Below are 111,558 nucleotides of genomic sequence, written 5' to 3' on the forward strand. Positions count from 1 at the left end.
ACCCCGCCACCAGAAATCGGAGAACACATCACATGACAACGACGTCACCGACGCAGACGCGCGGGGGAGCGCGCGTCCGCGTCCAGCGGTTCGGCACCTTCCTCTCGGGGATGGTCATGCCCAACATCGCGGCCTTCATCGCGTGGGGCTTCATCACCGCCCTCTTCATCCCGACCGGCTGGCTTCCGCTTCTCGGCGTCAAGGACCTCTGGGTCCAGCAGCTCGGCGGGTGGAGCACCGACTCCGCGGTGACGAACACCGGCCTCGTCGCACCGATGATCACCTATCTGCTCCCGCTGCTCATCGCGAACACCGGTGGCCGGATGGTCTATGGCGCCCGCGGTGGTGTGGTCGGCACGATCGCCACGATGGGCGTCATCGTCGGCGCAGGCATCCCGATGTTCATCGGCGCGATGATCATGGGCCCGCTCTCGGCCTGGCTCATGAAGAAGGTCGATTCGATCTGGGACAGCAAGATCAAGCCGGGCTTCGAGATGCTCGTCAACAACTTCTCGGCGGGCATCCTCGGCCTGATCCTCGCTGTGCTGGCGTTTTTCGGAGTGGCCCCGGTCATCACAGGGTTCACCGCTGTGCTGGAAGCGGGCGTGAACTGGCTCGTCCAGGCAGGACTCCTCCCGCTGACGAGCATCTTCATCGAGCCCGCGAAGATCCTGTTCCTCAATAACGCCGTCAACCACGGCATCCTGACGCCGCTCGGGCTGCAGCAGGCCGGTGCCACCGGCAAGTCGTTCCTGTTCCTCCTCGAGGCCAACCCCGGGCCGGGACTGGGCGTCCTCCTCGCCTTCTCGATCTTTGGAGTCGGCGCGGCCCGCGCGTCCGCCCCCAGCGCGGCGATCATCCACTTCATCGGCGGGATCCACGAGATCTACTTCCCCTACGTGCTGATGAAGCCGGCTCTGCTTGCGGCCGTCATCCTCGGAGGCGCCACCGGCATCGCCACGAACGTCGCGTTCAACTCCGGCCTTCGCGGGCCCGCCTCGCCCGGCTCGATCATCTCGATCATCCTGCAGACCGCCAGCGACAGCTATGTCGGAGTCATCCTCTCCGTCGTCCTCGCGACGGCGGTGTCGTTCCTGGTCGCATCGGTCATCATCCGAGGCAGCCGCAAGCGCGACCTCGCGGCTGCGCAGGAGGGCGACGACAGGCTCGCCGCCGCCGTCGCCGCCAACGAGGCGAACAAGGGCAAGGAGAGCGCCGTCGGCTCGCTCATCAACGCGAGCGGCGCCAACGCCCCGCAGTCCTCGGCCGGCGCGTCGACCGCGGGCGCGACGGCCACCGCGACCCAGGTCCGCACGATCGTGTTCGCCTGTGACGCCGGGATGGGGTCGTCCGCGATGGGCGCCTCCGTGCTTCGCAACAAGATGAAGAAGGCGGGCTTCGACGACGTCACGGTGACGAACAAGGCGATCGCGGCCCTCGACGACGACGTCGACCTGGTCATCACTCAGGCGGAGCTGACCGAGCGCGCCCGTCAGCGCACGCCCGGCGCGATCCACGTCTCCGTCGACAACTTCATGAACAGCCCCAAGTACGACGAGGTCGTCTCGCTCGTCGCGGAGCAGCACGGCAAGTAGTCGGCACCCCCACCGAGGGAGCCCGTAGGGTGCGACGGGGCGGATCGCTCCGCACCGGCCCCGCGGGTTCCCTCGCTTCGACCACCTCGGAAGGACTGCAGCCATGAGCGATGTGCTCACCATCGGACAGATCAACGCCTCCGGCACCGCCACGATCAAGGAGGCGGCCATCAAGGAGGCCGCCGACATGCTGGTCGGAGTCGGTGCGGTGACTCCCGCCTACTACCCGGCCATGCTCGCCCGTGAGGCGACCGTCTCGACCTACATGGGCAACCTGCTCGCCATCCCGCACGGCACCAATGAGGCGCGGGACGAGATCCGCTCCTCCGCGCTCTCGTTCGTCCGCTATGCGCAGCCGATCGACTGGGACGGCAACGAGGTCCGCTTCGTCGTCGGCATCGCGGGCGTCGACAACGAGCACCTCGAGATCCTGTCGAAGATCGCGATCCTGTTCTCGGAGGAGGACGAGGTGCAGAAGCTCCTCGAGGCGCCGGACGCGCAGGCGCTCTATGCGCTGCTCGGCGAGGTCAACTCCTGATGCCCACCGCCGTCCACTTCGGCGCTGGCAACATCGGGCGCGGATTCGTCGGCCTGATTCTGCACGGGGCCGGCTACGAGCTGGTCTTCGCGGACGTCAACGCCGCGCTGATCGATCAGCTGGCTGCCGCCGACAGCTACGAGGTGCACGCCGTGGGGGAGGAGCCGGCGACGCACGTCGTCGACCGCTTCCGTGCGGTGAACTCGGCGAGCGACGAGGAGGCGCTCGTCGCCGAGATCGCGGCCGCCGACCTCGTGACGACGGCGGTCGGGCCGAACGTGCTGCGCTTCGTGGCGCCGGCCATCGCCAGGGGTCTCGCGGCGCGAGCGGAGTCGGCTCCCCGCCTCGCCGTGATGGCGTGCGAGAACGCGATCGGCGCGACCCGCTTGCTGCAGACCGAGGTGGCCGCCAACCTCGGCCCCGACGAGTGGGAGCGGTTGCGGGCACGGGCAGTATTCGCCGACACGGCAGTCGATCGCATCGTGCCGAACCAGGAGGCGAGCCAGGGCCTCGACGTCACGGTCGAGACCTTCTTCGAGTGGGTCATCGATCGCACGCCTTTCGGGGGCGACGAGCCTGCGCTCCCGGGAGCGAGTTACGTCGATGATCTCGAGCCCTTCATCGAGCGGAAGCTCTTCACGGTCAACACCGGTCACGCGACGGCCGCCTACCTCGGCTTCGCGGCGGGCGCTCACAGGCTCTCCGACGCCTTGGCCGTCCCGGCCGTGCGCGACGCCGTGAGGGCGGCGCTCGAGGACACAAAGGCGCTCCTCGTCGCCAAGCACGGCTTCAGCGAGGCCGAGCAGGAGGCGTACCTCCAGAAGACGCTCACGCGCTTCGCCAACCCGTACCTCACCGACACGGTCGATCGGGTCGGTCGGCAGCCCCTGCGCAAGCTCTCGCGGCACGAGCGTTTCATCGGGCCGGCCGCCGAGCTCGCCGAGCGCGGCCACGATCCGAGCGGGCTGCTCGCGGCCATCGGTGCGGCGCTGCGCTTCGACGTGCCGGAGGACCCTCAGAGCGTGCAGCTGCAGGAGAAGCTCTCCTCGCTTCCGCCGGAGCAGTTCGTGTCCGAGGTCATGGGCCTCGGCACGGAGCATCCGTTGTTCCCGCAGCTCGTCGCGGTCGTCCGCGGTTCACGTCAGTCCGCCTCTCGTGACAGCTCGCGAGAGGCGGACGTCAGAAGAGGTGCCAGCGGGTGAGGGGCCACGCGACGGCGAAGACGCGGCCGGTCACGCGATCGAGGGGGACCGTCTTGACGCACGCATCGACGGGGCCGGGAGTGCCGCGGCAGGCGCCGAGGGAGTCGTTGGAGTTGGAGCGGTGGTCGCCGAGGACGAAGAGCGCGTCCTCGGGCACCGTGTACTCCTGGAAGCAGCGCATCGAGGCGGGGCTGGTCGAGCAGTCGAGCGAGCCGGGGGTGAAGGGAAAGTCCTCGAAGACGTACGACTCGTCGAGCGGTTCGCCGTCGACCAGCACATGACCCTCGGCGTCGCAGCACGAGACGGTATGGCCGCCCGTGGCGATGACGCGCTTGACGAGGAACTCCTCATGCGAGGGTCCGATGCTCGTGAGGTCGCCGAACGTCTTGACCACTTCCGAGAGCGGGCTGCCGACCGCGGCGCTCGCCCCCCACTGGGCGTCGCGCGAGAAGACGACGATCTGCCCCGACTCGGGCTCGCCGTGGAGCGCTTGAGTGCGATCGACCAGGATGCGGTCGCCGAAGAAGCCGCCTCCCTGGAGGGTGTTCTCCATCGATCCCGTCGGCACCGTGTACACCTTCACGAAGAAGGTCTGCACGAGGGCGATGACGACGATCGCGACGACGACGGTGACGAGCGGATGCGAGTACCAGCGTCTCCGGCTCGGCTCAGACCTCTGCGTGCGCGCCATCCGCACTCCCTCCGCTCGACGAGGGCAAGCCTAGAGGTCGCGGGGCCTTCCTCCGCTCGCGGGCGCCTGCATCGCGACACGCCCGAGGTGGCGGAGGAGGTTCGATTCGCGTAGTATCGACCCTTGGTGTTTTGCGCGTGCTCCGGCACGCCCGCACACCGCGATCCGGGCTCTCGCCCGGAGGTGGATCGTCGCGGAAACATTCGCACGACCAGTACACACACTACTTCCGAACGACAGTGAGGCTATGGCCAAAAAAGACGGTGTCATCGAAATCGAAGGTGCGGTTGTCGAGGCGCTCCCCAACGCGATGTTCCGCGTGGAGCTGACCAACGGACACAAAGTTCTCGCCCACATCTCGGGCAAGATGCGTCAGCACTACATCCGGATCCTCCCCGAGGACCGCGTGATCGTCGAGCTGAGCCCCTACGACCTGACCCGCGGCCGGATCGTCTACCGCTACAAGTAGGCGTTCGCTCGCTCCGTTCGCGACGTGTGTGTCCTGTAAGGAACGGCCTCGGCATCCGCCGGGAGCACGACGCCAGCGATATCAAGGAAAAGAACCATGAAGGTCAACCCCAGCGTCAAGCGCATCTGCGACCACTGCAAGATCATCCGCCGCCACGGCAACGTGATGGTCATCTGCAGCAGCAACCCCCGCCACAAGCAGCGCCAGGGCTAGTCCCGCCGCTCCGGCGGACGAGCGCAGGGACGGCTCGCCGTCCCGACGAACACAACTGAACACATCGCAGCATCAGAAATCGCGCAGCGTCCCGGCCCGCCGGGGCGGATCGCGAGGACACCTTCGGTGGAGGCCGAGGCACCGGTGCTGCATCACACCTCCACTCACTCACAGGAGAAGCCACCATGGCACGTCTGGCAGGAGTAGACATCCCGCGCGAGAAGCGCGTGGAGGTCGCACTGACCTACATCTACGGAGTCGGCCGCACCCGCGCGCTCAAGACCCTGAGCGACACCGGGATCAGCGGTGACATCCGCGTCAAGGACCTCAGCGACGAGCAGCTCGTCGCCCTCCGCGACTACATCGAGGGCAACTACAAGGTGGAGGGTGACCTCCGTCGCGAGGTCGCCGCCGACATCCGCCGCAAGGTCGAGATCGGCTCGTACGAGGGCCTCCGCCACCGTCGCGGCCTCCCGGTCCGTGGACAGCGCACCAAGACGAACGCTCGCACCCGCAAGGGCCCGAAGCGCACCGTCGCCGGCAAGAAGAAGGCCGGCCGCAAGTAACGCGGGCGACACGGACCAAGAGGAGAAACAGAATTGGCTACCCCCAAGTCGGCCGCTCGTAAGCCGCGCCGCAAGGAGAAGAAGAACATCGCTGTGGGCCAGGCCCACATCAAGTCGACGTTCAACAACACGATCGTCTCGATCACCGACCCCTCCGGGGCCGTCATCAGCTGGGCATCGTCCGGTGGAGTCGGCTTCAAGGGCTCGCGCAAGTCGACGCCGTTCGCCGCCCAGCTCGCCGCCGAGTCGGCTGCGCGCCAGGCCCAGGAGCACGGCATGAAGAAGGTGGACGTCTTCGTGAAGGGCCCGGGCTCGGGTCGCGAGACCGCGATCCGCTCGCTCCAGGCCGCAGGCCTCGAGGTCGGATCGATCAACGACGTCACCCCCCAGGCGCACAACGGCTGCCGCCCTCCGAAGCGTCGTCGCGTCTAGTTCCAGCACTCGCAGCCGTCGGTCGGCCGCACGAACCGCCTCCGGGCGAGGCGTGGGGCCGACCGGCGGATCGCGCATTTCTTTCACAACTCCACACCTCGCAAACGCACGTGTCATATAGCGGACACGTGATCGAAAGGAATCATCAGTGCTTATCGCACAGCGCCCGACGCTCACCGAGGAGAACATCTCGGAGTTCCGTTCCCGCTTCGTCATCGAGCCCCTCGAGCCCGGCTTCGGCTACACGCTCGGCAACTCGCTGCGTCGCACCCTGCTGTCCTCCATCCCCGGCGCGGCTGTCACCAGCATCCGCATCGACGGAGTCCTGCATGAGTTCACGACGGTCCCCGGCGTCCGCGAGGACGTCACCGAGATCATCCTGAACATCAAGGGTCTCGTCGTCTCCTCCGAGCACGACGAGCCGATCACCGCCTACCTGCGCAAGCAGGGTGCCGGACAGGTCACCGCTGCCGACATCTCGGCTCCGGCCGGTGTCGAGATCCACAACCCGGAGCTCGTCATCGCCACCCTGAACGACAAGGCGAAGTTCGAGCTCGAGCTCACGATCGAGCGTGGCCGCGGCTACGTCTCGGCGACGCAGAACCGCAGCGAGTTCTCCGAGGCGGGCCAGATCCCGGTCGACTCGATCTACTCGCCCGTGCTGAAGGTCACCTACCGCGTCGAGGCCACCCGTGCCGGCGAGCGCACCGACTTCGACCGTCTGGTCGTCGACGTGGAGACCAAGGCGGCGATCTCGCCTCGCGATGCCATCGCCTCCGCCGGTCGCACCCTGACCGAGCTCTTCGGCCTCGCCCGCGAGCTCAACAACGCGGCCGAGGGCATCGAGATCGGCCCCGCGCCGGTCGACGCCGTGCTCTCGACCGAGCTGTCGATGCCCATCGAGGACCTCGACCTCTCGGTGCGCAGCTACAACTGCCTCAAGCGCGAGGGCATCAACAATGTCAACGAGCTCGTCGCCCTCTCGGAGACGCAGCTCATGAACATCCGCAACTTCGGTCAGAAGTCGGTGGATGAGGTCAAGGAGAAGCTGACGGAGCTGGGCCTGTCGCTCAAGGACTCGGTTCCCGGGTTCGACGGCGCCCACTTCTACAGCTACGACGACGAGAGCATCTAGGTCTCCGCTCCGGAGCCCCGGCTCTTCGCGTCCGACCTGCTGACACCCCTTTAGTACTGGAGTAAACCCATGCCCAAGCCCACCAAGGGCCCCCGCCTCGGAGGCGGTCCCGCACACGAGCGTCTGCTGCTCGCGAACCTGGCCGCGGCCCTGTTCACGCACAAGAGCATCAAGACCACCGAGACCAAGGCCAAGCGCCTTCGTCCGCTCGCCGAGCGTCTGGTGACGTTCGCCAAGCGCGGCGACCTGCACGCGCGCCGCCGCGTGCTGGCAACCATCGGCGACAAGTCGGTCGTGCACGAGCTCTTCACCGAGATCGCGCCGCTGGTCGCCGAGCGTGAGGGCGGCTACACCCGCATCACCAAGATTGGTCCCCGTAAGGGAGACAACGCGCCGATGGCGGTCATCGAGCTCGTCCTCGAGCCCGTGACCCCGAAGGTGAAGAAGTCGCGTACCGCGGCGGCTCCGGTCGCCGAGACCGCTGCTGTCGAGGAGTCTGCCGTCGAGGACGCGCCCGTGGAGGACGCACCCGTCGAGGACGCCGCCGCGCAGGGTGTCCCGGTCGAGGAGGCCGGCGAGACCAAGTAGTCCCGCCGCATCCTCGAGAACCCTCCGTCCCCTAGGGACGGGGGGTTCTCTGCGTCCCTCGCGAAGCACGATCCCCTCGCGCGTGGCGCAAATCGTCGAATAACATGGCGTGAAAGCTCTCGCGGAGGGCTCGCGTCACGGCCGGCGCTCTCGGGGCGCACCCCGACGAACCTCGGAGGGGGACAGTGAGACCACGATCAGCCTCCGTCGCCGTCGCCGCGGTCGCCCTGTCCACCCTTCTGGCAGGTTGCTCGGGCGGTGCCCTGATCGAGGTGCCGGAGTCGGCATCGCCGACGATCGCCTCCGCCGCACGCAGCGCGGGCGAGGGCACAGCGCGCTCGGCGACCGACACGCTCGACTGTGCCGCGGCCCTCCCCGCCTCCCGGATCGAGAAAGACCTGGCACTCCCCGAGGGCGCCGTCGGCCAACCGGAGCCGTCGACCGACGGGTGTGCGTATGCGATCGCCGGCAACCCCTCGGCGATCGTTCTGACGATGGAGCCGGGCCGGCTCGCCGACACCTTCAAGCGCGCGGGACGCGCCCAAGGTGCGACTCCGGCGCCCTTGGGAACCGCGGCCTACTGGCGGCGGGGCGACGCCAGGGAGCCGTCGGAGCTCGCAGTGCTCGCGGGCGGTATCGAGGTGCACCTCGTCTCTTCGGTGGGGGAGCAGACCACGCTGGTCTCGTGGGCCGTGGCGATGCTCGCCTCCCAGGGCGTCACCCTCGTCGTCGCCTGATCCGGGCGAGCGCGCTCGGGGCGACGTCGACCTACAATCGTCGGGTGCTCCACCGCGTCCGCCTCGACCTGGCCTACGACGGCTCCGACTTCTCCGGCTGGGCGAAGCAGCCGGGCCTGCGCACCGTCCAGGGGGTGCTCGAGGAGTCGCTCGCCCTCGTGCTGGGCGCCGAGCAGACCCCCGTGCTCACTGTCGCCGGTCGAACCGACGTCGGCGTCCACGCGAGCGCCCAGGTCGCGCATGTCGACCTCACTCCCGAGCAGTGGGCGCGCCTGCGCGGCGGTCGACGGCGCGCGGGAGAGGAGCCCCTGCCTCCGGAGCAGATCCTGCAACGGAGACTGCGCGGCATCCTCGGGCAGTACTCCGATCTCTCGGTGCATCGCGTCTCGCAGGCGCCCGAGGGTTTCGACGCGCGCTTCTCGGCGCGTTGGCGGCGATACGAGTACCGACTGGCCGACGCCTCCTCGACGCGTCACCCGCTCGAGCGGGGTCACACGACATGGATCAACGAGTCCCTCGACGAGGAGTCGATGCACCGGGCGGCGCAGGCTCTGCTCGGCCTGCACGACTTCGCCTCGTTCTGTCGAGCGCGCGACGGCGCGACGACGATCCGGAGCCTCCTCGACTTCGGGTGGGAGCGCGACGCCGACGGCGTGCTGCACGCCCACGTCAAGGCAGACGCCTTCTGCCACAGCATGGTGCGCGCGCTGGTCGGCGCCTGTGTCGCGGTCGGCGCGGGCAAACTCGGTGCCGACGATGTGGCCCTGCTGCGCGACGCCGCCCGCCGCTCCAACGCCTTCGCGGTGATGCCCGCACGCGGGCTGATCCTCCGCGAAGTGGACTACCCTGCGGATGCCTCGCTTGCCCCGCGCGCGGTGCTCACCCGAGCCAGGCGGACCGCGCCCGAGGGGGCGCCAGGCGGGAAGGACGACGCATGATTCGGACACGAGCAGGGGGCACGCTCGCGATCCTCACGATCGCCCTCGCTCTGGCGGGATGCTCCTCCTCGACGATCGACATCCCGGCGGGTGCCGAGCCGACGATGCCGGCCTTCGACACTCCGACGGGGAGTGCCTCGCCGTCGCCGACCGCCGCCCCCGGCACGACCGCGACCGTCGCTCCCGGAGCGGAGGCGACCGCGGGCGCTCCGGCCAAGGAGCAGCTGGACTGCGCGACGCTTCTGTCCCTCCCGACCCTCTCGAGCGCTCTGGACGTGCCGGGCGACTTCATCTCCGCCTCCGAGCCGGGAGACGGCTGCGCGTGGTCGATGGCGGGAAATCCCGCGGCCGTGACCGTGCAGTCGACCACGGGCGCGAGCGCTCAGAGCCTGGACGCTCTGAAGGCCTCGGGCAGCGTGACCGTGACGGGTCTGGGCGAGCAGGCGTTCTACACGGCGCCCGACCCCACGATCGATCCGGCGGCCACTCTCGCGATCCTCGACGGCGATCGCCTGGTGGTGCTGCGCTCGTTCGTCGGCGGACAGGCGGCCCTCGAGACCCTCGCGACCGACGTGCTCCGGGGACTCGGCTGAACGCTCGCGCTTCCGCTGTCGTGCTCTGTGCTGTAATGTCGACCCTTGGTGTTTTCGGCCGTGAGCCGAGCGCCCGAAGTTGAGCCCTCCACCGGATCGGTTCGACCCGTCGAGGGTCGAACGGCCACGGAGCGGGATTCACGAACACCTCACTCCGATCAGAAAGCAGCACTCACGTGACTCGCACTTTTTCTCCGAAGCCGGCTGACGTCCAGCACGACTGGATCGTCATCGACGCATCCGACGTCGTGCTCGGACGCCTCGCCACGCACGCCGCAGCGCTCCTGCGCGGCAAGCACAAGGCCACCTTCGCTCCGCACATGGACATGGGCGACTTCGTCATCATCGTCAACGCCGAGAAGGTCGCCCTCACCGGCCAGAAGCTCCTCCAGAAGAAGGCCTACCGTCACTCGGGCTACCCGGGCGGCCTCTCGGCCACCACCTATGCCGAGCTCCTCGAGAAGAACCCGGTTCGCGCCGTCGAGAAGGCCATCCGCGGCATGCTCCCCAAGAACTCCCTCGGTCGTGCGCAGCTGCGCAAGCTCAAGGTGTACACGGGCTCCGAGCACCCCCACGCGGCGCAGCAGCCCCAGGCGTACGCCTTCAACCAGGTCGCCCAGTAGGCTCCGGCCCTCCCCGACACCTCAGACTTCGAAGACAAAGGATCACCTACACCGTGGCGAAGATCGCAGACCAGATCGACGTGGCTCCCGAGAGCTACTCCACCGAAAGCCCGGCCACCGAGGCGTCCTCGACGCCCCGCGCCGTCCTCAACGTCTCCGGCGCAGCCGTGGGCCGTCGCAAGCAGGCCATCGCCCGCGTGCGCCTGGTCCCGGGCTCCGGCAGCCTGACCGTGAACGCTCGCGAGTTCGCGGAGTACTTCCCCAACAAGCTGCACCAGCAGCTCATCACCGACCCGTTCAAGGTGCTCGACCTCGTCGGCTCCTACGACGTGGTCGCGAAGATCACCGGCGGTGGCCCCTCGGGTCAGGCCGGCGCGCTCCGCCTCGCCATCGCCCGCGCGCTCAACGAGATCGATCGCGAGAACAACCGCGCGATCCTGAAGAAGGCGGGCTTCCTCACCCGCGACGCCCGCGTCATCGAGCGCAAGAAGGCCGGTCTCAAGAAGGCCCGCAAGGCGTCCCAGTTCTCGAAGCGCTAGTCGCCGCGGCCCGAGTGGCCGCCGACCAGCAGCTCGAGAAGGGACTACGCACCATGCCGCGCCTGTTCGGAACAGACGGCGTCCGTGGCCTCGCGAATCGCGAGGTCACGGCCGACCTGGCTCTCGGCCTCGCCCAGGCGGCCGCCCGTGTACTCGGAGCGGCCGCCCGGGCCGAGGGCCGTCGGCCTGTCGCTGTGCTCGCCCGCGACCCCCGTATCTCCGGTCAGTTCATCGGAGCGGCCGTCGCGGCAGGACTCGCGAGCGCGGGCGTGGACGTGCTCGACGCGGGCGTCATCCCGACGCCCGCTGCCGCCTACCTCATCGCCGACGAGGACGCCGACTTCGGCGTGATGATCTCGGCCTCGCACAACCCCGCCGCCGACAACGGCATCAAGTTCTTCGCGGCGGGTGGACGCAAGCTCCCCGATGAGCTCGAGAACCGCATCGAGGCGGCTCTCGGCGTCCCCGCGCTCACGCCGACGGGTGCCGACGTCGGGCGTATCCGCCGCTTCTCCGATGCCGAGGACCGCTACGTCCTCCACCTCCTCGGCTCGCTCGAAGGCGCCCGCCTCGACGGCCTGCACGTTGTCATCGACTGTGCGCACGGAGCCGCGGCGGGCATCTCTCCCGAGGTCTTCACCGACGCCGGGGCCACGGTCACGGTGATCGGCAACGATCCCGACGGCGTCAACATCAACGACGGTGTGGGATCGACCCATCTCGCGACCGTCGCCGCCGCGGTGGTCGCGGCCGGCGCGGACCTCGGCATCGCCCACGACGGAGACGCGGACCGCTGCCTCGCGGTCGACGCGGCGGGGCGCACCATCGACGGCGACCAGATCATGGCGATCCTCGCGACCTCCATGGCACGACGCGGAGTGCTCCGCCAGGACGTGCTCGTCGCCACGGTGATGAGCAACCTGGGCCTCAAGCTGGCGATGGCCGAGGCGGGCATCCGCGTCATCCAGACCGCGGTCGGCGACCGCTACGTGCTCGAGGCGATGAACGAGGGCGAGTACTCCCTCGGCGGCGAGCAGTCAGGCCACGTCATCATGAGCCGCTACGCCACGACCGGCGACGGCGTCCTCACGGGCCTGCAGCTCGCCGCCGAGATGGCGCGTACCGGACGCACCGCCGCCGAGCTCGCGGCCGTCATGGACGTCTTCCCGCAGACCCTCGTGAACGTGCGGGGAGTGAACCGTGAGGGCGTCCACGCCGACGAGGTGATCTCTGCGGCCATCGCTGACGCCGAGGCCGAACTCGGGAGCGACGGTCGCGTGCTGCTGCGCCCCTCCGGCACGGAGCCGATGGTGCGGGTGATGGTCGAGGCGAAGACCCAGGAGACGGCCGACCGCCTGGCCGAGTCGCTCGCCGCGGTCGTGCTGGAACGCCTCCGCACCTGACTCCCGGGTGGAGCCGCGGGGTCAGATCTTGCGGAGGAGGACCGAGGAGACCGTGTGGTCGGCCTGCTTGCGCAGGACAAGGCTCGCGCGGGAGCGTGTGGGGCGTACGTTCTGCACGAGATTCGGCTCGTTGATCGCGCTCCAGATGCTGCGGGCCTGCTCGCGCGCCTCCTCCGGCGTGAGCGTCGCGTAGCGGTGGAAATAGGAGTTCGGGTTCGCGAAGGCGCCCTGCTGGAGGGTGAGGAAGCGCTCCTCGTACCAGCGGGCGATGTCGCTCGTGCGGGCGTCGACGTAGACGGTGAAGTCGAACAGGTCGCTCACCGCGAGGCCGTGACTTGCGATGGGAGGCTGGAGCACGTTGAGCCCCTCGACGATCAGCACATCGGGTCGACGCACGACGATCTCGGCGTCGGGGACGATGTCGTAGGAGAGGTGCGAGTAGAACGGAGCCCGGACCTCGGCGGCGCCGCCCTTCACCTCCGAGACGAAGCGCAGCAGCGCGCGCCGGTCGTACGACTCCGGGAAGCCCTTGCGGCTCATCAGCCCGCGTCGCTCGAGCTCCCGGTTGGGGAGGAGGAAACCGTCGGTGGTCACGAGCTCGACGCGGGGGGTGTCCTCCCAGCGCGCGAGCAGCTCGCGCAGGAGACGCGCGATGGTCGACTTGCCGACGGCGACCGAGCCCGCGACTCCGATCACGAACGGAGTCGCCTGCGCCCGCTCGCCGAGGAAGGTGCTCGTCGCCCGGTGCAGCTGGCGCGCCCCTCCCGCGTACAGGCTGAGCAGGCGCGAGAGGGGGAGGTACACTTCGGCGACCTCGGTGAGGCTCAGCCGGTCGCCGAGGCCGCGCAACTGCACGACCTCGGTCTCGGTGAGCGGCAGCTCGGTGCTGCGGGCGAGCTCCGCCCAGTCGGAGCGGACGATCTCGACGAAGGGGGAGGGGTGCGCGTCGCGCGCGGGATCGCGGGGGGACGACGGCATAGGGACCGATCCTACCGGCCGTCGCGGGCCCTCCGGCTCGGCGGGAGGCGCACGGCGGCGCGAGCGCGGCCGTCGAGGGAGCGCCGCTTAGAATCGAGCGCATGTGTGGAATCGTGGGATACGTCGGTGAGCGCGACAGCTTGGCCGTGCTGCTCGGAGGCCTGAAGCGTCTGGAGTACCGCGGCTACGACTCCGCGGGCGTCGCCGTGATCGACGCCGACGGGCAGCTCGACAGCCGCAAGCGCTCGGGCAAGCTCAGCGTCCTCGTCGAGGATCTGGAGGCGCGGCCGCTCGCCGAAGGCACGACCGGCATCGGGCACACCCGCTGGGCGACTCACGGTGGACCCACCGACCGCAACGCCCACCCGCACCTCGCCGACGAGGGCCGTCTCGCGGTCATCCACAACGGCATCATCGAGAACTTCCAGCCCCTCAAGGAGGAGCTGCTCGCCGAGGGCGCCGTCTTCGAGAGCGAGACCGACACCGAGGTCGCCGCCCACCTCATCGCCCGGGAGTACCGTCGCACCGGCGACCTCGTGCTCGCCTTCCAGGCCGTCGTCGCGCACCTCGAGGGCGCGTTCACCCTCCTCGCGCTGCACCAGGACCAGCCGGGCGTCGTCGTCGGTGCTCGCCGCAACTCGCCGCTCGTCATCGGGCTGGGCGACGGAGAGAACTTCCTCGGCTCCGACGTCGCCGCCTTCGTCGAGTTCACCCGCCGCGCAGTCGCGATCGGGCAGGACCAGATCGTCACCATTACCCCCGAGCTCGTCACCGTGACCGACTTCTTCGGCAACGAGGTCGAGACCGAGCCGTTCGAGATCGCGTGGGACGCCTCCGCCTCAGAGAAGGGCGGCTGGTCGAGCTTCATGGCGAAGGAGATCACCGAGGGCCCCGAGGCTGTCGCCAACACCCTCCGCGGCCGCATCCACGAGGGTGTCGTCACGCTTCCCGAGCTCGAGGCGCTCGACCCCGTCCTCGCCGACCTCGACCGCATCATCGTCATCGCGTGCGGCACCGCCGCCTACTCGGGCATGGTCGCCAAGTACGCGATCGAGCAGTGGGCGCGTGTGCCCGTCGAGGTCGAGCTCAGCCACGAGTTCCGCTATCGCGACCCCGTGCTGACTCCGCGCACGCTCGTGATCTCGATCAGCCAATCGGGCGAGACGATGGACACGCTCATGGCCGTCAAGTACGCGCGCGAGAACGGAGCGCCGACGCTCTCCGTCTGCAACACGCAGGGAGCGACCATCCCGCGGGAGTCGGACGCCGTGCTCTATACGCATGCAGGCCCCGAGGTGGCGGTCGCCTCCACCAAGGCCTTCGTCGCCCAGATCGCGGCGCTCTACCTCTTCGGGCTGCGCCTGGCGACGGTGCGGGGCGCCGCCTCCGCCGAGCTGGTCGCGTCGCAGACGGAGCAGCTGGCCGCGATCCCCGAGAAGCTTTCGCGCGTGCTCGACGCCTCCGACGCCATCGCCCAGCTCGCGGGCTGGATGGCCGACACGCGCGCGGTCCTGTTCCTCGGCCGCCACGTCGGCTTCCCGGTGGCGCTCGAGGGGGCGTTGAAGCTCAAGGAGCTCGCCTACATCCACGCCGAGGGGTTCGCGGCGGGCGAGCTCAAGCACGGTCCGATCGCGCTGATCGAGCCGGGGCAGGTGGTGTTCGTGATCGTGCCGAGCCCGAGCGAGTCGTACGAGCTGCAGCGCAAGGTGATCTCGAACATCCAGGAGATCAAGGCCCGCGGCGCGCGCGTCATCGCGATCGCGGAGCAGGGCGACGCCGCGGCGATCCAGATCGCCGACGAGGTCGTGCCGATCCCGCTCGCCGACCCGCTCTTCGAGCCGCTGCTCGCCGTGGCCCCGCTGCAGATGTTCGCCATGGAACTCGCGAGCGCCAAGGGCCTCGACGTCGACCAGCCGCGCAACCTCGCCAAGTCCGTCACCGTCGAGTGACCTCGCCGTGATCGTGGGGATCGGGGTGGACGTCGTCGACCTCGCGCGCTTCGAGCGGGCGATAGAGCGCACGCCCCGGCTCCGCGAGCGGCTCTTCGCCGAGAGCGAGCGCGGCCTGGCCGTGGCCTCCCTCGCGGGGCGCTTCGCGGCGAAGGAGGCGCTCATCAAGGCACTCGGCGACTCCGCGGGCGCGCGCTGGCACGACATGGTCGTCGAGCGCGACGAGCACGGGAACCCGTCGTTCGTGCTGCACGGCGCGGCGAGGGACGCCGCTGCCGCCCGAGGCGTCGTGCGGCTGCACCTCTCGATGACGCACGACGCCGGTGTGGCGTGCGCGTTCGTGGTGGCGGAGTCGTGACGCCTCCCGTGAGCTACCGCGAGGCCGTGATCGACGCCTCCGCCCTTGCCGCGAACGTCGCGACGCTCCGCGCCTCAACCGGTGCCCGGCGCCTCCTGGCCGTGGTGAAGGCCGACGGCTACGGCCACGGTGCCGTCACCGCCGCGCGGGCGGCGGTCGCGGGAGGCGCCGACGGCCTCGGAACGGCGGAGCTGCGCGAAGCGGTCGCGTTGCGCGAGGCGGGTGTCTCGGCGCCGCTCCTGAGCTGGCTGCACGATCCTGGCGAGGACTTCGCCTCGGCCATCGAGCACGACATCGAGGTGGGCGTCTCCTCCGTCGCCCAACTCGAGGCGCTCGCGCACGCGGCCGGGCCTCGCGGCGTGCGAGCCCCGGTGCAGGTGAAGCTCGACACGGGTCTCAGCCGCAACGGGGTCCCCGAGGAGGAGTGGGGCGCCCTCGCGGTCGCGCTCGCCGCCCACGTCGCTCGCGGCTCCCTCCGCTTCACGGGGCTCTTCTCGCATCTCTCGAACACCTCGCGCGAGGACGACCTGGCCCAGCTGGCGCTCCTGCGCCGCGGTGAGGCCGTCTTCCGGGGGCACGGCCTCACCGCTCCCGTGCTGCACCTGGCGGCGACCGCCGGGGCGCTACGGCTGCCGGAGGCGCGGCTCGACCAGGTGCGCACGGGAATCGGCCTCTACGGTCTGTCGCCCTTCGACGACTCGAGTTCGAGCGATCTCGGCCTCGTGCCGGCCATGACGCTGCAGGGCCGCGTCGCTGCGGTGCGTAGGGTGAGCGCGGGCACCGGCGTCAGCTACGACTACAGCTACCGCGCCGGCGGCGATACGACGCTCGCGCTGATCCCGTTCGGCTACGCCGACGGGATTCCGCGCAGCGCCTCCGGGATCGCCGACGTGCAGATCAACGGCCGTCGGCATCGCATCGCGGGGCGTGTGGCGATGGATCAGTTCGTGGTCGACGTCGGCGACGCCTCCGTCGCGACCGGCGACCCCGTGATCCTCTGGGGCGACCCGGCGGCGGGCGCGCCCTCGGTCGACGAGTGGGCGCGCTGGTGCGGGACGATCAACTACGAGCTCGTGACGCGCATCGGTCCGCGCGTGCGGAGGCGGACGATCGGCGGGGACGCGATCGATGCCTGAGCGCTCGTGGTTCGCCGACCGCCGCGTCGAGGTGCCCGATCCGGAGTCGATGGAGGAGCTCGGACGCTCGCTCGGCCGAGTGCTTCGCGCGGGTGATCTCCTCGTGCTCACCGGTCCGCTCGGCGCGGGCAAGACGACGTTCACGCGGGGGCTCGGCGAGGGCCTCGATGTCCGCGGTCCCGTGACGAGCCCGACCTTCGTGATCGCGCGCACCCATCCTCCGCTGCACGAGGGGCCGCCGCTCGTGCACGTCGACGCCTACCGCGTCGGCTCGCCGATGGAGCTCGACGATCTCGATCTCGATCTCGACCGTTCCGTCGTCGTCGTGGAGTGGGGGGCGGGGCTCCTCGACGGGGTGAGTGATGCCTGGCTCGACATCGCCATCGAGCGTCCCACGGCCGGATCCGGAGTGGAGGAGGGCGAGGAGCCCATCGAGCCGCGCGCCGTGCGCTTCCGCGGGACGAACTGGCGCTGAGGCTCCGCCGGTAGCCTGTCAGGGTGCTGCTCGCGATCGACACCTCCTCCGGTACCTCCGTCGCCGTCGTCGACGCGGCCGGCACGGTTCTCGCCGAGCACACCGAGACCGACACCATGCGGCACGCCGAGGTGGTGGGGAGGCTCCTCGTCGACGCTCTCGCCTCTGCGGGACTCCGCCCCGCGGGGATCGACGCGGTCGCCGTCGGCATGGGTCCCGGACCGTTCACGGGCCTGCGCGTCGGCATCGCGGCGGCGCGCGCCTTCGCCTTCGGCCGGGGAATTCCGACGGTGCCGGTCGTCTCGCACGACGCGATCGCGCTCTCGGCTCTGCGGCACGGCCGTGCCCCCGGCTTCCTCGTCGTCACCGATGCCCGCCGTCGTGAGCTCTACTGGAGCGCCTACGACGGCCTCGACGAGGGGGGACTGCCCGTGCGCGTCGCCGGGCCAGGCCTCGACAAGCCCTCCTCGCTGCCGTTCCCTGAGCTGCCTCGACTCGAGGCCGAGATGGTGTCGGCGGGCGCGCTCGGCGCGGTCGCCGCGCTCAGCCGCGCCGCCGGGCGCCCCGCGGCCGTCGATGAGCCGCTGTACCTCCGCTCGCCCGACGTCACGCTCTCGGCGGGCCCGAAGCGAGTGAGCGCGTGACCGCGACGCTCCGGGACGCGGTCGACGCCGATCTCGAGGCGATCATGGCGATCGAGGAGGCGGAGTTCTCCAGCGATGCGTGGTCGCGCGGCATGATGCGCGAGGAGATCCGCAGTCGGCACACGCGTTACCTGGTCGCCGAGCAGGAGGGTGCGCTGGTCGGCTATGCGGGCGTGCTCTGTCCGGTGGGCGCTTACGAGGGCGACGTGCAGACGATCGCCGTGGCCGCCTCCGCGCGCCGCACCGGTCTGGGCCGACGTCTGCTGCGGGCGCTGCTCGGCGCCGCCCGCGAACGCGGTGCCGGCGAGGTGTTCCTCGAGGTGCGCGCCGACAACCCCGTCGCGCAGACCCTGTACCGCTCAGAGGGCTTCGCCGAGATCGGGGTGCGCCCCGCCTACTACCAGCCCGACGGCGTCGACGCGCTCATCATGCGCCTCGCGTTGCGCGCCGACCCCGCGGAGGAGACCTCATGACCGCCGGCCCGCTCGTCCTGGGCATCGAGACGAGCTGCGACGAGACCGGCATCGGCATCGTCCGCGGCACGACCCTCCTCGCCAACACCATCGCCTCCTCGATGGACGAGCATGCGCGCTATGGCGGCGTCGTGCCCGAGGTCGCGGCCCGCGCCCACCTCGAGGCGCTCGAGCCGACGCTGCGCACGGCGCTCGCCGAGGCGGGAGTCGCTCTCGCGGATCTCGATGCGATCGCGGTCACGAGCGGGCCGGGCCTGTCGGGCGCGCTCATGGTCGGCGTCGGCGCGGCGAAGGCACTCGCGGTCTCGCTCCAGAAGCCGCTCTACGCGGTCAACCACCTCGTCGGTCACGTCGGTGCCGACGTTCTCCGGGTGGACGGCGGCGAGGGTGGCCCGGTCGAGGTGCCGACCATCGCCTTGCTGGTCTCGGGCGGCCACACCTCGCTCCTGCACGTGCGCGATCTGGTGTCGGACGTCGAGCTGCTCGGCGAGACGATCGACGACGCCGCGGGGGAGGCGTTCGACAAGGTGGCGCGCGTGCTCGGCCTGCCTTACCCGGGCGGTCCGCAGATCGATCGCGTGGCGGCGGGAGGAGATCCGCGCGCCATCCGCTTCCCGCGCGGGCTGAGCCTCCCCAAGGACATGGCGAAGCATCGCTACGACTTCTCGTTCTCGGGGCTCAAGACCGCCGTCGCGCGCTGGGTGGAGCAGCGGCAGGACGCGGGCGAGGAGGTGCCCGTCGCCGATGTCGCCGCGAGCTTCCGCGAAGCGGTCGCCGACATCCTCCTGACCAAGGCGGTCGCTGCGTGCCGTGACCGTGAGGTGCCGCGTCTCCTCCTCGGGGGCGGAGTGGTGGCGAACGCGCGGGTGCGAGCGCTCGCCGAAGAGCGTTGCGCCGCCGCCGGAATCGCCCTGCGGATTCCCGCGCTCTCGCTGTGCACCGACAACGGCGCGATGATCGCGGCCCTCGCGGCGCAGCTCATCGAGGCCGGGCATGCGCCTTCGACGCTCTCGTTCGGCGCCGACTCGACCCTGCCGGTCACGGAGATCCAGGTGCGATGACGTCGTCGCCGGTCGGCGAACCGACGCGCGTGCTGTGTCCAGCGTTTTGACAGGTGGTATGCGCTACTGCCACTCTGGGCTCCTCCGCTTGTTCCTGACCCTGGGGGATCCCATGACCACTCCGTACACGCCCGCTACCGAGCGCTACAACATCCTCGCGATCATCGGCTTCATCGCCTCGTTCTTCGTATCGATCGTCGGCATCGTCCTGGGCTTCATCGCGCTCTCGCAGATCAAGCGCACCGGTGAGAAGGGGCGTGGCCTCGCCCTCGCGGCCGTCATCATCGGCTTCGCGGCGATCGTCGTCTACATCCTCGTCGCCGTCTCGTTCCTGTCGATCGCCGCGTCGATGCCCTCCACGAGCTACTGACCCCGGCGTTCTCCGCATCGGAGACGCCTCTCGCGATCGAGGAGGAGCCCGCATGACCGACGATGCTGGCGCTCCGCAGTCTCCTCCCGCCTTCGCGGCACCGCTCGGCGAGCCGTCGGCGGAGCCTCCCCCGCTCGCACCGGTCCGGCCGCCGCTCAACCCGCTCGCCGTGGCCGCGCTGGTCTGCGGCATCCTCGGGCTCGCGCCGGCTGCGATCGTGCTCGGCCATGTGTCCTTCGCTCAGGCCGGTCGTCGGGCGCAGCGGGGGAGGGGCCTCGCCGCCGCGGGGTTCCTTCTCGGCTACCTGGTGCTCGTGCTGGCCGTCCTCGGGTGGTTCGGCTACGCGGCTTTCGTGTCGGGGCTCCGCGACGACGGATACCTGCCCGCGTGAGCGAGCCCGGTCTCTGGCCCCTCGGCCACCCGCTCGATAGCTAGGATCGGGGCCATGAGCGACAGCACACAGCCCGGCTCCGACGCCTCCCGCGACTCCACTCCCACCCCGCCGACGCCCCCGGCTCCTCCCGTTCCGCCGGCTCCGCCCGTGCCTCCCGTCCCGCCTGCGCAGAGCGGCGAGACCCTCGGGGGAGCCCCCGGTGGGCAGGAGGACCGCGACGGCACCCCGCCCGCCTACGGAAACCCCGTTCCGCCCGCCCCGCCGCAGTACGCCTCCGCCCCGCCCCAGTACCCGAGCGCACCACCGCAGTACCCCGGCGCCGCGCCTCAGTACGGCTCAGCGCCGCCGCAGTACGCCCCGCAGGGGCCCGTGGTGCCGAAGACGCTGAGTGTCGTGGGCATGGTCCTCGGGATCGTCGGCGTGCTCATCTCGATCTTCGGCTGGGGCTTCGGTTTCATCCTCTCGGCGCCCGCCGTCGTGTTGGGCTTCCTCGGACGCCGCCGGGAGCCGGGAGCACGCGGCTTCGCGCTCGCGGCGATCATCACCGGCTTCGTCGGCATCCTCATCTCGCTGATCTACCTGGCCGTCACGATCGTGATCTTCGTGGTCGCGTTCGGGTCAGGGGTGTCCTCGAGCCGTTACTGACCGCGGTCTCGCCGGGCGTCAGTCGTGACGCTCGGCGAGCAGAGCCCGGTGGCGTCCCCGAATCCGCGTGAGGATGAGGACGGCGCTGCCGCGGCCGGAGAGCCCGAGCTTGCGGCGGAAGCGCGCGGGGTCGACGTCGACTCCGCGTTTCTTGATCTCGAGCACGCCGATACCGCGAGCGCGTAGCTCCTTCGCAAGGGTGCGCTCGTCGAGGGGCAGCTCGGCCAGCACGCGGAAGCTCCGCAGGAACGGCGAGGAGGCCGGCTCGTCTCCCGTGAGGTAGGCGATACCGCTCGAGAGCATCCGCGAGCCGCTCGTTCGGGCGAGCTCGCCGAGCAGGCGCGCGCGGATCGCCGAGCCGTCCGGTTCGTGGACGAACGCGCCGAGTTCGCCGACTTCTTCGTCGTCGCTGTCGGCCGCGGCGGTCAGCTCCACCGTCCGGCCCGCCCCCAGGAGGAGCGCGGAGCGGCGCACTCCCTCGCGCGCGAGCGCACCGAACCACAGCCCCGTCTCGACCAGCTCGCCGTCCACCGACACCCACTGAGCCTCGGCATCCGGCGGAAGGCGGTCCCGGTCGAAGCCGGGGCCCAGCTTCACACCCACCGGCCGATCGCGCGCGAGTCCGAAGGCGAAGTCGAGTGAGGGGGAGTAGTCGTCCGGATCGTCGAGGCGACGCGTCTCGCGGTGCCCGCTCGTCCGGCGGGCCGGGTCGAGGTAGACGGCGTCGTATCCGTCGAGGTCGAACGACGTCGCATCGCCGTGCACCGCCTGCGCGGAGGGGAAGGGAGCGAGGTTGAAGCTCGCCAGCGTCGCGGTGACTTCGTCGGAGTCAACCGCCGTCACCGCGAGATCGATCGCGGCCATCGCGAGCGCGTCTCCTCCGATGCCGCTTCCGAGATCGGCCACCCGGCTCGCGCCTGCCGCGGCGAAGCGCCCGGCGTGCAGGGCGGCGACTCGGAGGCGCGTCGCCTGCTCGAGGCCCGCGTCGGTGAAGAGCATCGACCGGGCGAACTCGCCGAACTTCGTCTCCGCCTTGGTGCGCAGACGCGCCTGGGTGAGCACTGCGGCGACCAGGGTGGGGGAGTGGCCCGCCGATCGCAGTCGCGCCACGGCTCGGACGAGATCGTCGGAGCGGTAGCCGTCGAGGGAGTCGAGGAGCCGGAGGCCCTCGGGGGAGAGGAGCTCGACCAGCTCGTCGCGGTGCATCCGGCCATGGTAGGCCACCCGCGCGATCCGCCCGCTTCGCGGCGCTGCCCTCCGCCTCCGCTTGGCACTCTGATTGCACGAGTGCCAGCCGAGCCTCTACAGTGGATCTAGCACTCTCGGAGCGTGTGTGCCAGAACCGCGCTCCGCCACATCGTCGTCAAGAAAGAGGTCAACCGTGTCGGTGTCCATCAAGCCGCTCGAAGATCGCATCGTCATCAAGCAGGTCGAGGCGGAGCAGGTGACCGCTTCCGGTCTCGTCATCCCCGACACCGCCAAGGAGAAGCCGCAGGAGGGTGAAGTCGTCGCCGTCGGCCCCGGCCGCATCGACGACAACGGCAACCGCGTCCCCCTCGACGTGGCGGTCGGTGACAAGGTCATCTACTCCAAGTACGGCGGAACCGAGGTCAAGTTCTCGGGCGAGGACTACCTGGTCCTCTCGGCGCGCGACGTCCTGGCGGTCGTCGTCCGCTAGTCCGGACTCCTCGGCGGGCCCGGCGACCTTCTCGGTCGCCGGGCCCGCCGTCGTTCTCCGGTCCTCCTGCCGATGGGTGGCCTGATCGCGCGCCGGGAGCGCTTCGTCACCCCTCGCGAGCGCCGGCGCGTGCGTAGCATCGGAGCGTGACCGCCTCCCGCCCGCCCGCCGAGCCCCTCGAGCCGAGCACCGCAGACATTCCGCTCGGCGAGGGCATCGAGGCGCTGCCGGCCAGGGGCGCGAGCGGTGGGCTCTCGTCGACCGGCCTCGTCTTCGCCTTCTCGGCCTATCTGCTGTGGGGCGCGATGCCGCTCTACTTCATCGCGATGGCGCCCGCCTCCCCGTTCGAGATCGTCGCGTTCCGCGTACTGTTCTCGCTCGTCTTCTGCGCGATCCTGCTCACGGCGACGCGGGCCTGGCGCGGCTTCGCCTCGCTCCTTCGCGAACCACGGCTGCTCGGAGTCATGGCGATCGCCGGCGTCCTGATCTACGTCAACTGGCAGGTCTACGTCATCGCGACGACGACGGGTCACGTGATCGAGGCGGCGCTGGGCTACTTCATGAACCCGCTCGTGACGGTGCTCCTGGGAGTGATCGTCTTACGTGAGCGCCTCCGTCCCGCGCAGTGGGTCGCGATGGGGATCAGCGCGATCGCCGTCCTCGTCATCGCTGTGGGCTACGGATCGTTCCCGTGGGTCTCGCTGGCGCTCGCGTTCTCGTTCGGCCTCTACGGACTGGTGAAGAGCCGCGTCGGCGGACGCGTCGACGCGGTCGGCGGACTCACCCTCGAGACGCTCTGGCTGACCCCACTCGCGATCGTGCAGCTCGTCGTAGTGGGCTCCACGGTCGGGCTGACCTTCGCGACCGAAGGGGCGGGCCACGCGCTGATCCTCGCCTCCGCCGGGATCGTGACCGCTGTGCCGCTGCTGCTGTTCGCAGGAGCCGCGCGCCGCCTCCCCCTCTCGATCGTGGGGTTCGTGCAATACCTGACCCCGTTCCTGCAGTTCCTCGTCGGAGCGTTCGTGCTCGGTGAGGCGATGCCGCTGGAGCGCTGGGTCGGCTTCGCGCTCGTCTGGGTCGCTCTGGCGATCTTCTCCGTCGATCTCGTCACAGCCGAGCGGCGGAGGCGTAGATCGGCTGTCTGAGCTACGGATCGCGTCGCGAACCGGGTCGCGTGCGACGCAACGGTAACGATCCGGTCGCGAAATGTACTGGTAACACCCTCGTATTGTTCACGGTCTCTCCGAAGGTTAGGTTGGCCGAGCGGTTGCCACCGGCGCCGCTCCCATTGACCCACACCTCTCAAGGAGCAACATGGGCGTTTACGCGAAGGCCGGCTCGGCCCGCGCTCGGTCCCTCCGGGCAACCCTCGGCGGCGTCGCCATCCTGGGCGCCAGCGCTCTCGTCCTCGCCGGCTGTGCCGGTGGCGGCGGCGGCGACACCACGAGCTCGGGCAGCCTTGCCCTGAAGATCGGCACGATCCTCCCGCAGACCGGCACCCTCGCCGTTCTCGGCCCGCCCGAGATCGCGGGCGTCGACCAGGCCAAGGAGGACATCAACGCGGCGAACGCGGGCATCACGCTCGACGTCGAGCAGAAGGACTCCGGCGACACGACGACCGACATCGCGACGCAGTCCGCGACATCGCTGATCGCCGACGGCGTCTCAGCGATTGTCGGTGCCGCGTCCTCCGGCGTCTCGAAGACGTTCATCGACCAGGTGACCCAGGCCGGCGTTGTGCAGATCTCGCCGGCGAACACCTCGCCGGACTTCACGAACTACGACGACGACGGCTACTACTGGCGCACCGCTCCCTCGGACGTCCTGCAGGGTCGCATCCTCGGCAACAAGATCCTGGGCGACGGCAAGACGAACGTCTCGATCCTGTACATGAACGACGCGTACGGCACGGGCCTCGAGAAGAACATCAAGGAGACCCTCGTGGCAGGAGGCGCCTCCGTCGTCGCCGAGGAGATCTTCGAGCCGGCATCCACCGACTTCAACTCGGCGCTGACCTCGGTCCTCGCCCCGAACCCCGACGCGCTGGTCGTCATCTCGTTCGACGAGATCAAGACCATCGCCGAGCAGCTCGCAGCCAAGGGCTTCGACTTCTCGAAGCTCTACGGCACCGACGGCAACTACGGCGTCATCAGTGAGTCCGACACCAACGTCGACATCGCGGGCGCACAGTTCACCAACCCCGGCGTCCAGGCGTCGACCGACTTCCAGTCGAAGCTGCAGGCGCTCGTGAAGTCGCAGGGCAACCCGCCGCTCACGGTGTTCAGCTACGCGCCGGAGTCGTATGACGCCACGGTCTTGGTCGCCCTCGCGGCGCTCCAGGGCAAGGGCACGGAGGGTTCCGTGATCCGCGACAACCTGATGTCGGTGTCGGAGGGCGGCACGAAGTGCACGACCTTCGCCGACTGCGCATCGAAGATCAAGAACGGTGAGGACATCGACTACGACGGCCTCTCGGGTCCGATCTCGTTCGACAAGAACGGCGACCCGAGCGAAGCCTCCGTCTCGATCTATAAGTACTCGGCTGGCAACGTCACCTCGTTCGAGGAGACGGTCGACGGCTCGCTGAACTGACGATCCGACGCGGCTCCGGCCGCGGAGGGGCTCGGTCCTCGGACCGGGCCCCTTCGTCGTTCCTGCGGGTGGGGCGTCGGGCCCTGTGCGACAGGCTGGGCATGACTCTCGTCGCGACATCGTCGAGCACAGAGGGTCCTGGGGCCGAAGAATCGACCTTTCTCGTGTCGGCGTCACCGCGCTGACGTATGCCCCAGCACGCGTCTTCGAGGATTCGGCGACACGCCCTAGGAGGCGCGCAGCAGCGCCTCCTCCTGAGCGAGCCGGTAGGCGACGAAGGAACGGCTGAAATTGCGCCGCTTGCCTCCCGTGGTCTCGGCGATGACGACCTGGGCGTAAACGCCCACCACGGACCAGCGGTCGTAGTCGCCGATGGCGCCAGTGCCGAAGGTCACTCCGAGGGGGATGGGTGCGGGGGTGTAGCTCTTCATGCTGCGCTCCTTCGATCACGGACGCTGCGGCGCTCGTGTCGCCGCGACGGGGGAGGAGACGCGCGACGACGGCCTGACGCGCCTCCGTTCGAGGGGGGAGAAGAGGCGGGAAGCGTCTCGTCGCGCGACGTTCCGTCTTCTTCACGGTACGGCACCCCAGGGGGGTCCTCGTCACCCGCAGGGGGGACGTGGTCGCGGAGAATCCCTCGCCCCAGCCCAAGGCAGAAGGGCCATAGAGGCACCCACGACAAGGGCCCGACGTCCGAAGACGTCGGGCCCGGAGACGCAGGGGACGAGCGGCTCAGCCGCCGACGGTCGGAGTACTGGTGGTCACCTCGTTGGTCGTCGCGAGGGTACCGAGGTAGAGCTCGATCACCTTGGGATCATTCATCAGCTCGCGTCCTGCGCCCTCGTAGGCGTCGCGCCCTTGGTCGAGTACGTAGCCGCGATCGCAGATCTGCAGAGCGCGTCGTGCGTTCTGTTCGACGATCATGATTGAGACACCCGCGCGGTTGATCCGCTGCACGTTGACGAACGTCTCGTCCTGACGCATCGGTGACAGGCCGGCGCTGGGCTCGTCGAGAAGGAGCATCGACGGATCCATCATCAGGGCGCGCGACATGGCCACCATCTGGCGCTCACCGCCCGAGAGCGAGCCCGAGCGCTGCTTGAGGCGCTTGGTCAGCTCGGGAAAGAGCTCGGTCACGAACTCGAGCCGCTGCCGGTACATCTTCGGCTTCTGGTACATGCCCATCTCGAGGTTCTCCTCGATGGTCAGCGAGGGGAACACGTTGTTGTTCTGCGGCACGAAGCCGACGCCCTTCGAGACGAGCTTGTCGGCCTTCAGGCCCGTGATGTCCTCGCCGTTGAGCAGAACCGTGCCCTGCCGGATGTTCACGAGGCCGAACATCGCCTTCAGCAGGGTCGACTTGCCGGCTCCGTTGGGCCCGATGATGCCGACCAGCTCGCCCTTCTTCACGTAGACGTTCGAGCCGTTGAGGATGTTCACCCCCGGCACGTATCCGGCGTGGAGATCGTGCGTCTCGAGCGTGTTCTGCGACGGCGTCGTCTGCTCCATACTCACTTCTCGTCCTTCCCGACGTCGACGGCCGGAGCGGCTGTCGCATCGTGCTCGTGTGCGGGCACCGCGACTCCCGCCTCCTCGGCCTGCTTCTCGATGTCCTCGCGGACGAGGTCCGACTCCATCGCCTCCGCGACCTCCAGCTGACCTTCGATGGTGCCGAGGTCGGTGTCGTGGTGCGCTCCGAGGTAGGCGTCGATCACGGCCTGATCGTTCATCACCGTCGAGGGGGGGCCCTCGGCCACGACCTTGCCCTCGGCCATCACGATCACCCAGTCGGCGATGGTGTTGACCATGTGCATGTCGTGCTCGACGAAGAGCACGGTCATGCCCTCGTCTTTGAGATTCACGATGTGGCCCAGGAGGGACTGCGTGAGCGCGGGGTTCACGCCCGCCATCGGCTCGTCGAGCATCACGAGCTCAGGCTCCGACATCAGCGCGCGCGCCATCTCGAGAAGCTTCTTCTGCCCCCCCGAGAGGCTGGACGCGTAGTCGTCCTTCTTGGTGTCGAGCTTGAACTTCTCGAGAAGGCGCATCGCGCGCTCCTCGATCGACTCCTCCTCCTTCGCCCACAGCGGGCGGATGAGCGAGGTGAAGATGTTCTCGCCCTTCTGGCCCTTGGCGCCGAGGAGCATGTTCTCGAGGACCGTCATCCCGCCGAGCGCCTTGGTGAGCTGAAAGGTGCGCACCATGCCCATCCGCGAGACCCGGTAGGCGGGGACGTTGGCGAGGTTGCGGCCCTTGAAAGTCCAGGTGCCCGTGTTGGGCTTGTCGAAGCCCGTCAGAAGGTTGAAGAAGGTGGTCTTCCCGGCTCCGTTCGGGCCGATCAGGGCGGTGATGGATCCGCGCGGGATCTCGACGTGCGCGACGTCGACCGCGGTCAGGCCGCCGAAGCGTCGGCTGACGCTGTCGGCGACGACGATGGGATCCTTCTTCGCGACCCCGGGGACGATGTTCTCCTCGGTGATGTCCGAGACCGGTGTTCTAGGCAAAATGCAGATCCTTCTTCTTGCCGAAGATGCCCTGGGGTCTGAAGATCACCAGGAGCATGAGGGCGACCCCCACCACGATGAACCGGATCGGACCGGTCTGCACCGTCGTGAGGCGGATGAGGTCGTTGTTGAGGACCCCGGTGTCGATCCCGAGGGTGAGCAGTCCGTCGGTCAGGCCGAGAACCACCCAGAAGATCATCGAGCCGACAACCGGGCCGAAGACGGTCGCGGCGCCTCCCAGCAGCATGATCGTGTAGAGGAAGAACGTGAGCTGAGTGCCGTAGTTGTCGGGCTGGAGGGAGCGGGGCAGGATGAACAGCGCTCCCGCGAGGCCTCCCAACACGCCTCCGAGGATGAGCGCCTGGATCTTGTAGGAGAAGACGTTCTTGCCGAGCGAGCGCACCGCGTCCTCGTCCTCCCGGATCCCCTTGATGACTCGGCCCCACGGGCTGCGCATCAGGAGGAACACGAGGAGGCAGGCCAGCAGCACCAAGCCCCAGCCGACGATGCGCACCCACCACTGGTCCTGGGTGTAGGTCAGGACGCCGATGCCCCAGCGTCCCTGCGGCAACGGGTTGAGCTCGTTGAAGGTCTTGGCGGCGCCGTTGATGCCCTCCGAGCCACCGGTGACCGCCGAGAACTCCGGGGTCTTCACCGAGAGCCGGATGATCTCGGCCGCAGCGATCGTGACGATCGAGAGGTAGTCGGCGCGCAGTCGCAGTGTCGGGATGCCGAGGATGAGCGCGAAGACCGTCGCGGCGACGATCGTCGCGAGCAGCGAGCCCCAGACCGGCCACTCGAACTTGACGGCGGTGATGGCGAAGGCATACCCGCCGACGGCCATGAAGCCGGCCTGACCGAAGTTGAGCAGCCCCGTGAATCCGAAGTGGATGACGAGACCGATGGTCGCGAGCGCATACGCGGCGACAGTGGGATCGACGATCTGCCCGATCGCCAGCCAGATGAAGTTGAGGTTCATGGTGTCCTAGCCGATCCGTTCCTTGCGACCGAGGATTCCCTGCGGTCTGACCAGGAGAATGATGATCATGAGGATGAGCGGAGCCACGTACTTGAGGTTCTCCGGGATCCAGATGGTCGAGATGTTCATCATCAGTCCGATGATGAGCGAGCCGACCAGCGCGCCGTAGGCCGAGCCCAGACCGCCGAGGGTGATCGCGGCGAAGATCAGCAACAGGATCGACGCGCCGGTGTCCCAGCGCAGCGACTGGTAGAAGCCGATGTACACGCCGGCGAGGGCGGCCAGCGCCCCCGACATCACCCAGACCACGCGGATCACACGCTCCACGTTGATGCCCGAGGCGGAGGCGAGTGCCCGGTTGTCCGACACGGCGCGCATCGCCTTGCCGATCTTCGTCTTCGTGAGCACGAACGCGACTCCGACGATGCAGACGATGCCGATGACAGCCCCGACGATGTCGGTGAACTTCAGGCTGATGCCGAGCGCGGGAATCGTCAGGAACGGTGCGGTGCTGTTCGGGAGCGAGAGGCGGTCGGCTCCGAAGAAGAAGACGAACACGTAGCGCAGCGCGAGCGAGAGGCCGATCGTCACGATCATCAGCGGGATGAGCTGGATGCCCTTCTTGCGCAACGGCTTCCAGAGCAGGCCGTCCTGCACGTAGCCGAAGGCTCCTCCCAGCACGACAGCGATCGGGATCGCGACCAGCGCAGGCAGCCCCAACACTCCCGAGAACAGGTAGGCCATCAGGGCGCCGAAGGTGACGAGCTCGCCGTGGGCGAAGTTGTTCAGACCGGTCACGCCATAGATGAGGGAGGCGCCGATCGCCGCGAGGGCGATGAGCAGGCCGAAGATCAGGCCGGTGACGACCTTGGGCCAGAAGATGATCCAGAACGTGTCGGCCGAGACCGGCTGGCTGACCTGGTTGGAGGTGCCGTCGGGGTTGGTCGCATCGTTGCCCGTCGTGCCCTGGGTGGCGGGGCTTGACGGCGACGCGGAGCCGCTCGGGACGGGAGCGACCGCTCCGGCGCCCCGCGGGTTGGCGGTCGAGACGATGAAGTTCACGATCTGCTTCTGCGAGGCGACGATCTTCACCTGCTTCGGGTTCTGGCCGGCGGCCGGGTAGCCCTTGTCCGCGGGGAGCGAGTCCTCGTCGACCGTGACCGTGTAGGTGCCCGCGGCGTCGAGGGGGAACGTCGCGCGACCGTCCTCGCCGGTCGTCATCGTGCCGGAGGCATCCCCGGCGATCTCGACGGTCACCCCCGCCAGGTTTTCGTTCGTGCCCTGCACCCGCACCCAGGCGATGATCGACTGGTCGGTGGTGGCGGCCGAGGCCGCGGGTGCCGCTGCGGCGACTCCGGTGAGGGCGGCGGCGAGAAGCCCCAGCGCGATAAGCCGGTTGCGGAGGCGCGGTCGTCTCCTATCCACGGAGGCCCTCCAGATCCATCGGGTGCAGGGTCGTCGAGCGCTGGCGGCGCATCGAACGGCTGGCTGTGAGCAAGACGTCTACCTCTCGTCAGGGTGCACAGACGGATGGGGTCTTCGGGCAGCCCCGAATCGCCGTCGTCAAACAACGTTGGTTGACCATACGTTCCGCATGTGTCCGCGGTGTTTCCCCGCCGGCACGTGCGCGTGACGACATTATGCGGGGCGGAGAGCGCTCCCGCGCGCATCCCGCGTCCCCCGGGTGAGGGAGGAGGCGGCGCGCGGCCAGCGACGGCGTGTCTCGGCGGCCCTCGCAGAGGAATAGAAGGAGCTCCCCGGCGCTTAAGATCGAACAACCGGAGCGCCCAGGAGCGGACGCCTCCCTCCCCCTCCGGGCTCCCGCTCTCGACCGCCAAAGGGGCATTGATGGACCAGCCTGATCCGTTCGGATTCCTCGGACTCACCTACGACGACGTCATGCTCCTCCCCGGGCACACCGACGTCATCCCGAGCGAGGCCGACACGACCTCCCGGCTCACCAAGCGCATCACCGTCGCCACCCCGCTACTGTCGGCCGCCATGGACACGGTGACGGAGGCGCGTATGGCCATCGCGATGGCGCGCCAGGGCGGCCTGGGGATCCTGCACCGCAACCTGTCGATCGCCGACCAGGCCGACCAGGTCGACCGCGTGAAGCGCAGCGAATCGGGCATGGTGTCGAACCCGGTCACCACCTCGCCCGACGCGACCGTCGCCCAGGTCGACGAGCTCTGCGGCCAGTACCGCATCAGCGGACTCCCGGTCATCGACTCGACCGGCGTCCTCGTCGGCATCGTCACCAACCGCGACATGCGCTTCGTCTCGCCGTTCGAGAAGGCATCGACGCTGGTCCGGGACGTCATGACGAGCTCGGGCCTCGTCACGGGTCACGTCGGGATCGCCGACAGCGAGGTCATCGCCCTCTTCGCCCAGCACAAGATCGAGAAGCTCCCCCTGGTCGACGACCAGGGCAAGCTCGCGGGCCTCATCACCGTCAAGGACTTCGACAAGTCCGAGCAGTACCCGAACGCCACCAAGGACGGGGCGGGACGCCTCCGGGTGGGTGCGGCCATCGGCTTCTTCGGCGACGCCTGGCAGCGTGCCACAGCCCTGCTCGAGGCCGGAGTCGATGTGATCGTCGTCGACACCGCCAACGGCGACTCGGCAGGCGTCCTCGACATCATCCGCCGTCTCAAGGCCGACACGGCCTTCGCCGGAGTCGACGTCATCGGCGGCAACGTCGCCACGCGCTCCGGCGCGCAGGCGCTCGTCGACGCGGGCGCCGACGCCATCAAGGTCGGAGTCGGCCCCGGCTCCATCTGCACGACCCGCGTCGTGGCCGGCGTCGGCGTGCCCCAGGTCACTGCCGTCTACGAGGCGTCACTCGCCGCCCGCGAATCCGGCGTGCCGGTCATCGCGGACGGTGGCCTGCAGTACTCGGGAGACATCGCCAAGGCGCTCGTCGCCGGTGCCGACACGGTGATGCTCGGCTCCCTCCTCGCGGGCTGCGAAGAGAGCCCCGGCGATCTCGTGTTCCAGAACGGCAAGCAGTTCAAGACCTACCGCGGCATGGGCTCGCTCGGCGCCCTGCAGACGCGCGGAGAGCGCACCTCCTACTCGAAGGACCGCTACTTCCAGTCGGACGTCCCCAGCGACGACAAGCTCATCGCCGAGGGCATCGAGGGTCAGGTGCCCTACCGCGGACCGCTCGCCAACGTCGCCTACCAGCTCGCCGGTGGACTGCGGCAGTCGATGTTCTACGTGGGGGCGCGGACCATCGCCGAGCTCAAGGAGCGTGGCAAGTTCGTGCGCATCACAGCGGCAGGGCTGAAGGAATCGCATCCGCATGACGTGCAGATGGTGGTGGAGGCGCCGAACTACCGGCGCTGAGGCTCGGGTCGGGGCGCGCTGCGGGCGGGCCGGGGCGTGGGCGCAGCGAGGAGCGAAGCTAAAGTGGCACAGTGACTGAGATCGAGATCGGCCGTGCCAAGCGTGCCCGCCGCGCCTACGCCTTCGACGACATCGCGGTCGTCCCGAGCCGCCGGACCCGCGACCCCGAGGTCGTGTCGGTGAAGTGGTCGATCGACGCGTACCAGTTCGAGACGCCGATCCTCGCGGCGCCGATGGACTCGGTCGTCTCGCCATCGACGGCGATCACTCTGGGGCGACTGGGCGCGCTGGGGGTACTCGACCTCGAGGGGCTGTGGACGAGATACGACGACCCTGAGCCCCTGCTCGCCGAGATCCGCGAGCTGCCCGCCGAGCGCGCGACGCAGCGGATGCAGCAGATCTACTCCGAGCCCATCAAGCCCGAGCTGGTCACGGCACGCCTCGCCGAGATCCGCGCCGCGGGCGTCACCGTCGCCGGAGCGCTCTCTCCGCAGCGCACCGCCGAGCTGTACCGCACGGTCGTCGACGCGGGAGTCGACGTGTTCGTCATTCGCGGGACGACCGTCTCGGCCGAACACGTCTCACGCGACACCCAGCCGCTCAACCTCAAAGAGTTCATCTACGAACTCGACGTGCCCGTGATCGTCGGCGGCGCCTCCACCTACACGGCCGCCCTGCACCTCATGCGCACAGGCGCCGCGGGTGTCCTCGTCGGCTTTGGAGGCGGCGCCGCCTCCACGACCCGGGCCACCCTGGGCATCCAGGCGCCGATGGCGACCGCCGTCGCCGATGTGGCCGGCGCTCGCCGCGACTACCTCGACGAGTCGGGAGGACGCTACGTCCACGTCATCGCCGATGGCGGCCTCGGCACCTCCGGTGACATCGTGAAAGCCGTGGCGGTGGGCGCCGACGCCGTCATGCTCGGCTCCGCCCTCGCCCGCGCGACCGACGCGCCCGGTGGTGGCTGGCACTGGGGCGCGGAGGCGCACCACCCGCAGCTGCCCCGCGGTCGTCGCGTCCAGGTCGGCGCGGTCGGCACGCTCGAGCAGGTCCTCTACGGCCCCGCGACCGGCGCCGACGGCACGGCGAACCTCATCGGGGCCTTGCGGCGCTCGATGGCGACCACCGGCTACTCCGACCTCAAGGAGTTCCAGCGCGTCGAGGTCGTCGTCGCGCCGTACCAGCCGAGCTGACGTCTCCGCCGGCGCGACGGCCGGGGCGCCCCGGGCAGCTGCCCACGGCAGGCCGGTTTCCCCTCGGGCGAACGGACCCCGGCGCGTGTAAGCGCGCACGTACACTGAGGACGTCCCGCAGGCGGGAGCGCCGTAGGGCGAGGAGGGAGCACGCATGGTCGAGGTCCGCAGGGTGAAGCTGCCCGGTGTCGGCGTGCTGCACACCTTCCTCACCGCCGACGGAGGCAAGGTCGGCGTGATCGCGCACCGATCGGGGCACAGCGATCTGATCACCTTCGCTGAGGGCGACCACGACGGCGCGAAGGTCTCGCTCCGCCTCGACGACGACGAGGCGCACACTCTCGCCGAGCTCCTCGGCGGCACCCAGATCACGGAGTCGCTCACCGCGCTCGACCAGATCCCCGGCCTCTCGATCGACTGGTTCACCGTCGACTACGAGGACCACATCGCTGGCCAGCAGTTGGGCAAGCCCGCCGATCGCGGCATCGTCGGGCTGACGGTCGTCGCCGTGGTCCGCGGCGACGCGGCGAACCCGGCTCCGGCGCCCGACTTCCGCGTGTTCCCCGGCGACACGCTGGTGGTGGCCGGCAGCCCCGAGAAGGTGGCGAAGGCCTTCACCTTCTTCCGCACCGGGAGTTTCGCCAAGACGGTCGACGCGCCTCCCGGAGCCTGAGGATGCACCACGGCGAAGACCTCATCGTCCTCGGCCTCCTGTTCGTCGTCGCCTACGTCCTCGGTCGGCTCGGGCGCACCATCGGGCTTCCGGCCATCCCGATCTACATGGTGGTCGGGTTGCTCGCGAGCCCAAACTTCCACCTCTTCCCGCTCGACTTCGAGCCGTCCTCGATCGAGCTGACGGCCGTCTTCGGCCTGATCCTGCTGCTGTTCGCCCTCGGTCTCGAGTTCGATCAGGAGGAGTTCTTCGGCAACGCGGGACGGCTGATCCTGTCGGGCGGCTCGTACATCGCCGTCAACATGGCCGCGGGCCTGGGCTTCGGCTTCCTCCTGGGCTGGGGGAGTCGCGAGGCGCTCGTCATCGCTGGGATCACGGCGACCAGCTCCAGCGCCATCGTCACCAAGCTGCTGATCGAGCTCAAGCGGCTGGCGAATCCCGAGACCCCGATGATCCTCGGCGTCACCGTGGTCGAGGACATCTTCATCGCCGTATATCTGGCCATCGTGTCGGTCGTGCTCTCGGGCGAGACGGAGCCGTGGCCGGTCGTGCTCAAGCTGTTCGTCGCGTTCGCGTTCCTCGTCGCGATGTTCTCGCTCGCGCGCTGGGGCGGCCGGGTGGTGTCGCGGTTGTTCCGCACGCGGGACGACGAACTGTTCACGATCCTCTTCTTCGGGCTCGCGATCCTGTTCGGAGGCGTCGGTGAGATCCTCGGCGTCACCGACGCGATCGGCGCCTTCCTGATCGGCCTCGTGATCGGCGCCACCCGTTTCCGAGCCCGCGTGGAGCACATCGCGATCCCGCTACGTGACGTGTTCGGCGCCTTCTTCTTCGTGAACTTCGGGCTCGGGCTCGACCCGGGGGCGTTCCCGAGCGTCGTGGTGCCCGTGGTGATCGCGGCGGCGATGACGATCCTCCTCAACCTCGCCGCCGGACAGTTCGTCGCCTGGCTCAACAAGCTCGGGCCGCGAGCCGGTCTGAACGCGGCGTTCATCCTGCACAACCGCGGCGAGTTCGCGCTCATCCTCGCGACGCTCTCCCTCTCGGCCGGCCTCGACGAGAGGATCCAGCCGTTCGCCGGCCTCTACGTGCTCGTCATGGCCATCGTCGGTCCGATCCTCGCGTCCCGCTCGGAGAGCATCGGCGCGTTCCTCTCCCGGCGACGGACCCCAGCCCCGACCACTCGCAGCGCTATGGCCGAGGAGGAGTTCGCGCTCGTCGAAGCAGCCATGGGCGACGAGTCAGCCGCGCGTCCCGTGACTCAGGAGGTGCCGGTCGTGACGGCATCGCGGCAGGCGGAGCCCGACGAACTCGACGACGAGCTCCTCGACCCGATGCGGCAGACGCTCATCGATCAGGCCATGCAGCAGTCCGACGGCACCGAGAGGCCCCGCCGTCCGCGCGAGCCGGACTACTGATCTCCGGGAGCTCCCACTCGCGTTGGCTAGGCTCGTCCCGGTCCGCGGGATGGTGCGCGGAGCCATCGCGAACGAGGGACGAATGACGCAGAGCACGGTCTGGCAGGTCGCCCGCCGCCCCCGTTGGATCGCCGCCCTCCTCCTGGCACTGACCGTCGCCGGGCTCTTCGCCGCGCTCGGCCAATGGCAGATCGGACGCGCCGTCGATGCGGCAGCACCCGACTCCGGTCTCTCAGAGACGGTCCTCCCGCTCGAGCAGGTGGCTGCCCCCTCCGCGCCGATCCGTGCGACGGCCGATGGGCAGCGCGTCGAGGGGGACTCGACGCTGGTGCGCGGCGGCGCCGAGATCCTCGGCGGTCGCCTGAACGGCGAACAGCCGGGCTGGTGGGTCATCGCACGAACCCGGGCCGCCGATGCCGATCTCGTCCTCGCCTACGGCTGGAGCGCCGACCGACGGCAGGCGCAGGGCGTCGCCGACCGCCTCAACAGCGGCGAGGAGACGCCTCCCGTCACGTTCACGGGCCGTCTCGTCGCGAACGAGGCGGCGGAGGTGCCCGCTGCGGGCACCGACCCGACGACCCTCACCGCGCTGTCGATCCCGGCGCTCGTCAACCGCTGGCCCGATCCACCCCAGGACGTCTACGAGGGCTATGTCGTGGTCGACCGGCCACTCGCGGGACTCGACGCGATCGACTCCCCGGCGCGGGTGAGCGACGTCTCGCTCAACTGGCTCAACGTGTTCTATGCGATCGAGTGGGTCGTCTTCGCCGGGTTCGCCCTCTACCTCTGGTACCGGCTCGTGCGCGACGCGTGGGAGCGCGAGGCCGAGGAGGCGGCGGAGCTGGCCGCTTCCCGCGCGCCGTAAACTGGTCGTCATGCCCCTCGAGCCCAAGCCTGCGCAGTTTCCTGCGATCCGGAGCGCGCTGCGCTTCTACCGGGTGACCTCGATCATCACCGGCGTGATGCTCCTCCTGCTGTGCGTCGAGATGCTGCTGAAGTACGTGTTCCACCTCGAGCTGTTCGCCTTCGGGCAGCAGGGCGTGCTGCACTTCGCGCCGATGTACGAGGTGCCGGGAGGCGAGTACAAGTCGAGCGGCACCGGGGTGAACGTGTCCACGGGCATCCTCATCGCGCACGGCTGGTTCTATGTCGTCTACCTCTTCTCGGACTTCCGTCTGTGGAGCCTGATGCGCTGGCCGTTCGCGCGTTTCGTGCTCATCGCTCTGGGCGGCGTCGTGCCGACCCTCTCCTTCTTCGTCGAGACCCGCATCGCCCGCGAGGTCGAGCACTACCTCGAGCGGCGCATCGCCGAACCGAAGACCCCGTCCGACTCCGTGGAGGCCCCCCATTAGCGAGCAGCCCACCGCTCCCCAGCCGCACCTGGCCGCGCAGCCGGTCCTCATCGTCGACTTCGGCGCGCAGTACGCCCAGCTGATCGCGCGCCGCGTCCGCGAGGCGAACGTCTACTCCGAGATCGTGCCCTCGAGCGCGACGGCGGCCGAGATCGCGGCCAGGGCGCCCGTGGGCATCATCCTCTCGGGAGGCCCGTCCAGCGTGTACGAGGTGGGTGCTCCCCAGCTCGATCCCGCGATCTTCGACCTCGGAGTGCCCGTCCTGGGCATCTGCTACGGCTTCCAGGTGATGGCCAAGGCGCTGGGCGGCGAGGTCGCCAACACCGGCCTGCGCGAATACGGAGCCACCGACGCGGCGGTCTCGAGCGACGGAGGCGTCCTGCTGGGCGACCAGCCGGCCGACCAGACCGTGTGGATGAGTCACGGCGACTCGGTCTCGAAGGCGCCAGAGGGCTTCGACGTCCTCGCCTCCACCTCCTCGACCCCGGTCGCGGCGTTCGGAAGCGACGAGCGGCGCCTCTACGGCGTGCAGTGGCACCCCGAGGTCAAGCACTCGGCGCACGGCCAGGCCGTCATCGAGAACTTCCTGCATCGTGCGGCCGGCATCCCGGCCGACTGGAACTCGTCGAACGTCATCGACGACCAGGTCGCGGTGATCCGCGAGCAGGTCGGCGGCGGCCGAGTCATCTGCGGTCTCTCGGGAGGCGTGGACTCCGCGGTCGCCGCCGCGATCGTGCATCGCGCCGTGGGCGACCAGCTCACCTGCGTCTTCGTCGACCACGGGCTGCTCCGCAAAGACGAGCGCCGCCAGGTCGAGGAGGACTATGTCGCCGCGACCGGCATCCGCCTCGTCACCGTCGATGCGCGCGAGCAGTTCCTCGACGCGCTCGCGGGCGTCAGCGATCCGGAACAGAAGCGCAAGATCATCGGCCGCGAGTTCATCCGCACCTTCGAGGCGGCGGCCGAGGCTCTGGTCCTCGAGGCCAAGGGCGAGGGCGAGTCGATCGACTTCCTCGTCCAGGGCACGCTCTACCCCGACGTCGTCGAATCCGGAGGCGGCACGGGCACGGCGAACATCAAGTCGCACCACAACGTGGGCGGGCTGCCCGAGGATCTACAGTTCGCGCTCGTCGAGCCGCTGCGCACCCTGTTCAAGGACGAGGTGCGCGCGATCGGCCGCGAGCTCGGCCTCCCCGAGGCCATCGTCGCGCGCCAGCCTTTCCCCGGGCCCGGTCTCGGGATTCGCATCGTCGGAGAGGTCACCCAGGAACGGCTCGACCTGCTCCAGGAGGCGGACGCGATCGTTCGCGCCGAGCTCACCGCCGCGGGTCTCGACTCCGAGATCTGGCAGTGCCCGGTCGTGCTGCTCGCCGATGTCCGGTCTGTGGGTGTGCAGGGCGACGGCCGCACGTACGGGCACCCGATCGTGTTGCGCCCCGTCTCCTCCGAGGACGCGATGACGGCCGACTGGACGCGCCTCCCCTACGATCTGCTCGCCCGCATCTCGAACCGCATCACCAACGAGGTGAGCGGAGTCAACCGTGTCGTGCTCGACGTGACGTCGAAGCCGCCGGGCACCATCGAGTGGGAGTGACGCCGCGGGTGGACGCGGTGATGACGGAACGGGGCCTTCCGGGCGCTCGTTCCGTCAGGGGGATGGGGTGCTCGCGCGTCGACGCGGCGCTCAGGCAGGCGTGTCGACGACACCGATGAATCGGGTGCCGATGCCGTCGTACTCGTCGCGGCGGTGCGCCTCCGGGTGGGCAGGCCAACTGGCGGGGGCGTGGTCCTCGCAGACCAGGAAGCTGAAGTCGGGCCACCACTTCTTCGGGCGCGCCGACTCGGACCGCCCGCAGACCACGCAGTCCAGAGTGACCCAGACCGGTCGCCGACCCGTGCGGTTCTCGCGCGACTGCACGAGCCACGGCGGCGGATCCTGCTCGAGAGCGACGAGATCCTCCTCCGTGAGCCGCGCGGGGAGACCGTGCCGGCTCGCCATCTCGACGGGGATGTCGAGGCGCTGAGCCGCCTCGCGTCGCGTGATCATCGGGCCACCCTAGCCGAGGGCCGCTGTGCGGGGGAGGCGTGCCCGCGGTCGGAGTGAGGCCCGCGCGAGCAGCCACTCCAGCGGCCCCTGCCCGGCGATGCGGTTCCAGGCCAGAGCGAAGGCGACGGAGCCGAGCACGAAAACCGCCACGACCGTCCAGCTGCGCCAGGCGTCGACATCGAACGGCTCGAACGGGAGGAGGTACACCGCGAGGGCCAGGAGCTGCAGCGTGTAGACGGTGAGCGGCATCGCCCCGACGACCGCGATCGGCGTCGCCGTCGCTGCGATGACGCGTGCGAAGAGCGCCTGAACCCCCACGGCCCGAGAGCGGGCTGCGCTCACCCACCGCCCCAGGGCGGTGAGCGTCCCGATGGCGACGCAGGCGACGCCTCCCGCCCCGAGGAGCTCAGCGGTCGTGCTCGCATGCGCCTCGACGACGTCGGGGCCGCCGATCAGACGCCCGAGACCGTAGCCGAGAACGGCGGCGGTCGCCCCGCCGATCACCAGCCAGCGCTGAGTCGTGGGCGAGCGCACGCCGCAGCGCGCGAGGAGGAGTCCCAGCAGCACGTACGCGAGCCACGACGGCACCGGGTAGTACTGCGTGAGCCAGGTCAGCGGTGGGCCGGCGAGCTGCGCCTCGTCGGGAGGCAGCCGCGCCAGCCAGGCGGTGCCCGACACGACGAGCGCGTCGACGACGAGCGGCCCCGCGATGGCGAAGAGCGCGACGGCGACCGCCAGCAGTGCACGCGGCAGGAACAGCAGGGCTGCGGCCACGACGAACATCACTCCGTAGTGGGGGAGGATCACGGCGATCGGGGTGCCGAGCTCCGTGAGTGCCAGCCCGAGGGCGAGGAGGCAGATCCCCCGTACGAGGATCGACGCGGTATCACGCAAGGGACGCGCGGAGCGGTCGGCGCCGCCGCTCATCAGGCCGATCGAGACACCGGCGAGCACGGCGAAGAGCACGGAGCTGCGGCCGTCCCAGGTCATCTCCCGCCCGACCGGGGCGAGGTGGGCGGCGAGCATCCCGACGATGGCGAGGCCCCGCGCGACGTCGAGGCCGACGATGCGGGGGGAGGCATGCGTCGCACCTTCCGTGGCCACCTGGCTCCCAGCCATCAGCGGAGGCCGCCACGACGACGGGCGCCCGACCCGAAGGTCGAGCGCCCGTCGCGCGAGGAAGCCGGGATCACTGTGCCCGCGGTCGTCGTCGTTTGTGCCGTGCCTACTGGCGGAAGATCGCGATGAGGCGCAAGAGCTCGAGGTACATCCAGACGACGGTGACCAGGATGCCGTAGGCACCTGTCCAGCCGAAGATGCGCGGAGCACGGTTGCGCACGCCCTGCTGGATGAGCTCGAAGTCCATCACGAGCGAGTAGGTGGCGAGGGCCACGGCGATGAGGCCGATCACGATGCCGATGAAGCCGGTGCGCAGACCGAAGCCACCGCCGACTCCGAAGAGGCCCAGCCCGAGGTTCACCAGCGAGAAGACCGCGTAGCTGATCATCCCGATGAAGAAGATCTTGTTGAGCTTGGGAGAGGTGCGGATCTTGCCGTTCATGAACAGCGCCAGGGTGACGCCGATCACGATGACCGTCGCAAGGAGGGCCTGGACGACCGCTCCCTCGTACGCGCTCTCGAAGATCCCCGAGATGGCGCCGACCGCGATGCCCTGGGTCGCCGCATAGCTGAGGATCAGCGCCGGAGACGGGACCCGCTTGAACGCGTTGACGAAACCGAGCACGAGCGCCACGACCAGCGCAGGGAGCAGGAGTCCGGCCACGAACCAGCCGACGGCGGCACCCGCGAGGAGCACGACGAAGGCGAGGGCCGTCTTCGCGAGGGTGTCCTCGACGGTCATCCGGTCGGTCTCGACCGAGCTGGCGGCCGGACGGTTGTACATCTGGTCGAGCGTGTCGGGGGAGACGTCCGGCAGGTCCTGCACGCGGCCGGCATAGCCGCGATTGCTGAACTCCGGGCGTCCGAACGCCGGATTGGTGCTAGCCATGGTTCCTCTTCTCTCAGGTGCGCTGGTCTCCGGGGAAACGCGGATCTGAGTCGCTGTGGGTGCGGGGGAGCCGCTCGGCCCGAGGGCTGGGCGACGGTGGACTCCACAGTATCTGAGAAGAGCTCTCAGAGTCTGGCTGTTCCCTACGAGCGGACCTCGATGACGCCCTGAAAACAGGCCCGTGGCGCCGTCGATCGGCGCCGTAGGATCGGCCGCGTGCCGCTTTCCGCCCCCCTCGTCATCGGCCACCGGGGAGCGAGCGGTCACCGGCCCGAGCACACCGCCTCCTCCTTCGCGCTCGCCCTGGCGCTCGGAGCCGACGCCGTCGAGCCCGACCTCGTCCCCACCCGGGACGGCGTTCTCGTCGTGCGCCACGAGAACGAGATCTCGGAGACGACCGACATCGCGCGTCACCCCGAGTTCGCCGGGCGCCGGGCGAGCAAGCGCGTCGACGGGCGGGAGATCACGGGCTGGTTCACCGAGGACTTCACCTGGGTCGAGCTCGCCGGGCTCCGCGCCCGCGAGAGGGTGCCGGCACCCCGGCCGGCGAGCGCGTCCTATCGACGGGCGGTTCCCCCTCCTGCGTCTCCGCGATCTGCTCGCCCTGCTCGACGGAGCGGCGGAGGTCGCGTCGCACGCGCCTCCCGCGCTCGTCGCCGAGCTCAAGCACGCCGCGTACTTCGAGAGGCTCGGCCTGCCGCTGGAGACACTCCTCGAGGACGAGCTCGCCGCAGCGGGCTGGACCACGAGTGATCCGCGTCTGACGCTCGAGAGCTTCGAGCCGACCGTGCTCGGGCGCCTCGCCGAGCGTGGAGCGCAGGCGATGAGGGTCCTCCTCGTGGAGGCGAGCGGCGCGCCGGCCGATCTGGTCGCCGCCCACGGCTCCCGGGCGACCCCCTACTCGGCCTTCCTCTCGCCCGAGGGGATGCGCGCCGTGACCGGCACGGTCGGGGGGATCAGCGTCGACAAGAGCCTGCTCTTCACGCGCGACGAGACCGGGCGTGCGACCGGGACGAACACGCTCGTCGCCGAGGCGCACGCGGCCGGGCTCGAGGTGTACTGCTGGACCCTGCGGCCCGAGAACCGCTACCTGGAGTCCGTGTTCCGCCGCGGGGAGGATCCCGCCGCGCACGGCGCCTGGCGGGAGGAGTTCCTCGCGATCCTCGCCACGGGCGTGGACGGCGTGTTCGCCGACCAGCCCGAGCTCGCGATCGAGGCCCGGGCCGCGCTGCTCGGCGACCCTCGACCCTGACTGTCGCCTCCGAGAAGGCGCGGCGCCGATCGGGCCGCGACCGGCGCGTGCGGAGCGAACCGTGAGGCTTCGCTGGCATCATCGCGGGGCGGCCAGCGCGCCGCTCCCACCGATCCCTCGACGAGACCGACCCCTGTGAGAGGAGGCCCATCGTGACCACCCGTGCCCGCATCACCCGCCGCTGGATCACGTGCGCCGTCCTCGCGGCCCTGGGCATCGCCGCCGTGTACGGGATCGCCGTCCTCACCCCGCAGGGCCAGGGCGTCGAGAACTCCGGCCTCCGCGGCGCCGATCTCGTCTTCGGGCGCGCCACCGGCACGGCCGCCGGTACGCTCGCCGACGTCACGCCGCTCTCGATGGTGGTCGGCTCGATCGTCGTCGCCGCGATCGCCCTGCTGCGCAAGCGTCCGGCTCTCGCCCTCGCCTCCGTCGGCTCGATCGTCGCCACAGCCGCCGTCACCCAGCTCCTCAAGAACGTCGTCCTCGATCGCCCCGAACTCGTCGACACCGACTCCTGGTACACGGAAGGCAGCTTTCCCAGCGGCCACACCGCGGCGGCGATCTCCGTCGTGTTCGCGCTCGCGATGGTGGTTCCTGGCCGCGCCCGCACCGTCGTGCTGGTGATCGGCGGTGCGGTGGTCGTCCTGGTCGGCAACCTGACGATGGCCGCCTCCTGGCATCGCGCGAGCGACGTGCTCGGCGCCGACCTGGTTGCGCTCAGCTGCGCGTCTCTCGCCTGCGCCTGGCTGAGCACGCGCGCCCAGGTGGGGCGCGCCCCGCGTCGCACGGCGAGGACGGGCGTGAACCGCCTCCTCGTCGCCTGCTCGGCGTTCGTCGTGCTGCTGCTCGCCGCGCTCGCGGTGGAGGGAATCCAGTACTACCCGGACGACACGAAGGACATCACGGCGTTCGTCCTGCTCCAGTTGCTCGCCGTCTCCACCTCGACCCTCGCGGTCGTCGGCTTCTCGCTCGCGTGGCGCGGACTCGACGTGGGAGGGGCGCTCCCCGCCTCCGCCGCCACGAGGACCCGGGCCGCGTAGGACCGACGCGTTCGCCCGCCGCGGCCCGGCACTCGCTGTCGGAGGTGCGATCTACACTCTCAAGGGTCATGAGCTTCCTCTTCGATCCGAGCGACTCCCGCGCCACCCCGGTCATCCTCGGCGCCCCCGGCAGCGACTCCCCGCGCAGTGACCCGGCGCACGAGCAGCTGGTCGCAGGGCTCAACCCGCAGCAGCGCGAGGCGGTCGAGTACCGCGGCGACGCCCTCCTCATCGTCGCGGGCGCGGGCTCGGGCAAGACGAGCGTGCTCACCCGGCGCATTGCGAGCCTCCTCGGCAACGGGGAGGCCTGGCCGAGCCAGATCCTCGCCATCACCTTCACCAACAAGGCGGCGGCCGAGATGCGCGAGCGCGTCGAGAAGCTCGTCGGGCAGAGCGCAGAAGGAATGTGGATCTCGACCTTCCACTCGGCGTGCGTGCGGATCCTGCGCCGCGAGGCCGAGAACTTCGGCATGACCTCCTCCTTCACGATCTACGACTCCGGCGATCAGCGTGCGCTGCTCAAACGGATCGTCAAGGACCTCGAGGCGGACTCGCTCGGCATCACGGTCTCGAGCGCCTCGGCGAAGATCTCGAAGCTCAAGAACGAGCTGGCCGACGCCGACTCCTATGCCCGCACCGCGAACCTCGACGACCCGCACGAGGAGATGTTCCTCCAGGTCTTCCGCGCCTACTCGCGCGCGCTCGAAGGCGCGAACGCCTTCGACTTCGACGATCTCATCGCACAGACCGTCTACCTCTTCCGGGCGTTCCCGCATGTCGCGGCGAAGTACCAGCGGAGGTTTCGTCATGTGCTCGTCGACGAGTACCAGGACACGAACCACGCCCAGTACTCGCTCATCCACGAGCTCACCCGGCCCGCGCCGCCGGCCGCGATCGCGGCGGCGCACTTCGACCGTCCCTACCGCGGGCCCGTCACGGCCGACGGGTCGATCCCGGGAGCCTCGCTGACCGTCGTCGGCGACTCCGACCAGTCGATCTACGCGTTCCGCGGCGCCGACATCCGCAACATCGTCGAATTCGAGCGTGACTTCCCGAGGTGCCGCGTGATCCTGCTCGAGCAGAACTATCGCTCGACGCAGAACATCCTCTCGGCGGCCAACGCCGTCATTTCGAACAACTTCGACCGCCGGGCCAAGAACCTGTGGTCCTCGAGCGGCGACGGCGAGAAGATCGTCGGCTATACGGGCTATTCAGGGCACGACGAGGCGCAGTTCGTGGTCGACGAGATCGCGCGATTGCGCGCGGCGGGCACCGGCTACGACCAGATCGCGGTGTTCTACCGCACCAACGCCCAAACGCGTGCTCTCGAGGAGATCTTCATCCGCTCGGCGCTGCCCTACCGCATCCTCGGCGGCACCAAGTTCTACGAGCGCGCCGAGATCAAGGATGCGCTGGCGTACCTCATCACGGTCGCCAACCCCTCCGACGTGCTCGCGCTGCGCCGCATCATGAACACCCCCAAGCGCGGCATCGGCCCCGCGACGGAGGCGCAGCTGCAGTCGTTCGCCGACACCAACGCGGTCACCCTCCGCGAGGCGATGCGCAACGCCGGCTCGCTCGGCATGGGACCGAAGGTGACGAAGGCCATCGTCGACCTGGCGACGCTGCTCGACGAGTGCGCTCTGATGCTCGATCCCGCGCGCGAGGGAGGCGAGGCCAAGGTCCACGAGGTGCTCACCGCGTTGCTCACCCGCAGCGGCTACCTCGACATGCTGCGCTCGAGCCGCGACCCGCAAGACGAGGCCCGTGCCGAGAACGTCGACGAGCTCATCGCCGTCACGAAGGAGTTCGCGCGCAACAACCCCGATGGCGGCCTCGTCGACTTCCTCACCGAGGTCTCGCTCGTCGCGGCCGCCGACGATCTCGACGACGCCTCCGGCACCGTCTCGCTCATGACCCTGCACACCGCCAAGGGCCTCGAGTACGACGCGGTGTTCCTCACCGGGATCGAGGAGGACCTCCTCCCGCACCGCATCTCGGCCAACGAGCCCGGCGGCCCCGCCGAGGAGAGGCGCCTGTTCTACGTGGGCATCACCCGCGCCCGCAAGCGCCTCTACCTCTCGCTCGCGATGACCCGCGCGCAGTACGGCGAGACCTCGGTCGCGATGCCGAGCCGATTCCTCCAGGAGATCCCGGCCGAGCTCATCCAGTGGCGGCAGTCGCCGGGAGCCGCGACCTCGCGGGGCGGCACGCAGCCGCGGGCGCTCAACGCCCAGCGCCCCGGCTTCGGCCGCTCGCGCTCGAACAACGAGTTCCGGGAGGCGCTCGCCGCGGCTCCCCGGGCTAAGGGGGAGTTCCCCAATCGCATCTCCGGGATGGTCCGCGACAACGGCGACCTCGAGTTGATCGCGGGCGACCGCATCCGACACAGCGACTTCGGCGAGGGCCGGGTCAACGCCGTGACGGGCGAGGGCAGCAAGCGGGTCGCGCACGTGCTCTTCGATCAGGTCGGCGCCAAGAAGCTGTTGATCAAGGTCGCCCCGATCGAGAAGCTCTAGGCGGGAGCGTCGACCGCGGACACCGTGAGCTGCGCCGCGGTCGTCGCCTCCGCCGTGTGGTCACTGCCCGGCCGGCGACCGCATCACTCGCAGCCGACTCCGTTGTTGTTGTTGTCGAGGTCGTAAATGTCGGAGCCGATGACCGTCACCGGTCCGCGGACGTAGGCCGGGCCGTTGCCCTTGCCGCCGGCGCAGTCGACGTCGGAGGCGATGGGCACGCAGGCGCCGGAGTAGTTCGGGTCGCAGCCGGACGCCGCGTCGGCGGTCTCCGGCTCCGGAGCGGGTGGGACGCGGACTCCGACGCGGGTGATCTCGTCGACCGGTGCGGTCGTGACACTCTCAGAGACCTGAGTGCGCGAAACCTCGACTCCGTCATTTTTCACGAGCTCGAAGGTGCGGGTCAAAACGCCATCGGCTCCGGGGACGACGGAACTCGTTCCCTGATCCGCCGACGCGTCGTCCTCGGAGTGGCTGCCGTGCGGCACGGGGACCGTCTCGGTGACGACCTCGGTCGTGACGACGACACGTGGAGTAGGCGTCGACGTCGGGTTGGGGGTGCGGCTGGGCGCAGGCGTGGCCGAGCGGCTCGGCTTCGTCGCTGCGGGGGTCTCGACCACCGCCTCCGCTGTTGTGGTGCCGGCCGCGACCTCCGCGTGCGCGGGGACCTTCGGGGTTGTGGCGCCGTAGGCGCTCGCTGAGATCAGCAGGGTGACGAGTGCTGCGGAGGCGACGATCGCCGAGGTGCGCCGCCTGCGTCGGAGTCCCAGCCAGGTTGGTCGGCGGAACGCGGTTCCGTAGACCGCGGTGACGAGCACGATGAGGGCGATCATCATCAGAGCCGACCACACGCCGCCCGAGAGCAGGGCGATGAGCGCGAAGAGGGCGGTCGCGCCTCCCCCGACCCAGTGGAGTGGTGTCAGGCGTACCCGCCTCATGCCGCGGGAGCCGAGACGGAGAGGGGGTCGACGGCGGTCAAATGACGGAGGCACAGGCGGGTTCTTTCTCACAGGCGGCGGAGAGGGCTCTCAGGATCTCCCATCGCCCGGCCTGCTCGCGCCCCCCATTCGGGCCCCCGCCCCTCCTCGCGAGATGCCACTTATGCGCGCGACACGCCGGGCGAAGTGCGCATAAGTGGCATCTCGCGAGGAGGAGTCAGGAGTAGCGGGCGACCAGCTCGCGCTTCAGGACCTTGCCGCTGGGCCCGAGGGGAAGCGCCTCCACGAACTCGACCCGACGCGGGAACTTGAACGCCGCCAGGTGCTCGGTGGCATACGCGATCAGCTCCTCGGCGCTCGCCGACCCGGCCAGGACGACGGCGGCCATGATCTCCTGGCCGTGCCGATCATCCGGGATGCCGAACACCGCGGCGTTCTGCACCGCCGGATGCCCGATCAGCACCTCCTCGACCTCCCGCGGGTACACGTTGTAGCCGTTGCGGATGATCATGTCCTTCGTGCGGTCGAGGATGCGCACGTAGTCCTCCTCGTCCTTCGTGCCGAGGTCGCCAGTGCGGAACCAGCCGTCGACCACGGCCTCGGCGGTGGCCGTCGGATTGCCGAGGTAGCCCTTCATGAGATTGTGGCCGCGCACGACGATCTCGCCGAGCTCTCCGCGGGGGAGGAGCTCGATGCGCTCCGTCAGCTCGGGGCGAGCGACCTCGACGTCGACGCCCCAGATGGGCGTGCCGACCGTGCCGGCGCGGGGCGCGACTCCGACGTGGTTGAAGGTCGCGACCGGCGAGGTCTCGGTCAGGCCGTAGCCCTCGTAGATCTCGACGCCGAAGACCTCGCGGAACCGTTCGATCACGGCAACGGGCAGCGCAGCGCCTCCCGAGACCGCGTAGCGCAGCGGAGGCCGATCCTCGCGCCGGGTCGCGGCGTCGAGGAGCGCCACGTACATGGTCGGCACGCCCTCGAAGACCGTGCACCCGTGCGCGATCATGGCCTCGAGCGCGGCATCGCCGTCGAACTTGGGGACGAGCACGACCGTGGCCGCGGTGCGGAACGCGGTGTTCATCGCACAGACCTGACCGAAGGTGTGGAAGAGCGGGAGCGCGCCGAGCACGACGTCGCCCTGGTGCAGGTCGAAGGTGTTCATCAGCAGCACGTCGGACTGCGAGACGATCGCGAAGTGGGTGCCCTCAGCACCCTTGGGCCGGCCCGTGGTGCCGCTCGTATAGAGGATGGTGGCCGTGTCGAAGGGCGAGCGCGGCACGTAGCCGTCGATCGGGGTCGCCTGCGCAGCGAGGTCCTCGAGCCGAGGGATCGACGTCTCGCTCCCCTCCGGCACCAGGACGCTCAGCACGGGCACGCCGGCGAGCGCGGCTCCGGCCGCACCCTCGGCCAGCAACGGCGCGGCGCACACCAGGGCGGCGGCACCGGAGTCGCGGAGGACATACGCGATCTCGTCGTGCTTGAGGAGCGCATGGACGGGGACGACCACAGCGCCCAGCGCCAGAATCGCGAAGTAGCCGCGCGGGAAGTCCGGGACGTTCGGGACCAGGAGGGCGACGCGGTCGCCGGGACCGATGCCGTGCGCGCGGAGGGCGCCCGCGTAGGCGCGCGACTGGTTCCACAGCGTGGAGTAGTCGAGGGCCTCGGAGCCGACGCGGATCGCGATCGTCGTCGGTGTGCGGCGTGCGGCCTCCGAGAGGATCGCCGCCACGGAGACGCTGCCGAAACCGGCGGCGGTCGGAGCGTCGGCGGGTCGGGTGTCGGTTCTGCTCATCGGAGCTCCAGTCGTCGTTGACCGCCACGGCGGATGCCGGGTGCTTCACGGTAGATCCGCGAGGGGTGTCGGTGGAGCGATCCGCATCGGATGCTCAGCGCACCTGATGACGGAGCGGCGGAAGGGGGTGCGCTGCCGCCGCTCGCTGCCTACCCTCGGAGAGGACGACCGGAGGAGTGCGATGCGAGGCGAGGCGACGCTCTACACGGACGCGGTGGTGACGGCTCCGTTCGCCCTCGCGGTCATCGCGGAGGCGACGAGCTCTCGCGTCGTCGGCGCTCGGTCGAGCGATGCGCACGTGCCGCTCTACAGCGGGCCGACGGGCGCCCGTGTGGCGATCGCGGGCTTCGGAGACAGCGTGCCGGTCTCGATCGACGTGCGGGACGAGCGCGGGGTCGACGAGGCACGCGCCGCGGCGCAGGCCTTGGGGCTCGAGCTCGCCGTCTACGCGGGCTGGAGCGTCACGGCCGGGTTCTGACGGGCTCACGAGGCGTCGCCGTGCGCCCGCGCCACGTAGTAGCGACTCGGGTAGGTGCGCAGCACGATCGGGAGGCGGCGATAGACCGCGACAGTGCGCTGCAGCGCATGCTCGAACCTCGCCTCCTGACGCTCGTTCCAGTGGAAGCCGAAGGGCTCGCGGAGCTGCGCGGGCAGAAGGCCCGCGGTCATCAGGCGGAGGTACGGGCCGAACGGCCGGAGGTACCAGGCCGCGATGCCGTCGCGGAGGAGGTCGCGGGCGACCCGGCGGGCCGCGGGAGTGATCTCGAGCTGGCCGAGCTGCTCCTCCCAGTACCGCTCGAACGCGGCCCTCGAGGCCGGCCAGGAGCCTGCCGGCAGCTGGAGGGCCGTGCCGACGACCGCGCCGCGCGCGACCAGCTCATCGCCTGTCCGCTCGTCGAGCGGACCGAAGGCCTCGTCGGCGAGCTGGAGCATCGACTGCGTGAGCGTCGCCGAGACCCAGAGCTGCAGCTCCGGATCGAACGCCGAGTAGCCCGGGCCGCGCACGACGGCGTGCGCCCGATTGACGTGGCGGCGCACCGCGCGGACCTGCTCGGGGGAGCCGTAGTTCAGCACATAAAGGAAGGAGAGCGTGCCGTGCAGACGTCCGAGCGCCCGGTGGACGAAGTCGGAGTGCTCGGCGACGCCCTGTCCGACCGCCGGATGGGCGATCTGCAGGAGAATGGCGCGCGCTCCCGCCACGAGGAAGAGGCCCTCGCGGAAGAGGTCGGGCCTGACCGTCGTGCGCGTGCGGCAGAGCAGGAACATGCCCGCCACGCTACGGCGCACGCCTGCGCGCGGGCCTCGGCGGTGCACGGGAGGCGTCCACGCGCGCGGAGTAGACTCGGCGCGGCTCAGGGACAGTGCCGCGACTCCGGCGCCGACCGGGCCACCTCGAACTCGAAACGCAAGCGCGCTCGGCGCGGAATGGGAATGCAGCGTGGATCTCTTCGAATACCAGGCCCGTGATCTGTTCGAGAAGTACGGCGTCCCCGTGCTCCCGGGCATCGTCGCCGATACGCCCGAGGAGGTGCGCGCCGCTGCCGAGAAGCTGGGCGGCGTCACCGTGGTCAAGGCGCAGGTCAAGATCGGCGGCCGTGGCAAGGCGGGCGGCGTCAAGGTCGCGAAGACCGCAGACGATGCCTTCGAGGCGGCGAAGGCGATTCTGGGCCTCGACATCAAGGGCCACGTCGTCAAGCGCGTGATGGTCGCCGGCGGCGCCCGCATCGACCGCGAGTTCTACTTCTCGGTGCTCCTCGACCGGGCCAACCGCTCCTACCTGTCGCTCACCTCCTACGAGGGGGGTATGGAGATCGAGCAGCTCGCCGTCGAGCGACCCGAGGCCCTCGCTCGCGTCGAGGTCGTCCCCGGTCAGGGCATCGACCTCGCGAAGGCGGAGGAGATCGCCCGCGCAGCGAAGTTCCCCGAGGAGCTCATCGCCAAGGTCGCGCCCGTGCTCGTGACGCTCTACGACGTGTACACCGGCGAGGATGCCACGCTCGTCGAGGTGAACCCGCTCGTGCTCACCGAGGAGGGCGACATCGTCGCGCTCGACGGCAAGGTCTCGCTCGACGAGAACGCCGGCTTCCGTCACTCCGAGCACGCGGCGCTCGAGGACACGTCCGCCGCCGATCCGCTGGAGGCGAAGGCGAAGGAGAACGACCTCAACTACGTGAAGCTCGACGGCGAGGTCGGCATCATCGGCAACGGCGCGGGTCTCGTGATGTCCACTCTCGACGTCGTCGCCTACGCGGGAGAGAAGCACAACGGCGTGAAGCCGGCCAACTTCCTCGACATCGGCGGCGGAGCCTCCGCTCAGGTCATGGCGAACGGACTCGACGTGATTCTCGGCGACGAGCAGGTCAAGAGCGTCTTCGTGAACGTCTTCGGAGGCATCACCGCGTGCGACGCCGTCGCCCACGGCATCCTGCAGGCGCTCGAGATCCTCGGCGACTCGGCGACCAAGCCGCTCGTCGTGCGTCTCGACGGCAACAAGGTCGACGAGGGCCGCGCGATCCTCGAGGCCGCCGCCAACCCGCTCATCACGCTCGCGGCGACGATGGACGAGGGCGCCGACAAGGCCGCCGCCCTCGCCGCCGCATAACGGACCCGACGACTCAAGGAATCAGAGAACAAGCATGTCGATCTTCCTCACCAAGGACTCCAAGGTCATCGTCCAGGGCATCACCGGCGGCGAAGGCACCAAGCACACCGCGCTGATGCTCAAGGCCGGCACGAACGTCGTCGGAGGCGTCAACGCCCGTAAGGCCGGCACGACCGTCACGCACGGCGATGTCGAGTTGCCCGTCTTCGGCACCGTCAAGGAGGCGATGGAGGCGACCGGCGCCGACGTCTCCATCGCGTTCGTCCCGCCCGCCTTCTCGAAGGACGCCGTCATCGAGGCGATCGACGCCGAGATCGGCCTCCTCGTCGTCATCACCGAGGGCATCCCGGTGCAGGACTCGGCCGAGTTCTGGGCGTATGCGCAGGCGAAGGGCAACAAGACCCGCATCATCGGCCCGAACTGCCCCGGCATCATCACCCCCGGCGAGTCGCTCGTGGGAATTACCCCGGCGACCATCACCGGCAAGGGCCCGATCGGTCTCGTCTCGAAGTCGGGCACGCTGACCTACCAGATGATGTACGAGCTGCGCGACCTGGGCTTCTCGACCGCCATCGGCATCGGTGGAGACCCCATCATCGGCACCACCCACATCGACGCGCTCGCCGCCTTCGAGGCCGACCCCGAGACCAAGGCGATCGTCATGATCGGCGAGATCGGCGGTGACGCTGAAGAGCGCGCGGCCGATTTCATCAAGGCGAACGTCACGAAGCCGGTCGTCGGCTACGTCGCGGGCTTCACCGCTCCCGAGGGCAAGACGATGGGCCACGCCGGCGCGATCGTCTCTGGCTCGGCGGGCACGGCGCAGGCCAAGAAGGAGGCCCTCGAGGCCGCGGGCGTGAAGGTCGGCAAGACGCCGTCCGAGACCGCCGCCCTTTTGCGCGAGGTCTACGCGGCGCTGTAGCCTCCCCTCCCTCGCGCCCTGGCGCGAGATGCACTGACATGGACGAGACCGCACGGCCCTGCCTGCGGTCTCGTCTGTGTCTCGCGACCTGTCGCGAGACGTCAGGAGGGGGACGAGCGCGTCGACAGAGCCGAGATCGGGCGTTGCAGCGTGAGGACGAGGAGCCACCAGAGGCCTACCGACGGCACCAGCAGCGCGAGGGCGAGTGCGAGCAGCAGGAGCCCGAACGGCACCAGGGCGGGCCGCAGCGACGGCACACGGGCGCCCTCGCGGAGGAGCGAGGGATGCCGCAGGAGCCGTGCCTCGATCAGCACGAGGGCACCGCTCATCACGACCATCGTGCCGATGTAGACGCCGACGGTGGCGCGGGAGTCGGGGAGGAGCGCGATCACGCGCGTCGAGAAGGGGAAGAACGCGAGCGCCGCGAGCCAGAGCAGGTTGAGCCAGATCAGCCCGGTGTCGTATCCACCGGCCAGCTCGAAAATGCGGTGATGCGGCATCCAGAAGATCGCGATCAGCGTGAAGGAGAGCGCGAAGGCCAGCACCGAGCCGAGGTGGTCCTCGAGGAGCGCTGCGACGCCTCCGCCCTCGTGACCGATCTCGGGCGCCAGCTCGACCAGCGGCAGGACAAGCACCGTGATGGCGATCGCGGCAGTCGCATCCGAGAAGTTGACCAGACGGTCCAGCCCCCGCTCCGTGCGCCTCTGCACCGTCGGCCGCCGCCCCCGCAGGAGCCGCTCGATCGGCCCGGCGAGGACGAGGAGGAGGAGCCAGAACATGTTCACGGCGGGCACGGCCAGAGCCAACACGAGCGCGACGATCAGGATGCCGACCACGATCAGCGAGCGGGACGTCGAGCGCAGCGCCTCCGCCCCCGGAGCGAGCAGCTCGGGATCGCGGTGCAGGATCACCTGCATCACCAGGGTCGCGGCGCTCGCGAGCACCATCGTGCCGATGTAGAGCGTGATCACCGTCGGATCGGTGTCGAGCACGTTCGAGATCAGGTTTGCGGCGAACGGGAGCAGGACGATCGCCAGGAGCCAGACGAAGTTCGCGACGACGAGGGCCGGCGACGAGCGCGCGACGCCCTCGAAGACCGTGTGGTGCACGAGCCAGAGCCGGCCGATGACCGCGAAGGTGATGAAGAACGCGGAGAGTGTGCCGTAATGCCCGGCGAGGATCGCGCCGAGGCCGCCGACTCCGCTCTCGCCGACGACGTCGACCAGGGGGAGCACGAGGAAGGTGATGGCGATCGAGACCGTGGCGTCGGTGAAGTTGACCAGACGGTCCAGTCCCCGGGTGCTGCGCGGTGCTTCGGGAGTCGTCACGGGTCGACCCTAGGGGAGGGTGGCGGCGAGCGGCCAGGTGCGGACGGCGCGCCCCTCCGGCTCGCGCGAGCGCCTCGCGGTTAGGCTCGTCAGGCTCATGAACCGGATCACCGTCGCCCTCCTCGCCGCCTCCGATGCTGCGCTCTCGGCGCTGATCGGCATCGCGATCCCTCTCGTCCCGCTGACGGTGCTCTGGGCGCTCCAGTACGACACGACACTCGACTGGGCCGTGTTCTGGCGCGTCGCGGCCGACGCCTGGCTGCTGGGGCACGGAGCAGAGGTGCGCGCCGTCCTCGACGCGGCCTCCCCGCTCGCGCAGGGCCTCCCCGGAGGAACGGAGCCGTTCACCGTGACCCTCGCGCCGCTCGCCTTCGCGCTCCTCACGATCCTCCTCGGGGCGCGCACCGGTCGCCGGGCCCAGGAGTCGCCGCACCGGGCGGTCGGGCTCGCGACCGCGATCGCGACCTTCGCGGTGCTCGCTCTGCTCGTGTCCCTCGGCGCGCGCACCGACGCTGCCTCCGTCGATCCCGTGCAGGGAACGCTCCTGCCGGCCCTCGTCTTCGCGCTCGGCGTGGCGGCGGGCGCGCTTCTGCATTCCTTCCGTAGCGCAGAGCCGGATCGTCTTCGCGAGTTCGTGCGCGACGGGTTCGACCGGCTGCCCCCGCCGACCCCTGCGTTGATCGTGACGGCGCTGCGCGGAGGCGCGCTCGCCGCCGCGGGAGTGATCGGCACGGCGGCGGTGCTCGTCGCCGTGCTGCTCGTGGTCGACTACGCGGCGGTCGTCGCTCTCTACGAGAGCCTGCGGGCGCAGGCGCTGGGCGGCCTGGCTCTGACCCTCGGACAGCTCGCGTTCCTCCCCAACGTCGTGATCTGGGCCGCGAGCTGGCTGGTGGGACCGGGCTTCGCCGTCGGCGCCGGCTCCTCGGTGAGCCCGGCCGGAACTCTGCTCGGCCCCGTCCCCTCCATCCCCTTCTTCGCCGCGCTGCCCGAGGGCGGATCGGCGTTCGGGTTCCTCGGCCTCCTGGTGCCGCTGCTCGCCGGCTTCCTTGCCGGAGCGCGGCTGCGCGGCACGCTGATCGAGGAGCTCGACGGTCGCTCCCTGCTGCGGTGGGGTGCGGCGGCCGCCGGGGGCATCGGAGTCGTGGGCGGAATCCTCCTCGGACTGCTCGCCTGGTTCTCCTCGGGGGCCGCAGGCCCCGGGCGTCTCGTGCAGGTCGGACCGGAGCCGCTACTCGTGGGCGCGATCGCGGCCCTCGAGATCGCGGTCGCGGCGGGTCTCGGGCTGGCCGCGGCGCGCGCGGCCCCCGAGTGAAACCGGTCGTCGGCGGTGCCCGGCGGGGAAGACGGCCCCCTAGACTTGCGCAGTGCTGAAGTTGGTCGTGCTCCTCTCCGGCGGCGGGTCGAACCTGCACGCGCTGCTCGAGGCGAGCGCCAGCGGCGCCTTCCCGGCCCGCATCGTCGCCGTCGGCAGCGACACCGACGCCGACGGCTTCCGTCATGCGGAGGCGCGCGGGGTCCCGTCGTTCACCGTCGCGCCGAGCGCCTTCGACTCCCGCGACGCCTGGGGGGAGGAGTTGCTCGCCCGCATCCGCGATTGGCAGCCCGACCTCGTGGTGTGCGCCGGATTCATGCGGATCCTGCCGCCCGTCGTCGTCGACGCGCTCAGCCCTCGCCTGATCAACACCCACCCCGCCTTGCTTCCGCTCTTTCCCGGTGCGCACGCCGTCCGCGACGCGCTCGCCGCAGGCGCCGTCGAGACCGGCGTGACCGTGCACCTCATCGACACGGGAGTCGACACCGGCCCGGTCATCGCCCAGGAGAGCCTCGCCGTGCTCCCCGGGGAGAGCGAGGCCGCGCTGCACGAGCGCATCAAGACCATCGAGCGTCGCCTGCTGGTGCAGACGGTGCTCGACATCGCCCACGGAACAGTCGACCTCGAGGAGCTCGCCCGCGCATGAGCATCACCGCCCACGACCCCAGCAGCTACGACGCCCGCGACGTCGTACCCGTCCGACGCGCGCTGATCTCGGTCAGCGACAAGACCGGGCTGCTCGAGCTCGGAGCGGCGCTTGCCGCATCCGGCGTCGAGCTCGTGTCGACCGGCTCGACGGCCGCGACTCTCCGCGAGGCGGGCCACGAGGTCACCGACGTCTCGGCTGTCACCGGGTTCCCGGAGTCGCTCGACGGGCGGGTGAAGACACTGCACCCGGCGGTGCACGCGGGGATCCTCGCCGACGTGCGCCTCGCCTCCCACCGCGAGCAGCTCGAGCAGCTCGACATCGCCGCGTTCGAGCTCGTCGTCGTGAACCTCTACCCGTTCCGCGAGACCGTCGCCGGTGGTGCTGACGCCGCGACCGTGGTCGAGAACATCGACATCGGCGGACCAGCGCTCGTCCGCGCGTCCGCCAAGAACCACGCCAACGTCGCTATCGTCGTCGACCCGGCCGACTACGCCGGCATCGTCGACGCCCTCTCCGCGGGAGGCACCACCTTCGCCGCGCGTCGTGCGCTCGCCGCGCGCGCCTTCGCGCACACCGCCTCCTACGACTCGGCCGTCGCCGCCTGGTTCGCCGGGCAGGAGGGCTCGACGGAGACGTTCCCCGGCTCGGTCGAGATCGCGGGCACCCGGCAGCAGGTCCTTCGCTACGGCGAGAACTCGCACCAGAAGGCGGCGCTCTACGTCTCGCCGGACGGCACCGGCATCGCCCAGGCGACGCAGCTGCACGGCAAGGAAATGTCGTACAACAACTACGTCGACGCCGACGCGGCCGTGCGCGCCGCGTACGACTTCGTCCTGCCCGCGGTCGCGATCATCAAGCACGCGAACCCCTGCGGCATCGCGATCGCGAGCGCGAAGGCCCTCGACCCGATCGCCTCCGCTCACCGTCGCGCCCACGAGTGCGACCCGGTGTCGGCGTTCGGAGGCGTCATCGCCGCGAATCGCACGGTCACCCTCGCGATGGCCGAGACCGTCAAGGAGATCTTCACCGAGGTGCTCGTCGCCCCGGGCTTCGAGCCGGAGGCGCTCGAGGTGCTGAAGACCAAGAAGAACCTGCGACTGCTCCAGCTGCCCGACTTCTTCGCGCCGGTCGAGCGCGAGTTCAAGCAGATCTCGGGAGGAATCCTGTTGCAGGAGCCCGACCGTTTCGTGGGTGGACCAGGCGAGGTCAGTGCGGGTTGGCAGCTCGTCGCGGGAGAGCCCGCCGACGCCGACACCCTCCTCGACCTCGAGTTCGCCTGGAAGGCGTGCCGCGCGGTGAAGTCCAACGCGATCCTCCTCGCGAAGGCCGGCGCCTCCGTCGGCGTGGGAATGGGGCAGGTCAACCGCGTCGACTCGTGTCACCTCGCTGTCACGCGCGCGGGCGATCGCGCGCCCGGCGCGGTCGCGGCCTCCGATGCGTTCTTCCCTTTCGCCGACGGGCTCGAGGTGCTTCTCGCCGCCGGGGTGAAGGCGGTCGTGCAGCCCGGAGGCTCTGTCCGCGACGCGGAGGTCATCGACGCGGCGACGCGCGCTGGAATCACGATGTACACGACGGGGGAGCGGCACTTCTTCCATTGATCGTCCGCGGCCCGTCCGTCGTCCTCGGCGGGCGTGCAGGGCTCTCCTGGGCTGAGAGGGCGTCGGGAGGCGGGGCGAGTCGGTAGGAGGGGCAGGGCGGGAGCGCGTAAGGTCGCCGGGTGCCTCACGACAATCTGACCTCCGCCGTGCCCGCCTCCGCGCCGATCGGCCGCCGCCTTCTCGTGGCCCTCGCCGCCTCCGCCGCCACGGCGGTCGTGGCGCACCTGGCCAATGTGCTCGCGTTCTTCATCGGCAATCAGCTGCAGCCGACCTCGATCCCGCAGGTGAACGCGTACTTCCTGCTCTCGAGCGTCCTCGCCTTCGTCGTGGTGCTCGTTCTCGCCGCAGCAGGCCTGCTCGCCCGGGCGTGGACGGCCGCGCTCGTGGGGCTCGTGGCGGGGGTCATCGGCGCAGCCTTCGGCACCCTCGCCCAAGCGAGCGCCACCGGCGCCGCCATCACGAGCGAGGTGTGGGCGTCCATCTTCGCGACCTTCGGCGGCCTGAACCTCGTCTTCATCGTCGCCTTCGTCGTCACCGCCGCCACGCTCGGCCGCCGAATCACGCGGGCCTTCGCGACGAGGTCCGCGTCCGCGGTCGTCCCCCACGTTCCGCGCCGTATCGCCCTGGTCCGGGCTCCCGCGGCCGACCTTTCGAGCGGTGAGCTGACCCATCTCGAGCGCACCCCCGTCGACCAGGAGAAGGCGCAGCAGCAGTGGGAGGCGTACGTCGACGCCCTCGAGGAGGCAGGCTGGGAGACGGTCGAGGTTCCCGCCGCGCCCGCGATGGCCGACTCCGTCTTCCTCGAGGACGCGGTCGTCGTCTTCGGCACCCACGCGGTCCTCACCCGTCCCGGTGCGGCCTCTCGGCAGGGTGAGATCGCGGGCGCCGAGGAGGCGATCCGCGCGCTCGATCTCACCGTGCACCGCATCCAGGAACCCGGAACCCTCGACGGAGGCGACGTGCTCAAGGTCGACTCGACGGTCTACGTCGGCCGCGGTGGCCGCACGAACGCGGCCGGCGTCGCTCAACTGCGCGCGATCCTCCGCCCCCTGGGCCTGAGGGTCGTCGGCGTGCCCCTGACGCGCGTGCTGCATCTCAAGAGCGCGGTGACCGCGTTGCCCGACGGCACCGTCATCGGCTGGGAGGCGGCCGTCGACGAGCCGCGCCTGTTCCCCTCCTTCCTGCCCATGCCCGAGGAGGGCGGCGCGCACGTCGTCGTCCTCGACCCCGACACGCTGCTGATGGCGGCCTCCGCCCCGCAGAGTGCCGAGCTCCTGCGCGATCTCGGGTATCGCGTGATCGCCGTCGACATCTCGGAGTTCGAGAAGCTCGAGGGCTGCGTCACCTGCCTCTCCGTGCGGGTGCGCTGACGCCGCTCGCGAAGCTGATCTCGCGCTTCTACGACCCCAGCGACGGAGCGATCACCCTCGACGGTGTCGACCTGCGACGCGTCCATCCAGGTCTTGCCCGACGGCTACGCCACCGATGTCGACAAGCGCGGAGGGCGGGTGTCCGCGGGCCAACGCCAGCTGATCTCCTTCGCCCGCGCTTTCCTCGCCGATCCGGCGGTGCTCCTCCTCGACGAGGCGACGTCCTCGCTCGACCTTCCGAGCGAGCGGCTCGTGCAGCGGGGGCTGCAGACGCTTCTGGCCGACCGCACGGCGGTGATCATCGCGCACCGCCTCTCGACGGTGGCGATCGCCGACCGCGTGCTCGTGATGGAACACGGCCGCATCGTCGAGGACGGCACCCCGGAGGCACTCATCGCCGGGGAGGGCCGCTTCGCGAGCCTGCATGCGGCCTGGCGCGACTCGCTGGTGTGACCGGAGGCGCAGCGCTCGACCTCGGCGTTCCCTCGCACCGCACCAGCGGCAGTCAGGGCCGCCAGCGGGCGGCTCGCACGTCGACGCGGTAGCCGCCTGGGGTCTCGACGAGTGGGGTCCCCTCGGCGTCGTAGTGTGCGCGTGCGCGCTGCTCGTGGCCGAGGGCAGGCGCGCCTCCCGAGCGGACGACACGCCACCAGGCGAGGTCGGAGCCGTACCGGGCCAGGACGGTGCCGACGGCCCGTGCCGCCCTCGTCCCGAGCACCGCCGCGATCTCGCCGTAGGCCATCACGTGGCCGGGAGGGATGTCGGCCACGACCGCGAGCACCGCCGACACGAAGTCGTCGGAGTCGCGTGGCGACCCGGAGAGAGGCGGCGTCTCGCTCGTGCCGTCGCCCGCGTTCACCTCGTCACGGCCCGCGCCGCTCAGAGCGTCAGCGCCCCGACGTTCTCGCCGTACTGCGTCTCGCCGACGACCTCGAACCCGATCCAGCGGAAGAACTGCTCGGGGCCGTCCTCCCCTGACTCCCAGATCACAGTGAGCGTGTCGAAGCCGCGGCGCCGCGCCTCATCGGCGGCGGCGCGGACGGCGAAGGTGCCGACTCCGCGGCCCTGCTTCGACGCGTCGATGTTGATGCGCCAGATGCAGCTGCGGAACTCCTCCGCTGCCTCCGGGTCGAAGTGCGCATGGATGAAGCCGACGAGCTCGTCTCCTTCGAGCACAGCGCGCTGCCACGCGGCCCCCGGGTCGATGACCGCGGCGGCGGCGGAGTAGGAGACCGGGGCGATGAACTGTTCCTGACCGGGTTTGAGGCTCAGGCCGTTGACGGCGGAGATGTTCGCGGCGGACAGCTCTTCCAGGCGGAGTGCACTCATGCGGTCAATCTATCTGCCCGCCCGCGCGCGGTCATCCTCCTGTCGGACGACGTCGCCGCGCCCGCGGAGTCGCGGGCGAGAAGTCTCTCGACATCGAGACAGTTGGGGGCTCGGGTAGGCTGGTCCGAGGCCGTCCGGAGCGGTGAAGAACCGCTCGCCCCGCGTTGTCGCGGGGCGTCATCGACACCATGGGAGAGCAATGTCCAAGATCAAGGTTGAGGGAACGGTCGTCGAGCTCGACGGCGACGAGATGACGCGCATCATCTGGCAGAAGATCAAGGACACCCTCATCCATCCGTACCTCGACGTGGACCTCGAGTACTACGACCTCGGCATCGAGCACCGCGACGAGACCGACGACCAGGTCACGATCGACGCGGCGCACGCGATCCAGAAGCACGGCGTGGGCGTCAAGTGCGCCACCATCACCCCCGACGAGGCTCGCGTCGAGGAGTTCGGCCTCAAGAAGATGTGGAAGTCGCCCAACGGCACCATCCGCAACATCCTCGGAGGTGTGATCTTCCGCGAGCCGATCATCATCTCGAACATCCCCCGCCTGGTCCCCGGCTGGAACAAGCCGATCATCATCGGCCGTCACGCGTTCGGCGACCAATACCGCGCCACCGACTTCGTCTTCAAGGGCAAGGGCACGCTCACCGTCGAGTTCACGCCCGACGACGGCTCAGAGCCGATGAAGTTCGAGGTCTACAAAGCGCCCGACGACGGCATCGCGCAGGTGCAGTACAACCAGGACGCATCGATCCGCGACTTCGCCCGCGCCTCGCTCAACTACGGCCTGGCTCGCAACTACCCGGTCTACCTCTCGACCAAGAACACGATCCTCAAGGCCTACGACGGTCGCTTCAAGGACATCTTCGAGGAGATCTTCCAGAGCGAGTTCGCGGAGCGTTTCGCCGCCGCCGGGCTCACGTACGAGCACCGTCTGATCGACGACATGGTCGCCTCGGCGATGAAGTGGGAGGGCGGCTACGTCTGGGCCTGCAAGAACTATGACGGCGACGTCCAGTCCGACACCGTCGCCCAGGGCTTCGGCTCGCTCGGCCTCATGACCTCGGTGCTCTCGACGCCCGATGGCCGCGTGGTCGAAGCGGAGGCGGCGCACGGCACCGTCACACGCCACTATCGCCAGCACCAGGCAGGAAAGCCCACGTCGACCAACCCGATCGCGTCGATCTACGCCTGGACCCGTGGTCTCGCGCATCGCGGCAAGCTCGACGGCAACCAGGCGCTCATCGACTTCTCGCTCACGCTCGAGGACGTCGTCATCACGACCGTCGAGTCCGGCAAGATGACGAAGGACCTCGCTCTGCTCGTCGGCCCCGAGCAGGCCTGGCAGACGACCGAGGAGTTCCTGGCGACTCTCGACGAGAACCTCAAGGCGCGCATGTCGGCCTGACCCGCCTCGTACGACCGTCTTCGGCTCGCGGCGATCCTCGGATCCCGCGGGCCGAAGGCGTGTCTTCGGGCCTGCCAGCCTCAGAGTGCCCGCGCCAGCTGCTCCATCGCTGCCGTCGCGTCGTCGCCCACGGGGATCAGGACCACGCTCGAGGCCCCGGCCCGGTGCAGCTCGGCGATACGCGAGCGTGCCGACTCCGGGGTGCCGACGACCGCGAGCCTGTCGATCCAGTCGTCGGGCAGCGCGCGGGCGAAAGCGGAGCGGTCAGCGCTGCGCTCGCGCAGACGGGCGAGCTCGTCGGCGAAGGGGAGGGGCGCGATGTGCGGTGCCCAGTCCGGGTCACCGACCCACGCGAGTCCGGGCCTCGCGGTGTCGCGCGCGGCCTCAGGGTCGTCGTCGACGGCGGCCACGGTGTAGGCGACGACGCGGCCGGGCGCCCCCATCAGCTCGCGCACGCGCGCGAGGTACTCGGGAGTCACGGGCTCGGCGAGGACGACTCCGTCGGCCACGCGTCCGGCGAGTTCGAGCGAGCGCGGCCCGCGTACTCCGGCCAGCAGCGGAGGCATGACCTCCGGCGGTGTCTCGAGTCGGACCCCATCGATCCTGGTGTAGCGACCGTCTCGGTGCACGCGCTCGCCGACGAGGAGCGCGCGGATCGCGTCGAACTGCTCCTCCATCGCCGTGAGCGGGCTTGCCGGCCAGAGGTGCACGGCGCGCATCCAGTCGGGCATGCCGTGCCCGATCCCCACGATCACCCGTTCGGGGAACAGCTCGGCGAGGGTGCTCAGCTCCATCGCCGCGAATGCGGCCGAGCGGGCAGCCGCCGGGAGGATGCCGATCCCGACGACGATCCGCTCGGTCGCGGCGAGCACGGCCGCAGCCTGGGCGATGCCTCCGCGGAAGCCGAGATCTTCGACGACCCACAGCTCGTCGAAGCCCAGCTGCTCGGCTCGACGGGCGGAGGCGAGGACCAGCGGAGCGGGCAGGTCGCGGCGGAGAAGGACGCCGACGGCGGAGGAGTCGCGCATCCGGCAAGCCTAGGACGGGCGATCGCCGCGACCGAGGGGGTGCGTGGCACGCAGGAGGGGCCGCCCGCGCGAACGCGGGCGGCCCCTCCTGGCGAGAGACCGGCTACTCGGCGTGGGCCTCGCCGATCTGCACGTGCTCGGCGCGGGTGCCCGAGGTGACCTCGATCCTCCGCGAGCGTGCCTTCTCGCTGACGGGGATCGTCACCGAGAGCACGCCGTTGTCGTAGGACGCCGAGATCTGCTCGGTGTCGACGCCCTGGCCGAGGCTCAGTTGGCGGACGAAGGTCGCCGACTGGCGCTCCCGGGTGATCCAGGTGACGTCCTCGCCTCCCGCGACCGTGCGCTGGGCGCGGATGGTGAGCAGCTGACCGTCGACGTCGACATCGACCGAGCCGGGATCGATGCCCGGCAGGTCGGCGGTGAGGACGTAGTGGTCGCCGTCGCGGTAGAGGTCGATCGGCATGCGGCGCGGGCCCTGGCTCGAGCCGAAGAGGGCGGAGGCGACGCGGTCGAGTTCGCGGATGGGGTCGTAGGTGACAGCCATTGAGATCACTCCATTCAGTCGTGCAACGAAGAGTTTCAAGGGTTGAGTCGACTCGACTCAACTGATCCCAGATTAGCACTCTCCCCTCGCGAGTGCCAAGCCCCTGACGGGTGCCGATACCGGACTTCGTTACGCGGCCGTAACAAAGCTGGGCAATCGATTTCGTAGGGTCGTTTCTGTGTGAGAGCCGATCTGGTTCCCAGTGAATGTGAGTAAAGGACATCGATTGCCCATCCACTCGTTCCACCGTCCACCCGTCCGCCGCGCCGAAAGGCGGATTCTCGCCGGCCTGGCCGCCCTCGGAGTCGCCGCCACGGCCGCCTTCGCGGCCACCGCCGCCTCCGCCGCCCCGCTCGCGGGGAGCGCCTCGATCGTCGGCGGACTCTCGACGATGCAGAGCTTCGACGACGGCGATTACGTCGTCACCCTCGTCGAGCCGTCCGCCGCGACCTACCAGGGCACGGATGCGCGCTTCGCCCGCACGGCTCCTGAGGCGGGTTCCCAACTCCAGGCCGGCTCGGCCCCGGTCGAGGACTACTCCGCGCACCTCGAGCAGCGACAGGACGCCGTCGCGTCCGCCGCAGACGTGACGATCGGCTACCACTACACCGTCGCGCTCAACGGATTCTCCGCCTCCCTCACCGGCGCGCAGGCGAGTGAGCTCGCCGGCCGCAAGGATGTGGCCCGAGTGCGCCCGGTCGAGGACCTCACGGTCGACCGTGCCGCCGAGGCCTCCGCAGCGCGGAGTGCCAGCCTGGCCGCCGCGGCCCTCCCCGTCCCCGACACCGGACAGGAATCGTCCACCAGCTTCCTCGGCCTCGACGGCGCCGACGGCGTCTGGTCGAAGGTCGGTGGCATCGACAAGGCCGGCCAGGGCATCGTCGTCGGCTCGATCGACTCGGGCATCGCCCCCGAGAACCCCTCGTTCGCCGGTCCGGCGCTCGCGACGAGCCCGGGAGCCGCGCCCTACACCGACGGCACCACGGTCACCTACAGGAAGTCCGACGGCACGTCCTTCGTCGGATCCTGCTCGCCGGGCCTCGCCGCCTCGGAGCAATGGAACGGCAGCGAATGCAACCAGAAGCTCATCGGCGCGCGCTGGTTCCTCGGCGCCAACGAGGGAGCGGGCTCGAGCGACAACCCCGAGTACCTGTCGCCCCGTGACGCCGACGGCCACGGCTCGCACACCGCGAGCACCGCAGCCGGCAACGCGGGCGTCGACGCCACCGTCGACGGCTACGACTACGGCGACATCTCGGGAGTCGCGCCGGCCGCCAAGGTCGCGGCCTACAAGGTCTGCTGGAACGGCACCGAGAACGGCACGGACGACGACGACTTCTGCTCGGGCACGGGCATCCTTGCCGCGATCGACGCCGCCGTCGCGGACGGCGTCGACGTCATCAACTTCTCCATCGGAGGCGGCGCCGCGACGTCGACGCTGACCCCGATCGACGAGGCGTTCCTCAACGCCGCCGCCGCGGGAGTCTTCGTGGCCGCCTCCGCGGGAAACTCCGGACCGGGCGCCTCGACCCTCGACCACGCCTCGCCGTGGTACACGACGGTCGCCGCCTCCTCGATCCCGACCTACACGGCGACTGCCACGCTCGGCAACGGCGACGCCTTCGCCGGAGGATCCATCACCGTCCACTCACCCGTCACCGGCCCGCTGGTCAACAGCGCCGACGTGGTGCTCCCCGGCACCGAGTCGCCGACCATCTGCGCGCCGGGCAGCCTGGACCCCTCGAAGGTCGCCGGCACGATCGTGGCGTGCACGGCCGGCACGACCGCACGCGTGTCGAAGTCAGCCGAAGTGAAGCGGGCGGGAGGCATCGGCATGCTCCTGCTCAACCCCTTCCCGAACGCGCTGCACGTCGACGACCACTCCGTCCCGAGCATCCAGATCGACTCGCAGGCCTACGACTCGATCACCACCTACGCCTCCACCCCCGGAGCCACCGTCACGCTGACCGAGGGCAACTCCACCGGCACGACGATCCCGGTTCCCCAGGTCGCCGGGTTCTCCTCGCGCGGCCCGGCCGAAGCCGACGGCAGCGATGTGCTCAAGCCTGACATCACGGCGCCCGGTGTCGCGATCCTCGCGGACAGCTTCAACGCCGAGGGCGACGACCCCGCCTTCGCGTTCGAGTCGGGCACGTCGATGTCGTCGCCGCACATCGCCGGCCTCGCCGCGCTCATCCTCGGAGTGACGCCCCAGGCCTCGCCGTCGGCCGTCAAGTCGGCGATGATGACGAGCGCCTACGACACCGTCGACCAGTCGGGAGTCGCATCCGAGGACGTCTTCGCGCAAGGCGCCGGACACGTCGACCCGACCGCGTTCCTCGACCCCGGACTGCTCTACGAGAGCGGCACGAGCGACTGGATCGCGTTCCTGAAGGGTGAGGGCTACGTCTTCACTCCGAACCCGGCCATCGACCCGATCGAGGCGATCGACCCCTCCGATCTGAACCAGGCGTCGATCGCGATCGGCGCGCTCGCCGGCTCGCAGACCGTGACTCGCACGGTCACCTCGACCGGTCCCGGCAGCTACACCCCCTCGATCGACGTCCCGGGCATCGACGCCGTCGTCTCGCCGTCGACCCTCTCGTTCACCGCAGCGGGCCAGGCGGCGCAGTACACGGTCAGCTTCACGACCGGATCGGCGGAGCTGAACGAGTTCGCGACCGGCTACCTCACCTGGTCGAGCGCCGAGCACGAGGTGCGCAGCCCCGTGGCGGTGCGCCCGGTGCTGCTCGACGCGCCGTACGAGGTCTCGGGAACCGGGTCCACCGGCTCCGCCACCGCGACGATCACCCCCGGAGTCGACGGCCCGCTGCCGCTGACGACGAGCGGACTCGTCGAGGGTGTCCTCGCCGAGGACGCCACGGCGGCCGACGGCCACTCGGGCACGCTCCCGGCGGGAGACACGTTCGAGACCACTGTCGTCGTGCCAGAGGGCTCGACCTTCGCGCGCTTCGACCTCGACTCCACCGACGACACGGCCGACCTCGACCTCTACGTCGACCTGCTCGACGCCTCGGGCGCGCCGGTGTCGGAGGCGAGCAGCGCAACCGCCTCGGCGGACGAGCGGGTGGACCTCGCGGACCCGGCTCCCGGGACCTACCGGGTCACCGCGGACATCTACGCGGTGGGCGCGAGCTCGACGGTCACCTTCGATCTCCGCAGCTTCGTGATCCCGGCCGAGGGCGGTGTCGGCTCGCTCGCGACCGATCCCACTACGGTCGATGCCGTGCAGGGCGAGCCCACGGACTACGCGGTCTCGTGGAGCAACCTGGCCGGTCCCGCGCAGTACCTCGGGCGCGTGGCCTACGCCGACTCGGGCCGCGCGACCCTGGTCAGTGTGGACGTCCCCGAGAGCGTGACGCCGACGCCCACGCCCACGGCGACTCCGGAGCCCACGGGCACGCCGGAGCCCACCGCGACGCCGACGGCCGGACCGGCGCCGACTGACTCGCCGAGCGCCTCGCCCACGGCGGGGCCGATCGTAGGACCGGGCACGCCCGGCTCCGGCTCTGGCGGACTGGCCTCGACCGGATGGAACGGCGGGCTCCTCGGTGCCGGCGCGCTGGCCCTGCTGGGTGCTGGAGCGGTGATCACCGGTCTGCGTCGTCGGGCGCAGGCTCAGCGTGAGGGGGGCGCGGCGGAGTAGTCCCCCGCGGATCCGCTGACGGCCGTCCCGCTTGCTCCCCTCGGAGCGGGTGGGGCGGCCGTCCGTCGGAGGGGCCCCGCGACCGACGCGGCCGGCGCCTCACGAGATCAGGACAGCGAGCGCCTCCCGGCCACGACGCCCGAGACCACGGCGAGCACGCCGAACACGATCGCGACGATCGGCTGGCCGAGGTCGAGCCAGGCCACGGCGGCCGCTCCCATGACCAGCAGTTCGATCAGCGAGCGGCCGTAGACGTCGAGGGCGAGCACCGCCCGAGGCGAGACGAACAGGCCCCAGATCAGGGCCGCCAGCAGCGGGGCACCGACACCGAACACCAGGTTCAGCGGGAGGTCCCACGCGCTGAAGCCCCAGAGAGCGAACGTCACGAAGGCGAACAGCTCGAGGAGGAAGCGCAGGATGTCGTTGGGCGCGATCCGCACCGTGGGGTCGGTCGGGGACGCTCCTTCTCGATTCACGCCGACCATGCTAGCCGTCGGCGACCACGGCTCCCGCGGGGGAGGGCTCAGCGGAAGATGATCGTCCGCGCGCCGTCGAGCAGCACGCGGTCCTCCGCGAACCACTTCACGGCCTGCGTGAGCGTGCGGCTCTCCTCGTCCTGACCGATGGCGACGAGCTGCGCGACCGAGTGCGAGTGATCGACGCGCACCACGTTCTGCTCGATGATCGGACCCTCGTCGAGGTCGCTCGTGACGAAATGGGCGGTCGCCCCGATCAGCTTGACGCCGCGCGCGTGCGCCTGCTTGTACGGGTTCGCCCCCTTGAAACCGGGCAGGAAGGAGTGGTGGATGTTGATCGCACGTCCGGCCAGGTGAGCGCAGAGCTCCGGCGAGAGGATCTGCATGTAGCGGGCGAGGACGACGAGCTCGACGTCGTGCTCGTGCACGACCTCGAGCACACGCTCCTCGAAGGCGCGCTTGGTCTCGGACGAGACGACGGCGTGCGACTCGAACGGCACCCCGTAGAACTCGGCGAGATCGCGGAGCGCGCCGTGGTTCGAGAGGATCAGCGGCACGTCGACCGCGAGCTGCCCCGCGCGCTGCCGGAACAGCAGGTCGTTGACGCAGTGCGCGGCGGTCGAGGCCAGGACGAGCGTGCGCAGGGGGCGACCGACCACGTCCAGCCGCCAGGTCATCCCGTAGTGCTCGGTGATCGGGAGGAGTGCCGCGGCGAACTCCTCACGGGTCACCGGAGACTCCACCTGCAGACGCATGAAGAAGCGACCCGTGTCGGCGCTGGAGAACTGCTGGCTCTCGGTGATGTTCCCGCGCGCCTGGACGACGGCTCCCGAGACCGCATGCACGATGCCCGGCAGGTCGCGACACGCGAACGTCAGCGTCCAGTGGTTGCCCCGGACGCGCTCCTCGCCCGTGGAGGGGAGGCCCGTGGCGGCGGATCGGTCGGAGGCGTGCGCGGCGGGCTCGGGCTGCATCCGCTCAGGATATCGGTGGGTGGAGGCGCCGCGACGGACGAATGCGCCCGCGTCAGCGCACGACGATGACGGAGGCGACTGTCGGGCCGACGCGGCCGGCACCGTCGACGTAGCGCACGCCGATCGTGTGTGCGCCCGAGCCGACCGTGATCGTGCCCGCGAACGCCGGAGGGACCGCGGTGCGCTCGTGCACGACATTGCCGTCGAGGAGCAGTTGCACGATTCCCGAGTCGGCGGCGACGACGACGGGCACCTCGCCCGCCTTGGGAGATCCCGGGACGAACAGTCGAGGGCCGTCGAGGGTCACCTCGCTCGCGGTGCTCGCAGCCGTGTCGTGCGCGCGAGCGAGGAGCGAGGTGCTGCCGACGGGCAGCGGCACCGCGGAGGCGGCCCAGTGCCCGTCCGCGTCCGTCCGCGTCCGGGCGTAGACCTGCCCGGTTCTCGCGTTCTCGAGCGCGACGAAGGCGTTCGGCGCCGCGGTGCCGTGCACGTCGGGAAGGAGGTGGTGCTCGGGGTCCTCCGTGACGATGAGGGTGGTGGCGGTGGCGCTCGGCGGTGTGGTCGTTGGCGGTGCGGTCGTCGCCGGAGCGGGGGACGCGGCGGGCAGGGGAACGGCCGTCCGGGCGGGTGAGGAGGGCGCGGCGGTCGAGAGCGGCGGCGCGGCGACGGCGGGCGCGGGGGGTGCGGTCGTCGGAGTCGGTGCCGTCGGCTCGGCGGTGCTCGGCGGCATCGCGACGATCGGGCCGTCGACGCCGGAGGCCGCCTCCGTCGACGACGCGGGCCCGGCACGGCCGGACGGCGGCGCCTGTGAAGAACCAGACGGACCGGGAGGCGGGGTCGGCAGGGCGGCGACCGCCGGAGTCGCGGCAGGTGCAGGTCTCGACGGGGTCCCGCTCCCCGGAGTCGCGGGGCCGAGCCCGTCCTGCTCGCTCGCCTCCTCCGCGACCTCGACGGGCGCCGAGCCCGGCAACAGGGCCGCCACGGCGATCCCGCCGACGAGCACCAGCCCGGCGGCGATCAGAGTGGCGGTCACGAGCGTGCCGCCGGCCGAGCCGCCGCCCACACCCAGCTGCGCCGAGGCCGAACCTGTGCTTCCCGGAGGCGGGCCTGCCTCGGCCGCGCTCGCGACGGCCACCGCGCCCCCCAGCGCGTCGTGCGCGGCGAACGCGGCGGCGCCTCCGAGCCCGGCGGCGAGCGGCAGGAGCACCGTCGCGAGCCTCCGCCCGGCGTTCTCGGCCTCGGCGAGCGCGGCCGTGCACCCCTCGCAGACCGCCAGGTGCGCGCGCAGGCGCATCCGGTCGCGCGCCGCGAGCCGACCCCGAGCGTGAGTGCCCGCGCGCTCGAGGACCCACCGGCACTCGCCCTCGGCCGGAGCGTCGCCGAGGTGCTCGCGGATCCAGGCCCCGCGAAGACCCTCCCTGGCGCGGAGGCTCAGCGCGGCCACTCCGTTGGGGCGCAGACCCAGTAGCGGGGCGACCTCGGCCGCCGAGAGGCCCTCGACCTCCGTGTACCAGAGCACCTCTTGCCACCGCGGCGGGAGCGCTCGGAACGCGCGAGCGCTGAGATCGCGCTCGAGGGCGGCGAGCACATGCTCCTCCGGGCCCTGGGTGGCGCGGTCATGCGTCTCGGGCTCGAAGGGACGCTCGCGGCCCTGCCTGCGCCCCCACGAGGAGGCGACGTTGCGGATCGAGGTGAAGAAGTAGGCGCGGAAGGAACCCTCGGGCCCTCCTCCGCGCTCGATCGCCGCGAGGACGCGCAGGAACGCCTCCGAGACCAGGTCGTCGGCGTCCAGGCTCGCGCTCCAGGCGCGGGCGACGGTGCGACCGGCCGCCGCATGTCGGCGCCACAGCTCGGCGGTTGCGGCGGCGTCGCCCCGCCGGACCAGCCCGATGAGCTCGGCATCGCCGCTCGCCTCGAGCGAGCCATGCCGGTGGCGGCGTGGTGGCTCCGTCTTGTGCACGTCGCCTCCTCGGCTCGACCCAGTCCGAGCGATGCTCGCACGGACCGTCCGCCGTGGAGGCGTCGAGTCGCGTAATCGCGCCGGCGGCGCCACCCCTCCTGCGATCCCGCCTCGCGCGGAGCCCCCTCCGTTGCTAGACTCGCGCCGTCGCGACTGGCGTTCGGATGGGTGACCATCAGGGAGCGACACCTTCTCCGGGGCTCGCTCCGGACGCTTTTCCTGCCGCACGCCTGGGCCGGAACGGATACCGTAGATCGGGTCGCCCGCACGAGCCGCCTCGCCTCGCCGCGGCCGCATGGGCACCTTCCGTTTCGCAGTCAAGGAGCGTCCGTGTCCTCTTCCTCCGCCCCGACCACCAGCCTCGCCGCGTCGTTCAACGAGCCCGTCTCGGTCGTCGACCCCGAGATCGCCGCCGTCCTCCAGCAGGAGCTCGACCGCCAGCGCGGCTACCTCGAGATGATCGCGAGCGAGAACTTCGTCCCCCGTGCCGTGCTCGACTCCCAGGGCTCCGTCCTGACCAACAAGTACGCCGAGGGCTACCCCGGGCGCCGCTACTACGGCGGCTGCGAGTTCGTCGACGTGGCGGAGCAGCTCGCGATCGACCGCGCGAAGGCGCTGTTCGGCGCCGAGTTCGCCAATGTCCAGCCCCACTCCGGTGCTACCGCGAACGCGGCGGCACTCTCCGCGCTGATCCAGCCGGGCGACACGATCCTCGGCCTCGAGCTGGCCCACGGCGGGCACCTCACCCACGGCATGAAGCTCAACTTCTCGGGCAAGCTCTACAACGCGACGGCCTACGGGGTCGACCCGCAGACTTTCCGCATCGACATGGATGCGGTTCGCGAGAAGGCGCTAGAGGTCCGGCCGCAGGTGCTCATCGCCGGCTGGTCCGCCTACCCGCGCCACCTCGACTTCGAGGCGTTCCGTGCCATCGCCGACGAGGTCGGCGCCAAGCTCTGGGTCGACATGGCGCACTTCGCCGGTCTCGTCGCGGCCGGCCTGCACCCCTCGCCGGTGCCGTACGCCGATGTCGTGACCTCGACGGTGCACAAGACGCTCGCCGGCCCGCGCTCCGGCCTCATTCTGGCCAAGCAGGAGTACGCCAAGAAGCTCAACTCGGCCGTGTTCCCCGGACAGCAGGGTGGCCCGCTCATGCATGTGATCGCGGCGAAGGCGACCGCGTTCAAGCTTGCCGGCGAGGCCGAGTTCGCCGACCGTCAGCAGCGCACCATCCGCGGCGCGCAGATCCTGGCCGAGCGTCTCACCGCCGCCGACTCGCAGGCCGAGGGCATCGACGTGCTCACCGGAGGCACCGACGTGCACCTCGTCCTCGCCGACCTGCGCAATTCGCCGCTCGACGGCCAGCAGGCCGAGGACCGACTCCACGAGGTCGGCATCACGGTCAACCGCAACGCGGTGCCGTTCGACCCGCGACCGCCGATGGTCACCTCCGGCCTGCGGATCGGCACGCCGGCCCTCGCGACCCGCGGCTTCGGCGACGTCGAGTTCACCGAGGTGGCCGACGTCATCGCCGAAGCGCTCAAGCCCTCAGCCGATCTGGAGGCGCTGCGGGCGCGGGTCGCCCGCCTCACCGACGACTTCCCGCTCTACCCGGGTCTCTAGTCGGTCCACCACCCCCGGACGCCGGGCGCGCGCCTCTCGTCGCGCGCCCGGCGTCCCCAGCACGAGGAGTCTCGAGATGACGGCACAGGTACTCGACGGAGCAGCCACCGCTGCGGCGGTGAAGGGCGAGATCGCCCTCCGCGTCGCAGCGCTGCGCGAGAAGGGCATCGTCCCCGGCCTCGGCACCCTGCTCGTCGGCGACGACCCCGCCTCGCGCTCCTACGTCGCGGGCAAGCACCGCGACTGCGCCGAGGTCGGCATCGAGTCGATCCGCGTCGACCTGCCCGCCACGGCCTCCGCTGCCGACATCCGCGCGGCGATCGAGCAGCTCAACGCCTCGGAGGCGGTGACCGGCTACATCATCCAGCTCCCGCTCCCCGCGGGCATCGATGAGAACGCGATGCTCGAGCTGATGGATCCCGACAAGGACGCGGACGGCCTGCACCCGACGAACCTCGGGCGCCTCGTGCTCGGCGTGGCAGGCGAGCTCGAGAGCCCCCTCCCGTGCACGCCCCACGGCATCGTCGAGATGCTCCAGCGGCACGACATCCCGACCGCGGGACGGCACGTCGTGGTGGTGGGTCGCGGTCTGACCGTGGGGCGTCCGCTCGGCCTCCTCCTCACCCGAAAGGGCCTGGACGCGACCGTCACGCTGACCCATTCCCGCACCGCCGATCTCGCGACGGAGGTGCGACGTGCCGACATCGTGATCGCCGCGGTGGGCGTGCCCGGGCTGATCCAGGCCGACTGGGTGAAGCCCGGCGCCGCCGTGCTCGACGTGGGCATCACCCGGGTCGAGAACCCCGAGACGGGTCGAGCGAGGCTCACGGGAGACGTGGCTCCGGAGGTCGCGGAGGTCGCGGGCTGGCTCTCGCCCGTGCCCGGCGGTGTCGGGCCGATGACGCGCGCGATGCTCATCCACAACGTGGTCACCGCGGCGGAGCGCTCGCCGCGCTGAGTGGTCAGCGGGGTCGCGCGGCGCGCAGCCGCACCACGCTTCCGGGCACGAGGTGCGCGAGCGTGTCGAGCGAACCGGAGTCCACGACAGCGATCACCGGGTAGCCGCCCGTCGCGGGATGGTCCGGCCCGAACACGACCGGCTGTCCCGAGGGTGGGAGCTGCACCGACCCGTGCAGCACACCCTCGCTGGGTAGCTCGCCAGCCGTCCCGGTGGGGAGCGCCGGGCCGTCCAGGCGCAGTCCCACCCGGTCGGCGGCACCGATGCGCCACGGTCCGTCGAGGAGGCGTCGCCACGTCCCCTCCGGCACGCGTGCGAGGCGCGGTCCCTGGTGCACGAGGAGCACCGCCTCCTCGCCCGCTGGATCGAACGGCCACCAGTCGAGTGCGCGCACGGCCTCGGCCGGCGTGCCGACAGGCAGGACATCTCCCGGGCGCAGGGGCTCCGGCCCGAGCGCCGAGAGGGTGTCTCGGGAGCGCGAGCCGAGCGACGGCGGCACGTTGACGCCTCCGCGGATCGCCAGGGTGCGCCGCAGCCCCCGACGGAGGGGACCGAGACGGAGCGACGAGCCGGCGTCCACCCGCCGCGGAAGAACGTGGTCGAGTGGCTGGCCGTCGATCTCGGCCGTGCCCGGGGATCCGCCGAGGCTGATCCACGCGTCCGTCTCGAACCGGGCGCAGAAGCCGCCTCCGAGCAGTTCGAGGCCCGCCGCCCCGGGGTGGTTGCCGAGCAGACGGTTGCCCACGCGAAGCGCCCCGCGGTCCATCGCTCCCGATGCGCCGGCACCGATGGCGGCGAACCCCGCGCGGCCCTCGTCCTCGACGAGCGCGAGGGGGCCGGGATCGACGATGAGGAGACTCACGGCACCGCCCGGAAGCACACCTCGTCGCCGGGGGCGAGCAGCGCGGGCGGCATCCGCTCCGTGTCCCACAGCACCGCCTCCGTCGAGCCGATCAGCTGCCAGCCGCCGGGGGAGGCGCGCGGGTAGACACCGGAGTAGCCGCTCGCGAGGGCGACGGTGCCGGCGGGCACTCGTGTGCGCGGCTCGGCGCGCCTCGGCACCTCGGGCCACGCGTCGAGCGCGACGAGATAGGCGAATCCCGGCGCGAAGCCTCCGAACGCCGCACGCCACCGGGTGCCGCTGTGGCGGCGGACCAGCTCGCCGACGCTCCAGCCGAGGAGGGCGGCAGTCTGGTCCAGGTCGGGACCGTCGTAGCGGACCGGGAGGTCGACCACGCGGCCCGCGACTCGCGCGCGATCGGGCGTCGCCGATTCGGCACGGTCGCGGATCCAGCGCTCCGCCCGCGCGACGCTCAGAACGGCAGGATCGAGGACGACGAGCACCGTGCTCGCCGCGGGCACCAGGTCGATCACGCCGTCGGGTCGGGCGTCGTCGAGCGCCGCCGAGAGCGCGAGGGCTGCGTCGAGAACGTCGACCTCGACCAGGAGCGCCCGATCGCCGGACGGCAGCAGCTCGACCGCGATCACGGCGCGGCAGGAGCAAGGAGCAGGCCGGCCGCGAGCAGGGACGCGCGCACCGCCTCCGCCATCTCGACGGCGCCGGGCGTGTCGCCGTGCACGCAGAGCGAGTCGACGTCGACGCGGATGCTCTCGCCGCTCACGGCCTCTACGCGGCCGGTGAGAGCGACCTGCACCGCGCGCTCGGCGACGTGACGAGGATCGGCGAGCACGGCGCCCGGTTCGCCGCGGGGCACGAGAGTGCCGTCGGCGCGGTAGCCGCGGTCGATGAACGCCTCCCGGACGAACGGGAGGCCGGCTGCGGCGGCGGCGCGCTCGATCGCGGACGCGGCCAGGCCGAGGAGGGGGAGTCCTGGGGCGACGTCGCTGACCGCGCGGGCCACGGCCTCCGCCTGCACCTCGTCGTGCACGATGCGGTTGTAGAGCGCGCCGTGCGGCTTGACGTAGCGCACCGCGGTAGCGGCCGCGCGCGCTGCGGCCTGCAGGGCACCGAGCTGATGGACGACATCGGCGTACAGCTCGTCGGCGGAGACGGGCAGTTCGCGCCGTCCGAAGCCGGCGAGGTCTCGGTAGGAGACGTGCGCGCCGATCGCCACGTCCCGCTCCGCGGCACGACGACAGCTCGTCAGCATGATCGTCGGGTCGCCCGCGTGGAATCCGCAGGCGATGCTGGCGCTCGTGACGACATCGAGTAGTGCGTCGTCGTCGCCGAGGCGCCAGACGCCGAAACCCTCGCCGAGATCGGCGTTCAGATCGATGCTTTCGCGCATCCTCCGAGCCTACGGCCGACGTCCAGCGCCCCGCCGGTAGCGTGGTCGAGCGCGCTCGCGTCCTCACCCCCGTCGACACGTTCTCGCGCGCCCGCCTACGAGGAGAATCCATGCTCACCGTCAACGCCTACGCCGCGCCTTCCGCGACCGAGCCTCTCGTCCCCACCACCCTCGAGCGCCGCGACGTCGGTCCGCACGACGTCCTCATCGAGATCGCCTATTCGGGCATCTGCCATTCCGACATCCACACCGTCCGCGGCGACTGGGGGCCGGTCACGTACCCCTTGACCGTCGGCCACGAGATCGTCGGAGTGGTGGCCGAGGTGGGCGCCGAGGTCACCATGCACTCCGTGGGCGACCGCGTCGGCGTCGGCTGCATGGTGAACTCGTGCCGCACGTGTGAGAACTGCCTCGCCGGAGAGGAGCAGTACTGCCTCGAGGGCAACGTCGGCACGTACGCCTCCGTCGACCGCGACGGCACGATCACCCAGGGCGGCTACTCCACCCACGTGGTCGTCGTCGAGGACTTCGTGCTCCGCGTGCCGGAGTCGATCCCGTTCGAGGCTGCGGCTCCGCTGCTGTGCGCGGGCATCACGACCTATTCGCCTCTCTCGCACTGGGAGGCAGGCCCCGGCAAGCGCGTCGCGGTCGTCGGCCTGGGTGGACTCGGGCACATGGCCGTGAAGTTCGCGCACGCGATGGGCGCTGAGGTGACGGTGCTCTCGCAGACCCTCGGCAAGAAGGAGGACAGTCTTCGTCTGGGAGCCGACCACTATTACGCGACGAAGGACGAGGAGACGTTCTCGACTCTCGCGAGCACCTTCGACCTCATCATCAACACCGTGAGTGCACCCCTCGTCCTCGACGACTACCTGCGTCTGCTGCGCCGCAACGGCACGATGGTCAACGTCGGCGCTCCGGCGGAGGCGCTGCCGCTGCACGTCTTCACGCTGTTCGGCGGGCGTCGCTCGTTCGCGGGCTCGGGCATCGGCGGCATCCGCGAGACCCAGGAGATGCTCGACTTCTGCGCCGAGAAGGGCATCGCCAGCGATGTCGAGGTCGTATCGGCGTCGCAGATCAACGAGGCGTACGAGCGCGTGCTCGCCTCGGACGTGCGCTATCGCTTCGTCATCGACATCGCGACGCTCACCGCGTAGTCGACGGAGGCTCCCGCCGAATCGCTCCGTCACGACGGAGATCCGGCGGGAGCCCTCTCGGGTCAGCGGATGCGGCGCGCGCCGTCGGCGGCCGTGACGAGGAAGAGCTCGGGAGTGGTGAAGCCCTTCTCGGCGAAGGCGGCGAGCACGGCCGCGCGCACCTCCTCCTCTTTCTCGACGGGGGTCAGCGCGATTGCCGAGCCACCGAAGCCGCCACCGGTCATGCGCGCCCCGACAGCGCCGGCGGCCCGGGACGCCTCGACGGCCGTGTCGAGCTCCGGGACTGAGATCTCGAAGTCGTCGCGCAAGGAGACGTGCCCGGCGTCGAGCAGCTCGCCGATGGCGCGCGGCCCGTGCTCGCGGAGCGCTCGTACGGTCGCGAGGACGCGGTCGTCCTCGGTGATCACGTGCTTCACGCGGCGGTAGGTCACGTCGTCGAGCAGTTGCCTCGCGCGAGGCAGGTCGTCGGTCGAGAGCTCGCGCAGCGATTCGACGCCGAGCGTCGTCGCTCCGAGCTCGCAGGACGCGCGCCGTTCGGCGTAGCCGCCGGTGGCGTGAGCGTGCTCGACGCGGGTGTCGATCACGAGGAGGACCAGGCCCGCCTCCTCGAAGCCGAGCGGGATCACCTCGGTGTCGAGGCTCCTGCAGTCGAGGAAGACGGCCGCGTCGCGCTCGCCGAAGAGGGACGCGGACTCGTCCATGATCCCGGTCGGAGCGCCCACTGCGACATTCTCTGCACGGCGGCCGACGCGCGCGAGGGTCGCGCGGTCGAGGTCGAGGTTCCAGAGCTCGTTGAGGGCGACGGCCATCGCGCACATCAGTGCGGCCGAGCTCGAGAGGCCGGCGCCGACGGGCACATCCGAGTCGACGAAGGCGTCGAACCCCGAGTGCGCGCCGAGGTCGACGTCGTATTCGCTCAATGCCCAGACGACGCCGAGGGGATACGCCGACCAGCCCGCGATGGCTCCGGGGCCGAGCTCGTCGAGCCCGATCTCGACGACCTCCGGAGAGAACGCACTGCTGATGCGGATGACGCGGTCTTCCCGCGGCGCTACGGCCATGGCCGTTGCCCGGTCGATCGCGAACGGGAAGACGAAGCCGTCGTTGTAGTCGGTGTGCTCGCCGATCAGGTTCACGCGACCCGGGCCGGCCCACACGCCCACAGCGGAGGAGCCGTACGTCTTCTCGAAGGCGACGAGCGTGCGATCGGCGACGGCGGCGAGGGCAGGGTCAACGGCGGTCATCGAATCTCCTCGAGGGTCGTGCTGGACGGCAGGGCCGCGTCGGGGTGCTCGACGACCGCGGAGGCGAGGTGCGCGGCGTCAGCACGCTCGATGGCATCGCGCAGCGCGGCTGCGCTGGTCTCGGGGGCGATGTCGCCGATCCACGCGCCCATCGCCGCCTCGCTGCCGGCGAGGTACTTGAGCTTGGTCTCGGCCCGACGGGGAGAGGTGATCTGGAGCATGAGCCGCACCTCGTCCCTCCGCTCGTGCACGGGCGCCTGGTGCCACGCGGCGATGTAGGGGGTGGGTGTCTCGTAGAGGGCGTCGACGCCGCGCAGAAGGCGCTGGTAGAGGGCCGCGAGCTCGTCGCGCTCCTCCGGCGTCGTCTCGGCGAGATCGGCCACCTGTCGGTGGGGCAGGAGGTGGATCTCGACGGGCCAGCGCGCGGCGAACGGCACGAAGGCGGTGAAGTGCTCTCCGCGGAGGAGCACGCGCTCGCCCGCCTGCTCGAACGCCAAGATGTCGGCGAACATCGAGGGCCCGTACGAGTCGAGGGATGCGAGGAGCCGCGTCGTGCGGGGCGTGACGTAGGGGTACGAGTAGATCTGCCCGTGCGGGTGGTGCAGCGTGACGCCGATCGCCTCGCCCCGGTTCTCGAAGGGGAACACCTGCTGCACCCCGGGGAGCGCCGAGAGCGCCGCGACGCGGTCGGCCCACGCCTCCACCACGGTGCGTGCGCGCGAGGCCGCGAGCGTCGCGAACGAGCCCTCGTGCTCGGGGCTGAAGCAGACGACCTCGCAGCGGCCGACGCTCGTCAGCGAGCGGCCGAGGCCGAGCGTACGGAGATCGTCGAGGGAGGCAGGAGCGTCCGCGTCGTGCAGGAGCGGGCCGAACGAGGGGGAGCGGTTCTCGAACACGGCCACGTCGTAAAGGCTGGGCACCTCCGACGGATTGGTCGGCGAGGCCGGCGCGAGCGGATCGAGCTCGGCCGGCGGCAGGAACACGCGGTTCTGCCGGGAGGCGGCGATCGAGACCCACTCGCCGGTCAGCACGTCTTGGCGCATGCGGGCCGTCGCGGGACGCGGGTCGAGCTCTCGGGCGTCGGCGGCCCGCTCGGGGGGGAGTGTCGTGTCCGCGTCGTCGAAGTAGAGGAGCTCGCGACCGTCGGCGAGCGTGTGCGGGCGCTTGACGACGCCGGCGGAGAGGAGGATCGCTTCATTCATGGCAGCCTCACTCTACGACCCGGGCTTCGAGAAGGAAAGGAGACTTTCTCTTTGACAAGTCGGCCGGGCCGGGGGAGCATGGGCGAATGAAAGCAGATCGCGAGCACGAGGTGACCTCGGCGCTCGAGCGGCGCGTGAGGATGCGTCTGCTCGCCGAGAGGTCGGGATTCGTCGCGGTCGCCGACCTCGCCGAACGGCTCGGCGTCTCCGTCGTCACGGTCCGCTCCGATCTCGATCACCTTGCGGTCGAGGGAGTGCTTCAGCGCGTGCGGGGAGGCGCGATCCCCGCAGCCGAACGGCAGGGGGAGCGCACGCTCGAAGAGGGCATGAGCGCAGCCTCCGACGAGAAGGAGGCGATCGGTCGCGTGGCCGCCGCGTCCGTCGCATCGGGCGAGAGCGTCATCCTCGATGTCGGATCCACTCCACTCGCGATCGCGCGCGCTCTCGTCGCCCGCGAGGAACTGCACGACCTGACCGTCATCACCAACGGTCTTTCCACCGCTCTCGCGCTCGAGCCGGCCATCCCACGCTTCACCGTCGTCGTCACGGGCGGCACCTTGCGTCCTCTCCAGCACTCGCTCGTCGAGCCGCTCGCCTCCGAGGTCCTCGAACGTCTACGTGCCGACGTCGCCTTCATCGGCTGCACCGGTGTGCACCCGGAGGCGGGCATCACCAACGTCAACCTGCCCGAGGCCACCCTCAAACGCCGCATGCTCCGGGCGGCGTCGCGACGGGTGGTCGTCGCCGACTCGAGCAAGCTCGGCGTGGTCGATCTGGGCCGCGTCGCCGGGGCCGACGAGTTCGAGCGCCTCCTCACGGGCGCCGCGGCTCCCCTGTCGCTCGTGGCGCAGCTCGAGGAGGCGGGTCTCGCCGTCACCCGCTGTCTCGCCCGGTCGGCCCGCGTCAGTCCGTAGGATTCACGCATGGCCGACTTCACTCCCGCCCCCGCAACAGGGCGCCAGTACTCCCTCGATCTCACCGCAGAGGGCCGCACGCTCCACGCCGTCGTCACCGAGGTGGCGGCAGGGCTGCGCCACCTCTCGGTGGACGGGGTGGAGATCACCGCGAGCTACCCCGACAGCGTCGTCCCTCCGTTCGGGTCGGGCATCGTGCTCATGCCCTGGCCGAACCGCGTCAAGGACGGGCGCTGGGAGTACGAGGGCGAGACCCTCCAGCTCGACATCACCGAGCCCAAGTACGACAACGCGATCCACGGCCTGCTGCGCAGCGCCTCCTACCGCCTCGTCGAGCAGGGCCCCGCCTTCGTCGAGCTCGCGGCACCGGTGGTGCCCCAGAGCGGCTACCCGTTCCACCTCGAGACGACCGTCCGCTACGAGCTGCAAGCCGACGGACTGAAGGTCGTGCACCGCGTGGTCAACGTCGGTCCGAAGGCGGCACCGGTCGCGGTCGGCACGCACCCCTTCCTCGCGATCGGCGACGTGCCGACCGACGAGCTCGAGATCATGGTCGACGCGACCGTCCACATCGAGGTCGACGAGCGCCTCAACCCGACCGGTCAGAGCCCGGTCGAGGGCACCGAGTGGGATCTTCGCGACGGCCGTCGCATCGCCGGTCTCGAGCTCGACGACGCCTGGGGTGGGGTGAACCTGGTCGACGGTCACAGCGCTCACGGGCTGCGTGCGCCCGACGGTCGCCGCGTGCTCCTGTGGGCCGATTCGGCGCACGACTTCATCCAGGTCTTCATCACCCGGATCTTCCCGCGGAACGACGGCGAGGGGTTCATGACCGCCATTGCCGTCGAGCCGATGACCGCTCCCGCCGACGCGTTCAACACCGGGCAGGGCCTGCACTGGATCGAGCCCGGCGACGACTGGACCGTGTCCTGGGGCATCCGTCACGAGGGATTCCCCGCCTCGTCATGACGGCCCTCGCCTCCGCCGGGCGCGACGACGACGCGAAACGCGTCGCGCTCGTGCGGATGAAGCGGCTCGCCACGGGGCTGCTGGTCGTGATGGCGATCGTGTTCGCCGTCTCCTTCGCGCTGCAGGAGCGCTACCCGTGGCTCCAGTGGGTGCGCGCCGCGAGCGAGGGCGGAATGGTCGGAGCGCTCGCCGACTGGTTCGCGGTGACGGCGCTGTTCCGTCGACCGCTCGGCCTCCCCATCCCGCACACCGCGATCATCCCGACGAAGAAGGACGAGATCGGCGCGAGCCTCGCGCAGTTCGTCGAGGAGAACTTTCTCCGCGGTGCGATCGTGCGCGAGAAGCTCGACTCCTTCGGCATCGCGCACCGGGCGGGCCTCTGGCTGGCTTCGCCCGAGAACGCGCGCCGGGTGGGAGGCGAGAGCGCGGCGGCCGTGCGTTCCGCGATCGCGCTGCTCGACGACGCCGACGTGCAGCGGGTGATCGAGGCCCTCGTGCGGCGGCACGTCCTCGATCCGCAGTGGGGGCCGCCGCTGGGCTCGCTCGTCGGCGGCGTCGTCGAATCGGGGCACCACCGTCGACTCGTCGACACGCTCGTCGAGCAGGCGGAGACGTGGCTCGCCGCGAACCCGCAGAGCTTCACGCGGATGGTGAGCGGGCGCCTCCCGAGCTGGCTGCCGTCCTCGGTGAGTCGGCTCGTCGACGAGCGGCTCTATCACGAGGCGCTCGTGTTCGTGGCGGCCGTCCGCGACGACCAGGAGCATCCGCTCCGGCTGGCGATCGACGGCTACCTCGCCACGCTGGCGGAGGACCTGGGCACCGATCCGGAACTCATCGCGCGCGTGGAAGAGATCAAGAGCCGTGCCTTCGACAGCCCGCGGGTGCGCGGGCTCGCCCAGGATGCGTGGAGTGCGACGAAAGCTTCGCTGCTCGGAGCGATGGACGACTCCGAGAGTCCGCTGCGGGCGAGCGTCGAGTCGATCGTGGTGGACCTGGGCCGTCGTCTGTCGACCGACGATCGGCTCGCGGCGACGCTCGACGCGTGGGCGGGATCCGTCGCCGCTCACTTCGTCGACCGCTACCGCACCGATATCGCGAGCGTCATCGGTGACACGATCCACCGCTGGGACCCGAAGGAGACGTCCGAGAAGCTCGAGCTCCAGGTCGGAAAGGACCTCCAGTTCATCCGGATCAACGGAACCGTCGTCGGTTCCCTCGCCGGGCTGGCGATCTTCACGGTCGCGCACGCGCTGTTCGCGTCCTGACGGGCAGCGGAGAGCGGGCGGCGGGGTCGCGGCGCAAGCCCTCGCCTGTGTCGGTGGTCGGGCGTACCGTCGCAGCATGAGCGACGACACCACCACCGATCCCGACGTCACGACCGAAGGCGAGGTCCTCGGGGCCCGCGCCGACGACGGCAGCGACACGAGCGCCAGCAAAGACCCGTCCGACTGGGTCACGGGCGACGAGCCGATGACCGGCCCGCAGCGTAGCTACCTCGACACTCTCGCCCGCGAAGCCGGCGAGACCCTCCCCGCCACCCTCACCAAGGCGCAGGCCTCTGAGCACATCGACCGTTTGCAGTCCGCGACCGGCCGAGGCGAGAGCAGCAACGGGCACGACTGAGACCTCCCGAAGGGCGCTCGACGGGTGAGCAAGGATCCCGTCGGGTGCCCTCGCGGGGCCATGATGTCCTCAGGTTGGTCGTCGTGTTCGGGTGTGGCGGTTTCTCGTCCCGCATGGAAGGCGCTCCACCTAGCGTCCGAGCCGTCAGCGGGCAACGTCCCGTGTTCGTGGCTTCGAAAGAGAGAGAAGCCCCCGCATGATCATTCGTCACCGAGATACTGAACCGTGGATCGATCCGTCGGCCTTTGTCGCATCGTCGGCGGTGATCGTCGGAAACGTCCGAATCGCGGCCGGCGCCCGCATTTTGCACGGAGCCGTCCTGAGCGCGGAGGACGGCGAAGTCGTCGTCGGCGAGGACTCCATCGTGATGGAGCAGGCTCTCCTCCGCGGACGCGCGGGACATCCCGTCCTCATCGGGGAAGCGGTCATGATCGGTCCGCACACGCACGTGAACGGCAGTGTCGTGGAGGCGGAGGCATTCATCGCCACCGGTGCCGCGCTGTTTCCCGGCAGTCGAATCGGCGTCGGGGCCGAAGTGCGGATCAACGGCGTGGTCCAGGTCAACACGGTGGTTCCGGATGGGGCGGTTGTCCCGATCGGTTGGGTGGCCGTCGGGAATCCCGCCACGATTCTGCCCCCGGATCGCCACGAGGAGATCTGGGCGATCCAACGTGAACTCGACTTCCGCGGCACGGTCTACGGCGTCGGCAGAGAAGTTTCGATGCGTGAGCTGATGCGGGACCAGTCCGCGTACTACGGCGCTCACGCCACAGACGAGATCGTCGACCGGTAGCGGTACAGATTCCTTCCGGGAGCCTGCTACGCGTGGCCCACGTCGCGGCGGTCTTCCTGGGATGAGCAGGCCGGAACCTGCCGCGTAGCGAGAGTTGCGCGTCGCGCCGGGCCGGCCATCGTTGTGACTCACCTGGTCGCGGCGGCCTACGAGAGGGAGCGTGCTTCTAGCGCCCTCAAGCAGCGCACGTTCGCCTCGAAGCGCGGGGCGGAGCTGTTCGCCTTGACGGTGGAGTCGGAGTTAGAGAGGCGTGAGTACCGAGCTTCTCGTAAAGAACTCGAAGACCGTCAAGGAACCGGCGCCTGCGTCGGGTCATCCGCGAGGACTTCGAGCGCGCCCCGACCATCCTCGTCCCTGCAGCACCCGGAGAGGATCGGTCATGCCTGTCCGTCGCGGAAGCGGCAGCGATCGCTCGCCGTCACCCCGAGACTGTTCGCGAAGCGCTTCAGACCGGCGCGCTGCACCGTCATGAGCTGCGCGTCCGCGGTCCGTCCGCCGGGGCTGTCTGGAAGCGCCTCATTTCCTTCAACCCCTGCGACGGGGTGAAGCTGCCTAAGAACCACGACGCCGGACAGTTCGCTCCGACCTTCCTCACCACGGCTCAGGTCGAAGCGCTCGCCGGGAAGCTCTCCGACTCGATGCCTTACGACCTGCTGATCCGCTTCGCCGCGTACACCGGCCTCCGGGCGGGCGAGCTAGCCGGGCTCCGTGTCCAGGACGTCGACCTCACTCGAGGCCACGTTCAGGTGCGGCAGACGATGCAGCACGTCGCCGGGGAGTGGGTAGCCGACAAGCCCAAGTCGAAGCGCTCGACCCGCGACGTTCCGCTCATGCACAGCAAATTGATTCGAGACCTCCGCCGGTACCTCCTACAGCACCCGCACTCCGGCCACCCTTCGGCGCTGTTCTGGCCGGGGCGAGCGGTCGGCGGGAAGCACGCGCCCGACTACTCGCGCGTGATGGACAACGCGAGCTTCCGTCGGAATTACTTCCGCCCGGCGCTCGCGGCCGCGAAGCTCCCGGACATGCGCGTTCACGACCTCCGCCATACCGCCGCCTCGCTGTGGCTCGCGGCGGGCTTTCAGCCGTACGAGGCTCGGGCACTCGAGCGTGACCAAGACGGAAACGATCTATGCCCACCTCCACGCCACCGATTACACAACGCACATCGCCAAGTTCGACGCCGTCGTGTCGCTGAACTAGAAAGGCGTGCGTTTCCTGGAGTATTCGTGCCTGGAAGACTACGAGACCGAAACTCCGATACGATCCCAGAAATTCGGATAGAAGCGCGAGAGTGGGGTCTCGGCATCGGCCTGTTCCTGTATGGCCTGACGACACTGTCGCGTGATTTCTGAGCGATACACATCGAGCTGAGGGACGAGCGTATAAATGCTAGTCATGTCGATCGTCACAGTCCGAAACTGACCGACGTCGAACGGGAGTGGGTCTCCCTTGCGAATCAATTGCACTATTGGTTTACGGGCAGCATGCCGAAGGGCGAGCTCATAAAATACGTTTGGGTTACCGAAAGATAGATCCGCGATCACGAGAGGTGATCGCACGAGGTGGTCGATCACCTGACCGGTAATCAAGCCCGGGGTGCTGATTCGATCCGCTCGAACGATTCTCAGGCCGAGAGACGTCAGAGCAGGCTCAATCAACGATCCCAGCATGAGATCGGCGTGAGCACGCTGTTCCGAATCTGGCTCCCCGATCGGCGTCACTAGGAAGCAAACGTTCGAGAGGTCGGAGCTGTCAGCGATAATGCGCGCTGGCGATGGCGATAGCAGGCGTGATGGCTGCGCCGCTTCAGAGACCGCGGAGCCCTCCGCGGTCGGTCCCCTGCCTGTTGATGGCTCGCTTGGAGTGAGGACATCGGAGGTTGCCGCGTCTGACGGGTCTTCGAGGAGAATCTCGAAGGTGAGCAGTCGCTCCGCCCCGGCATATGTCGTCAATAAACCGAGATCTCGAGCATTTGCTAGGAATGTTTCGACACACTCTTCGGCCGCTTGATCGGTGGCCAAGCTTTGTTCGATGACAAAGTCGCGGATTATATTCGCCGCGGGTATCCGATTGTTCTTGAACTGTTCGTAAATGGCATTGAACGGAGGGATGTCCGCTATGGCAAGTTGTAGCCGGGCGGCAAGTCGCGCCCGCCCCAGTGAGTCATCGCCCGAAGCAAGCTTGCCCTTTTCGGTGAGTTCGAGAAACTCGGAGGTGTAGCTACCGGTGGTCAGTCCGTAGGCGTTCGAGTTGGTAACTAGCTGCCGGCCCGCACCACTTTCCGGTGACCGCCCCAAGTGTTCGAATAGGGTCAGACGCCTGACTCGCTGCCCCGCCGCGAATTTCTGGACGGCTTCAGCGATCGGTAGGGCCTCGAGGAACGACACAGACGGGTAGGTGCGTACTACTCGCTTGCGCGGCTTCCGCGGTTCTGAGCCCGCGTCCGATTCTTCAGGCGTAGCTTCAGGCTCTGTGGTTCCAGCGTCATCTGAGTTTGCAACCTCATCTGACGCGCCGGTCTCCGTCGTACCTTGTCTTGCTTGTTCGGGAGAGGCATCAGCGGACCCCATGAGATCGGGAGTTTCTCCTGACGCGGCGTCACCCTCGATGGGAGTGCCTAGCGAGCTATCGTTCTCGGCCACGTGCGGCTACCTCTCGGATTGGTTAACCGAGTATGTCATGTGGCCGCCACGCTCGGCAGAACTCTTATGCCTGCCGTCGACCGCGGCCGCGAGAAGTGCGCGTGTTACGTCGGAAGCGCGGGTGAAGCACCTCGCGTTGCATTGCAGTGGTTGTCCTTGTCCACGGAGGGGTTTTGGAGGGGTTCTGGTTTTGACCGCTCTCGCCTCTGCCCCGTATTTCCGCCCCGTTACTGGTGGGCCCCGTCGGGCTCGAACCGACGACCCGCGGATTAAAAGTCCGCTGCTCTGCCAACTGAGCTAGAGGCCCGCGGCACCCAGGGTACCGCCCCGTGAAGCCGCCCCGGGCATACCCGCCCACCCGCACGCGTTACCCTCCTCGAACCTCCTCAGCACGCAAGCGCCCCGCCTGCGTGCGCCGACCGCGGAAGGCGGCCCCATGACAGACGGCTTCCACAAGCCGACCAAGTTCCCCTCCCACGTCTTCGAGGCGTTCCAGGGAGGCGAGGACCCCGCACAGATCACGCGCGTCGCCCACGAGACGGCTCTCGCGCTCCTCAGCCGGGTGCGCAACGATCCCGACCCCGTCGTCATCGACCGCTTGGTCGAGTACACCGACCACAACGGCATCGATGCGCTCGCCGAACTCTGGGCGCGGTCGAGTGCCGTCAGCCTGCCCGGCGCGCTCTGGCGCATCTACCTGCTGCGGCTCGTGATCCGTCAGGATCCCGACAGCACGAGCTTCCTCTATCAGCGCGGGGTGGAGCTTTCGGCGACGATCGATCCGGTCGTCGCGGGAGCGGTCACGCCGACCGGGCCGGCGGAGATCACCGAGCTGGCCGACCGCATCCTCCGCGGTGTCTTCGACGGCGACTTCGCCGTGGCACTCGATCGTGCGGCCGCGTTCTGCCGGGTGAGCGCCTCCGGTGCCGCCTCGCTGGCCGACGACGTCGAGCTGCTCGACGGTCCCCGGGCGAGCGAGCTCACGACCCGCGCTCTGCGGCTGTCCACGACGGCCGCCGAGCTGGGCAGCTGCGCGCGACTCTGGCGCAGCGACTCCCTCGAATAGCTGCCGCGTTCACCCACTGCGAACGCCCGCGAGGCACTTGTTAGACTGGTCCAGGCCGGATCGCAGTAACCCCGGGCTCCACTTATAGCCGCTTCGAGCGGCCTCGCGCCGAGAGGCGTTTCTGCGGTCCGGCCCCTTCTCTGCTCATCGTGGAGCCGGCCGCGGCCTGGTCCACTGCGCGGGGCGAGGGCCCAGTGACGGGTGGGGAGGCGCCGCCTCCTTCCCGGCAGAGTCACCGACAGACAGGCGACACCCCGGTATGAAGAAGCTCCGAGCCATCCGGGTCGGCTCACGCTGGTGGGCGGGAGCGGGCCTCTTGGTCGTCGCCGTGCTGTCGTTCCTCGCGGCCCCCGGTGTCGATGCCGTTCCGGGTGCGATGTTCGGAGCCGGTGCCGAGATCTCGCAGGGTGCGCTCTTGCGCGTGCTCGCCGTGCTCGACGTGATCGCGGGGGTATGGGTGCTCGTCCAGCCCCGGAGCTACCCCGGCCTCACGGCTGCTGCCGTCGCGGTCATCGCACTCTGGCTCGCCCCGCGGATGTCGGCCCCGGCGCTGCTCGACGTCGGCGGGTTCGCTCTCGACGTGCGCTTCGTGATCCTTCCGCTGCAGGTGACGGTCCTGCTGGCGGGCCTCGCCGTGACCGTGTTCTGGATGACCAGGAACCTGCGCGCCCGCACGGAAACGGGGGCCGAGCGATGAACGAGGACGTCACCGTCGACGCCGCGGCGCTGCTCGAGCGCATCGCGCAGGGCGACCAGGCCGCCTTCGCGGATCTCTACGATCTGGTCGCCTCCCGGGTCCTGGGACTCATCACGAGAGTTCTGGTCGACCGTGCACAGTCCGAGGAGGTGACCCAAGAGGTGTTCCTCGAGATCTGGCAAACCGCTGGACGCTTCGCTCCGAATAAAGGAAGCGCGACGACCTGGATCCTCACGATGGCACACCGCAGGGCCATCGATCGGGTACGAGCGGCTCAAGCGGGCCGCGACCGGGACGTACGCATCGGTATTCGAGACCTCGGCCGTGACTACGACCAGGTCGCCGAGCAGGCGGAGGTGTCTCTCGAACACGAGAAGGTCGCGGTCGCCCTGGGCCGCTTGACACAGTTGCAGCGGCAGGCGCTGCAACTGGCCTACTACGGCGGTTACTCGCACAGCGAGATCGCGGGCATTCTCCAGTGCCCCGTCGGTACCGTCAAGACGCGCCTGCGAGACGGAATGATCAGACTTCGAGAAGAGATGGGGGTGGCCCTGTGAACGACCTGCGACGCCCTGACGACAGGGACGACCCGCGAGACCTGGCAGCGGGTCATGCACTGGGCATCGTGACGCCCGACGAGCAAGCGCGTTACGAGCGGTTCCTCGCCGAGCATCCTGAGGCGCGTGCCGAGGCGGACGAGTTCACCGAGGTCGTCGAGGCGCTCGCTGCCGAGGCGGCGCCGGTTTCCCCCTCGCCCGGACTCAAGTCCGAGCTGTTGGCGCTCATCGCCAACACACCGCAGGTGACGCAGGAGCCGACGCGCGACGAGGGCCCTCCGCGGCTCCGCGCTGTCGAGCCGTCGACTCCCGAGGCGGCCCTGGAGGCGTCTCCGACGACCGCGGAGTCCCGGGCGCGCACGCGATGGTTCGCCCGGCCCGCCGTCTACGTGTCGGCCGCGGCCGTGGCCGCTGTCCTCATCGTCGGCGGGGTGACCCTCCCACCCCTGCTCTCGTCGGGCCCGGGCCAGACGCAGCAGCAGACGGCCCTGGAGCAGATCCGCAACGCCCCTGATGTGCAGGAGACGGTCGGCGTGATGGCGTCGGGAGGCTCCGCGACTTTGGTGTGGTCGAGCTCGCTCGGCCGCTCCGCGCTCGTCGTCGACGACATGGCCCCGCCGCCGGAGGGCAAGACCTATGAGCTCTGGTACATCGGCTCGTCAGGCCCCGTCGCCGCGGGCACGTTCGACGGAGGCGAGGGCCAGACGGTCGCGCCGCTCGAAGGCAGCCTCGCGCAGGGCGCGGTCGTGGCGGTCACCGTAGAGAACGCGGGCGGCTCGCCCACCCCGACGAGCGACCCCATCCTCGCCATCGCCACAGCCTGAGCCCACACCCTGGCACAGCAGAAGAGCCGCACTCCCGAAAGGGGTGCGGCTCTTCTGCGCTCAGGTCTGCGACGGCCGAGACGGTCGCCTCCCGATCAGCCGAAACGACCCGACACGTAGTCTTCGGTGGCCTGGACCGACGGCCGCGAGAACATGGTTGTGGTGTCGTCATACTCGATGAGCTTGCCCGGCTTGCCCGTGCCGGCGATGTTGAAGAAGGCGGTTCGGTCGGAGACCCGGGACGCCTGCTGCATGTTGTGGGTCACGATCACGATCGTGTACTCGTTCTTCAACTCCTCGATCAGGTCCTCGATCGCGAGCGTCGAGATCGGGTCGAGGGCCGAGCAAGGCTCGTCCATCAGCAGCACGTCGGGCGAGACCGCGATCGCGCGGGCAATGCACAGACGCTGCTGCTGACCACCCGAGAGGCCGGAGCCCGGCTTGTCGAGGCGGTCCTTCACCTCGTTCCAGAGGTTGGCGCCTTGGAGGGACCTCTCGACGAGAGCATCGGCATCGGACTTGGAGATGCGGCGGTTGTTGAGCTTCACGCCCGCGAGCACGTTGTCTCGGATCGACATCGTCGGGAACGGGTTGGGGCGCTGGAACACCATGCCCACCTGGCGGCGCACCTGCACCGGGTCGACGCCCGGCGCATAGAGGTTGTTGCCGTCGATGAGCACCTCACCCTCGACGTGAGCGCCCGGGATCACCTCGTGCATGCGGTTCAGGGTGCGGAGGAACGTCGACTTGCCGCAACCGGACGGACCGATGAACGCGGTGACCGTCCGCGGCTCGATGGCGAGCGAGACGCCCTCGACCGCGAGGAACTGGCTGTAGTAGACGTTGAGGTCGTTGACCTCGATGCGCTTGGACATTGCTTCCTTCGGGAGTGGCGGCCGGAGCCGAGGGGTGGGTGTCAGCGGCCGAGCTTGGGGGCGAAGAGCTTCGCGATGAGACGGGCGACCAGGTTGAGTGCCATCACGATGAGGATGAGGACCAGCGCGCCGGTCCACGCCCGGTTGAGGAACGCCTCGGCGTCCGGCCCCTGGTTGGCGTACTGCGTGTAGACGAAGACCGGGAGGGTCATCATGCGCTCGCTGAAGAGGTCGTAGTTCATCGAGGCGGTGAACCCGGCGACGATGAGCAGCGGCGCGGTCTCGCCGATCACGCGAGCGACGGCGAGTGTGATGCCCGTCGTGATGCCGGCGATGGAGGTCGGCAGCACGATCTTCACGATCGTGAGCCACTTGGGCACGCCCAGGGCGTAGGAGGCTTCGCGCAGCTCGTTCGGGACCAGCTTGAGCATTTCCTCCGACGAGCGTACGACGACGGGGATCATCAGCACGGCGAGGGCGATGGAGCCGGCGAAGCCCATGCGCACGCCCGGCCCGAAGACCAGGGCGAACAGCGCGTAGGCGAACAGGCCGGCGACGATCGAGGGGATGCCCGTCATGACGTCAACGAAGAAGGTGATGGCGCGGGCGAGGTGACCGCGGCCGTACTCGACGAGGTAGATCGAGGTGAGCAGTCCGATCGGCACCGAGATGAGGGCCGCCATCGCCGTGATCTCGAGTGTGCCGACGATCGCGTGCAGTGCTCCGCCTCCCGCGTCGATGACGTTGCGCATCGACGATCCGAAGAACAGGGGGTCGAAGCGTGCGAGTCCCTTCGAGACGACGGTCGACAGGAGCGAGATCAGCGGGAGCAGCGCGACGATGAACGCGGTCGCGACGAGCGAGGTGACCAGGCGGTCGACCGCCTTGCGGCCGCCCTCGACGAGGCGCGAGACCACGTAGATGGCGACATCGAAGAGGACGGTGCCCCAGAAGATCGCGCCGACGAGGCTGAAGTCGTTCATCATTCCCGCGACCTGCAGCACGAGGAAGACGAGGGCGAAGACGACCCAGCTGCCGACCAGCAGCATCCAGGCGGTGCCCTTGGGGAGCTTGCCGGTCTGCAGCGTGACGGGGACGACGGAGGTCGAGGTGGCGGCGGACATCAGTTGGCTCCCGAGAAGGCCTTGCGGCGGTTGACGATGACCCGCGCGATCGAGTTCACGATCAGCGTGATGACGAAGAGGATGAGGCCCGAGGCGATGAGCACGTTCACGCCGACGCCGCTTGCCTCCGGGAACTGCAGCGCGATGTTCGCCGCGATGGTGTTCGAGTTCTGCGAGGTCAGCAGGAGGAACGAGACGACGGTCGCGGGCGAGAGCACCATCGCGACGGCGAGGGTTTCGCCGAGTGCGCGGCCGAGGCCGAGCATGGCGGCGGAGACGATGCCCGGGGCGCCGAACGGCAGGACGGCCATGCGGATCATCTCCCAGCGGGTCGCGCCGAGCGCGAGTGCCGCCTCCTCGTGGAGTCGCGGAGCCTGGAGGAAGATCTCGCGGCAGACCGCCGTGATGATCGGGATGACCATCACGGCCAGGACGACGGAGGCGGTGAGGATCGTCTTGCCCGTTCCTGAGGCCTGGCCGCCGAAGAGCGGGAACCAGCCGACGTTCACGTTGAGGAAGAGGTAAAAGGGCTGCACGAGCGGGGCGAGCACGGTCGCTCCCCAGAGGCCGAAGACGACGGAGGGGACGGCGGCCAGGAGATCGACCACGTAGCCCAGCGCCATCGCGATGCGGCGCGGGGCGTAGTGCGAGATGAAGAGGGCGATCCCGATCGAGAGCGGGAGAGCGATGACCAGGGCGATGACGGCCGACCAGATGGTGCCGAACACGAGGGGGCCGACATAGGCCCAGAAGCTGGTGGCGCCTCCGGGGAGGCTCGCGGCCGGGGCGGAGAACGCCGGGATCGACTGCGCGACGAGGAAGATCGCGACCGCGGCCAGAACGAGGAGGATGAGGGAGCCGGCGGCGATGGTCGAGATCGAGAAGACACGATCTCCGACCCGCACCTTCGCCTTCGGGCGGACGACGGTCTCAGTTGCCATTCCAGGGGACTCTCTTCAGACGAGGGGTTCGGCGGTGCGCACAGGGGGAGGCTCATGCAGGATGCGAGCCCGGCACAGGCGGGGCCCGCCTCGCCTTCGTGCTGCGAGACGGGCCCTGCCGTGCGATTACTTGATCGTCTCGATCGCCGAGGCGACCTTCGTGGCGAGGTCGCTGCTCAGCGGGGCCGAGCCGGCCTGGGCGGCGGCGGCCTCCTGGCCGGCCTCGCTCGCGACGTACGAGGCGTACGCCTTGACGATCTCGCCCTTGCTGCTGTCGGCGTACTCCTGGCACACGATGAGGTAGCTCACCAGAACCATCGGCCATGCGTTGGCATCGGTGTCGGTGCGGTCGATCTTGATCGCGAGGTCGTTCGCCTCACGACCGTCGGCGACGGGGGAGGCGGCCACAACAGCCGCGGCACCCTCGGCCGAGATCTTCGAGAACGAGTCCCCGACCTTCAGCTGGGCCATGTTCATGCCCTTGGCGCCCGACTCGTCGGCGTAGCCGATCGTGTTGGTGCCGTTCTTGACCGCGTCGACGACACCGGAGGTGCCCTTCGCGCCGTCACCGCTCTGGTACGGGAAGGTCTGCGCGGCCGGCGCATCCCAGACGCTCTTGGCGTTGGCCGCGAGGTAGTCGGTGAAGTTCTGCGTCGTGCCGGAGTCGTCCGAGCGGTGCACCGAGGTGATGGGCGCGCTGGGGAGCGAGGCGTCGGGGTTCAGGGCCTTGATCTCGGGGGCGTCCCACGAGGTGATGGTGCCCTTGAAGATGCCCGCGATGGTGGCCGCGTCGAGCTTCAGGTCGGTCACGCCCTGCACATTGAAGATGACCGCGATGGGGGAGATGTACACCGGGAGGTCGATCGCCTTGGTGCCGGCGGCGCACGAGGCGAAGGTGCTCTGGAGCTCCTCCGTCTTGAGAGCGGAGTCGGAGCCGGCATAGTCGGCCGCGCCCGCGATGAAGTTGGTGCGGCCGGCGCCCGAGCCCTGCGGGTCGTAGTTGACCGTGACCTCGGGGTTCGCGGTCTGGAATGCCGCGGACCACGTGGTCTGCGCGGTGCCCTGGGCGGAGGAGCCGATTCCGGTGATGGTGCCGGAGAGCGTGGAAGCGGCGGAGGAGCCTGAGCTGCCACCCGCCGTCGGTGCCTCGTTGGCTGCGCACGAGGTCAGCGTGATCGCTGCGACGGCGGCGACGACGGCCGCCTGGCCGAGACGCGAGAATCTCACAAGTATCCCTTTCGGGTAGGAAAGCGTGGGAACAGAACGGGCCTGGTGCAGCCCGCGAGCGAGCGTACGGAGGGGTCGTGTCCGCCCGCGGTCCGCTCGGTGAACGGGCGGTGAACGGCCGGGCCGGGGGCTTGCCGAGACATCGCCGATGGTCGACGGGGCGGACCGCGGGCGAGCGGCTCAGGCCAGCGGCGAATGCGTCTCGATCGCGACGATCCCCGATCCCGGATGCCGGCTCGACAGGTGCACGACCGCGAAGCCACCCGTCGGCAGCGCCGCAGCCTCGTCAAGGTAGGAGCCGATCGGAGTCGCGGTGGCGAGTGCGATCTCGCGCAGGATCTCGGGGATCACCGGGCGGTGGCTGCACAGCACCGTGCTCTTGCGCGCGCGCACGCGCTTGCCGACGAGCGCACGCACGTCGGCCGTGCCGCGCTCGTGCGCCTCCTGGCTGATCGCTTCCGAGAGCCGCACGGGGCGCTTGAGCGCGGCGGAGAGGGGGGCGACGGTTGCGCGGCAGCGCTTCGCGGTGCTCGTGACGAGCCTTCGGGGGCGCCACGCGGCCACGGCGCGGCCGGCGGCCCCCGCCTCTGCCTCTCCGCGCTTGGTCAACCGGCGGGTCGAGTCGCGGCCGTCCCAGGAGGAGGCGGGCACCGCCTTCGCGTGCCGCAGCACGACGATCGCGAACGTCTCGAGCGCCCCGCGGGCCGCGATGCGGCTGAACTCCTCGACGATCGCGACGTCGTGCGGATACGTGAGGTAGCTCCTGGCGCGCTTGGGGGTGACCCACTCGAGCGCCTCGACCTCGCCGTTCGGGACGAAATCGGAGGCGAGCACCGCCTTCTCGGTCACGCGCGCGGCCCAGTAGTACACGGTCTTCGGGCGGCCGTTGGGCAGCGTGTACTCGGTCGAGCCGAGAGGCACGCCGAGCGCCACGGCGAGCCCTGTCTCCTCACGGATCTCGCGGACCGCGGTCTCGGGCAGCGACTCGCCCTGGTCGACCTTGCCCTTCGGCAGGCTGACGTCCCTTCGGTGCGGGCGATGGATGACGAGGATGTGCGGGCGGCCCTCGATCAGGCGCCAGCAGACGGCGCCTGCGGCGTAGACGGTTCCGGTCACGACGTCAGCGGACCGACGCCCGGTTGGCGGAGCGGGTCGCCGCGCGCTTGCGGTACGTGATGTGCTGCATGAGACGGTTCTGCAGGTCGGCGAGGGGAGCGCCGTCCTCGTCGAGGTGGTGGCGTGTCCAGTCGCCGTCCGGACCGAGCCACCAGGAGGCGGTGCGCTCGTCCATCGCGCGTTCGAACATGTCGTCGATCTCGCTGATGTGGGCGGGCTCGACGATCCGGACGAGCGCCTCGACGCGGCGGTCGAGGTTGCGGTGCATCATGTCGGCGCTGCCGATGAACACCTCCGGCTCGCCGCCGTTGACGAAGCTGAAGATCCGCGAGTGCTCCAGGTAGCGGCCCAGGATCGAGCGGACCCGGATGGTCTCGGAGAGTCCCTCCTGCCCGGGCTTCAGCCCGCAGATGCCGCGCACCCACACGTCGACCGGCACACCGGCCTGGCTCGCGCGATAGAGGGCGTCGATCACGGCCTCGTCGACGATCGAGTTGACTTTGATCCTGATGCCGGAGGGCCGACCCGCGCGGGCGTTCTCGGTCTCGGTCGCGATGCGCTTGAGCAGCCCCTTGCGCAGGTGGCGCGGGGCGACGAGGAGACGCTTGAACTTCTTCTCGATCGCGTAGCCGGAGAGCTCGTTGAAGAGTCGTGTGAGGTCTTTGCCCACTTCGGCGTCGGCGGTGAGCAGGCCCAGGTCTTCGTAGATGCGCGAGGTCTTCGGGTTGTAGTTGCCGGTGCCGATGTGCGAGTAGTGGCGCAGGACCCCGCCCTTCTCCTGACGGATCACGAGCGCGAGCTTGCAGTGGGTCTTGAGACCGACGAGCCCGTAGACGACGTGGACGCCGGCCTTCTCGAGCTTGCGCGCCCACGAGATGTTGGCCTGCTCGTCGAAGCGAGCCTTGATCTCGACGAGCGCGAGGACCTGCTTGCCCGACTCCGCGGCGTCGATGAGCGCCTCGACGATGGGGGAGTCACCCGAGGTGCGGTACAGGGTCTGCTTGATCGCGAGGACATCGGGATCGGCGGCGGCCTGCTCGAGGAACGACTGCACGCTGGTCGCGAAGGACTCGTAGGGGTGGTGCAGCAGCACGTCGCCACGAGAGACCGCTTTGAAGATGTCCTGACGCTGATTCGGCTCGCTCGGCGAGAGCTGCACGGCCGTCGTGGGCACGTGGTTGGGGTATTTGAGGTCGGGTCGGTCGATCTTCTGGAGGCTGAACAGTCCGCTCAGATCCAGCGGAGCGGGCAGCTTGTAGACCTCCTGTGCGGTGATGTCGAGCTCCCGCACCAGCAGGCCGAGCGTCTCCGCGTCCATGTCGTCGGTGACCTCGAGCCGGATGGGCGGCCCGAAGCGGCGACGCAGCAGCTCCTTCTCGAGCGCCTTGATGAGGTTCTCGGTCTCGTCCTCGTCGACCTCGACATCCTCGTTGCGGGTGACGCGGAACACGTGGTGATCGAGGATCTCCATGCCGGGGAAGAGGTCGCCCAGCTGGTTGGCGATGAGGTCTTCGAGCGAGATGAACCGCATCGGCTCTCCGGGAGCGGCGACACCGGCGATGCGCACGAAGCGAGGGAGCATCTGCGGCACCTTGAGGCGCGCGAACTCGACCTTCTGGGTCTTCGGGTTGCGCACGCGCACCGAGAGGTTGAGCGAGAGGCCAGAGATGTAGGGGAACGGGTGAGCGGGGTCGACGGCGAGCGGCATCAGCACGGGGAACACTTGCGCCGAGAAGTAGTCGTCGAGCACCGTCCGCTCGGCGTCGCTCAGCTCGTCCCAGCGGACGAGGTCGATGCCTCCCTCGCGCAGTGCGGGTTCGACCAGCTCGCGGAAGGCGCGCGAGTGCCGCTGCTGCAAGAGGTGCGCCTTCTCGGAGATGTCGGTGAGGACGTCGACGGGCACTCGGCCGATGTTCGTCGGCAGCGCGAGGCCGGTGAGGATGCGGCGCTTGAGTCCCGCGACCCGCACCATGAAGAACTCGTCGAGGTTGGACGAGAAGATCGCGAGGAAGTTGGCCCGCTCGAGCGCAGGCACCAGCGGATCCTCGGCCAGCTCGAGCACGCGCTGGTTGAAGGCGAGCCAGCTCAGCTCGCGGTCGAGGTAGCGGTTGTCGGGCAGGAGCGGGTCGGAGTGCTCTTCGTCGTCGTCGAAGTCGTCATCGAGGTCATCGCTCAGGCCGTCTTCGAGAAGCAGGTTGTCGCCGTCCATGCGACCATCCTGGCACCGTCGTCGCGTGCCCCGCGCCGTCCTCGGTGAATGCGGGATGAACCGGCCCTGTGGAGGAGGCTCGCCCGAGGCACGGCCCGCAAGTCTCCTCGGCGGGTCCGTGCTCAGCGTACCGAGGGCGCGCGCTGCAGATACTGCACGTCGGCGGAGGCGTCGACGAAGCCGAGCGAGCGATACAGCCGTACCGCCGCACGGTTCTCGGCCTCGACGTAGAGGTCGGCCGCCGTGCAGCCGCGGTCGAGCATGCGCGCGAGCCCCACGGTGAGTAGGGCGCGGCCGAGACCTCGGCCCGCCGCCTCCGGAGCGACGCCCAGCACGTAGATCTCTCCCGTGGTCGCGCCCGGCTCGATCTTGAGCCAGTCGTAGCCGACGAGCGTGCCTCGCGCGTCGCGCACCAGGAGGAAGTCGCCCTCGTCGAACCAGGGCTCGGTCTGCCGTGCCGCGAGATCCGCTTCCGTCATCCGGCCCTGCTCGGGATGGGCGGCGAAGATCCGGGCGTTCAGCGCCACCCACTCGGCCGCGTCGAGGCCGCGCGCGTCGGTGAGCGTGAAGCCGTCGGGCACGAGCGGCTCGACGGGCATCAGAGGGTCGAGCGCCAGGCGCAGGAGCGTGCGCACGGGAGAGAAGCCGTGCGAGGCGGCGAGGGAGCGGGCCGCCGGGTGGTCGCCGTGCGACCACGCGAGGAGCCCTGTCCGGCCGCTCGCGAGGACCTGCTCGAGCGCCGCCCTGCCGAACCCGACTCCGCGCCACTCCGGGTCCACGACGAACTCGAGCTCGCCCTGCCCGAGGACGGCCGCGGCGACGACGACATCAGCGCGCAGCCCGACGAGAAGGGTGCGCGAGCCGGTTCGAGCCTCGACGAGCGTCTGATCGCTGAACGGCGGCTGCCCGTCGAACCAGGAGGCGCGCCCGATCAGATGGTCGAGACCGGCCGAGACCGTCGGATCGGCGAGATCCTCAACGGACAGGTTGAGAGACTCGCTCATTGTCTTCTTCGTACACGTTGAAGCGGTAGCCGACGTTGCGCACGGTGCCGATGAGCGACTCCAGGTCGCCCAGCTTCGCGCGCAGGCGGCGCACGTGCACGTCGACGGTGCGCGTGCCTCCGAAGTAGTCGTACCCCCACACCTCGCTGAGCAGCTGCTCACGTGTGAAGACGCGGGAGGGGTGGGTGGCGAAGAAGCGCAGGAGCTCGAACTCCTTGAACGTGAGGTCGAGTGGCCGGCCGTGCACCTTCGCGGAGTAGCTGGCCTCGTCGATCACGACGCCCGAGGCCTGGATGCGTGACGTCGACTGCTCCTGGGCGAGGCGCCCGATCACGAGGCGGATGCGGGCGTCGACCTCGGCGGGGCCTGCGGAGTCGAGGATCACGTCGTTCACGCCCCAATCGGCCGACACGGCCGTGAGCCCGCCCTCGGTGAGGATCAGGATGAGGGGGACGTTGATCCCGGTCGTCGTGAGGATCTTGCACAGCGACTTGGCGCTCGCGAGGTCTTGGCGGGCGTCGACGAGGATCACATCGCAACTCGGGGCGTTCACGAGCTGCGCTGGCTCGGCGGGGATCTGCCGGGTGCGGTGGCTGAGGAGCCCCAGAGCGGGGAGCACCTCGGTGCCTCCCGCCGAGGTCAGTATCAACAACTGCGCCACGGATCCTCCAGAAGTGGTCTGACGGCAATACTAGCGGCGGCGGGCGGGGGTGGATCGTTTCGAGTCGGCGAACGACCGGCGCAGGGCGGCCCCGATCGGGACGGTCTGAGGCACAATTGGCGGATGAGCAGGGATCGTGTGGGCATCGGAGTCGTCTGGGCGCTCGCTCTCGCCGGATCCCTCGTCACCCTCGCCGTGGCCTCCGACGGCTCGCAGCAGCTCTGGCTCGGTCTCACCTTCGGCGGATGCGTCCTCGCGACGTTCGCGGTGCAGCTCGCCGTCGCCCGGGCCGACGGCTACCTCGTGCGCACGATGACGAGCGTGGTCGGGGCCATGGTGATCGTGGCCGCGTCCAGCGGCATCGCCGCGCTCCTGGCCTCGTGATCCTCGGCCCCGCCTCCGTGTCGCTGCCGCCGCATAGGATGGGCGCATGAATCTCCTCGCCCTCGAACTCTTCTATCTCGGACTGCTCGGGCTCGCGTCGCTCGCGATCGCGTGGGTGTCCGGCGTCGTCGTCTACAAGCTCTACCGCGGTCAGCGCTAATCGCCGCTCCGCAGCCGTTGTGATCACTCTGCCGTCGGGCCTGCCTCCCGAGCTCGTGCCGCTCTCGTGGCTGCTCGGCGTCTGGGAGGGGTCGGGCGTCATCGACTACGCCGTGGGCGAGCGGTCGGTGCAGGCCGAGTTCGGTCACCGGATCAGCTTCAGCTACGACGGCCTGCCCTACCTCAACTACAGCTCCTACACCTGGCTCATCGAGGACGACGGCGAAGCCGGCCATCGGCCGCTCGTGAGTGAGACAGGCTATTGGCGCCTCAGCCGCGCGCTCACCGATGCCGATGCCGGCCCGGCGATGTTGCCGGGGCGCGGGGCTCCCGCTTTTCCCGACGCCGAGTCGGTCGAGACGCTGCGCACGTCCGCCGGCGGGTTCGACATCGAGGTCTCGCTCGTCCACCCCGATGGCGTGAGCGAGCTCTACCTCGGCCAGGTCAAGGGCCCGCGGATCGATCTCGCAACCGACGCCGTCATGCGCACCGCCGCCGCGAAGGAGTACGCCGCGGCCACGCGGCTCTATGGTCTCGTCGACGACCATCTGCTCTGGGCGTGGGACATCGCGGCCCTGGGCCAGAGCCTGCGCACCCACGCCTCCGGAAGGCTCGCCCGTGTCGACTGACTCCGCCTCGCCACCGTTCGAGGCCTCGCCGCTTCTCGGAGTCCCGGGCGCCGTCGCGACGCCGAGCCTCGCCGAACCCGGCGTCCCCGCCCACTACGGCGAGCCCTTCCGCGAGCAGCGGGCACTCGCCGCGGGCACCGCCATCGTCGACCTCTCGGGCCGCGGAGTCGTCACCGTCACCGGTCCCGATCGCCTTACCTGGCTCGACTCCCTGACGAGCCAATCGCTCGCACGGCTCGCGCCTGGAGCCTCCGCCGAGACCCTCCTGCTCGACCCCACCGGGCGCATCGAGCATCTCCTCCGCGTCGTCGACGACGGAGAGACCACCTGGCTCCTCCTTGATCGCGACGAGACCGCGGCACTGGCCGCCTGGCTCGACAGGATGCGGTTCCTCCTCCGCGTCGAGGTGGCCGAGCGGACCGCCGAGTTCGCGACGCTCGGGAGCCTGGGCGACGGGCCCGCCTCCGCGCTCGCTCTCGTCGAGGCGGCGGTCGCTTGGCGCGACCCCTGGGCCGAGGTCCAGCCGGGCGGCTGGCAGTACGCCGCCGTCGAGCGGCACCCTTCCGCCGCCTGGAAGTACCGCGAGACGCTCGTGCCTCGCTCGGCGCTCGCGGGACTCGCCGCTCGGGCGCGCTCGGCCGGAGTCTCCCTCGCCGGCGCCGATGCGCTCGAGGCTCTGCGGATCGCCGCCTGGCGTCCCCGGCACGCGACCGAGGTCGACGAGCGCTCCCTCCCGCACGAGCTCGATCTGCTGCGGTCGAGCGTGCACCTGGCCAAGGGGTGCTATCGCGGACAAGAGACGGTCGCGAAGGTGCACAACCTCGGCCACCCGCCGCGTCGACTCGTCCTGTTGCAGCTCGACGGCTCCGACTCGGTGTTGCCGGGTCACGGCGACGTCGTCACCGCGCTCAAGGGAGGCGAGCCGATCGAGGTCGGCGCCGTCACCGCCGCAGCGTGGCATTGGGAGGACGGTCCGATCGCCCTCGCCGTCATCAAGCGAACCGTGCCCATCGACCTCGTGCTCACGGTCGTCGTGGGCGACTCCGTCGTCGCCGCGGCGCAGGAGGTCGTGGTTCCGCCCGGAGCCGGAGCGGAGGCGGGCGTGCCCCGCCTGCCCCGTCTCGGGACACCGAGCAGATAGGCCACGCCGTGGTGGCCGCAGGATCCGCGCGACGGGGACGGGCGGCTGCCGAGCGGCTCCGCGTCCTCGCTCGAGCGACTGAGCTGCATCCCGGCCGGGGTCTCGCCCGCGCCGCGTCCTCGCTGCCCGCGGTGGTGCAGATCGTGCTCGCCGCCGTGCTGGCCTACTCCGTGGCGCACTTCGGTCTCGGACACCCCGCGCCGGTGCTCGCGCTCACGGTGACGCTCTCGAGCCTCGGCATCGCTCGCGACACCCGTCCCAAGCAGGTCGCCGAGACCGCCGTCGGGATGCTCGTCGGCATCACCATCAGTGAGGTGCTGCTCCTGGTGTGGGGGAGTGGTGTCTGGCAGTTGGCGGTCGTGCTCGCGGTCGTGTTCACGCTGGGTCGGGCGCTCTCGCCCTCGCCCGGCTTCGCGGTTGCCGCGGGGACGCAGGCGATGCTGGTAATGGTGTTGCCCGCACCCGACGGCGGCGTCTTCACGCGCAGTGTGGACGGGCTGATCGGCGGGCTCGCAGCCCTGCTCTGTACGGCGATCGTGCCCCGGCCACCCCTGCGGACCGCTCGCGCGGAGGCGTATCGCCTGGTCTCGGCGCTGAGCCGCACCGTCGAGGAACTCGCCGATGCGCTCCGTCGAGGGGACTCCTCCGCCTCCTCGGCCGCGTTGGAGCGGATCCGTGGGACCCAGCCCGTGATCGACGGCTGGTCAGCGGCCCTCGACTCTGCCAGAGGTGTCGCCCGTATCTCTCCGTTCGTCCGCCGTCATCGCGGCGAACTCGACCGGCAGAGCGCCATGCTGGCCGCTCTGGATCTTGCGACCCGCAACGTGCGGATCGTCGCGCGTCGCACGGACTTCCTCGTGCGCGATTCGGTCCCCCGTCCCGCGCTCGGAGGAGCGATCGCGGCCCTCGGCCCGGGAATCGCCCTCCTCGGCCGAGCGGTCGTCGATCCGTCGATGCTTGCCCTCGCGCGGCAGGATCTGGTGCTCCTCGCGACGACGCTCGACCCACAGCAGCTGATCCCCGAGGCGCGGCTCGCCGAGAAGACCCTCCTCGTCCTCCTCCGCCCCTTGGTCGTCGACCTGCTGACGGCGACGGGCGTGAGCCCCGCGGAGGCGCGCGCCGCGCTGCCCGTGCTCGCCTAGAGCGTCCGGGCGTGCCGGCCTCGCATCCACGTTCCCGGGGGACGTGCCTAGTGGGGCGGCGCGACAGCCTCCCACGCCACGGTGACCTCGCCGAGCCGCCACCGTGCCGGCCCGCCCACGATCGGCCACTCTGACCGGAGTGCGCGCACGGCGGCGATCCAGCGCTGTGTCGGCCCGTAGACCGCGAGTGGAGCGTTCGACGCCCACGCCCGCTCGAGCGCGACGAGGAACGCGTGGACTCGTTCACCGGGGACGTTGCGATGGATTAACGCCTTCGGCAGACGCTCGGCCGCGATCGTCGGGGAGGGAATCGCGCCGAGGCGAAGCGACAGGGTGAGCGAGCGAGGTCCCTCGCGCCCCACCTCGATCCACGTGCAGATGCGGCCGATCTCGTCGCAGGTGCCCTCGACGAGCACGCCGTCCGGCTGGAGGCGCTCGGTCATCGTGGCCCACGCTCCCGCGACGGCCGCCTCCTCGTACTGGCGGAGCACGTTGAAAGCCCGGATGACGCTCGCGCGTCGGCCGTCGGGCAGAGGCACCTCGAAGCCGCCTCTCTCGAAGCGCACACGGGCATCCCGAGGAAAGGGCGTTCCTCCCTCGCGGACTCGCTCGAGCTGCCGCCGCGCCGTCTCGACTCGCTCGGGCTCGATCTCGAGCCCGAGCACCTCGACGTCCGGCGCCACACGCACGAGTCGGCGCTGCAACTCCAGCGTGGTGACGGCACTCGCTCCGAAACCCAGATCGACGACCAACGGAGCCGGCGTCGTACGCATCACAGGCAGTTCGGCCAGTCGGCGATCGACCCGTCGGAGGCGGTTCGTGCCCGTCGTCCCGCGGGTCACGGCTCCGATGGGCATGGGCTCCAGCGTAACGGCGGGCCGGGGCGCTCCTCCCATAAGGTGGACGCATGTCCGAGACCTACACTCTCATCCTCGTGCGCCACGGCAACAGCGAGTGGAACCAGAAGAACCTCTTCACCGGCTGGGTCGATGTGCGGCTCTCCGAGCAGGGTGTCGCCGAGGCGACCCGCGCCGGCGAGCTGCTGACCGAGGCCGGCCTGCAGCCCGATGTCGTCTACACCTCCCGACAGACCCGCGCGATCCAGACCGCGAACATCGCGCTCGACGTCGCGGACCGTCTCTGGATCGACGTGAAGCGATCGTGGCGCCTCAACGAACGCCACTACGGCGCGCTGCAGGGCAAGGACAAGGCGCAGACTCTCGCCGAGTACGGCCCCGAGCAGTTCCAGACCTGGCGCCGCTCGTTCGACGTGCCGCCGCCCCCGCTCGACGACGACGACCAGTACTCGCAGGCGCACGACGAGCGCTACGCCGACCTGGGCGACGCCCTTCCGCGCACGGAGTCGCTCAAGCTCGTCATCGAGCGGATGCTGCCCTACTGGGAGTCCGACATCAAGCCGGACCTCGTGTCGGGCAAGACCGTCATGATCGCGGCGCACGGCAACTCGCTCCGCGCGCTGGTCAAGACGCTCGACGGCATCTCCGACGCGGACATCGCCGAGCTGAACATCCCCACCGGCATTCCGCTCGTCTACACCCTCGACGAGAACTTCCGGCCGGTCTGCCAGGCCCGTTACCTCGACCCGGAGGCGGCTGCCGCCGGGGCCGCGGCCGTCGCCGCCCAGGGTGCCAAGAAGTAGCGCCCGCCCCGCGTCCCTCCGGTAGCGCCTTCCGTTCGGCCCGTCACAACCCCGGTTGCGACGGGCCGAACGTTTCACCTTCGACGCTCGGCTGACGCCCGCCCCACTCCCCGAGGTCCGCTCCCGCAGCCCGCCGGTCGATGCCGCGTCAGCGCGACCGTCGGCGGCTCAGCCCCAGTCGCCCGAGATGAGGTACTGGACCTTCTTGGCGATCGAGACCGCGTGGTCGGCGAAGCGCTCGTGGTAGCGGCTGGCGAGGGTCGCGTCGACGGTGTCGACGGCCTGGCCCTTCCACGCCTCGCTCAGCACCTTGTCGAAGACGCTCACGTGCAGCTCGTCGATCTTGTCGTCCTCGTCGCGGATCTCCTCGGCGATGCGGGGATCCTGCGTACGGAGCAGCTCGGTGAGCTTACGGGCGACGACCACATCGAGGCGCCCCATCTCGACGAACGTCGGCCGGAGGCTCTTCGGGACGACCTTGTCGGGGAAGCGGTAGCGCGAGAGCTGTGCGATGTGCTCGGCGATGTCGCCCATCCGCTCGAGCGATGCGCTGATGCGCAGCGCCGAGACCACGGTGCGCAGGTCTCTCGCTACCGGCCCCTGGCGGGCGAGGATGTCGATCGCGAGCTCGTCGAGGCTGACCGCGAGCTCATCGATGCGCGCGTCGTTGGCGATGACCTCTTCGGCGAGGGCCACATCGGAGTGGTTGAAGGCTTGTGTCGCCTTCTCGATAGCCGTCTCGACGAGTCCGGAGATCTCGACGAGCCGGTCCTGGACCTCGGCCAGCTCCTGCTGGAATACTTCGCGCATCTTGATCGACCCTCTCTGCGGCAGACGCGGTCGACGCTGCCGAGTAGGCGGCACACACCACGCGCACCGCCGCGACTGCACTCCGTCGGCGCAGGCGCAGTCATGATGACCACGGCAGGTTAACGGACGGTGCCAGGCGTTTGAACAGTACTCGACCCGCATGCTCCTGCCGGGCATCCGGTAGGGGGACGGCCGGTGGATGGTTACCCTGGGGCAGTGGATTCAGGCTTGATCGTGCTTGTGTCGCTCGCGCTCGGTGTCGCCATCGGCATCGCCGCGACGATGGTGCTGATGCTTGCCGCCCGCCGTGGCCGCATCGCCTCCGAAGTGATCGCCGTCACCCTCCCGGAGGGGATCGACGCGATCATCGATGCCGTCGGCGCCCCGGCCTTCGTCACCGATCCGTCGCACAACGTGCTCAAGGCGTCCCAGCGGGCGCTGGCCCTCGGCCTCGTCCACCACAGCGTCATCGTGCACCCCGACCTCGTCGCCGTCGTTGAACGCGTCCGCCGCTTCGGGGACGACATCGAGCAAGACCTCGAGCTCTCGACGAGTCCCCTCTCGGACGCTGCGGTCACGCTCGTTGTGCGCGCCACCCGACTGGGCTCGCGCTTCGTCCTCGTCATCGCCGAAGACCACACCGAGGCACGCCGGCTGGAGGCGGTGCGACGCGACTTCGTCGCCAACATCTCGCACGAGCTCAAGACCCCGATCGGAGCCGTGGGCCTTCTCGCCGAGGCTCTCGACTCCGCCGCCGACGACTCCGTGCAGGTGCGCCGCTTCGCGCACCGCCTCACGCAGGAGTCGCACCGTCTCGCGAAGATCACCCGCGAGATCATCGAGCTCTCCCGCCTCCAGGCCACCGACGTCGGCGCCTCCGCGCAGGTGGTGCGGGTCGACGACATCGTCGCCTCCGCCCTCGAGACCACCCATGTCTTGGCGGAGTCGCACGACGTGACCCTGGTCAAGGGCGGGATGAAGAAGGCCTCTGTCGTCGGCCAGGAGAAGATGCTCGTCTCGGCGCTGCACAACCTGCTCGCGAACGCGATCCAGTATTCGCCCGCCGGCTCCCGCGTCGGTATCGGCGTCCGCGTGACGGGCGGCGTCGTCGAGATCGCCGTGACCGATCAGGGAATCGGCATTCCCGAGGAGGATCTCGATCGGGTCTTCGAACGGTTCTACCGTGTCGACCAAGCCCGCTCGCGCCACACCGGAGGCACCGGACTCGGTCTCAGCATCGTCAAGCACGCGGTGCAGAACCACGGAGGCGACGTGCGCGTCTGGTCCAAGCCCGGGCGGGGCTCCACCTTCACCATCCGACTCCCCGAAGCAGACCCAGACCGCCCGCCGTCTCCGGCAGCGGCCCCGATAGGAGAACACGCGTGACCAGCATCCTGCTCGTCGAGGACGAGAGCGCCCTCAGTGAGCCCCTCAGCTACCTGCTCGAGCGCGAAGGCTACGACGTGACCGTCGCCGAAGACGGCAACCGTGCCGTCGCCGCTTTCGACGAGGGCGCCTACGACCTGATCCTTCTCGACCTGATGCTGCCCGGCATGCCGGGGACCGAGGTGTGCCGCGAGATCCGCACCCGTTCCTCGGTGCCGATCATCATGGTCACCGCGAAGGACTCCGAGGTCGACATCGTGGTCGGCCTCGAGCTCGGTGCCGACGACTACGTCACCAAGCCCTACTCGACTCGTGAGCTGCTCGCACGCATCCGCGCGGTCCTCCGCCGCCACACAGAAGAGCCGGGGGAGGAGCGGATCGTCGTCGCCGGTCCCGTCCGCATGGACATCGAACGCCACACCGTCGAAGTCAACGGGGTCGAGACTCCGATGCCGCTCAAGGAGTTCGAGCTGCTCGAGATGCTCCTCCGCAACGCCGGTCGTGTCCTCACCCGCGGCCAGCTCATCGACCGCGTCTGGGGGAGCGACTACTTCGGCGACACGAAGACCCTCGACGTCCACGTGAAGCGCATTCGCTCGAAGATCGAGAAGACCCCCAAGGAGCCGACGCTCCTGGTCACCGTCCGCGGCCTCGGCTACCGCTTCGACGCCTGATCGCGACGCCTGGTCGGTGCGGCCCCTGCGCGAGCAGGCCGGGAGTGGCGGCTACTGCGCGGTGGTGGTCTCGGTGGGGGTGGGGACGGCGGTGGCCAAGGGAGTGGGGGCCAGGGTCGCCGTCGGGATCGTCGTGGGGAGGGGCGTGGGCGTCAGGGTCGAGTAGGCCTCGAGGCCGCTCGTGAGGACGGGGACGAGGAGTTCCTTGCCCTGCTGCGTGCCGTACTGGAAGTAGACGCGGAGGAGGCTGCCGGGGATCGTGTCGATGCCCGTCATCGTGACCGACTCGGTCTTCTCGGGGCCGATCTCGGTACGACCGGGCGCGACATCGACGTCGGAGGTCGTACGGCCGGAGGTGGATTCGTACTGGACCTCGAGGGTCTCGGTCTCGGAGCCGGAGTTCACGACCGTGACCACGAGGGCCCCGAGCTCTCCGTCGTCCGAGATGATCATCGCGTTGCGGATCGCCAGATCGCCGATCGTCGCTCCCACGCCGTCCGAGGGGTCGTAGCTCTTCAGCGTCGCCTGCGGAGCGACGAGGTTGCAGCCGGCGGTAGCGAGGGCGACGCCGACCGCGAGAACGACGGATGCAGCGATACGCGCCTTCACAGATTCCTCCAGATCGTGGGCCCCGCCCGCCCGGACAGGGCGGATCGACAGTGCTCGGGCCGGACTCCAGGCTAGCGTAGCGAGCGCCGAGTCCTGGCCCGGCGCCGACTGCCTCGCCGATGCCGCCCGTGGTAATCTGTGGGCCGCTGAAAGGACGTCGCATGCAGTTCGAGGTCGGTGAGACGGTCGTCTACCCCCATCACGGTGCCGCCACGATCGACGAGGTGAAGACCCGCACCATCAAGGGGGTCGAGAAGACCTACCTCAAGCTCCGCGTGGTGCAGGGCGACCTCGTGATCGAGGTCCCGGCCGACAACGTCGATCTCGTGGGCGTTCGCGACGTCATCGGGCAGGAGGGCCTCGATCGCGTGTTCGAGGTGTTGCGCGAGAGCGTCGTCGAGGAGCCGACCAACTGGTCACGGCGCTACAAGGCGAACCTCGAGAAGCTCGGCTCGGGCGATGTCATCAAGGTCTCCGAGGTCGTCCGCGATCTCACCCGCCGCGACCACGAGCGCGGTCTGTCCGCGGGCGAGAAGAGCATGCTCGCGAAGGCTCGGCAGATCCTCGTCTCCGAGCTCGCCCTCGCCGAGAAGACCGACGAGGAGAGCGCCGCTCTCGTGCTCGACAAGGTCCTCGCATCCTGAGTGACTCCGCGTCGGGTGGGCGGGAGTCGACCGGCTCATCGCCGCGGATCGGGGTCGTCGTCGTCGCCGCAGGCAGCGGCACGCGCCTCGGGGGGCCTCGACCGAAGGCTTTCGTCGAGTGCGCGGGCGTCACCATTCTTGAGCGCTCCCTCCGCACCGTTCTGAGTCTTCCCGAGGAGGTCCAGCCCGTGGTGGTGGTCCCCGCGGAGCTGATCGGCGAGACGGTCATGCTCGCCCTGTCGTCGGGCGCGCGTCCGGGCTCGGTGGCGGTGGTCGCGGGAGGCGCGACCCGTCAGGCCTCGGTCGCTTGCGGTCTCGCGGCGCTCGCGCCCACCGTCGACACGGTGCTCGTGCACGACGCCGCTCGGGCGCTCACGCCGAGGAGCCAGTTCGAGCGCGTGATCGCTGCGGTGCGCTCGACGGGGGGAGGGGCGGTCCCGGGCCTTCCCGTCACCGACACGATCAAGCGCATCGCCGAGGGCAGAACGATCGCCGAGACCGTCGACCGTTCGTTGCTCGCCGCCGTGCAGACCCCGCAGGGCTTCCCGCGCGCCGTGCTCGACGCGGCGTACGCGGCGGCCGAGGAGGAGTTCACCGACGACGCGGCACTGCTCGCCTCGCGCGGCACCCCCTCCCGACTTGTCGACGGCGACCCGCTCGCTTTCAAGATCACCACCCCGTGGGACCTCGAGCGGGCCGAACGACTGCTCGCGCCCGCTCCCACGGCACCGCGCGTGGGCATCGGCACCGACGTCCACGCCTTCGACGACGCGTCGCCGCTCTGGCTGGCGGGCCTGCACTGGCCGGGCGAGCGCGGCCTCTCCGGGCACAGCGACGGCGATCCCGTCGCCCACGCGATCTGCGACGCCCTGCTGGCCGCCGCCCAGCTCGGCGACATCGGCTCCCGCTTCGGCACCTCGGATCCTCGCTTCCGTGACGCCCACGGCGAGGTCTTCCTCCGGGCCACCCGTGAGCTCGTCGAGGCCGTGGGTTTCACGATCGGCAACGTCGCGGTGCAGCTCATCGGCAACCGTCCGATCTTCTCGCCCCGCCGAGAGGAGGCGCAGGCGCTGCTGTCCGAGATGCTCGGCGCTCCGGTGAGTGTGGCCGCGACGACGTCCGACGCGCTCGGCTTCACCGGCCGCGGCGAGGGTGTGGCCGCGACGGCGACGGCGATCCTCCTCCCCAGGCGCGTTCTCGGCGCGTGATCCCCAGCACGGGCTCTCCCGCCCGGCCGGCGGCGGCGCGCCCGGTAAACTCGCCCGCGTGACTCTGCGACTGCATGACTCGAAGGCTCAGGCCCTCGTCGATTTCGTCCCCCTCCACGAGAACGAGGTCGGGATGTACGTCTGCGGACCCACCGTGCAGTCCTCGCCCCACATCGGTCATCTCCGGTCGGCCCTCGCCTACGATCAGCTGCGCCGCTGGCTGCACTACCGCGGCTATCGAGTCACCCTGGTGCGCAACGTCACCGACATCGACGACAAGATCCTCGCGATCGCCGAGGAGGCGCAGCGCGCCGCGCCCGTCGGCGTCGCCTCCGAGCAGTGGTGGGCGCTGGCCTACCGGGTCGAGCTCGAGTTCACCGCCGCTTACACGGCGCTCGGCATCCTCCCGCCCACCTACGAGCCGAGGGCGACCGCGAGCATCGCCGAGATGATCTCGCTCGTGCAGCGCCTCATCGAACGCGGGCACGCTTATCCCGCTCCCGACGACTCCGGAGACGTCTACTTCGACACGCGCTCGTGGCCCGACTACGGCGCCCTCACCCATCAACGGCTCGAGAGCATGGAGGCGGCGACCGACGCCGATCCCCGGGGCAAGCGCGACCCGCACGACTTCGCCCTGTGGAAGGGGGCGAAGCCCCACGAGCCCGAGTCGGCCTCGTGGGCCTCGCCCTGGGGGCCCGGTCGTCCCGGCTGGCATATCGAGTGCTCCGCCATGTCGACGAAGTATCTCGGCACACAGTTCGACATCCACGGCGGCGGACTCGACCTGCGCTTCCCGCATCACGAGAACGAGCTGGCGCAGTCGAGCGCGGCGGGCCACGCCTTCGCGAGCTATTGGCTGCACAACGGGCTCGTCTCGGTGACGGGCCAGAAGATGAGCAAGTCGCTCGGCAACTCGGTGTTCGCCTCCGAGCTCCTCGATGCGGCGCGCCCCCTGGTCGTGCGCTACTACCTCGGCTCCGCGCACTACCGCTCGACGCTCGAGTTCCACGACGGCGCGCTCGACGAGGCCGAGGCCGCGCTCGAGCGGATCGAGGGCTTCCTCGACCGCTCGCGGCGCCGACTCGAGGGCACGCGTTTCGCCGCGCTCGGCGAGCCGGTAGTGCCGGAGGAGTTCGCCGAGGCGATGGACGACGACCTCTCGGTTCCCCAGGCCATCGGCGTCCTGCACGAGACGGTCCGCGCGGGCAACGCCGCCCTCGACGCCGAAGACCTCGGCTCGGTCTCGGCGCTGCGCACCCAGGTGCTGGCGATGGCGTCGGTGCTCGGCATCGATCCCGAGGCGCCCGAGTGGGCGCGGTCCGATGACGAGCCCTCCTACCGCGCGCTGAGCGCGCTGGTCGACCGCCTGGTCGCCGAACGTCAGAGTGCGCGCGAGCAGCGCGACTGGGCGAGCGCCGACCGCATCCGAACCGATCTCGCCGCGGCGGGAATCACGATCGACGACACCCCCACGGGTGCACATTGGAGTCTCGATGGCGAATAAGCCCGGCCGACCCGGAGCGGTCCGCAAGAAGAGCAAGGGCAAGGCCGTCGGTTCGGGCGGTCAGGGCAGGCAGGCCCTCGAGGGCAAGAAGCCGACGCCGAAAGCGGAGGATCGCCCGTACCACCCCGCGGGCAAGGCCAAGCTCGCGCGCGAACGCTTCGTCGCCGCCGGCGGCAAGGGCCGTCCGGGAGGCACGCTCGCGGCCGCCTCCCGCGGTCAGGGGCGTCCCTCTCCCTCCCGCAAGCCCAAGAGCGGCGACGAGTTCGAGATGGTGACCGGCCGGAACTCGGTCCTCGAGGCGCTCCGTGCGACGATCCCGGCGACGACCCTCTACATGGCGACCCGCATCGAGATGGACGACCGGGTCAAAGAGGCGCTCAAGATCGCCACGGCACGCGGACTGCCGGTCCTCGAGGTCATGCGTCCCGAGCTCGACAGGCTCGCCGGCCCCGATTCGGTGCACCAGGGACTGGTCCTCAAGGTGCCGCCGTACGAGTACGCCCACCCGAGCGACCTGCTCGAACGCAGCGTCTCCCGCGGAGCCTTGCCCCTCCTCGTCGCGCTCGATGGCATTACCGATCCACGCAACCTCGGTGCGATCATCCGCTCGGTCGCCGCTTTCGGCGGTCAGGGCGTCATCGTGCCGCAACGTCGTTCTGTCGGGCTCACGTCGGCTGCCTGGAAGACCTCGGCGGGGGCGGCCGCGCGCATCCCCGTCGCCATGGCGTCCAACCTCACGGCGATGATCAAGGACTACAAGCGCGAGGGCGTCTTCGTCATCGGTCTCGACGGCGACGGCGACGTCTCGCTACCGGGCCTCGAGCTGGCCGACCGCCCGCTCCTCATTGTCGTCGGCAGCGAGGGCAAAGGTCTCTCGCGTCTCGTCACCGAGCAGTGCGACGCGGTCGTCTCCATCCCGATCAGCTCGGCCACCGAGTCACTCAACGCCGGGATCGCCGCGTCGGTCGCGCTCTACGAGATCTCGAAGCTGCGCGCCACCGGCGAGTAGGCGCCGCGGAGGGGGGACGTCTCGAGTCGACGTTCCCCTCCGTTCTAGACGTTCTTCCGCCAGTCGATCTCGGCGTCCTCGTCAGTGAGCTCCGCATCGCCTGCCTCGTCGATGACGAGGTTGGGCAGCGTGAGCGCCTCGGTCGGAGGCGCGATCACCGTCGCCTCGTCCCGTCGGTGACGGAGGATGTCGTTCACATACGCCGTGACCGCCTCGGCGAGCGGGACGTCGCGGGCCTGCTGCTGCGACATGAACCACCGGTGCTCGAGCAGCTGGTGGAACATCTCAGCCGGCTCGAGCCGGCCCTTCAGCTCCCGGGGGATCGAGCGGATCACCGGCTCGAACACCTGCGCGAGCCACTCGTGCGCGACCATCTCCTCGTCGAGGTCCTGCTTGTCGTAGGTCGCCGTATACGAGTCGAGGTCGTTGAGGAGGCGTCTGGCCTGGTTCTCCTGCGCGTCCAGCCCGGTCAGACGCAGCAGGCGGCGCTGGTGGTGACCCGCGTCGACGACCTTGGGCTGGATCCTCACGGTCGAGCCGGCTTCGTCCGTCTTGATCGCCAGCTCTTCGATGTCGAACCCGAGCTCGTTGAGCCGGTTGACGCGTGCGTTGATCCGCCAGCGCTCCGATGTCGCGAACGACTCCGCACCGGTGAGCTCCTTCCACAGGCTCCGGTAGGCGGCGACGATGCCGTCGGAGACCGTGATCGGATCGAGGTCGTCGTCGATACGTCCGCCCGCCTCCAGGTCGAGCAGTTCGCCGGCGATGTTGACGCGCGCGATCTCGAGATCGTTCTCGCGCTGTCCGTTCGACAGACCGCCCGAGTAGAGCTGGCCGGTCTCGGCGTCGACCAGGTAGGCGGCGAACGCCCCGGCATCCCTTCGGAACAGGGTGTTGGAGAGCGAGACGTCGCCCCAGAAGAAGCCGATGACGTGCAGTCTCACGAGGAGAAGCGCGAGGGCGTCGACCAGCCGCGTGGCCGTGTCGGGCCGCAGCGTCTGCGAGAACAGCGCGCGGTAGGGGAGGGAGAACTTCAAGTGACGGGTCACCAGCACGGCCGGGAGGGCATCGCCTTCGTCATCGGTCCGGTTGGCGACGACGGCGCCGGGCTCGACGCACGGCACGTCGAGACGTTGCAGCGTCTTGAGCATCTCGTATTCGCGTCGCGCCATCTCGGCGGTGGTCTCCTTGACCGCGACGACATGCCCCGAGAGGTGGGCGAAGCGCACCGTGTGCCGCGAGATGCCCTTGGGGAGTGCGGCGATGTAGGCGTCGGGCCAGTCATCGAGCCGCAGAGTCCACGGCAGGTCGAGCAGAGCAGGGTCGACCGTGGCCGAGGTGATGTTCAGGGAGCCGGACATGGCGCGCCGTTCGTGTCGGGAGGCGGACGGTGAGAGGGGCGGAACGACCGCTGCCGCCGCCCTGGAAGGACGGCGGCAGCGTGCGCGTGGGCGACGGACCTCAGGAGAGGCGCTCGCCCGACTCTGCGTCGAAGATGTGCACGCGGTGGTTCGCGGTCACGAAGACGCGGTCGCCCGCCGCGGGGTGGACGCGACCGTCGACACGGGCGACGATGTCGGTGCGCCGGCCCTCGAGCTCGGTGTGGCCGTACAGGTAGCCGTCCGAGCCGAGTTCCTCGATGAGGTCGACCTCGATCGGCAGTC

The 111,558-nt window shown here is 69.9% G+C and carries 112 protein-coding genes, 1 tRNA gene and 2 pseudogenes (1 of these 115 running past the window's edge); 73 read left to right on the forward strand and 42 right to left on the reverse strand.

The annotated features are described in order from the left end of the window. Nucleotides 1-32 precede the first annotated feature (32 nt). The 3 genes from ITJ45_RS03550 to ITJ45_RS03560 all read left to right on the forward strand — a co-directional run bounded on the left by ITJ45_RS03550 (nt 33) and on the right by ITJ45_RS03560 (nt 3,335). Nucleotides 33-1,595 carry a PTS mannitol transporter subunit IICB gene (locus ITJ45_RS03550; RefSeq protein WP_194607428.1) on the forward strand — a complete coding sequence of 521 codons (1,563 nt, stop codon included), beginning with the start codon at nt 33-35 and terminating at the stop codon, nt 1,593-1,595. Nucleotides 1,596-1,698: 103 nt separating this feature from the next. Continuing rightward, nucleotides 1,699-2,133, forward strand: a complete 435-nt coding sequence (locus tag ITJ45_RS03555) for a PTS sugar transporter subunit IIA (protein ID WP_194607429.1) — start codon at nt 1,699-1,701, stop codon at nt 2,131-2,133. Further along, nucleotides 2,133-3,335, forward strand: coding sequence for a mannitol-1-phosphate 5-dehydrogenase (locus ITJ45_RS03560; RefSeq protein WP_194607430.1), 1,203 nt, complete (start codon nt 2,133-2,135; stop codon nt 3,333-3,335). The genes ITJ45_RS03555 and ITJ45_RS03560 overlap by 1 nt, the downstream gene beginning before the upstream one ends. Here the strand turns inward: ITJ45_RS03560 and lepB are convergent. Then, nucleotides 3,313-4,026 (reverse strand): signal peptidase I, encoded by a 714-nt coding sequence (gene lepB, locus ITJ45_RS03565; protein ID WP_194607431.1) that lies wholly within the window; start codon nt 4,024-4,026, stop codon nt 3,313-3,315. The genes ITJ45_RS03560 and lepB overlap by 23 nt on opposite strands. 247 nt (nt 4,027-4,273) lie before the next feature. On the opposite strand from lepB, the gene infA reads away from it, so the two are divergent. The 12 genes from infA (at nt 4,274) to glmM (ending at nt 12,262) form a co-directional block, all read left to right on the forward strand. After that, nucleotides 4,274-4,495: a translation initiation factor IF-1 gene (gene infA / locus ITJ45_RS03570; RefSeq protein WP_022883252.1), complete on the forward strand. Its 222-nt coding sequence runs from the start codon at nt 4,274-4,276 to the stop codon at nt 4,493-4,495. Nucleotides 4,496-4,591: 96 nt separating this feature from the next. Further along, nucleotides 4,592-4,708 carry a 50S ribosomal protein L36 gene (gene rpmJ / locus ITJ45_RS03575; protein ID WP_055787164.1) on the forward strand — a complete coding sequence of 39 codons (117 nt, stop codon included), beginning with the start codon at nt 4,592-4,594 and terminating at the stop codon, nt 4,706-4,708. Between the two features lie 185 nt (nt 4,709-4,893). Further along, a complete protein-coding gene (gene rpsM, locus ITJ45_RS03580) occupies nt 4,894-5,274 on the forward strand; it encodes a 30S ribosomal protein S13 (protein ID WP_194607432.1) in 381 nt (126 codons plus the stop codon). Nucleotides 5,275-5,307: 33 nt separating this feature from the next. Beyond that, nucleotides 5,308-5,706 carry a 30S ribosomal protein S11 gene (gene rpsK, locus ITJ45_RS03585; RefSeq protein ID WP_055787170.1) on the forward strand — a complete coding sequence of 133 codons (399 nt, stop codon included), beginning with the start codon at nt 5,308-5,310 and terminating at the stop codon, nt 5,704-5,706. 148 nt (nt 5,707-5,854) lie between these two features. Then, nucleotides 5,855-6,841: a DNA-directed RNA polymerase subunit alpha gene (locus tag ITJ45_RS03590; RefSeq protein ID WP_104224999.1), complete on the forward strand. Its 987-nt coding sequence runs from the start codon at nt 5,855-5,857 to the stop codon at nt 6,839-6,841. Nucleotides 6,842-6,910: 69 nt separating this feature from the next. Continuing rightward, complete coding sequence (gene rplQ / locus ITJ45_RS03595; RefSeq protein WP_194607433.1) at nt 6,911-7,429, forward strand: 50S ribosomal protein L17; 519 nt, start codon at nt 6,911-6,913, stop codon at nt 7,427-7,429. Between the two features lie 185 nt (nt 7,430-7,614). Further along, complete coding sequence (locus ITJ45_RS03600) at nt 7,615-8,166, forward strand: hypothetical protein (protein ID WP_194607434.1); 552 nt, start codon at nt 7,615-7,617, stop codon at nt 8,164-8,166. A gap of 44 nt (nt 8,167-8,210) precedes the next feature. Then, nucleotides 8,211-9,104, forward strand: coding sequence for a tRNA pseudouridine(38-40) synthase TruA (gene truA / locus ITJ45_RS03605; protein ID WP_194607435.1), 894 nt, complete (start codon nt 8,211-8,213; stop codon nt 9,102-9,104). Next, complete coding sequence (locus ITJ45_RS03610) at nt 9,101-9,697, forward strand: hypothetical protein (RefSeq protein WP_194607436.1); 597 nt, start codon at nt 9,101-9,103, stop codon at nt 9,695-9,697. The genes truA and ITJ45_RS03610 overlap by 4 nt, the downstream gene beginning before the upstream one ends. Before the next feature lie 176 nt (nt 9,698-9,873). Further along, nucleotides 9,874-10,320, forward strand: coding sequence for a 50S ribosomal protein L13 (gene rplM, locus ITJ45_RS03615; protein ID WP_068211148.1), 447 nt, complete (start codon nt 9,874-9,876; stop codon nt 10,318-10,320). A 53-nt stretch (nt 10,321-10,373) separates the two neighbouring features. Continuing rightward, nucleotides 10,374-10,859: a 30S ribosomal protein S9 gene (gene rpsI, locus ITJ45_RS03620; protein WP_194607437.1), complete on the forward strand. Its 486-nt coding sequence runs from the start codon at nt 10,374-10,376 to the stop codon at nt 10,857-10,859. Between the two features lie 53 nt (nt 10,860-10,912). After that, a complete protein-coding gene (gene glmM, locus ITJ45_RS03625; protein WP_194607438.1) occupies nt 10,913-12,262 on the forward strand; it encodes a phosphoglucosamine mutase in 1,350 nt (449 codons plus the stop codon). A 21-nt stretch (nt 12,263-12,283) separates the two neighbouring features. On the opposite strand, the gene coaA is transcribed toward glmM, so the two are convergent. Beyond that, a complete protein-coding gene (gene coaA, locus ITJ45_RS03630; RefSeq protein WP_194607439.1) occupies nt 12,284-13,240 on the reverse strand; it encodes a type I pantothenate kinase in 957 nt (318 codons plus the stop codon). A gap of 101 nt (nt 13,241-13,341) precedes the next feature. Between coaA and glmS the strand changes: the two genes are divergently transcribed. The 10 genes from glmS to ITJ45_RS03680 all read left to right on the forward strand — a co-directional run bounded on the left by glmS (nt 13,342) and on the right by ITJ45_RS03680 (nt 20,745). Continuing rightward, nucleotides 13,342-15,189, forward strand: a complete 1,848-nt coding sequence (glmS, locus tag ITJ45_RS03635) for a glutamine--fructose-6-phosphate transaminase (isomerizing) (RefSeq protein WP_194607440.1) — start codon at nt 13,342-13,344, stop codon at nt 15,187-15,189. A 7-nt stretch (nt 15,190-15,196) separates the two neighbouring features. After that, a complete protein-coding gene (locus ITJ45_RS03640; protein ID WP_194607441.1) occupies nt 15,197-15,547 on the forward strand; it encodes a holo-ACP synthase in 351 nt (116 codons plus the stop codon). Further along, nucleotides 15,544-16,683, forward strand: a complete 1,140-nt coding sequence (gene alr, locus ITJ45_RS03645) for an alanine racemase (protein ID WP_194607442.1) — start codon at nt 15,544-15,546, stop codon at nt 16,681-16,683. Before ITJ45_RS03640 ends, alr begins: the two co-directional genes overlap by 4 nt. Beyond that, complete coding sequence (gene tsaE, locus ITJ45_RS03650) at nt 16,676-17,158, forward strand: tRNA (adenosine(37)-N6)-threonylcarbamoyltransferase complex ATPase subunit type 1 TsaE (protein WP_194607443.1); 483 nt, start codon at nt 16,676-16,678, stop codon at nt 17,156-17,158. The genes alr and tsaE overlap by 8 nt, the downstream gene beginning before the upstream one ends. A 23-nt stretch (nt 17,159-17,181) precedes the next feature. Continuing rightward, nucleotides 17,182-17,802: a tRNA (adenosine(37)-N6)-threonylcarbamoyltransferase complex dimerization subunit type 1 TsaB gene (gene tsaB / locus ITJ45_RS03655; protein WP_194607444.1), complete on the forward strand. Its 621-nt coding sequence runs from the start codon at nt 17,182-17,184 to the stop codon at nt 17,800-17,802. Nucleotides 17,803-17,846: 44 nt separating this feature from the next. Further along, complete coding sequence (gene rimI / locus ITJ45_RS03660) at nt 17,847-18,275, forward strand: ribosomal protein S18-alanine N-acetyltransferase (RefSeq protein WP_194607737.1); 429 nt, start codon at nt 17,847-17,849, stop codon at nt 18,273-18,275. Next, entirely contained in the window at nt 18,272-19,336 is a 1,065-nt protein-coding gene (gene tsaD / locus ITJ45_RS03665; RefSeq protein WP_194607445.1) for a tRNA (adenosine(37)-N6)-threonylcarbamoyltransferase complex transferase subunit TsaD, read from the forward strand. Before rimI ends, tsaD begins: the two co-directional genes overlap by 4 nt. Nucleotides 19,337-19,448: 112 nt before the next feature. Beyond that, nucleotides 19,449-19,706, forward strand: a complete 258-nt coding sequence (locus ITJ45_RS03670; RefSeq protein WP_194607446.1) for a DUF4190 domain-containing protein — start codon at nt 19,449-19,451, stop codon at nt 19,704-19,706. A gap of 52 nt (nt 19,707-19,758) precedes the next feature. Continuing rightward, nucleotides 19,759-20,097, forward strand: coding sequence for a DUF4190 domain-containing protein (locus ITJ45_RS03675; RefSeq protein ID WP_194607447.1), 339 nt, complete (start codon nt 19,759-19,761; stop codon nt 20,095-20,097). 54 nt (nt 20,098-20,151) lie between these two features. Further along, complete coding sequence (locus ITJ45_RS03680; RefSeq protein ID WP_194607448.1) at nt 20,152-20,745, forward strand: DUF4190 domain-containing protein; 594 nt, start codon at nt 20,152-20,154, stop codon at nt 20,743-20,745. Between the two features lie 18 nt (nt 20,746-20,763). On the opposite strand, the gene ITJ45_RS03685 is transcribed toward ITJ45_RS03680, so the two are convergent. After that, nucleotides 20,764-21,951, reverse strand: a complete 1,188-nt coding sequence (locus ITJ45_RS03685) for a class I SAM-dependent methyltransferase (protein ID WP_194607449.1) — start codon at nt 21,949-21,951, stop codon at nt 20,764-20,766. Between the two features lie 175 nt (nt 21,952-22,126). On the opposite strand from ITJ45_RS03685, the gene groES reads away from it, so the two are divergent. The 3 genes from groES (at nt 22,127) to ITJ45_RS03700 (ending at nt 25,015) form a co-directional block, all read left to right on the forward strand. Beyond that, the gene (gene groES / locus ITJ45_RS03690) at nt 22,127-22,423 is read left to right on the forward strand and encodes a co-chaperone GroES (RefSeq protein ID WP_194607450.1); all 297 of its coding nucleotides are present in this window, start codon (nt 22,127-22,129) and stop codon (nt 22,421-22,423) included. 215 nt (nt 22,424-22,638) lie between these two features. Beyond that, complete coding sequence (gene rarD / locus ITJ45_RS03695) at nt 22,639-23,568, forward strand: EamA family transporter RarD (protein ID WP_416365268.1); 930 nt, start codon at nt 22,639-22,641, stop codon at nt 23,566-23,568. A gap of 169 nt (nt 23,569-23,737) precedes the next feature. Continuing rightward, a complete protein-coding gene (locus tag ITJ45_RS03700) occupies nt 23,738-25,015 on the forward strand; it encodes an ABC transporter substrate-binding protein (protein ID WP_194607452.1) in 1,278 nt (425 codons plus the stop codon). A 227-nt stretch (nt 25,016-25,242) separates the two neighbouring features. On the opposite strand, the gene ITJ45_RS03705 is transcribed toward ITJ45_RS03700, so the two are convergent. From ITJ45_RS03705 to ITJ45_RS03725, 5 genes are all read right to left on the reverse strand, one after another. Then, nucleotides 25,243-25,446 (reverse strand): hypothetical protein, encoded by a 204-nt coding sequence (locus tag ITJ45_RS03705; protein WP_194607453.1) that lies wholly within the window; start codon nt 25,444-25,446, stop codon nt 25,243-25,245. Nucleotides 25,447-25,747: 301 nt separating this feature from the next. Then, nucleotides 25,748-26,524 carry an ABC transporter ATP-binding protein gene (locus tag ITJ45_RS03710; protein WP_194607738.1) on the reverse strand — a complete coding sequence of 259 codons (777 nt, stop codon included), beginning with the start codon at nt 26,522-26,524 and terminating at the stop codon, nt 25,748-25,750. Between the two features lie 2 nt (nt 26,525-26,526). Next, nucleotides 26,527-27,519 carry an ABC transporter ATP-binding protein gene (locus ITJ45_RS03715; RefSeq protein ID WP_194607454.1) on the reverse strand — a complete coding sequence of 331 codons (993 nt, stop codon included), beginning with the start codon at nt 27,517-27,519 and terminating at the stop codon, nt 26,527-26,529. After that, on the reverse strand, nt 27,512-28,498 hold the full coding sequence (locus ITJ45_RS03720; protein WP_194607455.1) for a branched-chain amino acid ABC transporter permease: 987 nt from the start codon (nt 28,496-28,498) through the stop codon (nt 27,512-27,514). Before ITJ45_RS03720 ends, ITJ45_RS03715 begins: the two co-directional genes overlap by 8 nt. A gap of 6 nt (nt 28,499-28,504) precedes the next feature. Beyond that, on the reverse strand, nt 28,505-29,923 hold the full coding sequence (locus tag ITJ45_RS03725) for a branched-chain amino acid ABC transporter permease (RefSeq protein ID WP_194607456.1): 1,419 nt from the start codon (nt 29,921-29,923) through the stop codon (nt 28,505-28,507). Nucleotides 29,924-30,346: 423 nt separating this feature from the next. Here ITJ45_RS03725 and guaB point away from each other — a divergent pair, with 423 nt between their 5' ends. The 7 genes from guaB to guaA all read left to right on the forward strand — a co-directional run bounded on the left by guaB (nt 30,347) and on the right by guaA (nt 38,079). Next, nucleotides 30,347-31,849 carry an IMP dehydrogenase gene (guaB, locus tag ITJ45_RS03730; RefSeq protein WP_194607457.1) on the forward strand — a complete coding sequence of 501 codons (1,503 nt, stop codon included), beginning with the start codon at nt 30,347-30,349 and terminating at the stop codon, nt 31,847-31,849. A 71-nt stretch (nt 31,850-31,920) separates the two neighbouring features. After that, complete coding sequence (locus ITJ45_RS03735; protein WP_194607458.1) at nt 31,921-33,042, forward strand: GuaB3 family IMP dehydrogenase-related protein; 1,122 nt, start codon at nt 31,921-31,923, stop codon at nt 33,040-33,042. Nucleotides 33,043-33,196: 154 nt separating this feature from the next. Next, nucleotides 33,197-33,715: a cation:proton antiporter regulatory subunit gene (locus ITJ45_RS03740; RefSeq protein ID WP_194607459.1), complete on the forward strand. Its 519-nt coding sequence runs from the start codon at nt 33,197-33,199 to the stop codon at nt 33,713-33,715. Between the two features lie 2 nt (nt 33,716-33,717). After that, nucleotides 33,718-35,133, forward strand: a complete 1,416-nt coding sequence (locus ITJ45_RS03745; protein ID WP_194607460.1) for a cation:proton antiporter — start codon at nt 33,718-33,720, stop codon at nt 35,131-35,133. Nucleotides 35,134-35,215: 82 nt separating this feature from the next. Beyond that, on the forward strand, nt 35,216-35,998 hold the full coding sequence (locus ITJ45_RS03750; RefSeq protein WP_194607461.1) for an SURF1 family cytochrome oxidase biogenesis protein: 783 nt from the start codon (nt 35,216-35,218) through the stop codon (nt 35,996-35,998). A gap of 10 nt (nt 35,999-36,008) precedes the next feature. Next, nucleotides 36,009-36,485: a DUF3817 domain-containing protein gene (locus tag ITJ45_RS03755; protein WP_194607462.1), complete on the forward strand. Its 477-nt coding sequence runs from the start codon at nt 36,009-36,011 to the stop codon at nt 36,483-36,485. A 49-nt stretch (nt 36,486-36,534) separates the two neighbouring features. After that, nucleotides 36,535-38,079, forward strand: a complete 1,545-nt coding sequence (guaA, locus tag ITJ45_RS03760; protein WP_323742867.1) for a glutamine-hydrolyzing GMP synthase — start codon at nt 36,535-36,537, stop codon at nt 38,077-38,079. Nucleotides 38,080-38,169: 90 nt separating this feature from the next. On the opposite strand, the gene ITJ45_RS03765 is transcribed toward guaA, so the two are convergent. The 3 genes from ITJ45_RS03765 to ITJ45_RS03775 all read right to left on the reverse strand — a co-directional run bounded on the left by ITJ45_RS03765 (nt 38,170) and on the right by ITJ45_RS03775 (nt 40,540). Then, the gene (locus ITJ45_RS03765) at nt 38,170-38,532 is read right to left on the reverse strand and encodes a hypothetical protein (protein WP_194607463.1); all 363 of its coding nucleotides are present in this window, start codon (nt 38,530-38,532) and stop codon (nt 38,170-38,172) included. A gap of 9 nt (nt 38,533-38,541) precedes the next feature. Then, complete coding sequence (locus tag ITJ45_RS03770; protein ID WP_194607464.1) at nt 38,542-39,651, reverse strand: heparan-alpha-glucosaminide N-acetyltransferase domain-containing protein; 1,110 nt, start codon at nt 39,649-39,651, stop codon at nt 38,542-38,544. A gap of 106 nt (nt 39,652-39,757) precedes the next feature. Beyond that, nucleotides 39,758-40,540 (reverse strand): Bax inhibitor-1/YccA family membrane protein, encoded by a 783-nt coding sequence (locus ITJ45_RS03775; protein WP_194607465.1) that lies wholly within the window; start codon nt 40,538-40,540, stop codon nt 39,758-39,760. Nucleotides 40,541-40,756: 216 nt separating this feature from the next. On the opposite strand from ITJ45_RS03775, the gene ITJ45_RS14285 reads away from it, so the two are divergent. From ITJ45_RS14285 to ITJ45_RS03790, 4 genes are all read left to right on the forward strand, one after another. Then, nucleotides 40,757-41,293, forward strand: coding sequence for a glycerophosphodiester phosphodiesterase family protein (locus ITJ45_RS14285; protein ID WP_323742839.1), 537 nt, complete (start codon nt 40,757-40,759; stop codon nt 41,291-41,293). Nucleotides 41,294-41,327: 34 nt separating this feature from the next. Beyond that, entirely contained in the window at nt 41,328-41,792 is a 465-nt protein-coding gene (locus ITJ45_RS14290; RefSeq protein WP_323742840.1) for a glycerophosphodiester phosphodiesterase family protein, read from the forward strand. 152 nt (nt 41,793-41,944) lie between these two features. After that, nucleotides 41,945-42,832 carry a phosphatase PAP2 family protein gene (locus ITJ45_RS03785; protein ID WP_194607466.1) on the forward strand — a complete coding sequence of 296 codons (888 nt, stop codon included), beginning with the start codon at nt 41,945-41,947 and terminating at the stop codon, nt 42,830-42,832. A 68-nt stretch (nt 42,833-42,900) separates the two neighbouring features. Then, complete coding sequence (locus ITJ45_RS03790; RefSeq protein ID WP_194607467.1) at nt 42,901-45,351, forward strand: ATP-dependent helicase; 2,451 nt, start codon at nt 42,901-42,903, stop codon at nt 45,349-45,351. An 83-nt stretch (nt 45,352-45,434) separates the two neighbouring features. Here ITJ45_RS03790 and ITJ45_RS13970 read toward each other — a convergent pair whose 3' ends face one another. Next, entirely contained in the window at nt 45,435-46,286 is an 852-nt protein-coding gene (locus ITJ45_RS13970) for a G5 domain-containing protein (RefSeq protein WP_228493419.1), read from the reverse strand. 217 nt (nt 46,287-46,503) lie between these two features. After that, nucleotides 46,504-48,078, reverse strand: a complete 1,575-nt coding sequence (locus ITJ45_RS03800; protein ID WP_194607468.1) for a long-chain-fatty-acid--CoA ligase — start codon at nt 48,076-48,078, stop codon at nt 46,504-46,506. Between the two features lie 181 nt (nt 48,079-48,259). On the opposite strand from ITJ45_RS03800, the gene ITJ45_RS03805 reads away from it, so the two are divergent. Further along, nucleotides 48,260-48,556, forward strand: coding sequence for a hypothetical protein (locus ITJ45_RS03805; protein ID WP_194607469.1), 297 nt, complete (start codon nt 48,260-48,262; stop codon nt 48,554-48,556). A gap of 5 nt (nt 48,557-48,561) precedes the next feature. Here ITJ45_RS03805 and ITJ45_RS03810 read toward each other — a convergent pair whose 3' ends face one another. Then, entirely contained in the window at nt 48,562-49,344 is a 783-nt protein-coding gene (locus ITJ45_RS03810) for an oxygenase MpaB family protein (RefSeq protein ID WP_194607470.1), read from the reverse strand. A gap of 172 nt (nt 49,345-49,516) precedes the next feature. On the opposite strand from ITJ45_RS03810, the gene sucC reads away from it, so the two are divergent. Continuing rightward, a complete protein-coding gene (gene sucC / locus ITJ45_RS03815; RefSeq protein ID WP_194607471.1) occupies nt 49,517-50,680 on the forward strand; it encodes an ADP-forming succinate--CoA ligase subunit beta in 1,164 nt (387 codons plus the stop codon). 34 nt (nt 50,681-50,714) lie between these two features. Then, on the forward strand, nt 50,715-51,602 hold the full coding sequence (gene sucD / locus ITJ45_RS03820) for a succinate--CoA ligase subunit alpha (protein ID WP_194607472.1): 888 nt from the start codon (nt 50,715-50,717) through the stop codon (nt 51,600-51,602). Nucleotides 51,603-51,703: 101 nt separating this feature from the next. Here the strand turns inward: sucD and ITJ45_RS03825 are convergent, their stop codons facing one another. Next, nucleotides 51,704-52,930 (reverse strand): TMEM175 family protein, encoded by a 1,227-nt coding sequence (locus tag ITJ45_RS03825; protein WP_194607473.1) that lies wholly within the window; start codon nt 52,928-52,930, stop codon nt 51,704-51,706. A gap of 97 nt (nt 52,931-53,027) precedes the next feature. Here ITJ45_RS03825 and ITJ45_RS03830 point away from each other — a divergent pair, with 97 nt between their 5' ends. The 5 genes and pseudogenes from ITJ45_RS03830 to ITJ45_RS03850 form a co-directional block, all read left to right on the forward strand. Beyond that, on the forward strand, nt 53,028-54,242 hold the full coding sequence (locus ITJ45_RS03830) for a DUF6350 family protein (RefSeq protein WP_194607474.1): 1,215 nt from the start codon (nt 53,028-53,030) through the stop codon (nt 54,240-54,242). A gap of 52 nt (nt 54,243-54,294) precedes the next feature. Next, a complete protein-coding gene (gene purN, locus ITJ45_RS03835) occupies nt 54,295-54,888 on the forward strand; it encodes a phosphoribosylglycinamide formyltransferase (protein WP_194607475.1) in 594 nt (197 codons plus the stop codon). After that, entirely contained in the window at nt 54,885-56,489 is a 1,605-nt protein-coding gene (gene purH, locus ITJ45_RS03840; RefSeq protein ID WP_194607476.1) for a bifunctional phosphoribosylaminoimidazolecarboxamide formyltransferase/IMP cyclohydrolase, read from the forward strand. The genes purN and purH overlap by 4 nt, the downstream gene beginning before the upstream one ends. 119 nt (nt 56,490-56,608) lie before the next feature. Next, complete coding sequence (gene ddaH, locus ITJ45_RS14295) at nt 56,609-57,859, forward strand: dimethylargininase (protein ID WP_323742841.1); 1,251 nt, start codon at nt 56,609-56,611, stop codon at nt 57,857-57,859. A gap of 5 nt (nt 57,860-57,864) precedes the next feature. Then, a pseudogene (locus tag ITJ45_RS03850) lies at nt 57,865-58,312 on the forward strand (ATP-binding cassette domain-containing protein); the annotation flags it as partial. Nucleotides 58,313-58,364: 52 nt separating this feature from the next. On the opposite strand, the gene ITJ45_RS03855 reads toward ITJ45_RS03850, so the two are convergent. Both ITJ45_RS03855 and ITJ45_RS03860 read right to left on the reverse strand, forming a co-directional pair. After that, nucleotides 58,365-58,718 (reverse strand): MGMT family protein, encoded by a 354-nt coding sequence (locus tag ITJ45_RS03855; protein WP_194607477.1) that lies wholly within the window; start codon nt 58,716-58,718, stop codon nt 58,365-58,367. Between the two features lie 20 nt (nt 58,719-58,738). Further along, nucleotides 58,739-59,188, reverse strand: coding sequence for a GNAT family N-acetyltransferase (locus ITJ45_RS03860; RefSeq protein WP_194607478.1), 450 nt, complete (start codon nt 59,186-59,188; stop codon nt 58,739-58,741). A 199-nt stretch (nt 59,189-59,387) separates the two neighbouring features. Between ITJ45_RS03860 and ITJ45_RS03865 the strand changes: the two genes are divergently transcribed. Further along, nucleotides 59,388-60,605, forward strand: a complete 1,218-nt coding sequence (locus tag ITJ45_RS03865; RefSeq protein WP_194607479.1) for an NADP-dependent isocitrate dehydrogenase — start codon at nt 59,388-59,390, stop codon at nt 60,603-60,605. Nucleotides 60,606-60,685: 80 nt separating this feature from the next. Here ITJ45_RS03865 and ITJ45_RS03870 read toward each other — a convergent pair whose 3' ends face one another. Together ITJ45_RS03870 and ITJ45_RS03875 are read right to left on the reverse strand one after the other, a co-directional pair. Beyond that, nucleotides 60,686-61,633 (reverse strand): LLM class flavin-dependent oxidoreductase, encoded by a 948-nt coding sequence (locus tag ITJ45_RS03870; RefSeq protein ID WP_194607480.1) that lies wholly within the window; start codon nt 61,631-61,633, stop codon nt 60,686-60,688. 103 nt (nt 61,634-61,736) lie between these two features. Beyond that, nucleotides 61,737-62,177 carry an Hsp20/alpha crystallin family protein gene (locus ITJ45_RS03875; protein WP_194607481.1) on the reverse strand — a complete coding sequence of 147 codons (441 nt, stop codon included), beginning with the start codon at nt 62,175-62,177 and terminating at the stop codon, nt 61,737-61,739. A 226-nt stretch (nt 62,178-62,403) separates the two neighbouring features. Between ITJ45_RS03875 and ITJ45_RS03880 the strand changes: the two genes are divergently transcribed. Further along, nucleotides 62,404-65,844: a S8 family serine peptidase gene (locus ITJ45_RS03880; RefSeq protein ID WP_194607482.1), complete on the forward strand. Its 3,441-nt coding sequence runs from the start codon at nt 62,404-62,406 to the stop codon at nt 65,842-65,844. A 107-nt stretch (nt 65,845-65,951) separates the two neighbouring features. Here the strand turns inward: ITJ45_RS03880 and ITJ45_RS03885 are convergent, their stop codons facing one another. The 3 genes from ITJ45_RS03885 to ITJ45_RS14150 are packed head-to-tail and all read right to left on the reverse strand — an operon-like array spanning nt 65,952 to nt 69,254. Then, a complete protein-coding gene (locus tag ITJ45_RS03885) occupies nt 65,952-66,320 on the reverse strand; it encodes a YrdB family protein (protein ID WP_323742842.1) in 369 nt (122 codons plus the stop codon). Nucleotides 66,321-66,367: 47 nt separating this feature from the next. Continuing rightward, a complete protein-coding gene (gene purU / locus ITJ45_RS03890) occupies nt 66,368-67,294 on the reverse strand; it encodes a formyltetrahydrofolate deformylase (protein ID WP_194607484.1) in 927 nt (308 codons plus the stop codon). 52 nt (nt 67,295-67,346) lie between these two features. After that, the gene (locus ITJ45_RS14150; protein WP_194607485.1) at nt 67,347-69,254 is read right to left on the reverse strand and encodes a sigma-70 family RNA polymerase sigma factor; all 1,908 of its coding nucleotides are present in this window, start codon (nt 69,252-69,254) and stop codon (nt 67,347-67,349) included. A gap of 330 nt (nt 69,255-69,584) precedes the next feature. Here ITJ45_RS14150 and glyA point away from each other — a divergent pair, with 330 nt between their 5' ends. Together glyA and ITJ45_RS03905 are read left to right on the forward strand one after the other, a co-directional pair. Next, entirely contained in the window at nt 69,585-70,877 is a 1,293-nt protein-coding gene (glyA, locus tag ITJ45_RS03900; RefSeq protein ID WP_194607486.1) for a serine hydroxymethyltransferase, read from the forward strand. A gap of 76 nt (nt 70,878-70,953) precedes the next feature. Further along, complete coding sequence (locus tag ITJ45_RS03905) at nt 70,954-71,835, forward strand: bifunctional methylenetetrahydrofolate dehydrogenase/methenyltetrahydrofolate cyclohydrolase (protein ID WP_194607487.1); 882 nt, start codon at nt 70,954-70,956, stop codon at nt 71,833-71,835. A 4-nt stretch (nt 71,836-71,839) separates the two neighbouring features. Here ITJ45_RS03905 and ITJ45_RS03910 read toward each other — a convergent pair whose 3' ends face one another. Genes ITJ45_RS03910 through ITJ45_RS03920 form a run of 3 tightly spaced genes read right to left on the reverse strand, consistent with a single transcriptional unit; the run spans nt 71,840 to nt 74,084 of the window. Further along, the gene (locus ITJ45_RS03910; protein WP_323742843.1) at nt 71,840-72,697 is read right to left on the reverse strand and encodes a biotin-dependent carboxyltransferase family protein; all 858 of its coding nucleotides are present in this window, start codon (nt 72,695-72,697) and stop codon (nt 71,840-71,842) included. Next, complete coding sequence (locus ITJ45_RS03915) at nt 72,694-73,323, reverse strand: allophanate hydrolase subunit 1 (RefSeq protein WP_323742844.1); 630 nt, start codon at nt 73,321-73,323, stop codon at nt 72,694-72,696. The genes ITJ45_RS03910 and ITJ45_RS03915 overlap by 4 nt, the downstream gene beginning before the upstream one ends. After that, nucleotides 73,320-74,084, reverse strand: a complete 765-nt coding sequence (locus tag ITJ45_RS03920; protein ID WP_194607488.1) for a LamB/YcsF family protein — start codon at nt 74,082-74,084, stop codon at nt 73,320-73,322. Before ITJ45_RS03920 ends, ITJ45_RS03915 begins: the two co-directional genes overlap by 4 nt. 110 nt (nt 74,085-74,194) lie before the next feature. On the opposite strand from ITJ45_RS03920, the gene ITJ45_RS03925 reads away from it, so the two are divergent. Continuing rightward, complete coding sequence (locus ITJ45_RS03925; protein WP_194607489.1) at nt 74,195-75,241, forward strand: NAD(P)-dependent alcohol dehydrogenase; 1,047 nt, start codon at nt 74,195-74,197, stop codon at nt 75,239-75,241. A 62-nt stretch (nt 75,242-75,303) separates the two neighbouring features. On the opposite strand, the gene galK is transcribed toward ITJ45_RS03925, so the two are convergent. Both galK and galT read right to left on the reverse strand, forming a co-directional pair. Beyond that, nucleotides 75,304-76,485 (reverse strand): galactokinase, encoded by a 1,182-nt coding sequence (galK, locus tag ITJ45_RS03930; RefSeq protein ID WP_194607490.1) that lies wholly within the window; start codon nt 76,483-76,485, stop codon nt 75,304-75,306. Continuing rightward, nucleotides 76,482-77,687, reverse strand: a complete 1,206-nt coding sequence (gene galT, locus ITJ45_RS03935) for a galactose-1-phosphate uridylyltransferase (RefSeq protein ID WP_194607491.1) — start codon at nt 77,685-77,687, stop codon at nt 76,482-76,484. The genes galK and galT overlap by 4 nt, the downstream gene beginning before the upstream one ends. A gap of 86 nt (nt 77,688-77,773) precedes the next feature. Here galT and ITJ45_RS03940 point away from each other — a divergent pair, with 86 nt between their 5' ends. From ITJ45_RS03940 to ITJ45_RS14410, 6 genes and pseudogenes are all read left to right on the forward strand, one after another. After that, nucleotides 77,774-78,601, forward strand: coding sequence for a DeoR/GlpR family DNA-binding transcription regulator (locus ITJ45_RS03940; RefSeq protein ID WP_194607492.1), 828 nt, complete (start codon nt 77,774-77,776; stop codon nt 78,599-78,601). 9 nt (nt 78,602-78,610) lie between these two features. After that, nucleotides 78,611-79,570, forward strand: a complete 960-nt coding sequence (locus tag ITJ45_RS03945) for an aldose 1-epimerase family protein (protein ID WP_194607493.1) — start codon at nt 78,611-78,613, stop codon at nt 79,568-79,570. After that, nucleotides 79,567-80,835, forward strand: coding sequence for a DUF445 domain-containing protein (locus ITJ45_RS03950; protein ID WP_194607494.1), 1,269 nt, complete (start codon nt 79,567-79,569; stop codon nt 80,833-80,835). Before ITJ45_RS03945 ends, ITJ45_RS03950 begins: the two co-directional genes overlap by 4 nt. 76 nt (nt 80,836-80,911) lie before the next feature. Beyond that, a complete protein-coding gene (locus ITJ45_RS03955) occupies nt 80,912-81,193 on the forward strand; it encodes a DUF3072 domain-containing protein (RefSeq protein WP_194607495.1) in 282 nt (93 codons plus the stop codon). 262 nt (nt 81,194-81,455) lie between these two features. Beyond that, a complete protein-coding gene (locus ITJ45_RS03960; protein ID WP_323742845.1) occupies nt 81,456-81,986 on the forward strand; it encodes a gamma carbonic anhydrase family protein in 531 nt (176 codons plus the stop codon). Between the two features lie 542 nt (nt 81,987-82,528). Next, nucleotides 82,529-83,056 (forward strand): annotated as a pseudogene (locus ITJ45_RS14410) (site-specific integrase); the annotation flags it as partial. A 171-nt stretch (nt 83,057-83,227) separates the two neighbouring features. On the opposite strand, the gene ITJ45_RS03970 reads toward ITJ45_RS14410, so the two are convergent. Together ITJ45_RS03970 and ITJ45_RS03975 are read right to left on the reverse strand one after the other, a co-directional pair. Then, nucleotides 83,228-84,631 (reverse strand): hypothetical protein, encoded by a 1,404-nt coding sequence (locus ITJ45_RS03970; RefSeq protein WP_194607498.1) that lies wholly within the window; start codon nt 84,629-84,631, stop codon nt 83,228-83,230. Nucleotides 84,632-84,862: 231 nt separating this feature from the next. Continuing rightward, nucleotides 84,863-84,938: transfer RNA gene (locus ITJ45_RS03975), tRNA-Lys, on the reverse strand. 129 nt (nt 84,939-85,067) lie between these two features. On the opposite strand from ITJ45_RS03975, the gene ITJ45_RS03980 reads away from it, so the two are divergent. The 4 genes from ITJ45_RS03980 to ITJ45_RS03995 all read left to right on the forward strand — a co-directional run bounded on the left by ITJ45_RS03980 (nt 85,068) and on the right by ITJ45_RS03995 (nt 87,775). After that, nucleotides 85,068-85,697, forward strand: coding sequence for a DNA-directed RNA polymerase subunit beta (locus tag ITJ45_RS03980; RefSeq protein ID WP_194607499.1), 630 nt, complete (start codon nt 85,068-85,070; stop codon nt 85,695-85,697). 259 nt (nt 85,698-85,956) lie between these two features. Next, nucleotides 85,957-86,394: a hypothetical protein gene (locus tag ITJ45_RS03985; protein WP_194607500.1), complete on the forward strand. Its 438-nt coding sequence runs from the start codon at nt 85,957-85,959 to the stop codon at nt 86,392-86,394. Beyond that, the gene (gene sigK / locus ITJ45_RS03990; RefSeq protein ID WP_194607501.1) at nt 86,391-86,951 is read left to right on the forward strand and encodes an ECF RNA polymerase sigma factor SigK; all 561 of its coding nucleotides are present in this window, start codon (nt 86,391-86,393) and stop codon (nt 86,949-86,951) included. Before ITJ45_RS03985 ends, sigK begins: the two co-directional genes overlap by 4 nt. A gap of 68 nt (nt 86,952-87,019) precedes the next feature. Next, nucleotides 87,020-87,775 carry an anti-sigma factor domain-containing protein gene (locus ITJ45_RS03995; protein ID WP_194630387.1) on the forward strand — a complete coding sequence of 252 codons (756 nt, stop codon included), beginning with the start codon at nt 87,020-87,022 and terminating at the stop codon, nt 87,773-87,775. A gap of 95 nt (nt 87,776-87,870) precedes the next feature. On the opposite strand, the gene pstB is transcribed toward ITJ45_RS03995, so the two are convergent. The 8 genes from pstB to ITJ45_RS04035 form a co-directional block, all read right to left on the reverse strand. Continuing rightward, complete coding sequence (pstB, locus tag ITJ45_RS04000) at nt 87,871-88,650, reverse strand: phosphate ABC transporter ATP-binding protein PstB (RefSeq protein WP_194607503.1); 780 nt, start codon at nt 88,648-88,650, stop codon at nt 87,871-87,873. Nucleotides 88,651-88,691: 41 nt separating this feature from the next. Then, complete coding sequence (gene pstA / locus ITJ45_RS04005) at nt 88,692-89,774, reverse strand: phosphate ABC transporter permease PstA (protein ID WP_194607504.1); 1,083 nt, start codon at nt 89,772-89,774, stop codon at nt 88,692-88,694. After that, nucleotides 89,774-90,715 carry a phosphate ABC transporter permease subunit PstC gene (gene pstC / locus ITJ45_RS04010; RefSeq protein ID WP_194607505.1) on the reverse strand — a complete coding sequence of 314 codons (942 nt, stop codon included), beginning with the start codon at nt 90,713-90,715 and terminating at the stop codon, nt 89,774-89,776. The genes pstA and pstC overlap by 1 nt, the downstream gene beginning before the upstream one ends. 126 nt (nt 90,716-90,841) lie before the next feature. Further along, nucleotides 90,842-91,942: a phosphate ABC transporter substrate-binding protein PstS gene (gene pstS, locus ITJ45_RS04015; RefSeq protein ID WP_194607506.1), complete on the reverse strand. Its 1,101-nt coding sequence runs from the start codon at nt 91,940-91,942 to the stop codon at nt 90,842-90,844. A 180-nt stretch (nt 91,943-92,122) separates the two neighbouring features. After that, on the reverse strand, nt 92,123-93,058 hold the full coding sequence (locus ITJ45_RS14300) for an NUDIX hydrolase (protein ID WP_194607507.1): 936 nt from the start codon (nt 93,056-93,058) through the stop codon (nt 92,123-92,125). A 4-nt stretch (nt 93,059-93,062) separates the two neighbouring features. After that, nucleotides 93,063-95,267 carry an RNA degradosome polyphosphate kinase gene (locus tag ITJ45_RS04025; protein ID WP_194607508.1) on the reverse strand — a complete coding sequence of 735 codons (2,205 nt, stop codon included), beginning with the start codon at nt 95,265-95,267 and terminating at the stop codon, nt 93,063-93,065. Between the two features lie 122 nt (nt 95,268-95,389). Continuing rightward, a complete protein-coding gene (mshD, locus tag ITJ45_RS04030) occupies nt 95,390-96,271 on the reverse strand; it encodes a mycothiol synthase (RefSeq protein ID WP_194607509.1) in 882 nt (293 codons plus the stop codon). Beyond that, nucleotides 96,243-96,932, reverse strand: a complete 690-nt coding sequence (locus ITJ45_RS04035; RefSeq protein WP_194607510.1) for a winged helix-turn-helix domain-containing protein — start codon at nt 96,930-96,932, stop codon at nt 96,243-96,245. Before ITJ45_RS04035 ends, mshD begins: the two co-directional genes overlap by 29 nt. A 123-nt stretch (nt 96,933-97,055) precedes the next feature. On the opposite strand from ITJ45_RS04035, the gene ITJ45_RS04040 reads away from it, so the two are divergent. The 4 genes from ITJ45_RS04040 to ITJ45_RS04055 all read left to right on the forward strand — a co-directional run bounded on the left by ITJ45_RS04040 (nt 97,056) and on the right by ITJ45_RS04055 (nt 100,387). After that, nucleotides 97,056-97,316, forward strand: coding sequence for a hypothetical protein (locus tag ITJ45_RS04040; RefSeq protein WP_194607511.1), 261 nt, complete (start codon nt 97,056-97,058; stop codon nt 97,314-97,316). A gap of 179 nt (nt 97,317-97,495) precedes the next feature. After that, the gene (locus tag ITJ45_RS04045; protein WP_194607512.1) at nt 97,496-98,104 is read left to right on the forward strand and encodes an FABP family protein; all 609 of its coding nucleotides are present in this window, start codon (nt 97,496-97,498) and stop codon (nt 98,102-98,104) included. Continuing rightward, entirely contained in the window at nt 98,094-99,245 is a 1,152-nt protein-coding gene (locus ITJ45_RS04050; protein WP_323742846.1) for a folate-binding protein, read from the forward strand. Before ITJ45_RS04045 ends, ITJ45_RS04050 begins: the two co-directional genes overlap by 11 nt. Before the next feature lie 11 nt (nt 99,246-99,256). Then, on the forward strand, nt 99,257-100,387 hold the full coding sequence (locus tag ITJ45_RS04055) for an FUSC family protein (RefSeq protein ID WP_194607514.1): 1,131 nt from the start codon (nt 99,257-99,259) through the stop codon (nt 100,385-100,387). A gap of 47 nt (nt 100,388-100,434) precedes the next feature. Here ITJ45_RS04055 and ITJ45_RS04060 read toward each other — a convergent pair whose 3' ends face one another. Next, entirely contained in the window at nt 100,435-101,244 is an 810-nt protein-coding gene (locus ITJ45_RS04060; protein ID WP_194607515.1) for a class I SAM-dependent methyltransferase, read from the reverse strand. A 50-nt stretch (nt 101,245-101,294) separates the two neighbouring features. On the opposite strand from ITJ45_RS04060, the gene ITJ45_RS04065 reads away from it, so the two are divergent. Further along, the gene (locus ITJ45_RS04065) at nt 101,295-102,047 is read left to right on the forward strand and encodes a phosphoglyceromutase (protein WP_194607516.1); all 753 of its coding nucleotides are present in this window, start codon (nt 101,295-101,297) and stop codon (nt 102,045-102,047) included. 168 nt (nt 102,048-102,215) lie between these two features. Here the strand turns inward: ITJ45_RS04065 and phoU are convergent, their stop codons facing one another. Continuing rightward, on the reverse strand, nt 102,216-102,857 hold the full coding sequence (gene phoU / locus ITJ45_RS04070; RefSeq protein WP_194607517.1) for a phosphate signaling complex protein PhoU: 642 nt from the start codon (nt 102,855-102,857) through the stop codon (nt 102,216-102,218). A gap of 216 nt (nt 102,858-103,073) precedes the next feature. Between phoU and ITJ45_RS04075 the strand changes: the two genes are divergently transcribed. After that, nucleotides 103,074-104,243, forward strand: coding sequence for a sensor histidine kinase (locus ITJ45_RS04075; RefSeq protein ID WP_194607518.1), 1,170 nt, complete (start codon nt 103,074-103,076; stop codon nt 104,241-104,243). Continuing rightward, nucleotides 104,240-104,917 carry a response regulator gene (locus ITJ45_RS04080; protein WP_194607519.1) on the forward strand — a complete coding sequence of 226 codons (678 nt, stop codon included), beginning with the start codon at nt 104,240-104,242 and terminating at the stop codon, nt 104,915-104,917. Before ITJ45_RS04075 ends, ITJ45_RS04080 begins: the two co-directional genes overlap by 4 nt. A 51-nt stretch (nt 104,918-104,968) precedes the next feature. Here the strand turns inward: ITJ45_RS04080 and ITJ45_RS04085 are convergent, their stop codons facing one another. Next, on the reverse strand, nt 104,969-105,526 hold the full coding sequence (locus ITJ45_RS04085; RefSeq protein ID WP_194607520.1) for a hypothetical protein: 558 nt from the start codon (nt 105,524-105,526) through the stop codon (nt 104,969-104,971). Between the two features lie 161 nt (nt 105,527-105,687). On the opposite strand from ITJ45_RS04085, the gene ITJ45_RS04090 reads away from it, so the two are divergent. From ITJ45_RS04090 to rlmB, 4 genes are read left to right on the forward strand one after another with little or no spacing between them, the layout of a single operon-like run. Then, entirely contained in the window at nt 105,688-106,170 is a 483-nt protein-coding gene (locus ITJ45_RS04090; RefSeq protein WP_194607521.1) for a CarD family transcriptional regulator, read from the forward strand. After that, entirely contained in the window at nt 106,164-107,378 is a 1,215-nt protein-coding gene (gene ispD / locus ITJ45_RS04095; RefSeq protein ID WP_194607744.1) for a 2-C-methyl-D-erythritol 4-phosphate cytidylyltransferase, read from the forward strand. Before ITJ45_RS04090 ends, ispD begins: the two co-directional genes overlap by 7 nt. Nucleotides 107,379-107,436: 58 nt before the next feature. Then, the gene (gene cysS / locus ITJ45_RS04100; protein ID WP_194607522.1) at nt 107,437-108,885 is read left to right on the forward strand and encodes a cysteine--tRNA ligase; all 1,449 of its coding nucleotides are present in this window, start codon (nt 107,437-107,439) and stop codon (nt 108,883-108,885) included. Next, complete coding sequence (rlmB, locus tag ITJ45_RS04105) at nt 108,875-109,894, forward strand: 23S rRNA (guanosine(2251)-2'-O)-methyltransferase RlmB (protein ID WP_194607523.1); 1,020 nt, start codon at nt 108,875-108,877, stop codon at nt 109,892-109,894. The genes cysS and rlmB overlap by 11 nt, the downstream gene beginning before the upstream one ends. Nucleotides 109,895-109,938: 44 nt before the next feature. Here rlmB and ITJ45_RS04110 read toward each other — a convergent pair whose 3' ends face one another. Beyond that, entirely contained in the window at nt 109,939-111,255 is a 1,317-nt protein-coding gene (locus ITJ45_RS04110) for a DUF4032 domain-containing protein (protein ID WP_194607524.1), read from the reverse strand. A gap of 100 nt (nt 111,256-111,355) precedes the next feature. Further along, nucleotides 111,356-111,558, reverse strand: the end of a protein-coding gene (locus tag ITJ45_RS04115) for an ABC transporter ATP-binding protein (protein WP_194607525.1). Its footprint extends 874 nt past the window's final position; only the last 203 of its 1,077 coding nucleotides appear in the window; its start codon lies off the right edge, out of view; its stop codon occupies nt 111,356-111,358.

Origin of the sequence: Rathayibacter sp. VKM Ac-2879, from assembly GCF_015351245.1 — a bacterium.
GTDB lineage: Bacteria > Actinomycetota > Actinomycetes > Actinomycetales > Microbacteriaceae > Rathayibacter.

Bases quoted from the DNA above. Each gene is read 5' to 3' on its own strand.
- guaB (WP_194607457.1), top strand. From the start codon at position 30,347: ATGGACCAGCCTGATCCGTTCGGATTCCTCGGACTCACCTACGACGAC.
- sigK (WP_194607501.1), top strand. From the start codon at position 86,391: ATGAACGAGGACGTCACCGTCGACGCCGCGGCGCTGCTCGAGCGCATC.
- coaA (WP_194607439.1), bottom strand. From the start codon at position 13,240: ATGCCGTCGTCCCCCCGCGATCCCGCGCGCGACGCGCACCCCTCCCCC.
- purH (WP_194607476.1), top strand. From the start codon at position 54,885: ATGAGCATCACCGCCCACGACCCCAGCAGCTACGACGCCCGCGACGTC.
- mshD (WP_194607509.1), bottom strand. From the start codon at position 96,271: ATGAGCGAGTCTCTCAACCTGTCCGTTGAGGATCTCGCCGATCCGACG.
- tsaD (WP_194607445.1), top strand. From the start codon at position 18,272: ATGACCGCCGGCCCGCTCGTCCTGGGCATCGAGACGAGCTGCGACGAG.
- ITJ45_RS03680 (WP_194607448.1), top strand. From the start codon at position 20,152: ATGAGCGACAGCACACAGCCCGGCTCCGACGCCTCCCGCGACTCCACT.
- ITJ45_RS03810 (WP_194607470.1), bottom strand. From the start codon at position 49,344: ATGTTCCTGCTCTGCCGCACGCGCACGACGGTCAGGCCCGACCTCTTC.
- ITJ45_RS03720 (WP_194607455.1), bottom strand. From the start codon at position 28,498: ATGAACCTCAACTTCATCTGGCTGGCGATCGGGCAGATCGTCGATCCC.
- ITJ45_RS03950 (WP_194607494.1), top strand. From the start codon at position 79,567: ATGACGGCCCTCGCCTCCGCCGGGCGCGACGACGACGCGAAACGCGTC.
- ITJ45_RS03710 (WP_194607738.1), bottom strand. From the start codon at position 26,524: ATGGAGCAGACGACGCCGTCGCAGAACACGCTCGAGACGCACGATCTC.
- ITJ45_RS04110 (WP_194607524.1), bottom strand. From the start codon at position 111,255: ATGTCCGGCTCCCTGAACATCACCTCGGCCACGGTCGACCCTGCTCTG.
- rplQ (WP_194607433.1), top strand. From the start codon at position 6,911: ATGCCCAAGCCCACCAAGGGCCCCCGCCTCGGAGGCGGTCCCGCACAC.
- ITJ45_RS03945 (WP_194607493.1), top strand. From the start codon at position 78,611: ATGGCCGACTTCACTCCCGCCCCCGCAACAGGGCGCCAGTACTCCCTC.
- ITJ45_RS04040 (WP_194607511.1), top strand. From the start codon at position 97,056: ATGAGCAGGGATCGTGTGGGCATCGGAGTCGTCTGGGCGCTCGCTCTC.
- ITJ45_RS03750 (WP_194607461.1), top strand. From the start codon at position 35,216: ATGACGCAGAGCACGGTCTGGCAGGTCGCCCGCCGCCCCCGTTGGATC.
- ITJ45_RS03905 (WP_194607487.1), top strand. From the start codon at position 70,954: ATGACGGCACAGGTACTCGACGGAGCAGCCACCGCTGCGGCGGTGAAG.
- ITJ45_RS03955 (WP_194607495.1), top strand. From the start codon at position 80,912: ATGAGCGACGACACCACCACCGATCCCGACGTCACGACCGAAGGCGAG.
- glmS (WP_194607440.1), top strand. From the start codon at position 13,342: ATGTGTGGAATCGTGGGATACGTCGGTGAGCGCGACAGCTTGGCCGTG.
- pstA (WP_194607504.1), bottom strand. From the start codon at position 89,774: ATGTCCGCCGCCACCTCGACCTCCGTCGTCCCCGTCACGCTGCAGACC.
- ITJ45_RS03685 (WP_194607449.1), bottom strand. From the start codon at position 21,951: ATGCACCGCGACGAGCTGGTCGAGCTCCTCTCCCCCGAGGGCCTCCGG.
- ITJ45_RS03985 (WP_194607500.1), top strand. From the start codon at position 85,957: ATGAAGAAGCTCCGAGCCATCCGGGTCGGCTCACGCTGGTGGGCGGGA.
- ITJ45_RS03860 (WP_194607478.1), bottom strand. From the start codon at position 59,188: ATGAGTGCACTCCGCCTGGAAGAGCTGTCCGCCGCGAACATCTCCGCC.
- ITJ45_RS03875 (WP_194607481.1), bottom strand. From the start codon at position 62,177: ATGGCTGTCACCTACGACCCCATCCGCGAACTCGACCGCGTCGCCTCC.
- ITJ45_RS03670 (WP_194607446.1), top strand. From the start codon at position 19,449: ATGACCACTCCGTACACGCCCGCTACCGAGCGCTACAACATCCTCGCG.
- ITJ45_RS13970 (WP_228493419.1), bottom strand. From the start codon at position 46,286: ATGAGGCGGGTACGCCTGACACCACTCCACTGGGTCGGGGGAGGCGCG.
- ITJ45_RS03675 (WP_194607447.1), top strand. From the start codon at position 19,759: ATGACCGACGATGCTGGCGCTCCGCAGTCTCCTCCCGCCTTCGCGGCA.
- tsaE (WP_194607443.1), top strand. From the start codon at position 16,676: ATGCCTGAGCGCTCGTGGTTCGCCGACCGCCGCGTCGAGGTGCCCGAT.
- galK (WP_194607490.1), bottom strand. From the start codon at position 76,485: ATGACCGCCGTTGACCCTGCCCTCGCCGCCGTCGCCGATCGCACGCTC.
- ITJ45_RS03765 (WP_194607463.1), bottom strand. From the start codon at position 38,532: ATGATCACGCGACGCGAGGCGGCTCAGCGCCTCGACATCCCCGTCGAG.
- ITJ45_RS04090 (WP_194607521.1), top strand. From the start codon at position 105,688: ATGCAGTTCGAGGTCGGTGAGACGGTCGTCTACCCCCATCACGGTGCC.
- ITJ45_RS04060 (WP_194607515.1), bottom strand. From the start codon at position 101,244: ATGCCCATCGGAGCCGTGACCCGCGGGACGACGGGCACGAACCGCCTC.
- sucD (WP_194607472.1), top strand. From the start codon at position 50,715: ATGTCGATCTTCCTCACCAAGGACTCCAAGGTCATCGTCCAGGGCATC.
- glmM (WP_194607438.1), top strand. From the start codon at position 10,913: ATGCCGCGCCTGTTCGGAACAGACGGCGTCCGTGGCCTCGCGAATCGC.
- ITJ45_RS03870 (WP_194607480.1), bottom strand. From the start codon at position 61,633: ATGCGCGACTCCTCCGCCGTCGGCGTCCTTCTCCGCCGCGACCTGCCC.
- rlmB (WP_194607523.1), top strand. From the start codon at position 108,875: ATGGCGAATAAGCCCGGCCGACCCGGAGCGGTCCGCAAGAAGAGCAAG.
- lepB (WP_194607431.1), bottom strand. From the start codon at position 4,026: ATGGCGCGCACGCAGAGGTCTGAGCCGAGCCGGAGACGCTGGTACTCG.
- ITJ45_RS03805 (WP_194607469.1), top strand. From the start codon at position 48,260: ATGCGAGGCGAGGCGACGCTCTACACGGACGCGGTGGTGACGGCTCCG.
- ITJ45_RS03705 (WP_194607453.1), bottom strand. From the start codon at position 25,446: ATGAAGAGCTACACCCCCGCACCCATCCCCCTCGGAGTGACCTTCGGC.
- purU (WP_194607484.1), bottom strand. From the start codon at position 67,294: ATGCAGCCCGAGCCCGCCGCGCACGCCTCCGACCGATCCGCCGCCACG.
- ITJ45_RS03555 (WP_194607429.1), top strand. From the start codon at position 1,699: ATGAGCGATGTGCTCACCATCGGACAGATCAACGCCTCCGGCACCGCC.
- ITJ45_RS03830 (WP_194607474.1), top strand. From the start codon at position 53,028: ATGAACCGGATCACCGTCGCCCTCCTCGCCGCCTCCGATGCTGCGCTC.
- phoU (WP_194607517.1), bottom strand. From the start codon at position 102,857: ATGCGCGAAGTATTCCAGCAGGAGCTGGCCGAGGTCCAGGACCGGCTC.
- ITJ45_RS03920 (WP_194607488.1), bottom strand. From the start codon at position 74,084: ATGCGCGAAAGCATCGATCTGAACGCCGATCTCGGCGAGGGTTTCGGC.
- ITJ45_RS03700 (WP_194607452.1), top strand. From the start codon at position 23,738: ATGGGCGTTTACGCGAAGGCCGGCTCGGCCCGCGCTCGGTCCCTCCGG.
- ITJ45_RS03740 (WP_194607459.1), top strand. From the start codon at position 33,197: ATGGTCGAGGTCCGCAGGGTGAAGCTGCCCGGTGTCGGCGTGCTGCAC.
- ITJ45_RS03770 (WP_194607464.1), bottom strand. From the start codon at position 39,651: ATGGCTGGGAGCCAGGTGGCCACGGAAGGTGCGACGCATGCCTCCCCC.
- ITJ45_RS03550 (WP_194607428.1), top strand. From the start codon at position 33: ATGACAACGACGTCACCGACGCAGACGCGCGGGGGAGCGCGCGTCCGC.
- ITJ45_RS03940 (WP_194607492.1), top strand. From the start codon at position 77,774: ATGAAAGCAGATCGCGAGCACGAGGTGACCTCGGCGCTCGAGCGGCGC.
- ITJ45_RS03560 (WP_194607430.1), top strand. From the start codon at position 2,133: ATGCCCACCGCCGTCCACTTCGGCGCTGGCAACATCGGGCGCGGATTC.
- infA (WP_022883252.1), top strand. From the start codon at position 4,274: ATGGCCAAAAAAGACGGTGTCATCGAAATCGAAGGTGCGGTTGTCGAG.
- rimI (WP_194607737.1), top strand. From the start codon at position 17,847: ATGGCGATCGAGGAGGCGGAGTTCTCCAGCGATGCGTGGTCGCGCGGC.
- ITJ45_RS03980 (WP_194607499.1), top strand. From the start codon at position 85,068: ATGACAGACGGCTTCCACAAGCCGACCAAGTTCCCCTCCCACGTCTTC.
- ITJ45_RS03925 (WP_194607489.1), top strand. From the start codon at position 74,195: ATGCTCACCGTCAACGCCTACGCCGCGCCTTCCGCGACCGAGCCTCTC.
- rpsM (WP_194607432.1), top strand. From the start codon at position 4,894: ATGGCACGTCTGGCAGGAGTAGACATCCCGCGCGAGAAGCGCGTGGAG.
- ITJ45_RS04025 (WP_194607508.1), bottom strand. From the start codon at position 95,267: ATGGACGGCGACAACCTGCTTCTCGAAGACGGCCTGAGCGATGACCTC.
- ITJ45_RS03745 (WP_194607460.1), top strand. From the start codon at position 33,718: ATGCACCACGGCGAAGACCTCATCGTCCTCGGCCTCCTGTTCGTCGTC.
- ITJ45_RS04065 (WP_194607516.1), top strand. From the start codon at position 101,295: ATGTCCGAGACCTACACTCTCATCCTCGTGCGCCACGGCAACAGCGAG.
- pstC (WP_194607505.1), bottom strand. From the start codon at position 90,715: ATGGCAACTGAGACCGTCGTCCGCCCGAAGGCGAAGGTGCGGGTCGGA.
- ITJ45_RS03755 (WP_194607462.1), top strand. From the start codon at position 36,009: ATGCCCCTCGAGCCCAAGCCTGCGCAGTTTCCTGCGATCCGGAGCGCG.
- ITJ45_RS03800 (WP_194607468.1), bottom strand. From the start codon at position 48,078: ATGAGCAGAACCGACACCCGACCCGCCGACGCTCCGACCGCCGCCGGT.
- galT (WP_194607491.1), bottom strand. From the start codon at position 77,687: ATGAATGAAGCGATCCTCCTCTCCGCCGGCGTCGTCAAGCGCCCGCAC.
- ITJ45_RS03790 (WP_194607467.1), top strand. From the start codon at position 42,901: ATGAGCTTCCTCTTCGATCCGAGCGACTCCCGCGCCACCCCGGTCATC.
- pstB (WP_194607503.1), bottom strand. From the start codon at position 88,650: ATGTCCAAGCGCATCGAGGTCAACGACCTCAACGTCTACTACAGCCAG.
- ITJ45_RS03775 (WP_194607465.1), bottom strand. From the start codon at position 40,540: ATGGCTAGCACCAATCCGGCGTTCGGACGCCCGGAGTTCAGCAATCGC.
- ITJ45_RS03865 (WP_194607479.1), top strand. From the start codon at position 59,388: ATGTCCAAGATCAAGGTTGAGGGAACGGTCGTCGAGCTCGACGGCGAC.
- ITJ45_RS03610 (WP_194607436.1), top strand. From the start codon at position 9,101: ATGATTCGGACACGAGCAGGGGGCACGCTCGCGATCCTCACGATCGCC.
- rpmJ (WP_055787164.1), top strand. From the start codon at position 4,592: ATGAAGGTCAACCCCAGCGTCAAGCGCATCTGCGACCACTGCAAGATC.